The organism is Streptomyces sp. NPDC006012, from assembly GCF_042871185.1.
GTDB lineage: Bacteria > Actinomycetota > Actinomycetes > Streptomycetales > Streptomycetaceae > Streptomyces.
This window is the reverse complement of sequence record NZ_JBIAIE010000014.1, coordinates 57672-173014: the sequence shown is the minus strand read 5'-3', so window position 1 is coordinate 173014 and position 115343 is coordinate 57672. Positions and strand designations below refer to the sequence as shown.

General features: G+C 69.9%; 99 protein-coding genes and 1 pseudogene (2 of these 100 cut by a window edge). 37 read left to right on the top strand and 63 right to left on the bottom strand.

Annotated elements, in window-relative coordinates; translation table 11 throughout:
- The 3 genes from ACFYPJ_RS23840 to ACFYPJ_RS23830 form a co-directional block, all read left to right on the top strand.
- On the top strand, positions 1-990 hold the 3' portion of the coding sequence (locus tag ACFYPJ_RS23840; RefSeq protein WP_389020578.1) for an FAD-binding oxidoreductase. It extends 468 nt beyond the left edge of the window; 990 of the gene's 1458 nt are visible here — the last part of the coding sequence; the start codon falls outside the window, past its left edge; the stop codon is at positions 988-990.
- The gene (locus ACFYPJ_RS23835) at positions 987-2231 is read left to right on the top strand and encodes an FAD-dependent oxidoreductase (protein WP_389020575.1); all 1245 of its coding nucleotides are present in this window, start codon (positions 987-989) and stop codon (positions 2229-2231) included. The genes ACFYPJ_RS23840 and ACFYPJ_RS23835 overlap by 4 nt, the downstream gene beginning before the upstream one ends.
- Before the next feature lie 141 nt (positions 2232-2372).
- On the top strand, positions 2373-3887 hold the full coding sequence (locus ACFYPJ_RS23830) for an MFS transporter (protein ID WP_389020572.1): 1515 nt from the start codon (positions 2373-2375) through the stop codon (positions 3885-3887).
- A 112-nt stretch (positions 3888-3999) separates the two neighbouring features.
- Here the strand turns inward: ACFYPJ_RS23830 and ACFYPJ_RS23825 are convergent, their stop codons facing one another.
- Positions 4000-4389, bottom strand: coding sequence for a hypothetical protein (locus ACFYPJ_RS23825; protein WP_389020569.1), 390 nt, complete (start codon positions 4387-4389; stop codon positions 4000-4002).
- Between the two features lie 693 nt (positions 4390-5082).
- Here ACFYPJ_RS23825 and ACFYPJ_RS23820 point away from each other — a divergent pair.
- The 3 genes from ACFYPJ_RS23820 to ACFYPJ_RS23810 all read left to right on the top strand — a co-directional run bounded on the left by ACFYPJ_RS23820 (position 5083) and on the right by ACFYPJ_RS23810 (position 8981).
- The gene (locus tag ACFYPJ_RS23820; protein ID WP_389020566.1) at positions 5083-6093 is read left to right on the top strand and encodes a bacteriocin fulvocin C-related protein; all 1011 of its coding nucleotides are present in this window, start codon (positions 5083-5085) and stop codon (positions 6091-6093) included.
- A gap of 526 nt (positions 6094-6619) precedes the next feature.
- Positions 6620-7807: a hypothetical protein gene (locus tag ACFYPJ_RS23815; RefSeq protein ID WP_389020563.1), complete on the top strand. Its 1188-nt coding sequence runs from the start codon at positions 6620-6622 to the stop codon at positions 7805-7807.
- Between the two features lie 400 nt (positions 7808-8207).
- Entirely contained in the window at positions 8208-8981 is a 774-nt protein-coding gene (locus ACFYPJ_RS23810; RefSeq protein WP_389020560.1) for a polysaccharide deacetylase family protein, read from the top strand.
- A gap of 172 nt (positions 8982-9153) precedes the next feature.
- Here ACFYPJ_RS23810 and ACFYPJ_RS23805 read toward each other — a convergent pair whose 3' ends face one another.
- On the bottom strand, positions 9154-10476 hold the full coding sequence (locus ACFYPJ_RS23805) for an epoxide hydrolase family protein (RefSeq protein WP_389020557.1): 1323 nt from the start codon (positions 10474-10476) through the stop codon (positions 9154-9156).
- A 532-nt stretch (positions 10477-11008) separates the two neighbouring features.
- Here ACFYPJ_RS23805 and ACFYPJ_RS23800 point away from each other — a divergent pair.
- Complete coding sequence (locus ACFYPJ_RS23800; protein WP_389020555.1) at positions 11009-11860, top strand: putative RNA methyltransferase; 852 nt, start codon at positions 11009-11011, stop codon at positions 11858-11860.
- A 178-nt stretch (positions 11861-12038) separates the two neighbouring features.
- Here ACFYPJ_RS23800 and ACFYPJ_RS23795 read toward each other — a convergent pair.
- From ACFYPJ_RS23795 to ACFYPJ_RS23765, 7 genes and pseudogenes are all read right to left on the bottom strand, one after another.
- Positions 12039-12224: pseudogene (locus tag ACFYPJ_RS23795) on the bottom strand (ATP-binding protein); the annotation flags it as partial.
- A gap of 108 nt (positions 12225-12332) precedes the next feature.
- A complete protein-coding gene (locus tag ACFYPJ_RS23790; RefSeq protein WP_389020552.1) occupies positions 12333-12581 on the bottom strand; it encodes a hypothetical protein in 249 nt (82 codons plus the stop codon).
- Between the two features lie 399 nt (positions 12582-12980).
- Positions 12981-14375 (bottom strand): NAD(P)/FAD-dependent oxidoreductase, encoded by a 1395-nt coding sequence (locus ACFYPJ_RS23785; RefSeq protein WP_389020549.1) that lies wholly within the window; start codon positions 14373-14375, stop codon positions 12981-12983.
- 203 nt (positions 14376-14578) lie between these two features.
- Positions 14579-15772: an MAB_1171c family putative transporter gene (locus ACFYPJ_RS23780; RefSeq protein ID WP_389020546.1), complete on the bottom strand. Its 1194-nt coding sequence runs from the start codon at positions 15770-15772 to the stop codon at positions 14579-14581.
- Positions 15769-16377, bottom strand: a complete 609-nt coding sequence (locus ACFYPJ_RS23775; RefSeq protein WP_389020543.1) for a toxin — start codon at positions 16375-16377, stop codon at positions 15769-15771. Before ACFYPJ_RS23775 ends, ACFYPJ_RS23780 begins: the two co-directional genes overlap by 4 nt.
- Positions 16377-16985 (bottom strand): hypothetical protein, encoded by a 609-nt coding sequence (locus ACFYPJ_RS23770; RefSeq protein ID WP_389020540.1) that lies wholly within the window; start codon positions 16983-16985, stop codon positions 16377-16379. The genes ACFYPJ_RS23775 and ACFYPJ_RS23770 overlap by 1 nt, the downstream gene beginning before the upstream one ends.
- 664 nt (positions 16986-17649) lie before the next feature.
- Positions 17650-18894: a cytochrome P450 gene (locus ACFYPJ_RS23765; RefSeq protein WP_389020537.1), complete on the bottom strand. Its 1245-nt coding sequence runs from the start codon at positions 18892-18894 to the stop codon at positions 17650-17652.
- A 505-nt stretch (positions 18895-19399) separates the two neighbouring features.
- On the opposite strand from ACFYPJ_RS23765, the gene ACFYPJ_RS23760 reads away from it, so the two are divergent.
- Entirely contained in the window at positions 19400-20200 is an 801-nt protein-coding gene (locus tag ACFYPJ_RS23760) for an SDR family NAD(P)-dependent oxidoreductase (RefSeq protein ID WP_389020535.1), read from the top strand.
- A gap of 225 nt (positions 20201-20425) precedes the next feature.
- On the opposite strand, the gene ACFYPJ_RS23755 is transcribed toward ACFYPJ_RS23760, so the two are convergent.
- The 10 genes from ACFYPJ_RS23755 to ACFYPJ_RS23710 form a co-directional block, all read right to left on the bottom strand.
- A complete protein-coding gene (locus ACFYPJ_RS23755) occupies positions 20426-21640 on the bottom strand; it encodes an MFS transporter (RefSeq protein ID WP_389020532.1) in 1215 nt (404 codons plus the stop codon).
- A gap of 659 nt (positions 21641-22299) precedes the next feature.
- Positions 22300-22926 (bottom strand): DUF1345 domain-containing protein, encoded by a 627-nt coding sequence (locus ACFYPJ_RS23750; RefSeq protein ID WP_389020529.1) that lies wholly within the window; start codon positions 22924-22926, stop codon positions 22300-22302.
- A gap of 318 nt (positions 22927-23244) precedes the next feature.
- Positions 23245-23433, bottom strand: coding sequence for a hypothetical protein (locus ACFYPJ_RS23745; RefSeq protein ID WP_389020527.1), 189 nt, complete (start codon positions 23431-23433; stop codon positions 23245-23247).
- 438 nt (positions 23434-23871) lie between these two features.
- Positions 23872-24762: an RNA polymerase sigma-70 factor gene (locus ACFYPJ_RS23740; RefSeq protein WP_389020524.1), complete on the bottom strand. Its 891-nt coding sequence runs from the start codon at positions 24760-24762 to the stop codon at positions 23872-23874.
- Complete coding sequence (locus ACFYPJ_RS23735; RefSeq protein WP_389020521.1) at positions 24759-25958, bottom strand: NAD(P)/FAD-dependent oxidoreductase; 1200 nt, start codon at positions 25956-25958, stop codon at positions 24759-24761. The genes ACFYPJ_RS23740 and ACFYPJ_RS23735 overlap by 4 nt, the downstream gene beginning before the upstream one ends.
- A 290-nt stretch (positions 25959-26248) precedes the next feature.
- A complete protein-coding gene (locus tag ACFYPJ_RS23730; RefSeq protein WP_389020518.1) occupies positions 26249-26773 on the bottom strand; it encodes a hypothetical protein in 525 nt (174 codons plus the stop codon).
- A gap of 183 nt (positions 26774-26956) precedes the next feature.
- Entirely contained in the window at positions 26957-28447 is a 1491-nt protein-coding gene (locus ACFYPJ_RS23725; protein WP_389020515.1) for an FAD-dependent oxidoreductase, read from the bottom strand.
- A 92-nt stretch (positions 28448-28539) separates the two neighbouring features.
- Positions 28540-30753 (bottom strand): PQQ-binding-like beta-propeller repeat protein, encoded by a 2214-nt coding sequence (locus tag ACFYPJ_RS23720; RefSeq protein ID WP_389020512.1) that lies wholly within the window; start codon positions 30751-30753, stop codon positions 28540-28542.
- Between the two features lie 536 nt (positions 30754-31289).
- Complete coding sequence (locus ACFYPJ_RS23715) at positions 31290-31973, bottom strand: ABC transporter ATP-binding protein (protein ID WP_389020509.1); 684 nt, start codon at positions 31971-31973, stop codon at positions 31290-31292.
- Entirely contained in the window at positions 31970-33058 is a 1089-nt protein-coding gene (locus ACFYPJ_RS23710; protein ID WP_389020507.1) for an ABC transporter permease, read from the bottom strand. The genes ACFYPJ_RS23715 and ACFYPJ_RS23710 overlap by 4 nt, the downstream gene beginning before the upstream one ends.
- Before the next feature lie 173 nt (positions 33059-33231).
- Here ACFYPJ_RS23710 and ACFYPJ_RS23705 point away from each other — a divergent pair, with 173 nt between their 5' ends.
- Positions 33232-34479: a sensor histidine kinase gene (locus tag ACFYPJ_RS23705; RefSeq protein WP_389020504.1), complete on the top strand. Its 1248-nt coding sequence runs from the start codon at positions 33232-33234 to the stop codon at positions 34477-34479.
- Between the two features lie 31 nt (positions 34480-34510).
- Positions 34511-35146 (top strand): response regulator, encoded by a 636-nt coding sequence (locus ACFYPJ_RS23700; RefSeq protein WP_389020501.1) that lies wholly within the window; start codon positions 34511-34513, stop codon positions 35144-35146.
- A 22-nt stretch (positions 35147-35168) separates the two neighbouring features.
- Here ACFYPJ_RS23700 and ACFYPJ_RS23695 read toward each other — a convergent pair whose 3' ends face one another.
- The 3 genes from ACFYPJ_RS23695 to ACFYPJ_RS23685 all read right to left on the bottom strand — a co-directional run bounded on the left by ACFYPJ_RS23695 (position 35169) and on the right by ACFYPJ_RS23685 (position 37905).
- A complete protein-coding gene (locus tag ACFYPJ_RS23695) occupies positions 35169-35447 on the bottom strand; it encodes a BON domain-containing protein (protein WP_389020498.1) in 279 nt (92 codons plus the stop codon).
- A gap of 291 nt (positions 35448-35738) precedes the next feature.
- The gene (locus tag ACFYPJ_RS23690; RefSeq protein ID WP_389020496.1) at positions 35739-37238 is read right to left on the bottom strand and encodes a sensor histidine kinase; all 1500 of its coding nucleotides are present in this window, start codon (positions 37236-37238) and stop codon (positions 35739-35741) included.
- Complete coding sequence (locus ACFYPJ_RS23685; RefSeq protein WP_389020493.1) at positions 37225-37905, bottom strand: response regulator transcription factor; 681 nt, start codon at positions 37903-37905, stop codon at positions 37225-37227. Before ACFYPJ_RS23685 ends, ACFYPJ_RS23690 begins: the two co-directional genes overlap by 14 nt.
- A gap of 128 nt (positions 37906-38033) precedes the next feature.
- On the opposite strand from ACFYPJ_RS23685, the gene ACFYPJ_RS23680 reads away from it, so the two are divergent.
- Positions 38034-39566: a hypothetical protein gene (locus ACFYPJ_RS23680; RefSeq protein ID WP_389020490.1), complete on the top strand. Its 1533-nt coding sequence runs from the start codon at positions 38034-38036 to the stop codon at positions 39564-39566.
- A gap of 286 nt (positions 39567-39852) precedes the next feature.
- On the top strand, positions 39853-40272 hold the full coding sequence (locus ACFYPJ_RS23675; RefSeq protein ID WP_389020487.1) for a hypothetical protein: 420 nt from the start codon (positions 39853-39855) through the stop codon (positions 40270-40272).
- Positions 40273-40301: 29 nt separating this feature from the next.
- On the opposite strand, the gene ACFYPJ_RS23670 is transcribed toward ACFYPJ_RS23675, so the two are convergent.
- Entirely contained in the window at positions 40302-40496 is a 195-nt protein-coding gene (locus ACFYPJ_RS23670) for a hypothetical protein (RefSeq protein ID WP_389020484.1), read from the bottom strand.
- A gap of 546 nt (positions 40497-41042) precedes the next feature.
- On the opposite strand from ACFYPJ_RS23670, the gene ACFYPJ_RS23665 reads away from it, so the two are divergent.
- The 3 genes from ACFYPJ_RS23665 (at position 41043) to ACFYPJ_RS23655 (ending at position 44167) form a co-directional block, all read left to right on the top strand.
- Positions 41043-41639 carry a GNAT family N-acetyltransferase gene (locus ACFYPJ_RS23665; RefSeq protein WP_389020481.1) on the top strand — a complete coding sequence of 199 codons (597 nt, stop codon included), beginning with the start codon at positions 41043-41045 and terminating at the stop codon, positions 41637-41639.
- A gap of 180 nt (positions 41640-41819) precedes the next feature.
- Complete coding sequence (locus tag ACFYPJ_RS23660; RefSeq protein ID WP_389020478.1) at positions 41820-42827, top strand: hypothetical protein; 1008 nt, start codon at positions 41820-41822, stop codon at positions 42825-42827.
- On the top strand, positions 42824-44167 hold the full coding sequence (locus ACFYPJ_RS23655) for an MFS transporter (protein ID WP_389020476.1): 1344 nt from the start codon (positions 42824-42826) through the stop codon (positions 44165-44167). The genes ACFYPJ_RS23660 and ACFYPJ_RS23655 overlap by 4 nt, the downstream gene beginning before the upstream one ends.
- Before the next feature lie 103 nt (positions 44168-44270).
- Here the strand turns inward: ACFYPJ_RS23655 and ACFYPJ_RS23650 are convergent, their stop codons facing one another.
- The 8 genes from ACFYPJ_RS23650 to ACFYPJ_RS23615 form a co-directional block, all read right to left on the bottom strand.
- On the bottom strand, positions 44271-48605 hold the full coding sequence (locus tag ACFYPJ_RS23650; protein ID WP_389020473.1) for a trypsin-like peptidase domain-containing protein: 4335 nt from the start codon (positions 48603-48605) through the stop codon (positions 44271-44273).
- Positions 48606-48641: 36 nt separating this feature from the next.
- Complete coding sequence (locus ACFYPJ_RS23645) at positions 48642-49001, bottom strand: CU044_2847 family protein (protein WP_389020470.1); 360 nt, start codon at positions 48999-49001, stop codon at positions 48642-48644.
- A gap of 112 nt (positions 49002-49113) precedes the next feature.
- Positions 49114-51957: a M48 family metalloprotease gene (locus ACFYPJ_RS23640; RefSeq protein WP_389020467.1), complete on the bottom strand. Its 2844-nt coding sequence runs from the start codon at positions 51955-51957 to the stop codon at positions 49114-49116.
- Positions 51954-52517 carry a hypothetical protein gene (locus tag ACFYPJ_RS23635; protein ID WP_389020464.1) on the bottom strand — a complete coding sequence of 188 codons (564 nt, stop codon included), beginning with the start codon at positions 52515-52517 and terminating at the stop codon, positions 51954-51956. The genes ACFYPJ_RS23640 and ACFYPJ_RS23635 overlap by 4 nt, the downstream gene beginning before the upstream one ends.
- A gap of 431 nt (positions 52518-52948) precedes the next feature.
- Complete coding sequence (locus ACFYPJ_RS23630; RefSeq protein ID WP_389020689.1) at positions 52949-54856, bottom strand: flavin monoamine oxidase family protein; 1908 nt, start codon at positions 54854-54856, stop codon at positions 52949-52951.
- Positions 54857-55311: 455 nt separating this feature from the next.
- Complete coding sequence (locus ACFYPJ_RS23625) at positions 55312-56247, bottom strand: LysR family transcriptional regulator (RefSeq protein ID WP_389020461.1); 936 nt, start codon at positions 56245-56247, stop codon at positions 55312-55314.
- Between the two features lie 121 nt (positions 56248-56368).
- Positions 56369-56983, bottom strand: a complete 615-nt coding sequence (locus tag ACFYPJ_RS23620; RefSeq protein ID WP_389020459.1) for a TetR/AcrR family transcriptional regulator — start codon at positions 56981-56983, stop codon at positions 56369-56371.
- Positions 56984-57085: 102 nt separating this feature from the next.
- Complete coding sequence (locus ACFYPJ_RS23615) at positions 57086-57799, bottom strand: SDR family NAD(P)-dependent oxidoreductase (protein WP_389020456.1); 714 nt, start codon at positions 57797-57799, stop codon at positions 57086-57088.
- A gap of 611 nt (positions 57800-58410) precedes the next feature.
- On the opposite strand from ACFYPJ_RS23615, the gene ACFYPJ_RS23610 reads away from it, so the two are divergent.
- Together ACFYPJ_RS23610 and ACFYPJ_RS23605 are read left to right on the top strand one after the other, a co-directional pair.
- On the top strand, positions 58411-58713 hold the full coding sequence (locus ACFYPJ_RS23610; RefSeq protein WP_389020453.1) for a muconolactone Delta-isomerase family protein: 303 nt from the start codon (positions 58411-58413) through the stop codon (positions 58711-58713).
- 102 nt (positions 58714-58815) lie between these two features.
- Positions 58816-59187 (top strand): YybH family protein, encoded by a 372-nt coding sequence (locus ACFYPJ_RS23605; protein WP_389020451.1) that lies wholly within the window; start codon positions 58816-58818, stop codon positions 59185-59187.
- Between the two features lie 96 nt (positions 59188-59283).
- Here ACFYPJ_RS23605 and ACFYPJ_RS23600 read toward each other — a convergent pair whose 3' ends face one another.
- The 6 genes from ACFYPJ_RS23600 to ACFYPJ_RS23575 all read right to left on the bottom strand — a co-directional run bounded on the left by ACFYPJ_RS23600 (position 59284) and on the right by ACFYPJ_RS23575 (position 67450).
- Positions 59284-59853 (bottom strand): carboxymuconolactone decarboxylase family protein, encoded by a 570-nt coding sequence (locus ACFYPJ_RS23600; RefSeq protein WP_389020448.1) that lies wholly within the window; start codon positions 59851-59853, stop codon positions 59284-59286.
- A gap of 165 nt (positions 59854-60018) precedes the next feature.
- Positions 60019-61146, bottom strand: coding sequence for a DUF6282 family protein (locus tag ACFYPJ_RS23595; protein WP_389020445.1), 1128 nt, complete (start codon positions 61144-61146; stop codon positions 60019-60021).
- A gap of 83 nt (positions 61147-61229) precedes the next feature.
- Positions 61230-62987: an MFS transporter gene (locus ACFYPJ_RS23590; protein ID WP_389020442.1), complete on the bottom strand. Its 1758-nt coding sequence runs from the start codon at positions 62985-62987 to the stop codon at positions 61230-61232.
- Entirely contained in the window at positions 62984-64123 is a 1140-nt protein-coding gene (locus ACFYPJ_RS23585; protein WP_389020440.1) for an alpha-hydroxy acid oxidase, read from the bottom strand. The genes ACFYPJ_RS23590 and ACFYPJ_RS23585 overlap by 4 nt, the downstream gene beginning before the upstream one ends.
- Complete coding sequence (locus ACFYPJ_RS23580; RefSeq protein WP_389020437.1) at positions 64123-65697, bottom strand: NAD(P)-binding domain-containing protein; 1575 nt, start codon at positions 65695-65697, stop codon at positions 64123-64125. Before ACFYPJ_RS23580 ends, ACFYPJ_RS23585 begins: the two co-directional genes overlap by 1 nt.
- Before the next feature lie 142 nt (positions 65698-65839).
- On the bottom strand, positions 65840-67450 hold the full coding sequence (locus tag ACFYPJ_RS23575; RefSeq protein WP_389020434.1) for a cytochrome P450: 1611 nt from the start codon (positions 67448-67450) through the stop codon (positions 65840-65842).
- A 1127-nt stretch (positions 67451-68577) separates the two neighbouring features.
- Between ACFYPJ_RS23575 and ACFYPJ_RS23570 the strand changes: the two genes are divergently transcribed.
- Entirely contained in the window at positions 68578-69351 is a 774-nt protein-coding gene (locus ACFYPJ_RS23570) for a GvpL/GvpF family gas vesicle protein (RefSeq protein ID WP_389020431.1), read from the top strand.
- Positions 69352-69409: 58 nt separating this feature from the next.
- Here the strand turns inward: ACFYPJ_RS23570 and ACFYPJ_RS23565 are convergent, their stop codons facing one another.
- Both ACFYPJ_RS23565 and ACFYPJ_RS23560 read right to left on the bottom strand, forming a co-directional pair.
- A complete protein-coding gene (locus ACFYPJ_RS23565; RefSeq protein ID WP_389020429.1) occupies positions 69410-70702 on the bottom strand; it encodes an MFS transporter in 1293 nt (430 codons plus the stop codon).
- Positions 70703-71236: 534 nt separating this feature from the next.
- Positions 71237-71983 (bottom strand): TetR/AcrR family transcriptional regulator, encoded by a 747-nt coding sequence (locus ACFYPJ_RS23560; RefSeq protein WP_389020427.1) that lies wholly within the window; start codon positions 71981-71983, stop codon positions 71237-71239.
- A 94-nt stretch (positions 71984-72077) separates the two neighbouring features.
- Between ACFYPJ_RS23560 and ACFYPJ_RS23555 the strand changes: the two genes are divergently transcribed.
- The 3 genes from ACFYPJ_RS23555 to ACFYPJ_RS23545 all read left to right on the top strand — a co-directional run bounded on the left by ACFYPJ_RS23555 (position 72078) and on the right by ACFYPJ_RS23545 (position 75640).
- Positions 72078-73523: a DHA2 family efflux MFS transporter permease subunit gene (locus tag ACFYPJ_RS23555; RefSeq protein WP_389020425.1), complete on the top strand. Its 1446-nt coding sequence runs from the start codon at positions 72078-72080 to the stop codon at positions 73521-73523.
- Positions 73524-74183: 660 nt separating this feature from the next.
- Complete coding sequence (locus tag ACFYPJ_RS23550) at positions 74184-75119, top strand: pyridoxamine 5'-phosphate oxidase family protein (protein ID WP_389020422.1); 936 nt, start codon at positions 74184-74186, stop codon at positions 75117-75119.
- 161 nt (positions 75120-75280) lie between these two features.
- On the top strand, positions 75281-75640 hold the full coding sequence (locus ACFYPJ_RS23545; protein WP_389020420.1) for a hypothetical protein: 360 nt from the start codon (positions 75281-75283) through the stop codon (positions 75638-75640).
- Positions 75641-75716: 76 nt separating this feature from the next.
- On the opposite strand, the gene ACFYPJ_RS23540 is transcribed toward ACFYPJ_RS23545, so the two are convergent.
- Positions 75717-76568 (bottom strand): hypothetical protein, encoded by an 852-nt coding sequence (locus ACFYPJ_RS23540; protein ID WP_389020417.1) that lies wholly within the window; start codon positions 76566-76568, stop codon positions 75717-75719.
- Between the two features lie 161 nt (positions 76569-76729).
- Here ACFYPJ_RS23540 and ACFYPJ_RS23535 point away from each other — a divergent pair, with 161 nt between their 5' ends.
- Complete coding sequence (locus tag ACFYPJ_RS23535; protein ID WP_389020414.1) at positions 76730-76984, top strand: hypothetical protein; 255 nt, start codon at positions 76730-76732, stop codon at positions 76982-76984.
- Between the two features lie 140 nt (positions 76985-77124).
- Here the strand turns inward: ACFYPJ_RS23535 and ACFYPJ_RS23530 are convergent, their stop codons facing one another.
- The 9 genes from ACFYPJ_RS23530 to ACFYPJ_RS23490 all read right to left on the bottom strand — a co-directional run bounded on the left by ACFYPJ_RS23530 (position 77125) and on the right by ACFYPJ_RS23490 (position 83944).
- Positions 77125-77226 carry a hypothetical protein gene (locus ACFYPJ_RS23530; protein WP_389020686.1) on the bottom strand — a complete coding sequence of 34 codons (102 nt, stop codon included), beginning with the start codon at positions 77224-77226 and terminating at the stop codon, positions 77125-77127.
- A 41-nt stretch (positions 77227-77267) separates the two neighbouring features.
- Positions 77268-77393: a hypothetical protein gene (locus ACFYPJ_RS23525; RefSeq protein WP_389020697.1), complete on the bottom strand. Its 126-nt coding sequence runs from the start codon at positions 77391-77393 to the stop codon at positions 77268-77270.
- Positions 77394-77408: 15 nt separating this feature from the next.
- Positions 77409-78047, bottom strand: coding sequence for a TetR/AcrR family transcriptional regulator (locus ACFYPJ_RS23520; RefSeq protein ID WP_389020412.1), 639 nt, complete (start codon positions 78045-78047; stop codon positions 77409-77411).
- A 108-nt stretch (positions 78048-78155) separates the two neighbouring features.
- A complete protein-coding gene (locus ACFYPJ_RS23515) occupies positions 78156-78860 on the bottom strand; it encodes an alpha/beta hydrolase (RefSeq protein ID WP_389020409.1) in 705 nt (234 codons plus the stop codon).
- Positions 78861-79167: 307 nt separating this feature from the next.
- A complete protein-coding gene (locus ACFYPJ_RS23510) occupies positions 79168-79590 on the bottom strand; it encodes an SRPBCC family protein (protein WP_389020407.1) in 423 nt (140 codons plus the stop codon).
- A gap of 73 nt (positions 79591-79663) precedes the next feature.
- Complete coding sequence (locus tag ACFYPJ_RS23505; RefSeq protein WP_389020404.1) at positions 79664-80677, bottom strand: aldo/keto reductase; 1014 nt, start codon at positions 80675-80677, stop codon at positions 79664-79666.
- A 174-nt stretch (positions 80678-80851) separates the two neighbouring features.
- Positions 80852-81646 carry an SDR family NAD(P)-dependent oxidoreductase gene (locus ACFYPJ_RS23500; protein ID WP_389020401.1) on the bottom strand — a complete coding sequence of 265 codons (795 nt, stop codon included), beginning with the start codon at positions 81644-81646 and terminating at the stop codon, positions 80852-80854.
- A 117-nt stretch (positions 81647-81763) separates the two neighbouring features.
- Positions 81764-82588 (bottom strand): aldo/keto reductase, encoded by an 825-nt coding sequence (locus ACFYPJ_RS23495; protein WP_389020399.1) that lies wholly within the window; start codon positions 82586-82588, stop codon positions 81764-81766.
- 108 nt (positions 82589-82696) lie between these two features.
- Positions 82697-83944: an MFS transporter gene (locus ACFYPJ_RS23490; protein ID WP_389020397.1), complete on the bottom strand. Its 1248-nt coding sequence runs from the start codon at positions 83942-83944 to the stop codon at positions 82697-82699.
- Between the two features lie 192 nt (positions 83945-84136).
- Between ACFYPJ_RS23490 and ACFYPJ_RS23485 the strand changes: the two genes are divergently transcribed.
- From ACFYPJ_RS23485 to ACFYPJ_RS23460, 6 genes are all read left to right on the top strand, one after another.
- The gene (locus ACFYPJ_RS23485) at positions 84137-84613 is read left to right on the top strand and encodes a MarR family winged helix-turn-helix transcriptional regulator (protein WP_389020394.1); all 477 of its coding nucleotides are present in this window, start codon (positions 84137-84139) and stop codon (positions 84611-84613) included.
- Positions 84614-84773: 160 nt separating this feature from the next.
- Complete coding sequence (locus ACFYPJ_RS23480; protein ID WP_389020683.1) at positions 84774-86675, top strand: alkyl/aryl-sulfatase; 1902 nt, start codon at positions 84774-84776, stop codon at positions 86673-86675.
- A complete protein-coding gene (locus tag ACFYPJ_RS23475; RefSeq protein ID WP_389020391.1) occupies positions 86672-88471 on the top strand; it encodes a SulP family inorganic anion transporter in 1800 nt (599 codons plus the stop codon). Before ACFYPJ_RS23480 ends, ACFYPJ_RS23475 begins: the two co-directional genes overlap by 4 nt.
- 200 nt (positions 88472-88671) lie before the next feature.
- Complete coding sequence (locus ACFYPJ_RS23470) at positions 88672-89295, top strand: DUF6230 family protein (protein ID WP_389020388.1); 624 nt, start codon at positions 88672-88674, stop codon at positions 89293-89295.
- A gap of 71 nt (positions 89296-89366) precedes the next feature.
- Complete coding sequence (locus ACFYPJ_RS23465) at positions 89367-89906, top strand: DUF6114 domain-containing protein (RefSeq protein WP_389020385.1); 540 nt, start codon at positions 89367-89369, stop codon at positions 89904-89906.
- Positions 89896-90849, top strand: coding sequence for a hypothetical protein (locus ACFYPJ_RS23460; protein WP_389020383.1), 954 nt, complete (start codon positions 89896-89898; stop codon positions 90847-90849). Before ACFYPJ_RS23465 ends, ACFYPJ_RS23460 begins: the two co-directional genes overlap by 11 nt.
- A gap of 1236 nt (positions 90850-92085) precedes the next feature.
- Here ACFYPJ_RS23460 and ACFYPJ_RS23455 read toward each other — a convergent pair.
- Positions 92086-93072 (bottom strand): SDR family NAD(P)-dependent oxidoreductase, encoded by a 987-nt coding sequence (locus ACFYPJ_RS23455; RefSeq protein ID WP_389020380.1) that lies wholly within the window; start codon positions 93070-93072, stop codon positions 92086-92088.
- Between the two features lie 213 nt (positions 93073-93285).
- Here ACFYPJ_RS23455 and ACFYPJ_RS23450 point away from each other — a divergent pair, with 213 nt between their 5' ends.
- Entirely contained in the window at positions 93286-93870 is a 585-nt protein-coding gene (locus ACFYPJ_RS23450) for a TetR/AcrR family transcriptional regulator (protein ID WP_389020378.1), read from the top strand.
- A gap of 438 nt (positions 93871-94308) precedes the next feature.
- Here the strand turns inward: ACFYPJ_RS23450 and ACFYPJ_RS23445 are convergent, their stop codons facing one another.
- Positions 94309-94869: an isochorismatase family cysteine hydrolase gene (locus ACFYPJ_RS23445; protein WP_389020375.1), complete on the bottom strand. Its 561-nt coding sequence runs from the start codon at positions 94867-94869 to the stop codon at positions 94309-94311.
- A 162-nt stretch (positions 94870-95031) separates the two neighbouring features.
- The gene (locus ACFYPJ_RS23440) at positions 95032-96474 is read right to left on the bottom strand and encodes an aldehyde dehydrogenase (RefSeq protein WP_389020372.1); all 1443 of its coding nucleotides are present in this window, start codon (positions 96472-96474) and stop codon (positions 95032-95034) included.
- A 199-nt stretch (positions 96475-96673) separates the two neighbouring features.
- Between ACFYPJ_RS23440 and ACFYPJ_RS23435 the strand changes: the two genes are divergently transcribed.
- Positions 96674-97171, top strand: a complete 498-nt coding sequence (locus tag ACFYPJ_RS23435; protein WP_389020681.1) for a TetR/AcrR family transcriptional regulator — start codon at positions 96674-96676, stop codon at positions 97169-97171.
- A gap of 10 nt (positions 97172-97181) precedes the next feature.
- Here the strand turns inward: ACFYPJ_RS23435 and ACFYPJ_RS23430 are convergent, their stop codons facing one another.
- Both ACFYPJ_RS23430 and ACFYPJ_RS23425 read right to left on the bottom strand, forming a co-directional pair.
- The gene (locus tag ACFYPJ_RS23430) at positions 97182-98048 is read right to left on the bottom strand and encodes a phosphotransferase enzyme family protein (protein ID WP_389020369.1); all 867 of its coding nucleotides are present in this window, start codon (positions 98046-98048) and stop codon (positions 97182-97184) included.
- Positions 98049-98221: 173 nt separating this feature from the next.
- Positions 98222-99775 (bottom strand): MDR family MFS transporter, encoded by a 1554-nt coding sequence (locus tag ACFYPJ_RS23425; RefSeq protein ID WP_389020366.1) that lies wholly within the window; start codon positions 99773-99775, stop codon positions 98222-98224.
- A 239-nt stretch (positions 99776-100014) separates the two neighbouring features.
- On the opposite strand from ACFYPJ_RS23425, the gene ACFYPJ_RS23420 reads away from it, so the two are divergent.
- On the top strand, positions 100015-100503 hold the full coding sequence (locus ACFYPJ_RS23420) for a TetR/AcrR family transcriptional regulator (protein WP_389020678.1): 489 nt from the start codon (positions 100015-100017) through the stop codon (positions 100501-100503).
- 179 nt (positions 100504-100682) lie between these two features.
- On the opposite strand, the gene ACFYPJ_RS23415 is transcribed toward ACFYPJ_RS23420, so the two are convergent.
- The 3 genes from ACFYPJ_RS23415 to ACFYPJ_RS23405 form a co-directional block, all read right to left on the bottom strand.
- Positions 100683-100970, bottom strand: coding sequence for a hypothetical protein (locus ACFYPJ_RS23415; RefSeq protein ID WP_389020363.1), 288 nt, complete (start codon positions 100968-100970; stop codon positions 100683-100685).
- Positions 100971-101239: 269 nt separating this feature from the next.
- On the bottom strand, positions 101240-102154 hold the full coding sequence (locus tag ACFYPJ_RS23410; protein ID WP_389020361.1) for an alpha/beta fold hydrolase: 915 nt from the start codon (positions 102152-102154) through the stop codon (positions 101240-101242).
- A 242-nt stretch (positions 102155-102396) separates the two neighbouring features.
- Positions 102397-102969 (bottom strand): TetR/AcrR family transcriptional regulator, encoded by a 573-nt coding sequence (locus ACFYPJ_RS23405; RefSeq protein WP_389020360.1) that lies wholly within the window; start codon positions 102967-102969, stop codon positions 102397-102399.
- Between the two features lie 89 nt (positions 102970-103058).
- On the opposite strand from ACFYPJ_RS23405, the gene ACFYPJ_RS23400 reads away from it, so the two are divergent.
- The gene (locus tag ACFYPJ_RS23400; protein ID WP_389020357.1) at positions 103059-103403 is read left to right on the top strand and encodes an EthD domain-containing protein; all 345 of its coding nucleotides are present in this window, start codon (positions 103059-103061) and stop codon (positions 103401-103403) included.
- A gap of 260 nt (positions 103404-103663) precedes the next feature.
- Entirely contained in the window at positions 103664-104644 is a 981-nt protein-coding gene (locus ACFYPJ_RS23395) for a hypothetical protein (RefSeq protein ID WP_389020355.1), read from the top strand.
- A gap of 105 nt (positions 104645-104749) precedes the next feature.
- Here ACFYPJ_RS23395 and ACFYPJ_RS23390 read toward each other — a convergent pair whose 3' ends face one another.
- Genes ACFYPJ_RS23390 through ACFYPJ_RS23370 form a run of 5 tightly spaced genes read right to left on the bottom strand, consistent with a single transcriptional unit; the run spans position 104750 to position 109357 of the window.
- Positions 104750-105589 carry an ABC transporter permease gene (locus tag ACFYPJ_RS23390; RefSeq protein WP_389020353.1) on the bottom strand — a complete coding sequence of 280 codons (840 nt, stop codon included), beginning with the start codon at positions 105587-105589 and terminating at the stop codon, positions 104750-104752.
- Between the two features lie 11 nt (positions 105590-105600).
- Positions 105601-106491, bottom strand: coding sequence for an ABC transporter permease (locus tag ACFYPJ_RS23385; protein WP_389020350.1), 891 nt, complete (start codon positions 106489-106491; stop codon positions 105601-105603).
- Between the two features lie 2 nt (positions 106492-106493).
- Positions 106494-107693 carry an ABC transporter substrate-binding protein gene (locus ACFYPJ_RS23380; protein WP_389020347.1) on the bottom strand — a complete coding sequence of 400 codons (1200 nt, stop codon included), beginning with the start codon at positions 107691-107693 and terminating at the stop codon, positions 106494-106496.
- 56 nt (positions 107694-107749) lie between these two features.
- The gene (locus ACFYPJ_RS23375) at positions 107750-108799 is read right to left on the bottom strand and encodes an ABC transporter ATP-binding protein (RefSeq protein WP_389020344.1); all 1050 of its coding nucleotides are present in this window, start codon (positions 108797-108799) and stop codon (positions 107750-107752) included.
- Between the two features lie 57 nt (positions 108800-108856).
- Positions 108857-109357, bottom strand: a complete 501-nt coding sequence (locus tag ACFYPJ_RS23370; RefSeq protein ID WP_389020341.1) for an FAD-dependent monooxygenase — start codon at positions 109355-109357, stop codon at positions 108857-108859.
- A 151-nt stretch (positions 109358-109508) separates the two neighbouring features.
- Here ACFYPJ_RS23370 and ACFYPJ_RS23365 point away from each other — a divergent pair, with 151 nt between their 5' ends.
- From ACFYPJ_RS23365 to ACFYPJ_RS23355, 3 genes are all read left to right on the top strand, one after another.
- Positions 109509-110432, top strand: coding sequence for a CDP-diacylglycerol diphosphatase (locus tag ACFYPJ_RS23365; RefSeq protein ID WP_389020338.1), 924 nt, complete (start codon positions 109509-109511; stop codon positions 110430-110432).
- 840 nt (positions 110433-111272) lie between these two features.
- Positions 111273-112463 (top strand): radical SAM protein, encoded by a 1191-nt coding sequence (locus tag ACFYPJ_RS23360; RefSeq protein ID WP_389020335.1) that lies wholly within the window; start codon positions 111273-111275, stop codon positions 112461-112463.
- A 125-nt stretch (positions 112464-112588) separates the two neighbouring features.
- Positions 112589-113590, top strand: a complete 1002-nt coding sequence (locus tag ACFYPJ_RS23355; RefSeq protein ID WP_389020333.1) for an alpha/beta hydrolase — start codon at positions 112589-112591, stop codon at positions 113588-113590.
- A 118-nt stretch (positions 113591-113708) separates the two neighbouring features.
- Here the strand turns inward: ACFYPJ_RS23355 and ACFYPJ_RS23350 are convergent, their stop codons facing one another.
- A complete protein-coding gene (locus ACFYPJ_RS23350) occupies positions 113709-114308 on the bottom strand; it encodes a TetR/AcrR family transcriptional regulator (RefSeq protein ID WP_389020330.1) in 600 nt (199 codons plus the stop codon).
- Positions 114309-114608: 300 nt separating this feature from the next.
- Here ACFYPJ_RS23350 and ACFYPJ_RS23345 point away from each other — a divergent pair, with 300 nt between their 5' ends.
- Positions 114609-115343 carry the 5' portion of a quinone oxidoreductase family protein gene (locus ACFYPJ_RS23345; protein WP_389020327.1) on the top strand. It continues 237 nt past the right edge of the window, so the window shows 735 of its 972 coding nt (coding positions 1-735); its start codon is at positions 114609-114611; the stop codon falls past the right edge of the window.

Below are 115343 nucleotides of genomic sequence, written 5' to 3'. Positions count from 1 at the left end.
TCCCGAGTCCAGGACACCCTCGCTGTCGAGGTGGTATTGGGCAACGGTGAGCTGCTGACCACCGGCGGTCTGGACGGGCACGGCCACTACCATGGCAGGGTCGCCGGCCCCGATCTCACCGCCGCCTTTGTGGAGTCCAATCTGGGTGTGGTCACCGCGATGGTGGTCAGCCTGGTACCCCGGCCGGAGACCACGGAACTGGTGTACGCCTGTTTCCGGCCAGAGGCATTCCCCGACCTCGTCGACGCTGTGGCGCGACTGGGCCGCGCCGGGCTGCCGACGGACGGACTGCTGCGGCTCCGGGGCTCGGTCGTGCCGGACGGCCCCCATGCACTGCCCGAGACCCCCGACTCCGGGCTGTTCACCACGACGGTGCCGTTGCTGGGGCGGAAAGAGACCGTGCAGCTCAGCAGACGTCTGATACGGGAGGCGCTGGAGTCGGTTCCGGACATGGTGTCCTTCCGGAGCGTGGACGCCGCGACCGTCGAGGAAGACGACGCGTTGTACTTCCGGGCACGGATGGCACTCGGCATCCCCACCTGCGCTTCGCTGCGGCGCGGTCTGGGTGTGCCGGACTGTGACGTGGAGGACACCGAGCTGGCATGGCTGATGTTCCTGCCTCTGGTGCCCCTGGACCGGGAACACATGGTGCGCGCCGTGGACATCCTGCGCCGGGCGGTCGACAGGCACACGACGGCGCTGACGGCCGAGTTCAACATCGTCTCCCCGCACATCGCCAACATGGTCGTCCAGATAGCGTTCAGCAGGACCCCGGAGTTCACTGCCCGGGCCCACGCCCTGCGTGACGATATCCGGGCGCACTTCGCTGACGAGGGCTTTCCGGCATACCGCTCCAACATCGACCACATGGCCACCGAGCTGGGGCTCAGGCGAAACGCCCTCATCGCGCCGCTGGAGGAGCTCAAGCAACTGTTCGACCCACGCGGCGTGATCTCTCCGGGCCGCTACCTGAAGGGATCCGTGAAGTGACCAACGGCCCGGCCTCGTCCGGCACCCATGACATCCGCGGCGGATCCGTACCGGCGTCTGCCCCCGCCAGGGACACCTCCGACGGTGGGACGCTGCACAGCGATGTGGTCATCGTCGGCGCCGGCATCGGTGGCTCCTTCCTGGCGCTGCTCCTCGGACGGCGCGGGCTCCGTGTGACGGTGGTGGAACGCGCTGAGCGAATCGCGACGCACGGCGCGGACTTCCTCAAGCCCCGCGGTATCCGGTTGCTCTCGGAGCAGGGACTGCTGCCCGAACTGCTGAGCCGAGGCGCGCTGCGGCGCGACACGATCAGCTATTACCACGACGGGGATCTGCTGCAGGACTACAGCTACCTCGATCACACCGGCCTCGGGTACTTCCTGATCCTGCCGTACCAGGAGATCGTCACTCCCATCGTGGAACGCGCCCAGCGCCTGCCGAACGTGGACTTCGCCTTCAGCACGACCATCGCCGCCGTCGAGACCCGGCCCCCCGCCTGCCGGGACGGCGAGTCCGGCGGGGAGGAGTTCGCGGATATAGCGGCTGTGGTTCTCAGCGACGGCAGAAGGCTGAACACGCGGGCGGTGGTCGATGCCGGCGGCCCGAGCTCACCGGTGCGAGCGTTTGTGGGTGCCCAGCAGGAGAGCCACGGATACGAGCACGAAGTGCGGATGGCCACCATCCCGGTCACACCCAGCATCGCCGAGCGCAACCGGATGTACTTCGACTCCACGGGCTGGTTCGCCTACTTCTACCCGGTGGACGCCGAGCAGGCACGGGTATTCGTGGGGGTGCCGCGGCACGAGCACGCGGCGGTCTTCGAGGAGCACACGGAGAAGCTGACCGAGCGGCTGCGCGGCTTTGTCACTGACAGCGCCGACGCGCTGGACGCGCTGGACCCCGCCACATTCCTGCGCGCCCCCGTCAAGGCGCTGCGCACGGCGCACTACCACCGGGGCAATGTGGCCCTGCTGGGTGGCACGGCGTTCAGTTGTCACCCGATGACCGGACAGGGCATGAGCTACACCCTGGAGGACGCCTCGCTGCTCGCCGAACTCATCGCCCGGTCCGCCGCCGACGGCGGACCCGAGCTGGAGTCGTTGCTGGCAGCGGAGTACGAGCCGCGCCGCGAGGTGCATGGGCGGCTGGTCGACTACGGAGACGACCTGGCCGGCTCCTACCCGAACCGGGCGCTCTACCAGAAGAGTTTCCGGCCCGGGATACACGGTGGTGACGTGTAGAACCGGAAGTCCCGGCGCCCCGCTGCGGTGGTCGTTGCCGCGCGTCCGCCGAAGTCGAGCCACCACCACCGCAACCACCGGTGTTCCGCCGTGCCTTACGTGTGCCTCCGCCGCTCGGCGGCAATGAGAAAGGAAATCTTCATGGCGTCGACCGTCGCCGGGGAGCGGGGGAAGGAACAGCATCCTCCCGCACCGGCAGCCAGGCTGCCCCGTCCACGGCTCACCCTGACCGTGCTGCTGTGTGCGACCTTCATGCAGTTCCTGGACATCTCCATCGTGAATGTCGCGGTGCCTTCGATACAGCGCGATCTGCACGCCGGCTCCGGCACGGTGGAGTTGGTGGCTTCCGGTTACACCCTGGCGTACGCCTGTGTGCTCATCACCGCCGGCCGGCTCGGTGACCGCTACGGCTACCGGCGCCTGTTCGTCACCGGCATGGCGGTCTTCACCCTCGCGTCACTGGCCTGCGCCGTCGCACCGGACAGCGCGACCCTCGTACTCGCCCGCATCGTGCAGGGAGTGGGCAGCGGGCTGATGGCTCCCCAGGTGCTGTCCGTCATCCAGGTCGAGTTCCCCCCGAGCAGCCGGGGCAAGGTCTTCGGCAGCTACGGTACGGCCATCGGCACGGCCACCGTGGTGGGTCCGGTGCTGGGCGGGCTGCTGATCGCGCTGCGGCTGCCCCATCTCGACTGGCGGCTGGTCTTCGCCATCAACATCCCCGTCGGTCTCGCCGCGATGGCCGCGTTCCGTCTGATCCCGCCCAGCGTCCGGCAGGTCCGCGAGCGGCTCGACCCGGTGGGCGTCGCGCTGGGCGTGGCCGGCCTCGCCCTGTTGCTGTATCCGCTGGCCGTGGGCCGGCAGCAGGGCTGGCCGGGCTGGTCCTGGGTGTCGCTGGGAGCAGCGGTGGTCGTGCTGACGCTGTTCGCCTGGACGCAGTTCCGCCGTGAACGCCGGGGCCTGGACCCGTTGCTGCACCTGCGTCTGCTGGGCAACCGCACGGTCCGTCTCGGCCTGTTGGTGGTCCTGGCGTTCTTCGCCGGTGTGCCGCCGTTCTTCTTCCTGCTTTCGGTCTACCTCCAGGCCGGCTTCGGGCACTCTGCACTCGTCGCGGGCCTCACGCAGTTGCCCTTCGCGGTCACGACCGCTGTCGGCTCCCGCGCCGCGGGATCGCTGGCCCGCCGGTACGGGACTGTCGTGCTGGTCTACGCCACCGGCGCGCTGACGGTCGCGATGGCCGCCCTGGCGCTGATCGTGGAGTTCGCCGGAGCGCAGGCCACGCCATGGGAGCTGGCCGCGCCGATGCTGGTGGGCGGTACGGCCTTCGGAATCTTCACCGCGTCGGCGTTCACCGTCCTACTGGCTCAAGTACCGGCCTCGGCCGCCGGCTCGGCCTCCGGCATGTTGACGACGGTTCAGCAGGTCGCCGGGTCGCTGGGACTGACCATCGGTGCTGTGGTGTTCTTCGCCTCCCAACCCCTGGTCGCCCACCAGGTGAGTCCGACGGCCCTGCGGCACACCGCGGCGACCTCGTTCTTCCACACACTGCTCTACGAGACCGCGGTGTTCGCGCTCGCCTGTGTGGGCACAGTGGTCCTGCGTCGCAGGCCACGCGACGGGTCCGAGCTGTCCGCGCGGCCCAATCCCTCGGAGCGGTGAAGTCCCCCAACGCCGGGTCATTAGCACATTTCCGCTGGTGGAGCCCGAGCCGAACAGCAGAGCTCGGGCTGACTCGAACGCGCAGCCCGGTCGGCGGGACTCTGGGACGTGGTCAGCGATGGTCGTTGAGCCAGTCAGGATCGTCATCCTGGAGGCTGCTCAGAAGGACGCCCCAGGAGGCGGCTCCCTGGTTCTCGTGACGGAAGACCAGGGCCTCCTTGGCGTCATCGACATACAGCTCTGCAGGGCCGAGCAGCACATCGTGGTTGCTGGTGAGATCCCGCCGGCGCCCGAACAGCGCATACGCCTCGCGCAACGCCGTGGGCAGTCTGAGGCCCAGCCTCAACTCGGCAGTATCGAGATCGGCTTCCGTCCATCCGTCATCGCGTCCCAGGGTGGCGCCGGCCCAGTGGGCGGCGAAGCCCTGGATGAAGGTCCATGCACCATTGCGGTCTTCGACGCCTCCAGCGAGCGACGCGGCAAGATCGAACTCTTGTTTCATGCCAGGACGATATCCGTCCCGCTTATCAGCCCTCTTCGCCCCTCGACACGCCGACCGGGTGTTCCTGGAATCCGGCGACATTCCGGGTCCGCTTGATCCACATCTGTTGCCCGAACTCGGCATCAGTCGTTCTCATCTCACACCAACGAAGCCATCCGGGATATGTCCAGGGCGTTCGCACCACCGAGTTCGGCCAGGAATGACCTTGCGCGGCCGAGTCCATACGCCGCGCCGTGGTGCGCCGCGCCGCCCACGCGCCTCCCGAGCACCGGAAAATAGAACTGACCCCCGGCATATGACCAAAACACCTCCCGCGGGTTCCGGCGGTGCGCTTCGACAGACGGGACCGCCGATTGCGGAGGCATGGGTAATCCAACAGAATTTCGATGTCTGAACTGCGGGTTTCGCTACCTGGCCGGAGTACTGGACGTGTCCGTCGGATGGATCGATCCGCCGGTCTCGATTGGACGTCGCCCGATACACGGGGGCGGCCCGGCCTGCGAGTACGGGGACACACGCTCTCTTGTGCGGGCCCATTGGGCTGAAGGAGACTGAGCCTGCTTGCGGATCACCTGCGGTGACCGTAAGTGTGGTGCAGAGCGCTCTGTCCGCATGCGCTGCCGTGCGGAGTCGTTGTTGCTTTGGTTCGCACGAGGGCGGAAAGCAGTCGTGCATCGCGAAGAGGAGAAAAACATGTCCGATCAGAAGGCGCGCTGGATGCTTGCTTTCGATGCCTCCTGCGGAACCTGTCGCAAAGTCGCCTCGACAATCGAGAGTTCCTGTCGACAGCGTTTAGAAATTGTGCCCCTGGACCGTCCCGACGTGGCCGACTGGCGCAGGACTGCTCTGGGCGAGAACGCACCCTGGAAGCCCACGCTGCTGAAGGTCGAAGGCGATGCCGCGCGTGCCTGGACCGGTGCCCTGATGGGGGTGGCCCTGACCCGTCGGCTCGGTGTGCGCGGCACCCTCCACGTACTGCGCGCGCTGGGGGAACTGACAGCCGCCGATAGGCACCGCGATCCGGGCGGTGCCGAGCGTGGCTCCGGCGCGCTGCCCCGCAAGGGCTTTCTGCGACTTGCGGCCGGAGGCGCTGTAGCCGGTTCGCTGGTGCTCGCCGGACGTACCCCGGCTCTCGCCGCCGGCACGCGGCAGAACGAGGTACGCGACTGGATGGAACGTCACAAGAACGCTCTGCCGACCGGCTATGCGGAGGTCACCTCGCACCCGATGGCCTACCGGCGGGCCATCTATTCGGCCTCGGCACCAGAGGTGAAAAGGTCTCTGTGGCTGGAGCACTTCAAGGCTTACCGGACGTCGCACCGGGCGTTGACCACTGATCAACGAGATGTGCTGGACCGTCTCACTTCCTTCGTCGGTGGCACGGAAACACTGTTCACCACGACGATCGCCGCGGGAGATTCCCGCCATGAGGAACTCACACCGATCAAGACCGACGCGATCGAGGCATTCGGCAAGGAAGAGGCCCGTGCCCTGATGACCCAGCTCGGCCCGGATTCGGGCGCGGAGGCACTCGGCGGGGAATGCCAGTGTGCCCTGGGCGACCCCAACTGGTGCGGCAAGGTATGCCATTCGTGCTGCTACTTCCAGAATGGCTGCGCCACCGGGTGCGGGTGCTGCTGCACCTTGGTCTCCAGCGGCTGCGGCTCATTGTGGGAATACATCTGTGACGGCCTCTGCTACTAGTGTCCTGCGCCAATCAACGCCGACCCGGACACGACGCTCCGCCTGCGGATGCGGACCTTCCATCACCCGGACGATCCGGCGGAGGAAAGAACAAACTTCGTGATCGATGACATCTCCACCGATCGCACCATCGCTGTCGCAGCCTTCCGTCACAGCTCGTGACTCGCACGCGGATCACAAGGTTGCTTCCTGCGCGGCCCAGGGGCTGTGCGTGAAGTGTCTTGTCGGGTTTCACGCGGAAACCAGTTCTGCAGTTACCCCGGTCTGAGAGGGCAGCGCGCGCCGCCCGGGGTAACGCCAGTTGTCCTGAACGGCCCGTCCCCGGCAAACGGTGTTTCGCCGGCCGGTGGCAGTGCCTGGCCCTCCGGGTAATGCCAGTACCTCCCTCGTCCAGGAAACCACGCCCACCGGGCACGGCAACGAGAACTGCGAGCCCGCAGCGGTCCGGAGGAATGCGGGTACCGCCGCGGGCCGCTCGGGCGTTAACTGACGTACAGTCAGTGACAGACCGGACGGAGGGGACGAAGTGAACAGGACAGCGGATTCCGCGGCGGGGGCCCGGCGGGCGCCGGGCAGGCGCGGGCGCACCCTTCTCGGTGCGCTCGCCGCGGCGGCAGCACTCACCGGCGCGCTGCTGACGGCTCCGGAGGCGGCGGCGCAGCAGCCCATCACCGAGTACGGCCCGGTTCCTTCGTCACTGCCCGTCGGCGGGGTGTGCGAGGTCGAGTTCGACCACAACGGCAACCTGTGGGTGGAGCAGTACCTCAGCAGTCAGGTCGCGCGCTACGACACCAGGACGGGCAAGTTCACGAACTTCGACACGCCGATGCCGCTGTCCATGCCCGGCGGCATGGACCTGGACGACGACGGTTACCTGTGGATGCCGCAAGTGACCGGCAACAGCCTGCTGCGCGTCGACACCCGCGACGGCGGCATGACCGAGGTACCGCTGCCCTGGGCCGAGGCGTTCGCCACCTCCCTCCTCGGCATCCCTCTCCACACGGGACTGGGCCTGGCCAACGACATCGCCTGGGGACCGGACAAGGCCCTGTGGTTCACGCTCGGCGGCCTGGACTCCGTCGGACGGTACGACCCCGACACGGGCGAGTTCACCAAGTACAAGGTGCCCGGCGAGATCCTGGGACAGGTGCACGCGCTGTTCGGCATCATCAAGCCGGGACCCGGCCGGACCGTCGTGTTCGGCCTGCCCCAGATGAACCAGGTCGGCACGATCGACGTCGACACCAAGAAGTTCACCCTCTACACCATGCCGACGCCCGTGTCCTTCCCCGTGGGTGTCCGGACCGCCTCGGACGGCTCCATCTGGGTCGGCGAGTCACTGGGCATGAAACTCGCCCGGATCGATCCGCGCACCGGCCACATCAGGGAGTACCCCCTGGCGGGCCCGGCAGGCGTCCTGTCCAGCGTCCTCACGGGACTCGGCCAGGGCAGCGTCGGCAACCCGCTGCCCTCACCCGGGCCGGTCGCCGAGGGCAGCGACGGCAACATCTACGCCTCGGTGAGCTTCCCCGCCGCCATCGGACTCGGCTACCAGATCGCCCGCCTCGACCCACGTACCGGCGACGTCACCATGTGGCCCACCCCCTCCTCGGCGTCCTACCCCTGCGACATCAACCCGCACGAGCCCGGCGCCATCTGGTTCGGCCTGCTCACACCGAACAAGATCGGCAGACTCGACATCGACGCCACCTGACCGAGCACAGATCCACCACAACGACACCGCCACCCCGACAACGCCCAGCGGGCGACAGCCCAAGCCCCGCCCGCTCCTCCGCGTGGTACTGCCAGGCGTAGGTGCCCGGGGGGCAGCTCGCGGCGCAGCAGCAGTCGGCACGCAAGCCGAACCGACCGGAGAAACTCCGCAGCTCAACACCAGTCCGAGCGCCGCAACCGCCTTGCCGTACCCACCCCCTCGTCCGTGCCCCGGACCGACCGGTTCGATCCCGGTCGCTGCTCGTCGAGATGTCCGCGAACTTCCCCGGAATTGTGCGTGATCGGTAACGGACGCATCCGTCGGCCGCGGCCCGTCGTCCTGCCAGGTGATCGGAAGGCGACCAAGGGTCGGCGAGGAACTGCGGGAAAGCGGGACGGACATGGCACGGCGGGGCAACAGGCGGGGCTGGTACGGCAAGGTGGTCGGGGCGGCGCTCGGGTTGACGGTGGTGGCCGTAGGCGCCTCGGTGTGGACCGCGCAGGCCGGTGTCCTGGGCGGCTCGTCTCCGCGGCCGGCCGCGTCGGCCTCGCCGTCCAATGACGTCAGGCCGGTGGACGTGACCATCGCACACGCCTCCGACAAGGGAGCGCGCGGCGTCAACATCACCATCGACGACGGCCCCGACCCCACGTGGACCCCCCAGGTACTCGACCTGCTGCAGGAACAGGGGGTGAAGGCCACGTTCTGCATGACGGGGACGCAGGCGCAGGCCCACCCCGACCTCGTGAAAAAGGTCGTCGCGGCCGGTCACCGGCTGTGCGACCACACGGTGTCGCACGACACCACCATGGACACCAAGTCCCAGGCCTACCAGTCACAGCAGATACTCGATGCCGAACGCATGATCACCGAGGCGTCCGGGGGCGTACGACCCATGTACTACCGGGCACCCGGCGGGGCCTTCACTCCCTACAGCCGCAAACTCGCCGCCTCCCGGGGCATGCGCCCGCTGGGCTGGAACGTGGACTCCAAGGACTTCGAGCGGCCGGGCACGGACGCCATCATCGCCACCGTCGAACGGGAACTGCCCAACGGGCCGACGCTCCTCTTCCACGACGCGGGCGGCGACCGCTCCCAGACCGTCGAAGCACTGCGCCAGATCCTCCCCTACCTGAAGGAACAGGGCTACTCCTTCGGCTTCCCCGTACGTTGAGCCCCGGAGCGACGGATCGATCCGGCGGGGTACGACCGAGCGCTTGGACAGGCGGTGACCTGGGCGGAGGTAGATACGCCCGGGCCGCCTGCGGAGGCTCCGTCTGCTGAGGGTACGAGGCGGCCGGGCCGCACCCGCCGCGCCGCCCATCTTTTCCCGACGGTTCGGAAAGTCACTTGCCGGGGGTGTGCTGGGAACTGCGCAGCGACTTGAACGCGGCGCGGAGTTCACTGGTGAAGATGTCGGGGACTTCCCAGGCGGCGAAGTGGCCTCCGCTGCGGACCCGGTTGTAGTAAAAGAGCTTGTGGTAGGCACGTGATGCCCAGCTGCGCGGCGCCTGGTAGATCTCGCCGGGGAACACGGTGATGGCTGCCGGGACGGACACCGACACGGCGTTGAAGTTGTTGGCGTTGTTCTCCCAGTACAGACGCGCGGAAGAGACGGCGGTGTTGGTCACCCAGTAGAGGGTGATGTCGTCGAGCATCTCGTCCTTGGTGAGGACGCGTTCGGGGTGGCCGCCGCTGTAGGTCCAGGCGGCGAATTTGTCGTACATCCAGGCGGCGAGGCCGACGGGGGAGTCGGTCAGGGCGTATCCCACGGTCTGCGGGCGGGTGACCATCATGGCCGAGTAGCCGGATCCGGTTTTGTAGAAGTTGGCCATCTGGTTGTACGCGGTCTTCTCTTCCGGACTCAGGCTGGACGGTGCGGGGTCGCCGCAGGCGAGTTTCCTGGCGATGTCCGGGGGAATGGTGGCCGGGAAATTGACGTGGATTCCCAGCAGGCCCGCGGGCTGCTGCATCGCCATCTTGTCCGTGACCACGGCGCCCCAGTCGCCGCCCTGGGAAACGAAGTGCTTGTATCCCAGTCGTCCCATCAGCACGGTCCAGGCGCGGGCGATGCGGTCGGGGTTCCATCCGGTGCTCGTCGGCCGCTCCGAGAAGCCGTAACCGGGCATGGAGGGTATGACGAGGTGGAAGGCGTCCTCGGCGCGTCCTCCGTGGGCGGTCGGGTTGCTGAGCGGCTCGATGACCTTCAGGAACTCAAGGATGGAGCCGGGCCAGCCGTGGGTCAGGATCATCGGGAGCGCGTTCGCGTGCCGGGAGCGGACGTGGATGAAGTGGATGTCGAGTCCGTCGATCTCGGTGATGTACTGGGGCAGGGAATTGAGTTTCTGCTCGATCTTCCGCCAGTTGTAGCTCGTTTCCCAGTAGTGGGCGAGTTCCTGCATGGTGGCCAACTGGACGCCCTGGGACTGGTCGTGGACCGTCTCCCGGTCGGGCCACCGGGTCGCCAGGATGCGCCGCCGAAGCTCACTGAGATCCGCCTCGGGAATGTTCACGCGGAACGGGCGGATGCTCTGCTTCTCACTCGCCGTGACCGGCTTCTCCGGATGGTTCGAGGACTGCAGACCCCAGGTCCCGGCCGCTGCCGCGGTCACCGCGGCCGAGGTGGAGATGAACTTCCGGCGGGATTGCGTGCGAAACAATTCAGACATGGCGAATCTCCTGGAATTATCCATTTAATTCTGGATGCGGAGCACGCGGGGAGGAGTTTCCGAACAATCGTTCGTCCGACAAGCGCGAATAGAAATGCGATGGGTACGGCGATTCGGTGCCGTTTGGAACTCATCGGTCGCCTGGGTTGCGCTGGTTCCGGCCTCATACAGGGGCGACACATCGCGGGTCTGCTACTCAATGTGACGATACATGTCTCTGTGTGAACCGACAACTCGGGATCACGAGCTGCGTACGAGGCTGGTGATTGCCCGGAAGAATCTCTCGACTCCGGCGGGCGTGAAGGACTTCGTCGGGGCTTGTAAACTCACGGCGTGGCATTCATGAGCACCCCCCACTGCTGCTTCCTGTGATCGGAAGGCGTTGAGGGCGATGTCGGACGACGTCGCCCTCCCCGGTGTGCCTGCCCCGCGAACCAGCTTCCTGGCTCTGCCCGCTCCTGCCTGAGGCAGTGGCCTTCTGCGTGCGTGTGCAGGCACGGTCCCTCCCCTTCACCCTTGCCAGGAGTGCCCCGTGCCCGTGTTGCTTCCCCCTGCCCTCGGACTGTTCCTCGATCTGCTGCGCTGTCCGGCGTGCCGCACCCGCCGTCTGCATCCCGATCGCGGCGCACTGCGCTGTGCGGCGGGCCATACCTTCGACATCGCCCGCCACGGCTACGCCGGCCTCCTGACCGGCACCCGTGCCACCAGCGGCGACGACGCGCCCATGGTGCAGGCTCGAAGCCGCTTCCTGGCCACCGGCAGGTACGCGCCCATCCGCCGAGCCGTGGCCCGCCTGGCGGCCGGCGCCGTGCCCGAGCGGGGCACGGTCGTGGACATCGGGTGCGGCACGGGCTACTACCTGGCCGGCGTTCTCGACCAGCTGCCCGGCGCCCGGGGTCTGGGCCTGGACACATCCGTGCGTGCGCTGCGCTCGGCGGCCCGGGCCCATGCACGAGCCGCCGCGGCGAGCTGGGACGTCTTCCGTCCCCTCCCGCTGGCCGACGGGGTGGCCGACGTGGTGCTGGACGTGTTCGCCCCGCGCAATCCGGCCGAGTTCCACCGGATCCTCCGCCCGGCCGGCCGGCTGATCGTGGTCCGTCCTACTGCGCGGCACCTGGCTGAGCTGCGCGGCCGGGTGCCTGCGATGGTCACCGTCGACCCCGCCAAGGAACAGCGCCTGCACCAGGCGCTGGACCCCCGCTTCGAGGCCGTCGTCACCGAACAGGTGGAGTACCCCATGGCGCTGGCCGGTCCGCACGCCCTGGACCTGGTGGGGATGACGCCGAGCGCACGCCACGTGAGCCGTACGGATCTGGACGATGACGGCCTCCTGCCCGACCGGGTCACCGTCTCCGTGCTGGCCACCGCCTACCAGCCGCGGTGACCAACGGCGGCGCACGTGCCCGCCGACCGGCGAGCAGCGCCGCGCCCGGTGCCCCGTCTTCCCCACAACGCCGGGAAGACGGGGCACCCGTTCGCCGACCACCGCCGTAAGCCTGTGCCTGTGCCTTTATCAGCACCCGGCTCCGGCTCCGGCTCCGGCTCCGGCAGACGATTCGCCGCTACTCATCTTCGTTTCCCGGTATGTCCTGCTCAGTCCAGACGATCTTTCCGTCAGGCGTACAGCGGGTACCTCAGTTCTCAGCGAACTGCGAGACCAGGAAAAGCCCCCGGCCGCCTTCGTCCTGGGTCCGCGCATGGCGCAGGCGCGGCGCGTTCGCGCTGCCGTCGTGCACCTCGCACGTCAGGCGTTCACTGGGCAAGTCACCGGTCGGGAAAAGCGTTGTCGGATGCCGAGCAGCAGCTCCGAAGTGCGTTACGAGATGGGGGAAGGCCAACACGACAGGGGTCATGGCTCACCGAGATGCATTCTCCTGGTCTGACTCGGGTGTTGACGAATCAGCAGAGGCGGGAAGCCCGAGCACTGCGCCCAGTGCGGTCGCGATCTCCCTAAGGGTCCGACCGTCTGTGGCCTGTTTGTCGATCGTGAAGTCCACCTCGGTCTTGCCGCCCTTGCGGCGGATGCGGAGTACCACCTTCGTCTGCAGCCAGGTGATCAGGAGGGCAAGGACCGCCGTGGCAGCCAGCGCTGCCTCGACGCTCATCTGCTCGTCCTGCGGCGGCTCCGCCAGGAGTCCTGCGGTCAACTTGCTGCGGACGGCCCCAGCCGAGCGGGCGCTTCCTGATCGCTCTGTTGCGTCTCGTTCAGCAACCCTCTCGGCCGGCGGACGCCGGAGATCCGCAAATCCCCCCTTTCGTGCGCACTACCCCACCCTTCGTGCGCACTACCCGTGAGCCGTCACGTCGGCTTCCTTGAGACCGTTCGCGCACACGGTGATACGCGTCGGCAAGGCGGACTTCAGCCCACGGCGGCGAGGATGTCTGCCATGGCGCCGGTAGCTCGCGGGTACTCCATCACGGTTGCCGAGGCGATGCCGGTCGAGGCGGACGGCGGGCGCCGGGATGCCGTCGAGGAGTGACTGCACCATCAAGCCGCTGCGTCCTCAGGGGATGACGGTCGCGCGTTCGGCTTCGCTCAGGGGCGGGCCCTGCAACCGCGGTTTCTTCGGGCCGAAGATCATCGGGAGGAGCATGTCGGGCGAGAACAGCCGGGTCGCCGGCTTCTCCAGGCTCATCACGTCCAGCAGGGCCCCGAGCGCCCGGGGGTTGGCGGCGCCGGCCTCGACTGCGCGGTCCACGAACCCGGCAAGCAGCCGTTCCGCGCCGGTGGGCGGGGTGTCGGAGGCACCCGGATAGAAGGCGTCCTGTCCCACGGCCAGGGCCCAGGCGGCTGCCACAGGGCGGGCAGCGGCACGCTGGAGGCGCCGGGCGGTTCCGGGAGCGGTCACCGGCACGGTGCGCAGGACGTGACGGACGGCGAGGGCGCACTGGGCGGCGACGGTCAGACCGTGTCCGTACACCGGGTTGTAGCCGGCCATGGCGTCGCCGAGAACGACGAATCCGTCGGGCCAGCGCTTGGCCTTCTCGTAGTAGCGGCGGTGGTTGGCGGTGGAGCGGGTGGTGGCGACGCCGCCGAGCGGTTCGGCGTTCTTGATGAGTTCACCGACGACGGGGTCGCCTAGGCCGAGGGCGAAGTCCACGAAGGCGTCGGGGTCGCTGGTGGGCTCGCCGCCGCGGGTGCCGCAGAGGGTGACGATCCACTGGTCGTCCTCGATGGGCAGGATGATGCCGCCCCGCCCAGGGGGATTGGCGGGGTTGGCCTGCACATTGACCAGGGGGAAGCCGATGCGGGCAGCTTCGTGGGGGGCGCGGAAGAGGCGGGTGGCGTAGGCGAGGCCGGCGTCGACCCGGCGTTCGGGTACTTTCGGCAGTCCCAGGTCTTCGAGCCACTGGGGTGTGCGGGAGCCGCGGCCGGAGGCGTCGATGACCAGGTCCGCCGCCAGCGTGATGTCGTCGTCGCCGCTGCGGACCCGGACCCCGGTGATACGTGTGGCGTCGCCCTGAAGGCCGACCGCGGTGGTGTTCTGCCGCAGTGTGAGGCGCCCGTCCGCGAGGATGCGGTCCCGCAGGACGGCGTCCAGCAGTTTGCGGGAGCAGACCAGGTTGCGGTGGTGGGTGGAGAGGAAACGCCGGAACCAGACCTCGTTGGGGGCCCGCGAGACCAGGTCGCCCATGATGTGGACCAGGCGTCCGCCGCGGGCGATGACGTCATCGACGATGCCGGGCAGCAGTACGTCGAACGCCGCCACGCCACCGCTCCACACGAGGTGCGCGTGCCGGGCCTGCGGGACGCCGCGGCGGTCCTGGGGGCCGTCGGGCAGAGCGTCGCGCTCGATGACGGTCACGTCGGCCGACGCGGTGAGCGCGGCGGCCGCGAACAGACCCGTTGCACTGGCTCCGATGATGACGACGGTGGGCCGTCGGGTGCTGTCATGCATGGAGGTTCACCCTTTCTGCGTCGGCCACCGCTGCCGGATGGGGTCACCGGTCCGGGGCCGAGGGAACGCGCTGACCATTGCTTCGAGGTCGTGTACGCCAGAGCCGAGACGGACGGCCGCACGGTCTTCGTCGTCCGTCGTCATCCCCTGCGGGAGGTGGCTCGGGCAGACCGGTGACGACGGCAGTGCGGCGGGGTGCAACGCTACGACGCATACGTGTTGAAGCCCCCCTGGCTGATCAGCCGTTGGCGAATGCTCTCGACGAGCCGGGGGCGGCGCAGGGCGGCCGAGATGGCGTCGAGGTGATCGTGGAGGTCGGTGCCGAGTTGCCGGGCAGGCGAACTCGCGGGACCAGGTGTGCCGCTGCAGTGGGCGTCGATCGCAGCGCGGAGTGTGATGGCGCCGGCTATGCCGTGCTCGCCGGCGCTCCTTCGGTCCGTCGGCACCGCCTGTCGTGCTCGCCGGTACAGGTCGGCGTCGAGGTAGGGGGCCAGGAGCCGCAGCGCATCATGGATCTGCTGTTGACGTTGTACCAGTCGCAGGTCAAGGGGTGCCCACGGGCCGAACCGGGCCGTGGGCGCGGCGGGCACAAGGCGCTGCACCGCTCGCCACAGAGGCCGTAGCCGCGCGTACTCGCGGCTGTCCCGGGTCCATTTCTGCAGCAACGGGCCGGCCTGGGGAACGATGAACCCGCTGGCGACGAGGATGCCTTCCAGCAGGGCGAAGGGTGGCGCTGCCTGAGTGCTGAGGACGTCCCAGTCGGTACCGGTCCAGCGCGCGCCGATGGCGGTCAGTTTCGCGGCGTCGAAGATGAGGCCGCTGGCAAAGCCGAGTTGCAGGCACACGACGCCGGACTTCAGCCAGGGGTTCGCGATCTCGGGGAACCATTTCCACAGCATGGAGGTGGCGACCAGGGACGAGACCATGTGGGCGGACAGGTACAGCAGGATGTGCTCACGCATCCAGGGCGTGCTTGCGTAGTAGGTGTCGAGGTCGTAGATCCGTGCCTCGGGCACATCGGCCAGTAAGAAGGTGGCCCACAGGGCGACGATGATGCCGAGGTAGATCCAGTAGATGCGGCGCATCCGGCGACGACGGCCGGGTGACGGTTCCTCCCGCCACCTCATGATCATGGTCAGGCCGGTTGCGCAGAACGCGGTCAGAAACGAATACGCCCAGGGCGATGCGATGTTCGGAACGCCGGTCAGCACGTTGAGTCGTTCGATGTTGACGGGTGTGATGACGACGAGCACGGCCGTGGCGAAGGCCAGCAGAAGCGTGGTGGCCCGTACGTCGGGGTCGCGCCACGCCCGTACGAAGGTGGGTAACTTGAGGAGGAGGGCGATGGCCAGCAGCGCGGTGGGAACGGCGTAGGGGATCTGGACATGCGGGTTCACAGGATGCGTCCGCCGCGGTTGAGGAGCGAGAGGTTGATGCGCCCTTCGACGGTCGCCGCGCTGACCGGTCCTTCGGCGTACCGCCCCTTCATCCAAGGGCGCACCGCACGGCCGAACAGCAAGCCGAAGGTCTCCGCGTCGACCTCGTGTTCGTCGGCCGAATCCGCCCGGGCCGCCACCGTGAGGACGGCCTCGCCGGGGACTTCGTGAGCGTCGAGGATCTGCTCGACGGCCTGGCGGACGGCATCGGATGTCTGGACAGCGGCCAGCGTGCGGGCGGCGGCCGGCAGGCCGGCGATGTGGTGGCCCCGGTCGCCCTCCTCTTCGTGCCACAGTTCGTGGCCGAGAATGACGAGTTGGGCCTCGGGAACAGTGCGGTCCTCGACGATGATGACGGAACGGTCACCGAAGTCCAGGCGCATACCGGACACCGCGATGTCCGGCGGGAAGGCACGAAATGCGAGGGTGATGGGCCGGTCTTTGCGGACACTCATGGCCCGGCAGAACTCCTGCATGACGACTCTGGGTTCGGCAGGCCGCTGGAGTCCTTTTGTCGCTTCGGTGCCCAGGGCGCTCAGTAAGGACTTCATCGCTTTCGTGCTCACTACTTGGTGTCTCCCTCCTGAGGCGCCACCGACCGCAGCACTCCTTCCAGAATTCGCTCCAGTTGTGCACGTGAAACGGAGCCGTGCAGCCGCAGATCCGCGCCCTTGACGCCGTATCGGTCCAGCAGAGCCACCACGGGGTCGGGCTCCGGGTTCTCCAACTGCCGCAAGACAGGCAGCAGCACGCGGTTGAGCGCGTCGTCGGCCGGGGCGGTGAAGAACGACTCGCCGCCGTCGACGCCGAAGAACCCCACCAGGTGGTGCAGGAGTTCGATGTTGGGCGTCTTCCTGCCGTCACAGACCGAGCGCGCCCAGACATCGGAGATCCCCAGTCGCCCGGACACTTCGGCAGCGAGGTCCGACATGCGTTTGCCGGTACGGGCCAGATAGTCGTCGCTGAGTGATTTCATCCGCGTGCACACGCGTTCGTTGACCGTGTCGGCGGGCGGGGCGACGCCGCTCAGCAGGCGGCGGACGGCGTTCTCGGGCAGGGCCGTCCGGGCGGCCAGGACTTTCGGGTCGAGGATGTCCGATCGGTCCAAGCCTCGCTCGCCGATGACCTCGTCCAGGCGCCACAGCGTCTCCGCCAGTGCTGTCGATGGCTCCAACGACGTACCCCCCGGGCCCGAATGCGGCTCCTCTGCACGTGCGCGTGGCAGCGTACGCGCCGACGGCCGAACTATCAACGATCGTTCATTCACCGCAAGCGATCGTTAATGGTCCCGAGGGCGTTCCAACTGTCCGGTCCACCAGAATCCGCCGAGGCGCCACCGAGAACATCCGGGCTCTGGACCTCGACGTCCACACCGTCGCGTGCCTGGGCCAAGGACAGGAGCGAAGGCCGAGCCGGCCTTTCAATGGGATCCCCCGGAGCGGAGTGCGGCTCGTTCCCCACTTGCCGCACAGCGGGGCGCCTCCAGAGCATTGCGGTCCTCCACGGCCTGCCTGCGCCCCGCCACGGCCTTGTCGACTGAGGCCCCCGCGCTTCGAGGCCGGCCAGGAAAGCGCGGGCCGGCCGACTCAGGATCGCGTTCGTGAAGGTCGGGCGGCCGGCATCCAGGGCGGTGGCGCCGAGGCCCCGGGCAATCTTCCCCGCGCTGGTGACGCCTGCCCGAAGCGGACGTCAGGCGGCGCGCTTGACACTCCCAAGACGACCGACCATATTTAATCCGTCGTGACGCGAGCACGCGGAGACGGAACGGTCGGACCCGCCCGGCGATGATCAGTGTGCAAGACCCTGCCCTTGTGATCCGTTGCGCCCTCTCCCCGGGCTCAGGTCGCCAGCGCCTGCGTACTGGTGTCGTGACTGCCTGAATTATCCGAGGATGGGGTGAAGGCGATGTCCAGGCTGGTCAGACCTCGGAAGTTGAGGCTGCGCTGCCAGCGGGGCGAGGTGCCGTCGAGCCTCCAGTCGGGCAAGCGGGTGAGCAGTGCCTCCAGAACGACGGTGCCCTCCAGCCGGGCCAGCGCTGCTCCGAGGCAGAAGTGCGGCCCGTAGCCGAAGGCGACGTGCCGCCCGCCAGGACGCTGGAAGTCCAGCCGGTCAGGGTCGGGGAAGGCCGCCGGATCCCGGTTGGCGGCACCGCACACCAGGAGCACCGTCTGTCCGGCGGTTATGGAGCGACCTGCGAGGTCGAGGTCGTGCCGTGCACGGCGCAGCATCAGCTGCACCGGGCTGTCGTATCGCAGGAGTTCCTCGACGGCGGCGGGGATCAGGTCCACCCGGCTGCGCAGCTGCTCGGCGGCCTGCGGGTGACGCAGGAGGGCGAGGGCGGCGTTGCCGATGAAGTGGGTGGTGGTCTCATGGCCGGCGATCAGGAGCAGGGCGCAGTTGGCGAGGAGTTCGTCGAAGTCCTGGTCGGCGTTCTCGGTCCCGCTGACCAGCAGCGCGCGCAGGGTGTGGGGAGCGGGCGGGCCGTCCTTGCGGGTGAGGAGTTCCCGGAGGTAGGCGAGCATCTGCTGCATGCTCTGCGAGGCGGCTCGGCTGTCGTCCGCGTCCAGCCGGGAACTGCCGATGGCCGCGGCGATCGGGTCGGACCAGGAGGACAGCGTGGGCCGGTCCTGTTCCGGCACCCCCAGGAGGTCGCAGATGACTGCCAGGGGCAGTGGGCGAGCCAGGTCAGCGACGATGTCCAGCCGGCCGGTCGGCGCTGCGGAGGTGACGATCTGGTCGACTGCGTCGGAGATCCGGTCGTGTAGCTTCGCCACGGCCCGGGGGGTGAAGGCTCTGCTGAGCAGGGAGCGCAGCCGGGCGTGGTCAGGGGCGTCGCTGTAGAGCATCTGCCGGCTCAGGACCCGGGCCAGCGGCCGTAGTTCCTCGGAGACCGCCTCGATGTCCGGATAGCGCACCGAGGAGAAGCGTGGATCACCTGCCGTACTGCTGACCACTGCATAACTGGTCGCGACCCAGGCGCCCAGGTGGCGATCCCAGTAGAGGTCGTCAGCGTTTCGAAGGTCCCGGTAGAAGTCGTAGAGTCGGTCCTGGTTCCGGTGCCTCAGGACGGACAGTAGCGACACGGGTGTTGCGTGAGAGTGCACCGCCGCACGGTAGCACCGCAAGAGCATGTCACCGCCGGCTGTCGGCGCCACGGATCCGGCGGGTGATCGGCGACAGCAAGTCGGCCAGTTCCGGGCCGACGACCAGGAGTCGTTCGACGTCAGTCTTGGACGTTGAACTCCTGGCCGGATACGGCCTGGTGGCAGACCGCCAGGAGCGTCTCGGCTTCCTTGCGGTGCTGGTAGGTGGAGCCCCCCGGGGGGCCGGCAGGACGGCAGCCGCTCGCGCGTCCGGGCGTCCATCCGGGCCTTTCGGCCTCGGATGACTTTGCACCGGTCGAGGTCGTTCTGGCTCCACGGTCCGCTGCGCGGATATCGCTGTGGGTGAGGGAACCATTGGCCTCGCCATGTGTTTTGAGGCAACGGAGCCTGGCGAGCCACCACACCCTCACCGGAGCCAGATCGGTCACAGCGTTGAGAAGGGTCGACACGTATGATGCGAAGGAGCAGTTCAACATGCCAATGAGTGAACACGTTTGAAGGGGCCATGGATCTCCAGCTTACGGGTCGACGAGCCGTGATCACCGGCGGAAGCCGTGGTATCGGCTTCGCCATCGGGCGGGCGCTTGCGGCAGAAGGCGCGTCCGTCGCGCTGGTTGCCAGATCTGCCGGTCACGTCGAAGAGCAGGCGGCACTTCTTCAGTCGGAGACCGGTGCCGAGGTCATCGGTGTCGCTGCCGACACCGGGGATGACGCATCAGTGACAGAAATGGCCGGAATGGTAAGAGACCGGCTCGGCGGTGTAGACATCTTGGTGAACAATGCCGCCATAACGAATCCAGGGGTCATTCCGGATGATGCTCTGGAAGCTGAGATCAACGTCAAGGTTCGCGGATATCTTAGATGCGCCCGTGCTTTTGCTCCAGAAATGACAGAACGGGGTTGGGGCAGGATCGTCAACATCGGCGGACTGGCGGCACTGCAAAGTGGCTCGATAACCGGTTCGATTCGCAACGTCGCTGTAGCTGCCATGGCGAAGAATCTGGCGGATGAGCTCGGGCCCGGCGGGGTCAATGTCGTCACTGTACATCCCGGTGCCACTCGGACTCGCACTTTTATGAATAACCTCGGCCGCCGGGCCGAGGCCATGGGGTGCAGTGCCGCAGATTTGGAGCAGCAGTTTGGTGCATCCAATTCAATCGGCAGGATCGTGGAACCTCACGAGGTGGCGGCTTTGGTTGCATTCCTGGTGAGTCCGCTCAGCGTAGCCGTCAATGGTGATTCGATTAGTGCGGGCGGTGGGCTGAAGGGACCGATCTACTACTGAAAGAGCGGTGCTGCTGACCTTCGATGCATGATGTCGTCACGGGGGCACCGGTCCGGTTCCGGTGAGGCAGCGTCGAGGACGTCATGACGGTACTGGAGCCGGCGTAAGCCCCGCCGGACCGGCGGCCGGGGCGAGCCCGACCGGTACGGCCGCGCTGCTCTGGCATGACCGCAGGCTGCCACAGCCGCCACACCGGAGTACGGGAGCACCGGTTGCCCCCTGCCGTCACCGCCGGTCTTCCCTGCCCGTCGCACGTTGTGCGCGCGCTGCCGTTTGATCCCACCAGGCTGGGAAGAGAGCTGTCAGCATCAGCAGTGCGGTCAGGACGAATGCCCATGGGTAGCCGGTCAAGCCGGCCACCGCGCCGAATCCGACCGCGCCGATGCCCATCCCCGCGTCGTAGGCGACATTCCACAGCGCGCTCACCGTCCCGTACCCGGAGGCCGGGACGCGGGAGTACATCAGCGTGATGGTTGCGCTCTGGGTGATACCGAAGCCGGCCCCGAACACGGCCGCACCCGCGACGACCGCGACGGGGACGGTTGTGAGGGCAACGATGAGGACACCGGTGGCTGAGGCGGCCAGCCCCGGTACGACCAGTGCGGCTGCTCCGCGTCGGTCGGCGCGCCGACCGGCGAACCAGCGGGATGCGGTCGCGGCGGCCGACTGCATGAAGAGAGCCGCGGCAACCACGCCGGAATGGCCCGGCGCCACGGCCAGTGGCAGAAAGGTGACGACGATTCCCGCGCCCACCGCCGTCACCGCGAACATGGCCGTGGGGCGGCCGAGCGTGCCGGAACGGGCCCCGGCGAAGATCCCCAGGGGCGGCCCCGACACCGCTTCCCGGCCGGGAAGGCCCGGCACTGCGGCGATGGAGACCAGGGCGATCAGTGACGCCGCCGCGCAGACGGGCGTGTACCCCGTGTGCGATGCCAGCCAGATCCCGAGCGGCAGGCCCACCAACGACGGCACACCGGCCACGACGCCGATCAGGGCCAGCCCCTCACCTCGGCGTTCGGGCGGAATCAGCGACGCGGTCAGCGTCCCACCCGCCACCAGGGTGAACGCGAAGCCGAGTCCTCGGACAAAGCACACCGCCACGATGCACGCCATACTCTGCGACACGGTCAGGGCCAGTGTCGGAGCACCTAGCAACAACAACCCCGCACCCAGCAGCACGCGATAGCCACAGCGTGCGGCCAGCCATGGGGCTATCAGCTCCCCGGTCACCGTGGCCAGCATCAGCACCCCGGTGACCAGGCCCGCCTTGTCGCTGCCTCCGCCCGGAGCACTCTGCGCGTACGCCGGGACGACCGACAGCAGCAGATAGAAGCTCGCTGAGGAGCCGACGACCGTCACAAAGCGCAACAGCAGCGGACGGGTCACCAGACGCGGCCGCGCCTCGGCAACTCGGTCTTCAGAATCGCCGGATGATGCCATGCGGTGAAACCTAGGGGACGCAGCCGCCCGAAGGCCTCCCGCTTCCAGACCTGTTCAGCGGAACATTTCGTCGCTGGACCACCCCGAGGCTGTCTTCCCGTTCCGCCGTCGAACGGTGGCACCCTCAACCGATCAACGCATCGCATGGTGGCACCGGTTCGGCTACGTGCTGTTGGCCACCTGGTCGACACGGGGGCGGACATGTCGAACTCTTCGCCGATCTCCGGAGAGTAAGCGCCTTGCGCAGCTTCAGTACGTCTGCCTGCCGCGCCGGACGGTGCGGCAGGTCCTTCTGGTCTGCTGTCCCGCCGCCATGGTGGAAGCCGACCCCGCGGGCCATGGTCCTGCATCCGGCAGGCCATGGATCGACGACTTGCTGCGGGAAGAGGCGTACGCGCCGTGCAAGTGGAATCAGACCGCCCGTCAGATCCATCAGCGCCCGGTCCAGGTTCCGGCTTGGCACCCCCGATGGCTACGTCACCGGAACCGGCCTCGCCCTCGCCATCCCGACGTCAGCCCGACCAGCCGAAGTCAGTAGGGCTGTGGACCTCGACGCCGCCGATGCACGGCCGGCCACGTACGAGGCCGTCGACAGCCTTGGCGCGGATGTCTCAATGCTCGACACGTAGGCGGCGGCGCATGGCACGGCGCCACAGCCATCAGCCGGTGATCACACCCACCGCGATGCCAAGAGTAGCTGTGTTGTAGCAGAACGACAGGATGCTGTGCGACAGGATCCTGGACCGGATCCTGGACGTCTGAGTTTCAACGTCCGAAACGGAGAACGTGGTACCGAGCGTGAAAGAGAAGTACGCGAAGTCGACGAAGTTCGGGCGCTTGGTGTTGGGGAAGACCAGCACCTCTTCGGGCAGCGCCCGGTAGTACTCCTGGGCATACCGCTCGGCGTAGCCGAACTGGAGGATCACCCAGGCCAGGAGGACGGCGGGGACGCCGACCAGCTTTGCCAGTGCCGCCACACTCGCGTCGTCCTTGTTGATGACGATCAGCACACCTGCGGTGATCCCGATGATGGCTGTGAGCAGGGTGAAGAGGTATCCCGTACGTCGGCCCTGAATATTCTTGAGCCACTCGGTGTTTTCGTCGTCGGTGTGGTTTTTCCGGGACCTCAGCCGCAGTACTCGCGTAGTCAGATAAACCAGGGCGAGGATGTCCCACAACCCTATGTAGAGCATGGTATGTGTCTCAAGTACAGCGATGGCGATTCCGAGCAGAATCAGCACAGCTTCCAGGATCCTGGACATGAAACGGGTAACTCTGTTGAACATGTTTCCTCTTTGGGGATTCCGCGGACCTCAGGGGAGTGAGCGGGACCGCTGACGGGGGCCGCGCGGAAGACACCTTAGCGGACCTCCAGCCCCGCGTGATGCACACACGTATGCAACTCCCCTGACATGGCGGCAGTTACGGCACGCCTTTCATCACACACACCTACTGCCGCACCGTCGCAGCGGAACCGGCGGGAACGGCCTCGTACCTTGGGTGACCTTGGACGGTCCAGGAATCAGGTTCGACTCCTGGACCGCACGGCTGAGCCGCATGAGGGCATGAGAGCAGGCATGAGCAGCGCACCGCGGGCGTCTGTCTCACGCTTCCTCCAGGGCCTCCCCGAACTCACGTAGCGCTTTGCCGTGGTGACTGCGGGCCAGTTCGTGCCCGACCGCTATGGCGAGCGCGATCGGCCATTCGATGAGTTCCATCGCTGTGAGCACGCCGAGGCCGGCGAGGAAGACAAGCTGGTCCGGCGGCGGCAGTTCGAGTCGCAAGTCGCCCATGCGGACAGTCACCGAATTTTCCGAGACGACACGTTCAGCTGCCGCGCGGGGCCCGGTCGCCGGAACCGGCGCACCGGAGGGCGCGGTGTCAGAAGCTGTCCTGCCTGTTCGCGCGGTCATCTTCCATTCCGTTTCAGTGACCGGCATCGATCATCCGTTCGATACCCTTCTCCCTCCACGCTAACGCCATATGCCCGACCGGGCAGATTTCGGACAGCGTGCCTGTGATGCATGGCGGACCGGTGTTCTGTCCTGCCCGGCGGGGCACCCCACATCGCGTTTGTGGGGTGCTCGCCTGCGACGGCGTGGCGCCGGCCGCTTTGGTCCGTGACCAGCGAGGAAGGGGCGCCTGGCGTCTTGTCCAGCGATCTTGGCCCTCCGACTGCACTTCTGTGGTGGGGAAACACTTCGGTGAAGACGCCGTACTGTCTCGTTTCCTCACCGGCTGATCCGACGCGGAACCGCTACCGCGACGAGCTTGTCCGGGTTGCGGATGGCGTAGATGCTGGTGATCTTCCCGTCGGTGATCTCGACCAGGAAGACGCCTTGCGGACCGTCGCCGCTGTGGACCATCAGCGCGGGCGTGTTGTTGCAGTTGACCACCTCGATCCGCAGGTCCGGCCGTCCTTTGCGGAAGATCTTCATGAGGACCGCGGCCACCTTCTCCGCGCCCACCACCGGCCGGCGCGATGCGGGGGTCTTGCCGCCGCTGTCGGCGGTCCAGGTGGCGTCCGGAGCGAGCAGCGAGAGCAGTCCCTCCAGGTCACCGGTTGCCGCCGCGGTCATGAACTGCTCTGTGATCCGCGCGGTCTTCGCCGCGCCGACCGGCGCGAAGCGCCTGCGCCGGGCCCGTACGTGCTCGCGGGCGCGGTGCGCCACCTGGCGTACCGTCACCACGGACTTGCCCACCGCCACAGCGATGTCGTCGTAGTCGAAGCCGAACACCTCGCGCAACACGAACACCGCGCGCTCATCGGGCGTGAGTGTTTCGAGCAGTACGAGCATCGCCATCGACACGGATTCGGCGAGCACCACATCGGCCGACGGGTCGTGCTCGTCGAGCAGCAGCGGCTCGGGCAGCCACGGGCCGATGTAGTCCTCGCGACGGCGCGTGCTCGCCCGCAGGGAGTTGAGCGCCTGACGGGTCACCAGTTGCGCCAGGTACGACTTGGTGTCCCGCACCGTCGCGAGGTCGACGGCTGCCCACCGCAGGTAGCTGTCCTGCAGCACGTCGTCGGATTCGGTCGCCGTGCCGAGTATCTCGTAGACGATCGTGAACAGCAGCGGCCGCAACTGGGTGAAGCGCTCGGTGTGCTGGTCGGTGATCACGAGGAGGCGATCTCCTGCGAAGCGGGGGCCGGCTGCTCGGGGCGCGGGGCACCCTTGGGCCAGAGCAAGGAACCCGGCTTGCCGGCCTCGCGGCGGATCTTCCATACCGCGACCTTGCAGGACAGCTCTTTGATCCTCGCGCCCGCCCGGCCGCCGATGTAGACGTTCACCGCGGTGTCGTCCTTTCGGGCGAGCTGCCGGACGGCGGCGCGCCGGCCGAGACTGACGCATGACCCCGAGAAGGCCAGGCTGATCCTCGCCGGTTCGGTACCCGCGAGGTGACTCAGCACCGTGTCGGCGGCTTGCGCCCCGAGTGGCCCTGCTGCGTAGCAGCTCATCCGCAGCGGCCGACCCGACGGCGCGGCGGCATCACCCGCCGCGACGACGCGGTCGTCGTCGACGCTGGTCAGCGTCTCGTCGGTGAGCAGCCGGCCGAGCGCGTCGGTGCGCAGCCCACTGTCGGCCGCCAACTCCGGCACGCCGAAACCGGCCGTCCATATGGTCAGTGCGCTCGGACGCACCGCACCCTCACCAGTACCGTCGGCGAGGACGACCGCATCCGGCCGGACCTCGGTCACCACGTCGGCCTCCAGCACGGCGACACCGTGCCCGGACAGCCACTTCGCGATGGACCGCCGACCCGGTGCGCTCAGTGACGGCACCAGGGATCCGCCGCACACCAGGGTGACCGTGCGTCCCTGCTCGGCCAGTTCGGCGGCCGTCTCGATGCCGGTCAACCCGCCGCCGGCTACGGTGACCGGAGCGTCGAGAGGCATCTTGTCGAGCACGGCGCGCAGCCGCCGAGCGGATTCGAATTCGGCGATGGGGAAGGAGAATTCGGCCGCTCCGGCCACCGATGACGGTGTCACTCCGGTGCTGCCGACTGCGTAGATGACGTAGTCGTAGTCCAGCGCGCGGCCCGACGCCAGCCGTACCGTGCGGGCGACGGTGTCGATGTGCGTGGCGCTGTCGACCACCAGCCGGACGCCCTCGCCGAGCAGCGTGCCGTAGTCCAGTGTGGCGTCACTGGTGCCGGCGACGAACTGGTGCAACCGGATTCGATCGACGAACGCCGGGCGGGGATTGACCAGTGTGATGTCGACATCGGCGCGCATACGCAGGCGGTTGGCAGCGAGTGTCCCGGCGTAACCGCCGCCGATGACCACGACTTTGTTGGTTTTGCTGGGTTCAGTCATGCCCTCAAGACACCGCGGACCGCCCAGATGTGACACGACGCGAATGCGGAGGTGTGGTCGCCGGTTCCTCGGACGGCTCGACCAGGGACGACGACCCGTCAGAGCCAACCGCTGGGAGAGGCCGGGTCGGCAGCCGCGCGGTGCGGCCGGTCCGCTGCCGGGATCGCGCCCGTGACACCGCTGAGCTGAACGACCCGGCCCCGTGCCCACCCTCCCGCGCGGCGGGTACGAGGCGTCGGCACCGCGGTCACCGGGACGGTGCTGCCCGCGGCTGGTGTCGTGTCATGTGGTCACTTTCCGTATGCCCGGCGGAACAGGTTCCTGATGTCCTCCGAGGCCACGTTCGCGCCGCACGGCGGGACCACACCGTCCTTGGCCGCCACGAGATAGTGCTCACCGGCCAGGAACGTCAGGCTCTCCGTCGTCTCGCTGCCGGTGTCGAGCCGTACCGTGGTCGCGCCGTGGCCGCTCAGCCAGCGGTCGACGTGGAAGACGGCCGAACCGCCCTTGACGGAGGTGACCGTGCCCTCGAAAAGCGTCGGATATCCGCGCAGGCTGTCGGGGTCGGGTGCCATGCACTTGGCGCCGGCAGCGCCGCCCTGAGCGGTGAGTGTCAGCGAGCCGGCGGCCTGGGACGAGCGTGCGTCGCCGTCACTCCCCATGTTCCCCGCGGTGATGATTCCTCCCACCGCGAGTGCACCGGCAGCCGCCGCGAGCACGAGGCGGGCTCCTCGCCGTGCGAACACCACGTGCGCGAGTCCTTCGAAGCGCGCCTGCCGCTCCCGGCGTGCCTCCTGTTCCGTCTTGGATTTCACACCCTGCCCTGTCCGGCACCGGACGGTTCCTTTCCGTTCGGTGCGCGATTCTGTCGGGCGTCTTGAAGCTCCGAGGTCATGTGCCGAGGCGCCGCCCCAGGTGTGTAGTGGTTCACAGGCGACCAGAGCCTGCGGCGGAGGAGGGCTCCTGCGGCGGCGTGCCCATGAGTCCGAGGAGCCCGTTCATGTTCCCTGGTGGTCCGCCGGGCCCAGCCACCGGGTCAGCGCCCTGCGCACCTCGGCCGGGTCGGGGTCCTCGGCCGCCCACGCGGCGTAGCCGTCGGGCCGGACCAGGAGGGTCGGGCGCAGGCCGGCCGCCGGGCAGGCCGTCACCACCCGCTCCGCCCACGGCGCGGCAACCGCGGCGGCAGCGCGGCCCACCAGCACGAACTTGCCCTCGCGCAGTGCCTCGTAGAGCCGGTCCGGTTTCCCTGCCAGGCGCAGATCCGGTACCCGGCGGCCGACGAGGGGATGAGAGCGGCGGGGTGCCCGGTAGCTGATCCCGATGCCGGAGATGCCGCGTGCCGCGCGCGCCTCCACCACGGCCAGTTGGTGCGCGACGGTGGCCAGGGCGGCCCGCAGCGCGCGGATCAGAGGTGATCCGGTGGTGACGGCCGTGAGGAGTGCGTGGCTGACGCGCAGGACCATGCGCCCCACCGGGTGACGTTCCGTGTGGTAGCTGTCCAGCAGTGCGTCACCGGCCCGGCCGTGCAGGACGGCTGCCAGTTTCCAGCCGAGGTTGGCGGCGTCCTGGATGCCGGTGTTCATGCCCATGCCGCCGGCGGGTGAGTGGACGTGTGCGGCGTCGCCCGCGAGGAACACCCGTCCCTGCCGGTAGTGGGGTACCTGCCGCTCGTCGCTGTGGAAGCGGGAGAGCCACCGCGGTTCGTGCATCCCGAGGTCGTCGCCGATCGTACGTCTGGTGATGTCCCGGACGTCCTCCAAGGTGATCGGCGCATCGTCAGCCACCTGTTCGCGCCGGTCCCAGGCGATGATCCGGTACCAGCCGTCCCCGAACGGCGCGAAGAACGTGAAGCCTTCCGCATTGGAGCTGAAATTGAAGATGTCGTCCGGGGCGCGGTCCAGCAGTACGTCGGCCAGCATCACGGAGCGGATGGCCGACTTGCCGGGGAACGGCATGCCCAGGCTCTGCCGGACGGTGCTGCGCGCCCCGTCGGCGCCGACGACGTATCGGGCCCGCAGCGTGGCCGTGGTGCCGTCCGCGTGGCGCACGTCCACGTCGACGCCGTCCGGGTCCTGCCGCAGCCCGGTGACCCGCGCCCCGCGCAGGATGGTGGCTCCCGCTTCCTCGGTCCGGTGCAGCAGGGCCCGCTCGACCTGCCACTGAGGAATGGTGAGGATGAAGGGGAAGCGCGTGCGCAGTCTGGAGAAGTCGATGCTGAGACGGCCGAACGGACGCAGCGCCCGGGTGGGGGTGCCGATACGGAGGAGTCCGTCGGCGAGGCCCCGGGCGTCGAGTTGCTCCAGGGTTCGCGCGTGAAGGCTGAAGGCGCGGCTCAGATCGGATGCGTGCTCGCGTCGCTCGCACAGGGCGACCCTGGCCCCGGACCGGGCGAGGTCACCCGCGAGCAGGAGGCCGGTCGGACCGGCCCCGACCACCAGAACGTCGGCGTCCGGCGCCCAGCGCGGGTTCGAAGAGTCACTGGATGACATGTCCGTCGTGTTCACATGTCCGAGTGTCAGCCCTGCTCAAGGGCCTCGCATGACGAGATCCGGTTCGTCGGCTCCGGCACGGACGGCTGTGCTCACCCCGCCGCGGGCGTCTGCCGGTCGGGGCGTACGGAGAAGGCCGTGTCACCTGCGACGGCCACGATCGCGTCCTTGACCAGGACGATGCTCGGGAGCCGTTTCTGCGCCGAGGGCCCGGGATTGTCCAGCTGGTCCCTCGTCCACCGGGGGCCGCCGGTGGCACGGTCGAGGGCGAGCAGCCGGCCGTAGCGGTTGGCGAAGTAGAGGGTGTCGTAGGTGGCGGACCTGGTGGGCACCGAGAGGTTCTCGATCTGTGTGCTCTTCTGCCATTTCCGCTCGCCGCTGGCGGCGTCGACCGCGGTGACCGTGCCGTCGGGGCGCACGAAGTACACCGTGCCGTCGATGACGCGGGGTGTGCCCCGCGCGGTGTTCTTCAGGGGCACCCGGGTGGCGGATCCGGTGCGCGGGTCCATCCTCAAAAGGGCCGAGTACAGGACGTCGTTCCTGCTGTCGTCCGCGGCGTCCTGGCTTGCGCGCACGGCGAAGAGTGGCTGTCCGGCGATCGAGCCGAGCGGTTCCATCGTCAGGGGCAGCGGACCGAGTTCCCGCGGGGTGCCGTCGGCGGGGTCGAGGCGCAGGAAGCCGACCTGGCCCTTGAAGGGGTCGTTCGCGTTGGTGCACAGGCCGTAGGGGACGCCTGCCAGTGCCAGCGGGGAGCAGTCGGTGCCCTGCGAGGACTTTGCCGCCGTGTGCCAGAGGTTCTTGCCGGTCGCGCCGTCTAAGGCGACGAACTCGTGCGCGCCGTCCGGCATCGCCAGGACGCCACCGCTGAACAGGTCCGCCGGGTGGCCCGCGTCGACGGCGCGGGTCCAGAGCTGCTTGCCGGTGGCAGCGTCGAGGGCCACGAGCTGCTGCGCCGCGTACACGCGGTCCTCGTCGGGCAGCACGGTCGCGTACACGATGCCGCGCCGGATGCCGAGGGGCCGCTCAGCGGCCTGGCTGCTGTCGCCGAAGCGCCAGCGCACCCGGCCCGTCGCCGCGTCGATCCGTGCGACGGTGAAGCCGGTTCCCGCGCAGTACACCGACGCCCCGTCGGCCACGCACCCGGAGTCCACCGTGTCCACGTTGGTGGCCGTCGGTTCGCCCTTCACGGGCTGGACCAGACTGGTCCGCCAGTACCGCCAGCCGGCGGGCAGCACCGGGGCCGTGGACGTGCCGGCGGCGGCCCGGCCGTCCGGCCCGCCCGGCGACATGCGATACGCCAGCGCGCCCGCAAGGACGACGGCCAGCACGGCACCGGCGGTGAGGACGAGCCGGCCCGGCCTGCGGCCTCGCCCGGCAGGGCGGCCCCTGTCCTGCGTGGACGGGCTCGCACCGGGCGCCTCGCCGCCCTCCCCTGCGACCTGCGTCTGCTGGTACGCCAGGTGCGCCGCGGCAGCCGGCCCGGCCGGCGGCGGGAGCAAGGCGGTGTCCGGCAGCGAGGAGAACAGCTCCTGCAACTCGTCCAGTCCCGGCCTTTTCCGCGGGTCCTTGTCGAGACAGCGGTCGACGACGGAACGCAGCGGCTGGGGAGTACGGCTCAGGTCAGGCGGCTCGTGCATGATCCGATAGCCCGTCAGGTACGGGCTGTCGCTGTCGAACGGGCCCTCGCCGGTGGCCGCGTACACCAGCAGCGAACCGAGCGAGAACACGTCGGACGGGGCCGAGACGTCGCGGGGCGAGTCGAACTGTTCGGGCGACATGAACGGCGGTGTGCCCATCAGCCGGCCCGTCACCGTCAGGGACTGGTGACCGGCCGCGTGCGAGATCCCGAAGTCGATGACGCGCGGACCGTCCTCGGCCATCAGGACGTTGCCTGGCTTGAGGTCACGGTGCACCACGCCCGCCCGGTGGATGTCCCGCAGCGCCTCCACCAGGCCCAGTGCCAGCTGACGCAGCTCACGCCCGGCCAGTGGTCCTGTTTCCGCCACGGTGCTGCCGAGCGTCCGGCCCCGCACGTACAGCGTCGCCATCCACGGCTGCTCCGCGTCGGGATCGGCGTCCACGACCGGTGCCGTGAACGCACCGCTGACCCGGCGGGCAGCCGCGACCTCCCGCCGGAAACGGGCCCGGAACTCCTCGTCCTGCGCGTACTGCGCGTGCACGACCTTGACCGCGACCTGACGGCCCGAAGGCGACTGTCCGAGGTGGACGACGCCCATGCCCCCGCTGCCGAGCTTGCCGAGGAGCGCGTAACCGGCGACGAACCCCGCGGACCCGGGCTCCCCCATGTTCCCCGGCACCGACGACACTCCTACCAACTCCCCTGTGCAACATGACCTGAACCGCCAGAGTGGCCAGCGTAGCCCCCTGCGGCGGCACAAGTGCCGCGGACGACGCCAGGCTCGATGCCTGTTCGGACGGATCGCCGGCCAGCACGTGCCCGCGGGTCCGCCGGCCTTCTGGACCGAGCGCGGGCCTGCGGATGTCCAGCGGTACCTTCCCCGGCGCAACGGCAGTTCGTCTGCACAGTGGCGCCGGTTTCCCGCACAGCCCGTCAGCCGGTCTCCCGGGCGAGAGCCCATCCTCCGGGGACCTGATCCGCCCGCCGGACCGACGGTCGCCTTCGCCCGCGGCGGACCCGGGCGGACCCGTCGGTACGCCATACCGGCCCGCGGTCGGCAAGGACAGCGTTCCACGCCCGGCCGAGCAGCGGAGGAAACACAGTCGGCCGTACTCTCCGGCGAGCCGGGGGCGGGAAGGATCCGGCTCCTGGACGAGCTGTCCCCTGAGGGCGCGGGGACGCTCCGCTTCGCGGGCCGCTGTGTCAGTGCGCCGAGGCCGGCAGGCGGAGGCGGCCGTCGTGGACTTCGGCGATCCGGTCTGCGGCGGTGAGGTGGGTGCGGTCGTGGGTGACCAGGACGGTGGCGGTGGCCCGCTGGTGGGTGATGCGGGCGATCAGGTCGATGACGACGGCGCCGCGTTCCTGGTCGAGGGCGCTGGTGGGTTCGTCGACCAGGAGGACGGTGGGGTCGTTCATCAGGGCACGGGCGATGCCGACACGCTGGCGCTGGCCGCCGGAGAGCTGGTGGGGGCGGCGACGGGCCTGGTCGGCCAGGCCGACCGCGTCGAGAAGCTCCATGGCCCGGCTGCGGACCGTACGGGGCTTGCGGCCGTCGATCCGGGCCATGACCTGGAGCTGTTCGACGGAGGTGAGGGAGGCCAGCAGGTTGGGTTGCTGGAAGACGATGCCGATCGTGCGGCGCCGCAGGTCGGTGAGCCGGCCGCGGCTCATGCCGGTGGTGTCGGTCCCGTCGATGGTGACGGTGCCGGTGTCGGGGGTGATCAGGGTGGCGGCGACGGCCAGCAGGCTGGACTTGCCGGAGCCGGACGGGCCGACCACAGCGGTCAGGCAGCCCCGCGGAACGTCCAGGCTGACCTGGTCGAGAGCGGTCAACCGGGTCTCGCCGTCGGGGTAGGTGAGAGTGACGTCGGTCAGGTGCAGGCTCATCGGGCGCTCCCCAGGGCGGTCAGCGGGTCGACGGAGGTGATGCGGCGGATGGACAGGACCGCCCCGAGCGCGCCGAGCGCGATCATCACCGCGCCCGGGAGGAGGACGGTGGCGGGAGTGAGCAGGAACGGCACGGCCGAGCCGTCGATGAGCGCCCCCAGCGCGGCGGCGGTTCCGGTGCCCAGCAGGGTGCCGCCGGCGAGCAGGACGACGGCCTGGCCGAGGGCGTCCTTGAGCAGGCCGGCGGTGGAGGCACCGAGGGCCTTGAGGACGGCGACGTCACCGCTGCGCTGGATGGTCCAGACGGTGAAGAAGGCTCCGATGACGAGGGCGGAGATGGCGAACAGGAAGCCGCGCATCAGTTGCAGGGAGCCGTTCTCGGAGGTGTAGGAGCCGATCGCGGACAGCGAGTCTCCGGTGGTGACCGTCCTGGTGCCGGCCTGCCGGTCGGTGGCCGCCACGTCGGCCCCGGAGGTGGTGTCCAGGGCGATGACGGTGGCGGCCGGGCCGGTACCGCTGCCGGTGGGTGGGGCGGTCTTCCGCCAGGTGTCCAGGCTGGTCCAGACGACCGGGGTGTGGCTGAAGTAGGCGTCGCCCCGTACGGCGGCCACCTCCACCCGCTGCCCGGCCAGGGTGAGCAGGTCCCCGGCCTCGGCCGCGAGGCCGTCGGCGGCGCCGCGGGACAGCACCACCGACTCGTCGTCGATCCGGCTGCCGTCCGGGGCCAGGCGGGAGCCGGGCCGGACGCCGAAGACGGAGATCCCGGTGCGCCGGTCCCCGGCGGTGGCCTTCGTGGCGGTGATCCCCAGCGGCTCGGCGCGCTCGACGCCGGGGGCCGTGGACCACTGCCGCCACTGCCGCTCGGTGACGGTGGAGTCGGAGTACGACAGGTTCTGGCCACCGCCAGGAGCCCGGAAGGCGATCCTGTCGGCGGGCAGGGACGTGATGGCGGAGGTGTTCTGCCGGCCGAGTCCGGTCGTCAGCCCTGACAGCAGCCCGACCAGCAGGGAGATCAGTACGATGACGGCCCCCATCAGGGCGAAGCGCCCCTTGGCGAACTTCAGGTCTCTCCAGGCGACGAACACGGCCTCGGCCCTGCCTTCTCCAGCGGTGGACGGTGTGTGCCTCCACCCTTGCCGCCGGCCCCCCGGGTGCGCGTCCGGCGCAGGACGGCACTTCGCGGGCCGAAAGACGGGACGCGGGTTCCACCTTTCGATGGAGGCCCGAGAGGTTCCGTCTTCGTAGCCTGGGAGGCACTGTGAACGCCACCGCCCCCACCCTGACCCCGACCACCCGGGTCCTGGCCTGGTGCCTGCACCTGCTGGTATTCGGCCTGCTCGCGCTGGCCGCCGGGCGGGCCGTGGCCGACGGCCGGCCCCACGTCGGACCGGTCGTCGCTTCCGCGGCGGCCTGCGCTCTGGTGTACACGGCCGGGCCCGTACTGCCGGGCGTACGCCGCTCGCGGCGGGCCGCCGCGCTGTGGCTGACCGCCGTGGGCGGCGTGTGGCTGGTGCTGCTGGCCCTGTCCCCCGACGCCGTATGGGTGGCGTTCCCGCTGTACTTCCTCCAGCTCCACCTGCTGCCTCGTCGTACCGGGCCGGCCGTCGTGGCCGCCACCGCAGCCGTGGCCGTCGCCGGCTACGCCGCCCACCAGCACTCCTTCAGTCCGGCCATGGTGATCGGTCCCGCGCTCGGCGGCGCCGTCGCGGTCGCGGTGGTGCGGGGGTATCAGGCCCTGTACCGGGAGAGTGAGGAGCGCAGGCAGCTGATCGAGGAACTCACCGCGACCCGGGCCGACCTGGCCGATGCCCAGCACGCCGCCGGCGTACTCGCCGAACGTGAACGACTGGCCCGCGAGATCCACGACACCCTCGCCCAGGGCCTGTCCAGCATTCAGCTGCTGCTGCGGGCCTGTGAACGTGCCCTTCCCGACCGGCCCGAGGCCGCCGCCCGGCACGCGGAGGCAGCCCGGCAGGCCGCGGTGGACAACCTCGCCGAGGCCCGCCGCTTCGTCGCCGCCCTCAGCCCGCCCGCCCTGGACGGCACCACCCTGGCCGACGCCGTGGCACGGCTGTGCGCCACCACCAGCGCCCGGCACCGGCTCGCCGCCCGCTTCCGGCTCACCGGCGACGCCGCCCCGCTGCCCATCGCCCACGAGGTCGCCCTGCTGCGCATCGCCCAGTCCGCCCTCGCCAACACCGTCCGCCATTCCGGGGCTGCCGGCGCCGAGGTCACCCTCAGTTACTCCGGCGAGCACATCACCCTGGGTGTCGTCGACAACGGCTGCGGTTTCGACCCCGGCCGGCTCGCCGCCCCCGACGTCGAAAGCGGCGGCTTCGGCCTGGCGGCGATGCGGGCCCGGGTGGACGCACTCGGCGGCGCCCTGACCCTCCGATCCGCCCCCGGCCACGGCACCGCCCTGACGGCCCGGCTCCCCCTCACCCCGCCGACGAGTCCAGAACCGACCCATGTCCCGGACCCGCCCATGACCAGAACCAACCCATGACCCGGACCCGCCCATGAACCAGGACCCGCCCATGACCACGACTCCCATCCGCCTCCTGCTGGCCGACGACCATCCCGTGGTACGGGCCGGGCTGCGTGCCGTACTGGAGACCGAACCCGGCCTCGCCGTCGTGGCCGAGGCCGCCACCGCCGAGGCCGCCGTCACCCGCGCCGCCGAAGGTGACATCGACGTCGTCCTCATGGACCTGCAGTTCGGCGCGGGCATGGGCGGCGCCGAGGCCACCGCCCGGATCACCGCACGGCCGGGTGCGCCCCGCGTGGTGGTCGTCACCACCTATGACTCGGACGCCGACACCCTTCCCGCCATCGAAGCCGGCGCCACCGGCTATCTCCTCAAGGACGCCCCGCCCGAAGACCTGGCCGCCGCCGTACGCACGGCCGCCGTCGGCCGCACCACCCTCGCCCCCACCGTCGCGGACCGCCTCATGAACCGGCTGCGGACCCCCGGCACCGCCCTGACCCGGCGCGAGACCGAGGTCCTCACCCTGGTGGCCGAAGGACTGTCCAACCAGGCCGTCGGCCACCGCCTCCACCTCACCGAGGCAACCGTCAAGTCCCACCTCGCGCACGTCTACACCAAACTCGGCGTCGACTCCCGTACCGCCGCCGTCGCCGCCGCAACCGGCCTCGGCCTCATCCGCCGCTGACCGGAAGGAGGGTCGGGGAGGGTCAGAGAAGCCGGGTTCCCGCGGTCCCCGGCTGATCCGGATCGCGGCCCGGGTGGGTCAGCGGTCCCATGAGTGCGCAGTCGACGTCCACCACTCCTTCGACGCTGCGTACCAGCCGCGCCATGACGGGCACGAGCGTGGCGTCCCGGACGCGGCCCGCCAGCGTCACGACGCCGTCGTGCACCTCGACACGCAGCGGCTGGGACGGCGCGACGAAGAGACACTCGACGACATTGCGGCGTACGTCCTCGGCGATCTCCTCGTCGCTCCGCAGGAACACCTTGAGCAGGTCGGACCGGCTGACGATGCCCGTGAGCCGGCCCGCGCCGTCGGCGACGGGCAGCTGCTTGACCCGTGGCGGGCCATGGCCCGCGCGGCGCAGGCCAAGGTGGCGTCCCCGGTCACGGTGATCGCGGGCGTGCTCATGAGCTGGTCGGCGGAGACCGCCGCTGCCTTGGCAGTGCCTGCCCCGGATGTGCCGGGTCCCGGTTGCCGTCGCCGTCCCGGGTCTCTTCCTTCGCCAGCAGATCGGCTTCGGAGACGACACCGACCACCCGCTGGTCGCCGCGCGTCATTTCCCGGCCGGGGTGGGGGCTCGGGGAAGGCGTAGCCGGAAGCATGCTCCGAGGGTCCGGGGGGTGAGGGTGAGGGTGCCTCGGTGGCGGTGGGCCAGGTCGCGGGCGATGGCGAGGCCCAGGCCGGTGCCGCCGTGGTCGCGGGAGCGGGCGTCGTCGAGCCGGACGAAACGTTCGAAGATGCGCTCGGCGTCCTCGGTGGGCACGCCCGGTCCGTCGTCGTGCACCGTGAGAACGATCCAGGCGTACTGGTTCCGGACGGTGATCTGGATGCGGTGTGCGGCATGGCGGGCGGCGTTGTCGATGAGGTTGCGCAACAGCCGTTCGTATTCGTCGGCGTTTCCGTGTGCGTATGCGGGGGCGGCGCTGTCGCAGGTGAGGGTCAACGGTCGTCCGGTGAGGGGGTATTGCTCGGTCAGCCGGAAAGCGAGGGCTGTCAGGTCGACGGTTTCGGGGCCGGCTATGGGCGTGCGGGTGTCGAGGCGGGCGAGGAGCAGCAGGTCCTCGGCGAGAGCCTGGAGGCGGCGGGTCTGCCGTGCGGCGGTGGTGGCCGCGGCCGGCCAGTCGGTGCGTTCCGGGTAGGCGAGCGCGACTTCCAGGCTGGCCAGCAGCGTGGTGAGGGGGCTGCGCAGTTCGTGGGCGGCGTCCGCGACGAAGCGGCGCTGCTGGGCGGCGGCGTTGTCGAGGCGTTGGAGGGTGGTGTTGATGGTGGTGGCCAGGGCGGTGATCTCGTGTCCCGTGGCGGGGACGGTGACGCGTTCGCGGGGATCGTTCGCGGTGACCGACGCGGTGAGGGCGCGGATGGCTTCCACCGGCCGCAGCGCGACGCGGACGGTGAAGTAGGCGGCGGCGGCGATCAGTACGAGGCCGACGAGCCCGGCCCACAGCAGCAGGCGGTCGGTGTTCTTGGTGATCGCCTCGGCTGTGTGCGGGAGCACCACCGCATAGACCCGCAGCGTGGCGTCGGCGGTCACGCCCAGCGCGGCGGCCTTGTCACTGCTCAGTTCACCGGCCCAGATATCGGTGTACAAGACCATGTAGGTCCCGCCGGCCCAATCGGATCCGTCCCGGGGGTAGTAGTCGCGGCCCACCGGTATGCGGATGGGACGGATCGTATAGCTCCAGCCCGCACCGCGATCCGGATCCGGTGGGGCGGAGAGCGCGGAGGGGGCGGGCAGCACATGGCGGGTGCCGGGATCGAAGTCGTCCATGCCTCCGCCGTAGGCGACAGCGGAGCGCCGGCCGGTCGCGACGACCTCGTACGGCATGGCGCTTCTGCGACTGGGAACCACACCCTCCTTCAGCTGATCGGCGAGAGCAAAGAGAGGTTCCCGGGCCTGGTCTTCGGCGAGCCGCGTGCTCTGGCGGTAGACCTCGTGGTGCACGCACCAGCCGATGCCGACCAGGATGACGGCGGCGGTCGAGGCGGCGGCCAGGGCCGCGCGGGCTCGTACCGAACGCGGCCACCAGCGGCGTCGCGGCTCAGTCGCGTTCACGGTCGTCCACCAGCCGGTAGCCGGTACCCCGTACGGTCTGCAGGGACTGCCGGTGGAACGCGGCGTCCACCTTCTTGCGGAGGGCGCTGACGCGCGCCTCCACCAGGTTGGGATCCTGGGCTTCGTCGGGCCACGCGTGATAGAGCAGATCCGTCTTGGAGACCGCCTGGCCCGCCCGGCGGGCCAGCAACTCCAGCACGGCGAACTCCCGCGGTGTGAGTTCCACTCGGGCCCCGGCCCGGCGGCAGACCCGGGCGGCGACGTCCAACGAGAGGTCGCCCACGGCAAGGACGGGCGGGGCGGCCGTGGCGGCTCGTCTGACCAGGGCCCGCAGCCGTGCGACGAGCACCAGGTAGGAGAAGGGTTTGGCCAGGTAGTCATCGGCCCCCGTGTCCAGGGCCTCTGCCTGGTCCCAGTCCCCGTCCTTGGCGGTGAGTACCAGGATGGGGGTCGCGTTGCCCTCCCGGCGCAGTTGGGCGCAGACCTTGTAGCCGTTGAGTCCGGGCAGCATCAAGTCCAGTACGACAAGGGCGTATTCGCCGGTCCGGGCCATCCACAGTCCCTGTCGGCCGTCATGGGCGAGGTCGACGCTGTAGCCCTCGGCGGTCAGACCGGTGTGCAGGGTGTGGGCAAGGTCCACCTCGTCTTCGACCACCAGGATGCGCATGTGGTGCAGCCTCGCACAACGCCGGTCCGCCTTCCTGATCGGCCGGTCAGGTCGGGTCAGCATCCGGTCAACGAGGTCCGGGCACGCTGGCGGAGTTTCTCCGCCACTGCTGAAAGGCCCTGCCGCCGATGTCCCTTGATGAGCGTGCCCCCGACGTGGCCAGGAAGGTACCCCCTCCCGTACCCGCCCGTCGGCAATCGCCGAGCCCGGCCAGGGCCGTTGTCGTCATCGCGCCCTTGTCGCTGACCATCGCTCTGGGGCTCTGGGGTATCCGCAGGAAGAACAGTATGTGGGGGGACGAGTCCGTCACCTATCAGCTCGCGCACCGCGATCTTTCGCAGATATGGCACACCGCCCAGCATGTCGACCTGGTCCATGCCCTCTACTACGCCGTGATGCATGAGATCTTCGGTCTCTTCGGCGGAGGGCTGCTGACGTTGCGGCTGCCGTCCGTGCTGGCGATGTCCGTGGCGGCGAGCGGAGTCGGGCTGCTGGCGCTACGCCTGGCGGGAGCCCGTGCCGGGCTGCTGGCCGGGCTGGTGTTTCCGCTCCTCCCCCAGGTACAGAAGTACGCGCAGGAAGGCCGCTCGTATGCCATGGTCTGTGCCCTGGTCACCTGGGCCACCTATGCGCTCGTGGTCAGCGTCCCGCATCGCGCCCGGTGGCGGTGGGCGGTCTATGGCTCCACCATGCTGCTGGCCTGTCTGCTCCATGAGTTCGCGGTCCTCGCCCTGGTTGCGCACGGCGTCACACTGGTCGTCTCCCGGGTTCCACGACCGGTGCTGAGGGCGTGGAGTGTGGCCGCCGCGGGCGTGGTGGCCGGGCTGTTGCCGCTGGCGATCCGCAGTGCGGGGCAGTCGGAGCAGGTGTCCTGGATCGGCGGACCGGTGCGGCTTCGGTATTTCCTGGTCGTGGCGGTCGTGGGCGTGGTGTGTGCCCGAGTGCCCCTGGGGGTGAGGGGGTCCGTGCGGCTTTCCGTGCTGGCTGTGCCGATTCTTGTGCTTCCGGGCCTTCTGCTGCTGATCGCTTCACTGGTCAAGCCGCTTTTCGTCGACCGGTATGTGCTCTACAGCAATATCGGAATCGCCGTGCTGCTGGGCGCCTGGATGGACTACTTCCACCGGCTGCAGCGGTCTTCCCGCACCGCGTGGATCGCGGCGGTTGCCGTACTGGCCGCGCTCGTCCAGCCGAGCCTTTCGCTGAGGACGCCCCAGAGCCGGAGCAATGACGTCACCGCCATCGGCGCCACCGTACGCGAGGAAGGCCGTCCCGGCGACGGGCTGCTCTATCTCTCCGGCCTGCACCGGGCCTGGACGGCGGCCAACCCCGAGGACACCCGTTTCCTGACGGATCTGGCCCTGGCACAGGATCCCGTTTCGTCGAACACACTTGCAGGTGTCGAGCTTCCCGCCCGGGAAATTGCGGCACGCATGCTGGAATTCGACCGGATCATCGCGGTCCGCGACCCGGCGGGGGCGCACGCGCCGGCCAACCCGCAGGAGGAAGCGAAAGCGAGCACCCTGCGGCGCCACTTCCGCGAGTACGGAACAACCCAGGTCAACGGGGCGCGAGTCACCGTCTATGTGCGGGACCACGACCCGTCTTGGAAGGCCGGTCCTCGGTCCGACAGCCCGGGAGCGGGCGATGGGGTGATGAGGTGACCGCGGCTGGTGCCGGCCGCCGAGCCGGACACCTGGGGACGAGCCCGGTACCACGCTCGTGCAGATCACCGGTCGTCGACGGACCATGCCTGTGCCCGAAGGTTCGACGCTCAGCTCAGGTTGAGGTTCCTGGGCCGAGGATCCCTCGGGATTCGAGGGAGGGCGTATCCGGCGAACTGCACAGTGAGTGCAGTCGGGCTGACAGTGGTTCACGCATGCCGTTAACCTCCCTGCCATGTCATCCCAAGGCCGCAGTGCCGGAACCGTCTTTTGCATCATATTGGCGATGCTCAGCATGACCACGGCGGTGATCCTGTCCGCGGTCGCACTGACCGCGACCTCTCAGGTACCTGATCAGCCGCTGGACAAATACAGCAACAAGGTAGATCTTTTCGAGGATGCCGACTGCGACACCAAGGGACCGGACACCCCGCCCGATCAGCCTCTCTTGGACTGCCTCTTTGAGCACCAGTCGACCATGCAGAAGGATGCGGCGTTCTGGGAGAGGGAGGTTGCGGCGCGGCAGGCGGGCATCCAAGCAAAGGGCAACCTGGCCATCATCTTCGGCTTGCTCGGGGTGACCTTCGCGGTCTGCGCCCGGACGTCCGGCAGGGGCAGCCGGGCGCCACAGACCACCGGCACCTGGGCAACCCATCCCACCCCGGGCGGGGCGCCCACACCTACCCAACCCCCCTCGCAGCCATAGCCCCGGCGTTCAGAGCAACTGGCGTCGTTTCACTTGATGGGCCTGCGGTAGCTGATGAGGGCGGCGGCTGTGTCGACGAAGACGGGGAAGTGTTCGGCCTCGCCTTCGTAGCGTCGGGGCAGGCGGCGGCAGCCGGCGAGCCAGGGCGCCGTCCTCTCGACGACCCAGCGGTGGCGGCCCAGCCGGGTGGCGGCCGGCGATGCGGTGGCGGATGCCTCGCTCACGGAGCGCGCGTTCGACCACCTGCATGGGTTCCGTCGGCTGCGGACCCGCTGGGAGATCCGCGACGGAGAATGCTGCCGTTTTCGTCAGCGGTCCTAAGTACGCCTCTGGCGAGCCCAGTTGTCCGCACTTGCACGCAACACCCTTACATTCACCGCACGTTAGGCACCGACGGCGGCAGAAGCCGACACCCACCGCTCCACCCCCGCCCCTTGCCTGTCATCCGGCGGGCACCGTCACAAGATCTGCACCCATATCCGCAGACCCCGCAAGGTTCACGGGAACCCGTTGATCGTCGGCTCCCGTCTAAGGGAAAGGGAAGTCCGGCGATCCCGGATCCCCAACATCAACACCCCCGCAGGGGGTAGAACTGCTGCTCTCCCGGATGCACCGGCGTCGCAATCCGACGTCCTGTCACCCCGGGCGACCTGAACGCTTCAGCATGCCCTCATGCCCTGCGGGCAGGCCGAAGACATGCGGTTCCGTACCGCCGCCGGGGCCACGGCACTACCCATCCATGACCATAGAACCAACTCAGGTGAAACTCCATGCCTTCTACCGACACTCTTGAAACCATCGACGACATCCGCTCCCGTTTCTTTCCCGTGCGGCTTCCGGGCGCGGGGAGCGGCGTCGGCCGGTGCGTCGACGAAGCGACGTTCCGGGAGGCCGTCGGCCACATATACGCGGACGTCTTCCCCGACCGGGACGCCCACCCGTACCGCCCCAAGTCGGATGAACTGGTCGCGGAATACCGCCGGATGCACCAGGAACGGATCCTCATGGAGGACGGCGACGGCAAGGTGATGGGGTGGCTGAAGGGCCGGATGGCCGACCCCGACACCTTCTACCTCGGCACGAGCGGAATGCTGCCCGAATACCGCTCGCAGCGCCTCGCCGCGCTCTGCTACAGCAAGCTGCTCGACTACCTGGAGGCCCTCGGGTACGAGCGGGTGACCTCCGAGCACCACCCGAGCAACCGCACCGCGATGATCTTCCAGCTCAAGCACGGATTCAGCATCGAGGGCATGAGCCTGGACGAGCGCTGGGGACCGATGGTCAAGATGGTGCGCTTCTTCGACCGGGACCGTCAGGCCGAGTTCGACCGTCGTTTCGGCTTCGAGCAGTACCCGAAGGGCGCCTGACCCTGTTCCCGGCCCACGCGCCGCACATCTGGTCCACGACCGACTGACCCACCGGCAGGGCGCCCGCCGCCACCCTCGAAAGAGCGGCGAACCCCGGTACCGGAATGGCGTCCAGGTGCGTGCCCGGCACCGGGCGCCCCGTACCCGCACCGCCCCCACTCAGCGATCCGATGAGGAACCGTGCACATCACCTATCTGCTCGCCACCGGCAGCAACGCCATCTACGACGGAAAGTACAGTCAGCGCGGGCGCTACCACACCTACGGCCAGCAGAGCTTCGTCCTCGACCTGATAGGCACGATGAGCAGAGCGGGCCATACCGTACGGCTCATCGTCGACGATCCCCACAAGTTCGCCCTGACCTCGACCTTCCGCCGTATGGACTCCGTCACCGTGACGGAGGAGATCGATCCGTCGGGCAAGACCGATCTGATCCTGGTCGACGAGGTGCCCGACGAGATGCTGAGGCAGTTCGACGAGTACGTTCCGGCGTTCAGAATCGTCCACCACGCGGGGCGCCGCTCGTCCGACTACCTCGTCGCGCGCTGCGCGCGCTTCCTGTGCATGACGGAGAACGCGCTGTCGCTGCAACGGAAGTACCTCCCCCAGGATCAGGCGGTCCTCGTCCACCAGGGGGTCGACCTGGAACGCTTCCCCGCCGTCGACGCCACGGGCCGCCGGCCGAAACCGCGGGTCCTGCTCTACTGCCGCCTGGACTCGGGGCGCGAGGCCGTCCTCGGCCGGATCATCGAGAACATCGACCGCGAGGAGATCCTCCTGTACGTGGCGGGCGACGGCCCGGGGTTCTGGGAGACCAGCGACCGCTTCGGCAGCGAGATCGTCCTCATCAACCACATGCCGTGCCAGTCGATACCCAACCTGCTCGGGGAGATGGACGTGGTCATCTCCCTCGGGCGCGGTGCGATGGAGGCCATGGCGACGGGGATTCCGACCCTGTGCGCGGGCCACGGCTACGCCGGCCTGATCACGGCGGACAACATCGCCTCGCTCCTGCGGTACAACCTCACCGCCGTCGGCAGCGACCGGGACCCGGCCCTCGTCATGGAGGACATCCGCGAGGCACTGGGCGTCGACCGGCACGGCGTACGGGCGCTGGCGGAGGAGCGGCTGTCGGCCGGTGCCTATATGGAGGACGTGTCCGGCCTGTACGCACAGGTCGCCGGATGACGGAGGAGACATCGGGCGGGACGGCAGACGCCGCGCCCGGGGTACGCGCGCCGGGGCTCTTCGCCTCACGCAATCCACGGTTCTACTACGCCGGGTTGATCGTCTCCCAGGTCGGCACCAACACGCAGTTGGTGGCGCTGGGCTGGTACACGTACCAACTCAGCCACAACGCGCTCGTACTCGGTGTCGTCACCGCGGCTCCGATCTTCACGATGCTGCTGCTCAGCCAGGTGGGCGGCCTGGTCGCCGACCGCTACCCGCCGCGCCGGATCCTGCTGTGCAGCCACTCCCTGCTCACGGTGCTGGCCCTGCTGCTCGGCCTGCTGGCGTACAGCGGCTCGCTTGAGGTGTGGCACCTCGTGGTCAGCGCACTGTGCGTCGGCAGCATCAACGCGATCGGTCTGCCGGCGGAACAGGTCTTCGTCTCGGAGGTCGCGGGCGACGCCCTGCTGAAGAAGGCGGTCACACTCAACAACGTCATCCTCAACCTGTCGTTGGTCGTCGGCTCCAGCGCGGCAGGACCGCTCATGGCAGCAGTGGGTCTGGGCGGGGTCGTCCTGCTGAACGCGCTCTCCTACCTGACGATGCTCACGGCGCTGCTGCTCATCCGCCCGGCGCGACTCCACGTCCGTGCGGCGCGGCCCGGCAGACGCCCCCGGGTGCGGGGCGCCTGGGGATACGTGTGGCACAGCCCCGTCCTCACCCTCCTGCTGCTCGTCATCGGGATCGTCGGCCTCTTCGGCACGAGTCTTCCCTCACTGCTGCTCCTGCTGTGTTCCGGCGAACTCGCCGCGCACGCAGGGGCGTACGGCATTCTGCTCTCCGTCATTTCCGTCGGTTCCCTCGTCGGTGCGTGGCTGACCTGGCGTACCAAGGTCGTGCTGGGCACGGTCCTGGTGAGCAGCCTGCTGCTGGGGATCCTCGAACTCGCCACCGCGGCCATGCCGTCGCTGCTGACCCTCGGCCTGGTGCTGCTGCCGGTCGGTGTGGTCTCCCTCGTCCTGCGGGCGGGCCTGCTCAGCCTGGCGCAGCTTCAGACGCTGCCGGAGTTCCGTGGCCGGGTGATGGCGATCTTCCAACTCGTCTACCGGGCGGGCTGGTTCCTCGGCACCCTGATCGCGAGCTGGCTGGCCCAGGCGTGGGGTCCCCGCCCGGCGATCGCGTTGGGCGGGGCCGCGGTGACCCTGCTCGTCGCGGCGGTCGTCCTGGTGATGACGGCGTTCCGCGCCATGTCGGTGTCGGTGCTCACCCAGCGGGTTCCCCGCATCAGCATCGATCTCGCGCCGGAGCCCGAGGGCCGCCACCGGCGTCCTCCCCGCCACATGGCCGCCGATTCGTGAGGTCCGGCGTCCGCCAGGGGTCCTTCTGACGGATCCCGGCGGCGTCGCGGAGATGCGTCAGAAGGCCCCGGTAGTGGCGGATCACGGCGGGGCCTGGTCCGGTTCAGCCGCAGACGTCCGTCCGGGCGGCATCCGGGGCCAGGTCCCGCTCGTCCGCGGTAAGGGTGCGACCGGCCACCGCGCAGAGCCGGTCGGTCCACACCTTCGGGTCGAGGGGCAGGGAGAACGCGTCCGAGTCGTCGACCAGGCCCAGGCGGTCCGCCGCCCGGGTCAGGCCCGCCGTGCCGCCGTACCCGGGAGTGAAGTGGTACAGCTCGGTGGCCTTCGGCACGTCCCACAGCGTGAACGTGTTGAGGGTTCCCTGGGTGAACAGGCGGGACGGGGACGCGAAGAAGCCCAGCCACTGGACGCCCTGGTAGCTCAGGCGGTGCCAGGTGCGCTCGTCCATGTCCCACACGCGCAGGGATCCGTCGTAGGACAGCACGGCGAGCCAGCGGCCGGTGGGGTCGAAGCCGAGCTGCTTCGCGGTGACGCCCGCCCCGGATTCGATGGTGGTCACCTCGCGGCCGCTCCGGAAGTCCCACAGGACGATCCTGCCGCCCGGGGTGCGCACGGCGGCCTGGGAGTGGCCGGGGCGGGCCACGGCCCAGGTCCCGGCGGCGGCAGCGGCGATGTCGGCGGGTTCCTGGACGGCCGGGCGGTAGGTCATGCCCGTCCGCTCGCCGCGGGAGAGGTCCCATTCGGTGACGTACGAGAGCGCCGATATCACCGCGCGACCGGGCGAGAGGAAGGTCATGGTCGCCGATTCCGGTGCGAGCCCGGTGCGTCGGTCCTCCTTGGCGGGATCGATACCGGGCGGACCCGGCAACTCCAGCCGGTGCGTCATCGTGAGCGTGGGCTGCCCGGCGGCCGTGGCCACGTCCCAGACCAGCGTGGCACGGCCGTCCGCGGTCGTGGTGAGCGCCCGCCTGCCGTCCGGGCCGAACGCCGCGTAGACGCGGGCCAGTTCGGCGGGCGAGCGCACGGCGGCGAGCTGGCGGTGGGTGCGCAGGTCCCACAGCCGCAGCACCCGGCCGTCGGCGTCGACGCTGAGGATCCGGTTGTGGTCCGCGTCGACGGTTCTGATCCGGGCAGTGAGCATGGAACTGTCGAAGGCACTGGGCGCGTGGATCCGGACGATGACGACCGTGCCGCCGGAGCTGACAGCGGCCCGCAGGTCTCCGGGTGGTCCGGCCAGCGACACCGACGGCAGCAGGTCCGCGCCGGTCAGCGCGGTGTCCTGCTGGGTGGGCGCGGGCAGGTCGATGGTGGCCGGCCGTCCCTCGGCCAGGTCGAGCACCAAAAAGCGCATCCTGCCCAGTGTGTCGCCGAAGCGCTGGACGGGATTGAGCAGGAAGCGGCCGGTCCGGTCCAGCCGAGGCACATATAGGGGACAGATGATCGAGAGCTGCTCGGTGGAGTACCGCTGGGTGACCGTCGGCTCACCGGTCAGGTTCCAGTCCTCCAGCACACCCTGCGGTGTGCAGCGCACCAAGGTGCTGCCGTCGCCGCTGACGGTGACGGCGCCCGCGGGTGTGGTGCCCCACGGGCCCGAGTCGCGGTGTCCGCTGCCGAGGTCCCAGCGGACCAGCCGTCCGACCGCGGGGTCCTGCGTACCCGACTGCGCAACGATGCGGCCGATCACCGAGCCGGCGTCCGCGCCGAACCACGCCTGGGCCACGTTCCACCCCCGCGGTGCGGTGAGCGTCCTGCCCACCCGCCGGCCGTCCGAGGTCCGCCACACCAGGACGCCTTCGTACGGCAGCGCGGCCAGCAGCCGCCCGCCGTCGGCGTCGAAGCGCACGTCGTCGGCCGGGCGCGCGTTGCTGCGGGCCTGCTCGGCACTGCGCAACTCGATCGTCCGCATGGAGGTGCCCTGGCCCGTGCGGACACCGATCGACACCACCCCATGGGCGGACGACCGTGCGGAGATCCGGCCGTCCGGGGACAGGGCGACGGTGCGCGGCACCGACGTCTTGATGATGGGCGTCGGCCCGGGTGTGCCCGGGCCGCTGAGGTCGAGTCCCAGGATGGGGCCCGAGTCGAGGCCGACGTTGAGGCGTCGGCCGTCCTCGCTCAGGGCGACGCCCTCCACCTGGCCGCGGCCTTCCACCGCCACCCGCTCGACCTGCCGCAGGCGCAGGTACTCCTCAAGGAGCGCGGTGCGCGCCTCGGGTTCCTCCGCCGTGCGGTAGGCGGCGGCGGAGAACAGCGCGGAGGTCACGACCGACACGTCGTCCAACTGCTGGGCGCCGGTGGCCAGTTGCCTGGCCGCGGCGGTACGCAGCCGGTCGCCGAGTTCGCCGTTGGTGAGCGTCAGCTGGAGGGCCGCGAGGACGGCGAGGACGGTCACCAGGGCCAGCACCGTCGCGCCGCCGCGTTTGAGCCGCCTCTCCCGTGCCTGCCGGGCGGCCTCTTCACTGCGGCGCCGCAGCCCGGCTTCGACGTACGTCCGCTCCTGCGGTGTCAGCTCCGCCGCCCGGGCGCGGAGTTGTTCCTCGGCCGTCTCCAGCGGGGCGCCGCGCAGGAGCTGCTGGGGGCTCTCGCCGCTCTCGCGCCAGCGCTCGACGTCCTGGCGCAGCCGCTCCCGCCAGAGGAGGAACCGTTCGTTCTCCACGACGTGCCGGTGCAGGGTGGGCCAGGCGGCGATCAGTGCCTCGTGGGCGATCTCCACCGTCTGGCGGCGTTCCGGGTCCCGGCCGGTGACCAGGATCCGCCGTCCCGCCAGGGCCTGGGCGATACGCCAGCGCTCCTCGCCCGCCTCGGCGCGGGTGAGTCTCTGCCGCAGTGGGCCCTCGCCGCCGGGCAGGACCCGCACCAGGGAGGCGAGCAGCCGCAGTGCCTCGGGGCGGTCGTCGTCCGTGACGCAGTCGGCCCAGGCCCGCTCCGCGTACCGGCCCAGGGCCCCTGGGACACCGCCGATGGCATGGTAGGTGTCGAAGCCGAGCCGTCCGGGCCGCCGCTTGTCCCAGAGGAGTTCCAGGACGAAGCCCAGCAGCGGAAGCGCACTGGGGCGGTCACCGGCGTCGTCCAGCATCTGCTGGACGAGACCGGGGTCGTAGGTCCACGCCGGAACCGTCGCGAGGGGCCGGCGGATCACTTCTTCCAGCTGCTCGCGGGTCATCGGTGCCAGCATGCTGACGTGGGCGCGGCTGAGCGTACGGCCGATCGCCGGATCGGAGAGCGCGGTGTCCAGGAAGTCGGCCCGCAGGGTCAGCAGGACCCGCAGGCCGTCGGCGGGCCGGTCGGGAAAGAGCAGCTTCGCGACCTCGTCGGCAGGCCGCTCGGGGTCGGCGAAGAGGGCTTCGGCCTGGTCGAGCACGACCAGGAGGCGGGGCTGTCCGGTGCCGAGCGGCCGGCGCGCGGCCTCGGGCAGCCCGCACTGCCGCAGGAGCGCCTCCGCCTCGGCGGCGCCGGCCGCGTGCCCGGCGCCCTGGGCGCCGTTCCCGGCGATCCGTGACAGCTCCGCCGCGAGCGCCGCGTACAGGGAGAGGCCGGCGACCGGCCGCACCACCAGCACCTCGTGTCCCGACCGGCGCAGGCGCGGTGCCACGCCCGCCAGCGCCAGCGAGGACTTTCCGCAGCCGGACGGCCCGACGAGCAGGACGCGGGGATGGCGGTCGAGCAGCGCGGTGAGCTCGTCCGCTTCGGCGTCCCGCCCGAAGTAGACGTGTACGTCGTCCTCCCGGAACGCAGCCAGGCCACGGAACGGCGAGGGCGGGTCGAGCACCGGCCGCAGGACGGGGAGTTCGGCGAGCAGCGCCCGGGTGGGGATCATGAAGCCCTGGCGTGCGCCCGCGAGCTGGGCGCGGGCCACCATGCCGACGACCGCGCCGGTCCGCTCGTCCCAGACCGGGCTGCCGCTGAAACCCTCGTCGACCGGAACGCCTTGCGGATCGGCTCCGGAGAGTTGCACCCAGTTCTCCGCCGTTCCGCCGCGCAGCCGGCCGGCGTGCCACACGCCTCCCGGAAAGCGCCTGGTGAAGCCCAGCGCCCGCACGGGATGGGCCCAGGTGTCCACCGCCTCGACGACGGGCAGCGGCGCGGAGTGCGGCAGCGGCGCGGCCAGGCGCAGGACGGCGATGTCACCGGAGCCGTCGGCCCGGGCCGGCACCCAGTGCTCGATACGGGCCACCGTGCAGCCGCCGCCGGCCAGCGGCAGGTCCACGACGATCTCACCGGTCGGCGGTGACGGATCGGAACGCGGTGCCCCGAGCGCGTCGGAGACCACGTGTGCGCAGCTCAGGACGAGATCGGGAGCGCAGACGAAGCCGGCGCCGCCCACGGGGCCGTCCCGTCCCGCGATCCGCACCACCGCGGACGCGAGGACCGCGTCCGCGCCGTCCGCGCCGCCCGCTCCGTCCGGCGGGTCCGGCTCCGTCGTCGCTCCGGCAGGCACAGCTCCCCCTACGTCCCCGTCATGCCCCACGAAGGGTCAACTCCCGCTGTCAGTCTCGTCGATGGCTGCCGCCGCGTCACTTCTGTTCCAGGTCAGGCTGACCGAGAAATTCGCCTCCGTCGCGGTACTGGCGATGACGACATCCGCCTCGGCGGAGAGCGACACGCCGAACTGCACCGTGACCTCGTCGGGAGCGCGCCGCATCCCGCCGAGCCGCTCCACGAAGCTCTCGGCGACGGGCCGCACGGTATCGAGCAACTGGCCGAAGGAGCGCACCGCACGCGTGGCACCATGCGATCCCCGGCCCACCGGCACCAGCGCATCGTCCCTCTCCCGGATCTGCACCCGCACGACGCCACCGCTGCCGTCGTCCAGCGGCACTTCCACGATTCCCATACCCATGTCCCTTTCCGTTCCCCGTCGTCCGTCGTCCCGGGCCTTCCCCCGGATCGCGCGCGGTGCTCAAGCCCCTTTGCGCACCTGCGCGCGTCCACCGGGCTGCGCGCGGTCACGGGGACGGCAGTTCACCGCCGCCCGCGACGTCCCTGATGTGGACGGACGCCTTCTGCCAGTCGACCGCGCCCGTCACGATCTGCTGGACGGACAGCGCGAGGGCGGTCGCGTTGCGCGCTTGGGTGCTGTCCTGCCCCGCGGCGGGCGTGCCCGTCACCGTGACGCAGCGCCGGGTCCCCTGACGCATCGTCGACAGCGCCGACGCCCACTCCTTCTGCAGGTCCGCGAGCGGTACGGGGAAGTACTGTCCGGCGTCCGCGACCGTGCTGTCCACTGCGGCGCAGATACGCCGGTAAGCGTCCCAGTCCGGCTGCGCACCCTGCTGCTGCCCGTCGCCGAGCAGGCGGGTCAGCCGCTCCAGGGCGTGCCGGATCCGCTGGGACCGCTCGTTGCCGCCGTGATACATCCAGGCCCATGCCTGCCAGGACCGCATCCTGGCCCGCTGCTCGGGGGACCTGACCGGCTGTTGTCGCTGCGGCTGGGCGCGGCTCTGCATGAACTCGTCTGCGCTGACGGTCACCCTCGGTGAGGTCACGCCGGTCAGCAGGAGCGCCGGCACGCTCAGGGCGAGGAGCAGGCCGGTGCCGAGCAGGGCCGGCCGGCGCAGGGCGGAGAGCGAAGGGGCGGGCCAGGCGGGCACGTCGGTGGGCCGGCCCCGCACCGTCCGTACCGCCCAGGCCGCTGCCGCGCCCACCAGCGCGGCGCAGGCGACGGCCAGCACCGTATCGGCAAGGGTCAGGACGATGACGCGGCGGGCGTGCTCCGTCCCGTTCGAGGCGTTCCACCCGCAGGTGTGGGTGGCGTTGTTCAGCGGCCCGAGGCAGCCGTCGGCGGAGTAGAAGAGGAAAGCGGCGGCGTAGGCCATGAGTTGGGCCACCTGCCCGGCGATCAGCGCACGGGGCATCCAGTGCCGCCGGGAGACGGCGGCCACCACCGCGGCTGTCACCGCCGGTGCCGCCACGGCCACCACGATCGTCCACCAGGTGCTGACGAGGAAGAACGGACCGGCCCGTTCCGGCCGGCCGACCGGGCCGTGCGCGTGCAGGGCGGCCAGGGCCACGGCCAGCGCACCCCAGGACAGCAGGCCGCCGGCCACTCCCCAGAGCAGGGTGCGGCGCAGGCGGACGCCGGCCCGTACGCGCTGCGTGAGCATGAGCACCAGCGGTGTCAGCCACAACAGGGCCGCCGCGCCGATGGTCAGCGCCTCGTTGAACAACGGGGTGAGCATCGCCATGCCGACTGACAGCACCCGCAGGTCGAAGGAGAAGGGCGACCAGTCACCGGGGACCACCTGCTTGTAGTAGGTCTCCAGGGCTGCGTTCACGTCGCCCGCGCCCAGGGCGATGCGTTCGCCGCCCAGCCGCCACCACTGCAGTCCGTCCCACAGGAGTACGACGGTCGTCAGGACGCACACCGCGGCGGCCGTCCACCGCCGCCCGCGCGTGGGCAGGCCGAGCGCCAGGTTCAGGCTCTGCGACCACCACACGACGGGCACGGCGGCGATGAACAGGAAGGCCAGCAGGTACAGCGGCTCGGGCAGCAGCCAGTCGCTGCGGTGCAGGTTGCTGACGACGTAGTCGCCGGTCATCAGCCCGAGGCCGAACCAGAGGCCGACGAACGCGCCGGACTCGGCCCGCCCGTGGCGCGACCGCCTGCTGCGTACGACTCGCAGGCCCAGCACCGAACAGGGAACCGCCGCCGCCAGCACGACCGTGATCCAGATGCTCGTCCCGTAGGGAACGGCCTGCACGGCCGCGGCGAGGCCGGCCAGCAGTGCCGCCGAGGCACCGGTGAGGAACATCTCCACCATGGTGATCCGCGCCGAGCGTTCCGGATCCGCGAGTGCCAGTCGGCGTTCCGCCCAGTCCGGGTGGGTCCGCAGCAGGGCGGTGGCCCGGCGCAGCCGGGACGGCACCCGGCCCGGCCGCTCCGGCTGGTACCAGCCGGCGGGATGCGCGCCCCACGTCACCGCTTGCAGGTCGGCCTGCAGCTCCCGTCGGCGCAGGAGGTCCGCCCGGGCCAGATGGACGAGGGCGGCGAGGAACAGCCCGAACACGATCTGGGCGAAGAACAGCTTTCCCCCGTTCCAGAACGGGGACTCCGTGCCGGTCAGTACCAGGACCACCAGGTAGGCCACGAGGGCGAACTGCGGGACGAGCGCACCGAGGACGAAGGCCCGCCACAGGGCCGTGCCGGCATAGGCGTAGTCCACGTCCCGCTGGTGGAGATGGGCCAGTTCGTGCAGGACGACCGCGCGGAAGCCCTCGGGGTCCACACCTCTGCGGGCCAGCAGACCGGCGTGCAGGCTCACGGTGTAGCTCCCCGCGCGCCCGAAGACGCACGCGCCGGCGGTCATCCGCCTGGGGTCGACCCGGAACCGTACCCGTGAGCGGATCATGGCACGTTCGCACAGCGCGGCGAGTTCGGCCCGCAGGGCGCCGTCGGCGTCGACGGCCTCGACCGGAACGAGCCGGTGGGGACGGTTGCGCCACACGGGCAGCAGCCAGTAGATCGCCGCGGCGACGGCGAACAGCACGAGTGTGCCGATCACCCCTTCGTACGACGTGGGCTGCGCGCCGATGCACTGGTCGAACAGCTTCATGCGGCTGGTGATGGCGTTGATGTTGTCCGCATCGGCGCTGGACGGGTCGATGCCCGCTGCCAGCATGCAGCCGAACGCGCCTTTCAGGGGCTCCTCGCTGGAGTCGGACCGAATGTTGTGGAAGCTCGACAGCACCACGTCGAGTGTGGTGGCGCCGGCCGCCACGACGAGGGCCACGAGCAGGGCGAACCGGGGACCGGTCCCGTTTCCGCTGCGCAGCGCGTTGAGGAACCTCACGAGGCGGCGCCGGACTGCCCGGGGCGCTCGGCAGGCTGGTGCGCCGGCTGACCGGTGGGCGGTGTCGGACCGTGCGGCGCCGCCGGCCGGGGCGTGGAGTCCTGCGGCGTGTCCTGGGAGATCGCGATGCGCGCCACGACACTGTCCGCGAGCGCCTCGGCCGCGGCGTCGGGCATGCCCCGCTCCTTCGCGCGGTCGCGGACATGTGTCCGCACGGTCGCCAGCTGACCGGCGTCGAGGACGGTCATGACGCGGTTCGCCTCCGCCGGGTTGCGGCGCAGGAGTCGGCTTACCCGCTCTCTGCCGCGGGTCAGCACCGTGTCCGATGCTCTGTCGACCGTGTGCCGGACGACCTGGTCGAGGACCATCCAGACGACGGGTGTGACCACGGCGGCGGCCTCCGCGTAGCCGAAACCGAGTGGTTCCTGCTTCTGCCCCGTCCGGTTGAGGACACGAAGGGCCCGGTCGTCGTCGAAGTCACGGAGACTGTCGAGCACGGGAACCTCGTGCGGCGCTTCCTGCACCACCACGTGGCGCACCAGCTCACGTACGTACGTCATCCCAACCCCCATTCAAGGACGCGCTGTTCGAGGGTATTGCAGAACAGCGGAGGCCACCGGGGGCTCGGGGAAATACCTGTAGCGCGAAGTGAGGACACTCAGGTCGACAGGGTGCGTACGAGCCCTGGCCCGCGAGTGGATCTCCTGGTGGACGGCGTTGGCGCGGACGGTGTGCAGGACCCCGGGCGCCGATGGGGCGAGGACGGAACACGGCCCGGTCGCCGGCGGATCGGGGCCGGACCTGCCGTACGTCGACGGCGGGCCCGGACCCGTCCCGGACTGTGCGTGCCGAGGCCGACGGCGGGCCCGGACCCGCCCTGGACCGTGCATGCCGGTGATGGTTGCCGGGCCGCGGATGGCGTCTGCCCGGCCGGGTGGCCGGAGGTCCGACCGGACACCGGCGACGCCGCGCCCGCCACCGTGCACACCGGTCAGCCCGTATGGACCTTCAGCGCGGTCCGGACCGCGGACTCAAGTGCGCCTTCGATCCAGGCCGGTTTGACGGAGGTGTGGTCCCCCGCGAAGTGCAGCGAACCCTCCGACGTGGGAACGTCGGGGAAGAGTTCGGTGTGCTGGCCGGGGAAGAGGACCGATGCCTCGCCGTAGGCGTAGTGGTCGCGCATCCATGACTGTGTCTTGCACTTGTTGGTGAAAAAGACCTCGCACCGGCGGCCGAAGACCGCCTGCACCCCGGCGAGTGCGCGCAGGTACCGCTCGTCGTCGGCGAAGGCGTCCCACTTGAGTGCGTCGTCGGCCCAGCTGTAGGAGGCGAGCACGATGCCTCCGTCGCTGCCCTCCATGGGATGCGCGTGCTCGAAGTACATGAATCGGTTGGCGTTGTCGCTCACATTGCCGCCGCCCCGGATGTGGGCGGCCTCGGGGTCGGCGCCGGTGGGGCGGAAGGAGGCGAAGCACTTCTTGAGTTCGCCCGGGATCGTCACGCGCAGGTCCGTCACGGACTTGTGGGCGCCGAGGTATCTGCCGTCCTTGACCTTGCCCGCCCGGTACTTGTCGTAGAGGCCGTCCTCGATGGAGTTCAACGCCTTCTTCCACTGCGCTTCGGTGAACTCCCACCAGCGCTGGGAGAACTCCAGCAGCACCTTGGTCGCGGCGTCGTAGTGCAGTTCTGTGACGGCCCGGCGTTTGCCGTAGGTGAGCGGCGGGTCGAAGGCCACGTGGCGCAGTCCGGCGAAGGGGACGGTGAGGATCGCCTCATCGCCCTCGAAGACCTCCGTGACACCGCCCCGGCCGGTCTGGCAGTCCTCGGAAACGGTGTGCACCCGGACTTTTCCTGCGGCGCGTTCGATCCGCACCGCACGCCTGTCGAGCCGCACCTTTCCCTTCACGGGCGCGTACATCGCGTCCGCGAGCAGCGCGGTGCCGCCCTTGATCTCCCAGAACCTGGTCTTGGGGTCGATCAGCGCGGCGGACAGGAAGCTGTGGGTGAAGGAGAGGTGCAGCCGCGAGGTCACGTTCTGGACGGTGCCGACGAGATCGATGGTCCTGATGTCGAGTTTCCCGACCTCGGTGAGGTACCGGTACATGGACCAGTGGCCGTACCGCTTGAGGATCTCGGCCCATCCGTCCACGAGGGCGGTCCCCTGCTTGCCCCGGATGAGCCGGTGCGCGGGTTCGAGGGCCGCCGCGAGGATGGCCGCGGCGGTCTTGGTGCGAAGGGGACCCGTGACACCGAAGGTGTCGTTGATCTTCTCGGGGTGCTTCTCGTAGTCGGCCCGGCGCATGTGGACGCCGTTGACGTGGATCCAGGCCCGGTTGGCCTGCTTCGCCGGGTTCTCGACCTCCACGTCCACGAGGTAGAACTCCTGGAGGGGAAGCTTGTACTTCTTGAGCAGCGCCATGAGGAGGGGGTGGCTCTCGGGCAGCCGCATGGCCCCGGCCTCGGCGTACTGCCTGGGGTCGGCGAAGGGCTGCTCGCCGTTCTCGTGGCCGCCCTTGCGGAAGGTCTTGATACGGCCGCCGACGCGGTTGCCGTTGGCCTCGATCACGACGACGTCGTGGCCCGCCCGGTTGAGCAGGTCGGCGGCGAGCAGACCGGCCGGTCCGGCACCGACGACCAGGACCCGCTTCGTCGCCTTCGCCCGGCGTGCGGGCAGTCCGTTCTCGATGGCCTTCAGATAGGCCGGAACAAGGGATGTGTCGTTGTCGTCGTAGACGGCGATGGCGCGGGCGACCGTGGTGTACGCCTTGGGGTCGGTGCCGGGCGGCGCCGCCGCCGGTGCCGAGGCGGGCGTGACGGCGGGGCTCAGCGCCGTGGCAGGCGTGGCGGAGGCGGCGGTCAGTCCGGCGGCGAGCGCACCGGCGCCGCTCGCCCTGACCATGGCACGTCGCGAGAGCCGCGCGCCGCGCGAACGGGGCGAAGGCTGCGAAAGCGGGGAGGGCTGCGAGGGCTGCGAGGCGGTCAAGGCCGCCGGCTCGGGTTGCTTCTCGCTCGGTGTGTCCGCGTTCTCCGGGCCGGAAGTGATCGCGTCTGGGGTGCTCATGTCGTATGTACTCATCGCTTATCACATTGGGCGCATGAGCAGCACACGACCAGCGGCTTGACACGGACGGGAACGGTAAACCACTCGCACGGTTAGATGACACCAAGTTATTCGCCAACGGCCTTGTGGATAAGGGGCGTTCGTTCTCCTGTGGCTGACAACAGGGCGTTCGCTCCCCCGCTGACGAGAACGGGACATTCATGCTCCCGCTCCCACGGCGTGCCGCGTACGGCGCGCGCCGACACCGCGCTTCCCGGTCGATCCCGCCACGGTGATCGCGGGCGCGGTGGTGTTCAGCGCGGCATCACCCAGTCCGGCCGCCAGGTCCCGGGGGCGTCGTGGACGGCCGCCGTGGTGGTGAGGTGGGTGCGGAGGGTGGCCAGCGCCGGATGGGGGTTGTCGCGGCGCCAGAGGAGCGAGTGCGGGTAGACGGGCGTCGGGTCGGTCACCGGGATGCGGCGCAGACCGTGGCCGGCGGGCCAGACGTGCCGGGTCCGCTCGCCCATGAAGGTGGCCAGGGCCGGGGTGCCGGCGATGGTGTCGAGGAGGGCGTCGGAGCCGAAGTTGGGGCCGGTGACCTCGATGGTGAGGCCGAACTCGGCGACGAAGTCGTCGTAGTAGGCACGCCACTCGGTACCGGGGACGACGCCGGGCATCCAGATCCGGTGCCCGGCGAGCTGGGCGACGGTCACCGAACGGGCGTCCGCCAGCACGTGGGCCGGGCCGGTGAGGAGCTGGAGCGTCTCGTCGAGCACCCGGACGGAATCGATGTCCTCGGGAAGGGGCCGGCCGGGCATGGCGACGGCACGGAAGGACGCGTCGATCGCACCGGACCGGATGGCGGTGACGGCCGTCTCGATGTCCAGCAGGGTCATCACGTCGAGATCGATGTCCGGGTGCGCCTGGTGGAAGTCGCGCAGGAGGCCCGATGCCGCGCCGCGCGAAGCGATCATGTCGACGCGCAGCGGACGGCGGCCGGGACGCACGGACGCGACCGCGCGCTCGGTGACCCGCAACAGATCACGCGCGTGGGGCAGGAACGCCTGCCCGTCGATGGTCAGCTCGGCGCCCCGCGGCGTGCGGGTGAACAGCCGCACGCCGAGGGTGCGCTCCAGCGCGGCGATCCGCTTGGAGACGGCCTGTTGGGTGACCGCCAGCTCCGCGGCCGCCTCCTGGAACTGCCCCACGTCGGCGACGACGACGAAGGTCCGGACAGTGTCGAAGTCCATGCCGACACTCTATGAGCACAACTTTTGGTTGTGGCCGGCCGGTCCGGCGGTTGTCCGTTCTCCGGGTGCGGTTCCTGCGGACCGGGACACCAGCCCCGCGTGGCACCAGAGCCGTGACTGCTCAGGCGGTCACCGTGACTGCTCGGCCGGCGGAGAGCAGTGACAGGCAGTTCTCCCACAGGACTTCGAGGCGCTGGGTGTTGTTGTAGAGCTTGGCGAACAGCACCTGGCCCTCAAGCTGGGCGACGATCGACCGGGCGGCTTCCCCGGTGTCGGTGACGGAGACCTCTCCGCGCTCGCGGGCCTCGGTGATGACCTCGTCGACCATTTTCACCTGGGCGTCGAAGATCTCCTTCAGGCGTTCGCGGATGGGTTCGGTCTGGTTGCTCAGTTCCAGGGTGAGGTTTCCGAACATGCATCCGGAAACGGTCCCGCAGCTCTGCTGGCCCTCGCGCAGGCCCGCCTCGGTCTCCTCCATCAGTCGGCGCAGTCGCCGCAACGGCTCCGCGTCGTCCCGCAGGACCCGGGCCCAGTCGCCGCACTGGCTCTCCCACTGCTGGTCGATCACGGCCAGGGCAAGCGCCTCTTTGGACTCGAAGAAGTAGTAGAAGCTGCCCTTGGGTACGTCGGCGGCCTTGCAGATCTCGGCGATACCCAGTGCGGTGTACCCGCGCTGCTCGATGAGCGAGTGCGCGGCGGTGAGGATCTTCTCCTTGGCATCACTGGTGCGTCCCATGACAAAAGTATACGACCGATCGTCTATACCGGATGTCGGATGCCGGTCCCCGGGCGCAGCACGCGGCGCCCGGGGCCCTCGGGGACCTGGGGGACCCTGGGGTCAGTGACCGGCGCTCTGGCCGCCGTCGACGTGGAGGACCTCACCGGTGACGAAGGGTGCGTTCTCCAGGTAGACGACCGCGTCGGCGACGTCGCTGATCTCACCCATGCGCGCGACCGGGTGCAGCGCGGCGAGCGTCTCGTGGTGCGCCTCCGGGTGCATGGGGGTCTTGATGATGCCGAGGGAGACCGCGTTGCTGCGGATGCCGCGGGTGGCGTACTCGATGGCCAGGGCCTTGGTGGCGGAATGCAGCCCACCCTTGGTGAGGGAGGCGAGCACCGACGGGACGGCCGAGTTGGCGTGGTCCACGAGGCTGGTGCCGATCTGGACGATGTGACCGCCTCCCTGACGGAGCATCTGCTCGGCGGCGAGCTGGGTGATGCGGAAGAACCCGGCCAGGTTGACGCCGATGACCGTGTCGTAGTCCTCCTGGGTGTACTCGGTGAACGGCTTGGCGACGAAGAGGCCCGCATTGTTGATGAGGGTGTCGATGCGGCCGAAGCGCTCGACGGCGGCCGCGGCCACACGCTCGGCCGTGGCGGGGTCGGCGATGTCGCCCTGAACGGTCACGACATCGGGATCCTGCGAGGGGGCGATGGTGCGCGACGTGGCCACGACGGCGTAACCGAGCTTGCGGTACGCCTCCACCAGACCTGCGCCGATGCCCTGGGATGCGCCGGTGACGATGGCGACCTTCTGACCGGAAGTACTCATGAGTGTCCCCTCTCCGAATGGTTGTGCGCTGCGACTGTGTGTCGGCTCGCGAAGGACAGTAGACGACTGGTCGACTATTTTCAACGCCACCCTCACCGCCCCCGGCGCTACCGAGTCCTGCGACCCCGCGACAGGTCTGCCACCTGCGGCGGGAACCCGCACCTGCGGAAGAAGGCAGCCGTCCCCGCTCGCCGGGAGTGACCATCCGGCGCACGGCGGGCCGCACGGGCGGTGCGATTCCATGGTGGGCGCCGCACCCGAGGAGCGCATCCGCCCGCGCCTCTCGGACCGGGAGCAAGGACGCGGGCCGCGCGCCCCGGCCTCGCCCCGGCGGCCCGGAGCCGTCCCACACCCGTCCCGCCGCCATCCGGCACCTGCCCCGTACCCATCCCGCTGCCATCCGGCACCCGCCCCGGAACCGTCCCGTACCCGTCCGCACCCAGGCCGGGCACCCGCGCCGCGAAGGCCGCGTTCCGTAGATTGCTACTAGCCGACCGGTCGACTACTATCTGATCCGGTCAGCACCGCCCCCAGGTCTCGACGCGCCTTACAGCGAGGCGTCCGGCACCGTGGGTCGCACGCACCCCTGTGGAACCGAGAGAGGAAGGGCCATGAAGGAGTTCCTGGTCGAGCTCACCACGACCGTGCCCGAGGGCACCGACCCCGCCGAGGTCAGCCGGCGCCGCGCCGCCGAGACCGTCCGGGCGAAGGAGCTTGCCTCCGCGGGCCACCTGGTCCGGCTGTGGCGCCCGGTGGGCGAGCTCCGGAGCATCGGTGTGTGGCGTGCGGACGACGAGGCGGATCTGCGCGAGAGGGTTCTTGGAACGCTGCCCCTGTGGCCCTGGATGACGGCGGTGGTCACCGCCGTGCGGTCACACCCCAACGACCCGGGCGCGACCGGCTCCACCGACTGATCCCCTCCAGCCCCGTACCCGTCGCCCCTTGCGGTGGCCATGGCCGTGGAAGGCGACATCCGACCCGCCGCCCGCGCCGCCCTTCGAAGGAGGAGAACCAAGATGACCAGCACAACAGCACAGGAAGCGATCCTGTCCGGCGTCGTGGACCGATGGAAGTCCGCGGTCGACGCACACGAACCGCAGCAGGTCGCCGCGTGCTTCACGGAAGACGCGATCTTCCAGGGGCTTCGCCCCTACAGCGTCGGACGTCCGGGGGTCTTCGAGTACTACGACTCCCAGCCTCTCGGGCTGAGAGCCGACTATCAGGTTCTGGAAACACGGCAGTTGGCCGATGACGTGCTGCTCGGCTACCTGGGTGTCGACTTCTCCTTCACCGACCGGCCGACCGTCAAGGTCACCCTCACCCTTGTCCTCAGGCAGATCGCCGGCCAGTGGCAGATCGCCCACTACCAGGTGTCGAAGCAGTCCTGACCAGCGGATCTCCGCTTCTGCCGGCCTTGCGCCCCACCCACGTCACATCAGCCTGATCCGTGTCAGCCGGCCCGCGGACCGTCCGTCGTCCGCGGGTCAGGCGTCGTGGTCGTGCGCGCGCGGGACCAGGCCGCGGTAGTCGGCGAAGCCGTCGTCGCGGGACAGGCGCCGGGCGGCGACGGCGAAGTAGTCGTCGTCCGGCGCCCGCACTCCCAGGCCCTCCACGATCCGGTTCATCAGGTTGAACAAGGCACACACGGACACGGCGTCGTAGAGGGTCCGCTCCTGCCAGCCCGCCGCAAGCACCGCCTCGGCATCGGCCGCGGTCATGCGGCCCGGTGTCACGGTGAGCTTGCGTACGTAGGCGAACAGGGGCTTCATCGCGTCACGGACCGGTGCGGTGGCGAGGTCCGCCAGCAGCGCCGCGAGGACGCCGTGTTCGATGCCGAACCGCTCGGCGACCGCCTCGTGGACCCCGCGGCAGTACCGGCAGGAGTTGAGCGCCGACACGAACGCCGCGATCAACTCGCGTTCCGCGACGGTGAGTTCGGACGGCCCCCGGAGTACCACCTGGTGGTAGTCGACCAGTGGTCCCGCGGGTTCGGGGAAGGTCTTGAGTACGTCCAGGACGGTGGCGTCGGCGGGCAGTACGGGAAGGAAGGCCACGGCGGGTTCTCCTCGAAGCGGGCGGGTGGGGCGGTCAGGTCGTAGGCCGGTGCCGGACGAACGGTTCGGTGTGGCCGGGGATGCGCCCAGGGACCGTCCGGGACGGCGGGGTTCCTCGCATCGGGCAGCCCTCGGGGGCCGGTGACATGCCGCTCGTCGGCGCGGTCACCGCACGCCCATCAGTGCGCCGGGGTTGACCGCGCACACCTGGTGCGCCTGCTCCTCGCTCAGGCCGAACGCCCGCATGTGGGCGCGCACCAGCCGGAGCGCCTCGACGGAGTGGGGGAACAGCGGCTCGCCGGCGTCGCTGGACAGGGTGACGTGGTCGGTGCCCAGTTCCAGGATGGCGGCGGCCATGTCGGCGGGGTTGACGCCGAGCAGCGGCGAGATCTCGTCGTAGGTGAAGTTCAGGTGGACACCGGCGGAGGTCAGCTCCCGCATCTCGGCCACCGACAGGTCGATGAACGGGCTGAAGGGGTGGTCCACGACGGCCTTGGTGATGTTCAGCTCACGCACCGCCTCGGCCATGGCGAAGATCTCCTCGTGGGTGGCGTGTCCGAAGGAGACCATTACGTCGTGGTCGGCGACCATGCGGAAGATCTCCTTGTACTCGGGTTTGAGCCGGCCGTGCCCGTCGAGGGTGTGCTCGCCGACTGTGAGCGCCCGGTCCCACGGCAGCGGGTCGCTCCACTCGGCGGGGTCGCTGCTGCCGCCCCACCAGATCGGCGGGCCGCCGACCTTGCTGAGGGTGTTGGCGCTGCGGAAGACCGGCATCCACACCGCCTTGACGCCGTCCCGGAGCTGGGTGCGGGCGGCCTCCAGCAGCGGCAGTCCCTTGGTGAAGCTGGTGATCCAGCCCGCCCACAGGCCGATCGGCTCGATGCCGGTCTCCGCGCACCAGCGCCGTAGCTCGGCGTCGACTTCGCGGATCACACCGGCCGGGCCGGCGACGTCGGGGCGCCGCATGCCCAGGCTGCTCTTGAACAGCAGACCGCCCATGCCGCTCGCGGCGGCCGTCCGGGCCACGGCCAGCGCGTCCTGCTGGCCCTCGTGGGCATGGCAGTGGATGTCGATCGCACCCTCCACGCCGTGGACGGCCGGCGGGTGCAGGGGTGCGCCGCGGTAGCCCATGCGGGCCCGGTAGGCGTCCAGGAAACGGTCGTGGGGGGCCTGGTTGGGGCGGCGGAGCGCGGCCTCAGCCAGCAGTTCCTTGTCCGCGGGGGTGCTCGCGGTGACGTCCGCGGGGGTGTCCGCGGCGAGGTTCGCGGGGGTGTCCGCGGCGATGTCGTCCATGGGTGTCCTTCGTCTTTCCGGGGCGTCGTACGACGTAGGGATGGAAGGTGCGGCGGAGCGAAGCGAAGGGAGAGTGCGTGCGCTCAGGTGTCGGCCGGGGTCCGGACGATGCCGGCCGGCCTCGCCGGGCCGTCCGCCTCGACCAGTGCTCTGCCGCGTGTCTCGGCGCCGTACCGCCACAGCACCAGCCCGGCCGCGACCAGCGGTACGGCGCTCACCAGGGCCAGGCCCTCCAGGCGCGGCGCCGAGCTGAGCAGCAGCGGACCGAACAGGCCCCCCGCCTTGCCGCCGGCGGCGGCGACACCGCTGCCGGTGGCGCGCAGCGCCGTCGGGTAGACCTCGGTGGCATAGGGCGCCAGCAGGGCGACCATGCCGCCGGATGTGATGAGCAGCAGCGCGGTGAGCACCACCAACGCGTCGCCGTGGCCGGCGCGTTCGGGGCGCAGCACCGCGTACCCGACCAGGACCAGGGCCGTGGCGGCGGCGTAGAGGCACATCGCCTTCCGGCTGCTCCACCGTGCGTACAGGGCGGCGGCGACGAGGGTGGCGGGCACGGCGAGGGCGGAGGAGACGAACAGCAGGCTGCTCGCCCGGGTGCTGGAGCCGGCCGAGGTGAGGAAGTTGGGCAGGAAGGTGATGAAGCCCCAGTTGACGATGCCCCAGCTCACCCCGAACAGGACGATCACCCAGGTCTGCCCGCGGTACGGGGCCGACAGCAGCTGGGCGAACCGGCGGGGTCCGGCGCCTGCTCCGGTCGTTCGCGGCGCGGCGAGCGGGCCCCTGGGCGCGGGGCGGTTCGCGCGCGGGTCCCGGTCGGTGTCGAGGTCGGTGTCCAGGGCAGGCGTCGCGGCGGCCGGTGTTCCGGTGCCGACGCCCGTGGCCGTCTCCCCCGCGTCCGCGACGTCCGCGACGTCCGCGGCGTCCGCCGGCACGGCCCGGATGCCGTAGCGCGCCATGACCCGGGCCGCCTCCTCCTGCTGCCCGGTCTCGATGAGGAAGCGCGGCGATTCGGGGATCCACCGGCGCAGCACCACCAGCAGCAGGCCGGTCGGCAGTCCCAAAAGCCACAGGACTCGCCAGCTGTAGTGGGGGACGAGCAGGGTCGCGCAGCCACTTGCGACGAGGTAGCCCGCGGCGGCGCTGAACCCGCTCTGCGCCACCACGATCCAGCCGCGCCGCCGGGCGGGCACCGACTCCGACATCAGCGAGTACACCGTGGGCAGCATTCCGCCCGCGGCCATGCCCATCAGGGCGCACATCACCAGGTTCCAGCCGAACGACGGCATGAACCCGCACACGGACGTGGCCACGTACATGAGCGCCGACAGCAGGATCGTCGAGCGGCGGCCGTAGAGATCGGCCAGCCAGCCCCACAGCACCGAGCCCACGATGGTGCCGCCGATGGCGACCAGCGGCAACAGCGACGCCTGCGCGGCGGTCAGCCCGTACTCGGCACGCATCCCCGGGACCGTGAACCCGAGCGACGCGGGCTTCATGGTGTCCACCACCAGCGCCACCGACAGCACCACCACCAGGCCCCGGTGGGCGCGGCCGAAGCGGGCGCCGTCCAGGGCGGCGTAGCGGGTGCGGATCTCAGGGGCGCGGGCGGCGGTCCGTTCACGGGCGGGCAGCAGACTCCGGGCGGCGGCGCCCAGACCCAGCACCATCAGCACCATGCCGGTGGTCATGGCCGGGTCCATGCCCATGCCCGCCATCTCGAAGTGTTCGTCGCGCATGCTCCAGTAGGCGGGCAGGTGCAGCGCCACGCCGGCCACGACCAGCAGGGAGCCCGTCGCGAAGACCGCGCGCGAGGCGCGGTCACCCGTTCTGGCGGCCCTCACCGTCCCGAGTCCGCTCGGACGACCATGTCCCGGTCCAGTTCGGCGGGGCCGGCGCAGCCGCACAGGGTCAGGGTGTGGGCGAGTTCGTCCCGCAGGATGCCCAGCACCTGTTCCACTCCCTGCTGCCCGCCGACCGTCAGGCCCCACACCACCGGCCGTCCCACGGCGACCGCCCGCGCGCCCAGCGCCAGCGCCTTGGCGACGTCGGTGCCGCGCCGGACGCCCCCGTCGAGCAGGACGGGAATCCGGTCGTCCACCGCGTCGAGCACCCGGGGAAGCTGGGTGACGGTGGCGGGGGTGGTGTCGAGCTGCCGACCGCCGTGGTTGGAGACGATCACCGCGTCCACCCCCAGATCGGCCGCGACGCGCGCGTCCTCGGGATGCAGTACGCCCTTGACGACGATCGGCAGGCCGGTCATGGCGCGCAGCCGCTCGACGTGTTCCCAGGACAGCTCGGGCGACAGGTCCACCTGCCGGACGTGCCCCGGCTCGTCGGCGCGCAGCGACCGCAGGTTCTCGCACACCACCCCGGGCGGCAGGTCGTGGAAGTCGTTGCGGTCGTTGCGCACATGACGGCCCAGCGCCGGGGAGTCGGCGGTGACGACCAGGGCGGCGCACCCGGCGTCCTCGGCACGCCGTACCAGAGCCTCGGTGAACCCCATGTCCCGCTGGATGTAGAGCTGGAACCACAGGTGTGCGTCGACGGCCGTCTTACGGGCCTCGGCGGCCATCTCCTCGATGGCCACGGTGGACAGCATCGCCGCGATCATGACGGCCCCGGTGGAGGCGGCGGCGCGGGCGGTGGCCCGCTCGGCGTCCGGGTGCGCCAGCCGGTGGAAGGCGGTCGGGGCGAGCACGACCGGCATGGACGCGCGGTGGCCGAGCAGGTCGGTGGTCAGGTCGGGCAGGCCCCGCCCGCGCAGGATGCGCGGAAGCAGGGCCAGTCGTGCGAAAGCGGCTTCGTTGGACCGAAGCGTGATCTCGTCGTGGGCTCCCCCGGCGAAGTAGTCGTAGTGCACCGGGTCCAGCCGTTCCCGGGCGAGCGGTTCGTACTCGCGCACGCTCAGCGGCCTCGCCGTTGCCGGGGAGGGGTTCGTGGAGGAGGTGTCCGTGGAGATGTTCGTCGAGGTGCTCATCACCGGTCACCGCTTGTGAGGAGGGAACGCTCCAGAGTGTCCGTCAAGTACTCCACCAGTGGTTTGACGTGCACCACCGGGTCGGTCCACTCGTTGTCGAGGTTCTCCTTCACGCGGTGCTCGGAGACGGCCTCGCCGCGGTGGAAGTGCCGCACCACGGGGTGCAGGTACCGGTCGTCGTGCTGGTGCTCCTGCTCCCAGGCGCGGCCCGCCGCGATGTCGAACGGGTCCAGCTCGTCATGTCCGGGGAAGTACTCGAACGTGACGGTGACATAGCTGTCGTGCTGTCCGAATCCGGAGTCGTGCAGGTAGTCCACCGGCATCTCCTCGTAGTGGCGGACGCCGTCCCCGTCCACCACGAACAGGTCGCACAGGAACGTGAACTGCTGCCAGAGCGCGGAGGTGGTGGCCAGCCGCGCCAGCACCGCGTCCGCGAGACCGGCCGGGTCGGACGGCACCGTCCGGTGCGGCCACTCGGTGTGCTCGTAACGGCGGTCCAGCATCCGCGTCAGCGCCCGTACGCCGTACCGGAAACCGTGGATGAAGGCACTGGTGTACTTCTTGAAGTCACGCACCTGGGTGAGCGTGCCCGCGACGTACAGGTCGGGGACGTTGACCGATTCCCAGGACGAGGTCAGCGCCGGGAACCGGTCCTTGATGGTGAGTTCGGGGCGGCATTCGGGCGCGAAGATCGAGGCGTCCATCGCGAATCCGGTGCAGGCGAGCACCCGGTCGTAGCAAAAGGAGACGGTCTCGTCGCGCCGCAGATAGGTCAGGGTGACCTCGTAACCGTCGGACAGCTGCTCGATACGGTCCACGGTGGCGTCCAGCACCGAGTTCTGTGCCTTGAGCTGGTAGGTGTCGAGGAAGTTGTTGTTGACCGCCCGCAGATGGCCGATGAAGTGTGTCTTCCAGGCGAGCTTGAGGGAGCTGGGGCCGAGTATGTGGATGACGGCCGCGCGCTCGACGAGGTGGTCGGCGGTCTCGAAACCCGAGTTGCCCTTGCCGATGATCAGCACCCGCTGGTCGGTGAAGCTGTCGGGGTCCAGCGTCATGTCCGCGTACGACTCGGCGGTCTCGATGCCGGGGATCGGCGGAACGTACGCGCGGGAGAAACCGGTGGCCACCACCACGCGCCGGGCGGTGTGCACGGTGCCGTGTTCGTCGGTGACCCGGAAGGGGCCGCGCTCGCCGTCCCGGGCGACCTCGGTGACGCGGGTGTCGTAACGGATGTCCAGCTCGTGATGGGCGGCGAAGTCGGCGAGGTAGCGCAGGTAGTCGTCGGCGTGCGGGAAGTACCGGTCGGTGTACTGCGTGAACCGTGGCATGTCCGCATCACCGAGCAGCGAGTTCCAGTCCACCCGCAGCTTCTTGTCGGGGTCGTCGAATCCGCAGTACGGCTTGTTGATCGAGATCATCCGGCGGTGCCGCGGAAACGTCCGGTAGAACGCGCCCGGCACGGATCCGGCCTCCAGGACGAGGTGGTCGCGGTGGGCCTGCTTGAGGAAGTAGGCGAGTTGCACGCCGGCCGGTCCGGCGCCGATGACGAGGTAGTCCAGCGTCTTCTGCGTCACGTCATTCTTCACAGGCGTTCTCCAGGAGTGCGCGTCGAGGCTTGCGGACGATGGGCCGGGCACGGGTGGCACGGGTGGGCACGGTGCCGGACCCGGTCCGGCCGTCTCCGGGCACGACGAGGACAGCGGCCGCGGACGCCCGTCAGGAGGTGGGGCCCGTGTGCGGGCAGGCACGGGTGGGCGCGGGTGGCGCCGTGCCGGAACCGGTGCCGATATCGGTGCCGGTGCCGGTACTGGTTCCGGTGCGGGTATCGGTGCTGATGTCGGTGTCGGTGTGGGCGCAAGTGCCGGTGCCGGTGCCGGTGTCGGTGGCCGAGTGGACGGTGTTGGCCGTGTCGTGGTGCGGGGCGCCGTCCGCCGGCGGGGCCGCCCGGTCGAGGGGGCGCCCCTGGCCGTCATGGGAGGCGAAGTGGCGGGCCGCCGGCCGGGTACGGCGGGCGGCCAGCACCATCCAGGTGCCGAACCCGAGTTGGGCGATGCTGCGCCCGACGTCCTCGAAACGGTCCCGCGTCCACAGCGCGCCGCGCAGCGCGGACCGCTGCCGGCGCGGCAACTCGTCGTCCCGGCGGATCAGCAGACAGGGGGCGCGGTGCGGGATGGACCGGGTGTGGGAGACGAAGGAGTCGAGCACGAAGCGGGACAGGATCTCCCGGGTCGCGGCACGCATGATCAGGGGTGCCAGACGCCAGGCGGGGCAGGGCCGGTTGGCGGCCACACCGAAAGGGATGTGGTGTGCGTTCCTGGCTGAGGTGTGTTCCCAGCGTTCCGGGTCGAAGACGTCCGGGTCCTGGTATCCGCCGGCGTGGTAGTCGGGATAGCTGAAGCACAGCACGGACCCGGCGGGGATGGTCGGCAGACCGTCCAGGGCGATGTCGTCGCTGGTGATCCGGTGCGCCACACCGAACAGCGGGTAGAGCCGGAAGGTCTCGTCGATGACGTGGGAGAGGTACCGGTCATCGTCCGGATGCCGGGCCACCCGGCGCTGTACGTCGGGGTGTTGGGCCAGCGCGAGCAGCAGGTGGGCCATGGCCTCCGACATCTGCACGACGGCCGTGTTGAAGAAGGTGCCCTGTAGGTAGTACGCCTGCTGGAGCGGCGTCAGACAGGTGGGCAGCGGCCGGCGGGTGGTGTCGCCCGCGGCGAGCCGACTGAGCAGGTGACGGGTCAGCCGGTCACGGCGGCCCAGGTGGCGGGGGCGGGTGCACTTGAGGCCGTTGACCACGTCCTCGGCGTTGTCCACGATCAGCCGCCGCACATGTGCCGGGCAGGGCCGGTCGAAGACCACCTCGTGGAAGAAATCCGCCCACACCGGCATCATCAGGTCCCGCAGCCGGACGAGCGTCAGCCGCCCGGTGGCCACGGTGTCGAGCACGGCCGCCGTGTGCCGGGCGGCCCGCGCGTACAGGTACTCGGAGGACCCGGCGAGGAAGGCGAGGGTGCAGCGGGCGACCTCGTCGTAGCGGGGGCCGGCCTCCAGGTGTTCCTGATGGATGTCGGCGCCGGGCGCGAGCCAGTACCAGAACAGGTCGGACAGGACGGCGCCCTCGCTCCGGCCGTTCGCCGCCGGGTGACCGTAGAGTTCCTGGAAGCGGTCCGCGCCCACGGTGGCGTTGGGGAAGGTGATCCCCTCGTCGCCATTGACCTTGGCGAACACCTTCATGCGCAGGGCGACGACCGAGCGGGGCAGCCATGCGGGAGTGGACAGCAGCAGCGTGCCTGCCGCCAGGGCTGCCGCGGTCCTGGACCTGACCATCGTCACGCTCCTCTCACAGGGTGGGAGTGGAGATCACGGGTGGTGCGGTACGTGGGGCGCGGGGCCGCGCCTGGTGCGTGGGGCCGGGTCCGGTGCGTGGAAGCTGAGGCCGGGGTGTCTGAGGTCCGGGTACGGCCATTACCTCGTGCGGCCCTACCTGGTACGGCCAGCCCTTGCACGGCCCGCCCTCATATTGCCTTCTTCCGTATGCCCTTCTCCCGCATGCCAGGCAAACAGCGAATTCTCGTCCTCGCGGCGCCCTTTTCTCAAGGCTTTTGATGCGCTGCGCACCGTGTTGACCGAAGCAGGTTCACGGCCCCCCTGAAACTCGGGCAGAAAACCCCCCGGCAGAGGGCCCCGTCTCGACGGTCGAGTGATTTCGCCCGGCCTTTTCCACGGTGCGCGAACAATAACCGACCCACGGCCATACAGGGCCTGAAGCTGCATCGTCGACGAGATTTTCGGCTCGCCCGAGATCGCACATGGAAGCCTCCTGCCTCCTGTGGGGGATGCGTAAACGACGATACTTCTTTCTTCAAGCACACAACAGAAGGGGGTCAATGTGACCTGGGTCACAATAAATCGTCAGCTTCTCAATGACCAGCGGAACCTTGCCCGATGGCCATAATTCGACCCTCGCATCGAACACTTCCCGCCGCATCATGGAGGCGAAATGGGTGAATAACCTGAAGTGATTTACGATTTCGCAAACCGCCGAACCTGACACCCGACCGAATACCGCACTAAATCCCTGCCGGGCCAGGCACAGAAATCGGTCAGACGCAGCCGGCTCATCATTGAAGCAGTCGCCGAAAAGTCCGAGCCACCAAAACCCACTGCGGCTCGGAGGCGGTCGGGCAGGGCGGGACGCGACGCCCGCGGCCAGGTGCGGCAGGACGTGCAGTACGGGGCTCGCCGAGTGAAAGGGGCGGGGCGGGGGACTTGGCACTCGGACCGGGTTCCGCGAGTCCCTTCGAGGGCCGGCCCGGCCGGGGCTCGTGGCGAGAGGCACGAAGGGGACGAGAGACACGAAGGCGAGAGGCACGTGGGAGGGGCGCGAAGGCGAAAAAAGGCACGCAGGCGAAGGGCACGAAGGAAACACGACGGAGAAGGAGAGGGGAGCAGGAGTGAATACGTACGTCTACGGGATCACAGCCGCATCGCACCCCGCGCCGCCGGACGGTATGGCCGGCGTCGGCGACCCGGCCCGTCCGGTCCGCACGCTCACCAAGGGTGAACTGGCGGCCGTCGTCAGTGACGCGCCCGAAGGTCTGCGTCCCGAGCAACGAGACCTCCTCGCCCATCAGAACGTACTCACCGAGATCGGCGCGACCGGTTGTGTGCTGCCCATGCGGTTCGGCAGCGTCGCTCTCGACGACGGCACCGTCACCGACGTACTCGCCCAGCGGGCCGGCCACTACCAGGAGCGGCTGCGGGCGCTGAGCGGCATGGTCGAGTTCGACGTCACGGCCAGCCCCGTCGAGAAGGCCGTGCTGCACCTCGTGATGGGCCACCACCCGGAGATCCGGGAGTTGGCGGAGGCCAACCGCCGGGCGGGTGGCGGAAGTTACGAACAGAAGGTCAGGCTCGGCGAGTTGGTCGTGTCCGCGGTGCGGGCCCAGCAGACCGAGGACGTCGCCGCGATGACGCGGGCGCTGAAGGCGGCGGCCGTCGCCGTCAGCGCCGGGCCGGAGCCGATGGACTTCCTGATCGCCAGGTCCTTCCTGGTGGGTCGGCACACGACACGGACGTTCCTGGCGGCCGTGACGGACGTGCAGGCGAAACTCCCGCATCTGGAAGTGCGCGTCGATGGTCCGCTGCCGCCGTACAGCTTCGTGGACCCGGGCCCGTCCGAGCCCGCGGACCGTCCGGCGGGCAGTACGTACCCGGGAGCGGGGTAGCGGCATGCCGCCGTCCTCCTGCGGCGGCGTCCCGCGCCGGTCCCGGCCCCGGTGCCCGTCACCTGTTCTTCCGGGGGACGTCGCGCAGGTGGCGGAGCGGGGAGAAGAACACGATCCAGCCGGCCCCCCAGGTACCGGTGAAGGCCAGCCAGAGCGCGGGGCGTACCCCGATCAGGGTGCCGAGTACCCCGCCGAGGACGCTGCCGAGCGGCAGGGTGCCCCACACGACCCAGCGGACGGCCGCGTTCATCCGGGCCATCAGCTCCGGTGGTGTCACTGACTGCCGGTAGCTGAGCTGGGCGATGTTGTAGACCATCACGGAGAAACCGGCGACACCCCAGCCCAGCGGGAACAGCAGCACGCCCCAGCCCCGCCAGGCTGCCGCCGCGACGACCTGCGGCGCGCTGAAGACCAGCATCGACATCCAGATGATGCGGGCCGAGCCGATCCTCTCGGCGAGCCGGCCGGCGAGCGCGCCCCCGGCGATCCCGCCGATGGCCGCGCCCGCCATGATCAGCCCGGTCAGCGCGGGACGCACGTGCAGCTCCCGGACCAGGAAGACCGTCGCCAGTGCCGACGTCATGCCGGAGAAGAGGTTCGCGGTGGCTGTGCACGCCACGACCTTGCGGAGAATGCTGTGGCCGAAAACGAACTTCAGACCTTCGGCGATCCGGCGCCGCAGCGTCTCGTCCGCCGACCGCACCGGCCGCGGCCCCTCCCGGGTCCTGATCCCGAGGACCGAGAGGACCGAGACCGCGTAGGAGACCGCATCGGCCGCCATCGCCCCCGCGGCGCCGAACACCCCGACCAGCCCGCCGCCCAGACCGGGTCCCCCGAACTGCGCGAGCGCCTGGGTGGTCCCGAGCCGGCCGTTGGCGCTCAACAACTGATCGGCACGGACAAGTGACGGCACATAACTCTGGTACGCGACGTCGAAGAACACCGAGCACACACCCGCCGCCATCGCGACCACGTACAACTGCGTCATCGTCAGGACGCCGAACGCCGCCGCCGGCGGCACCGAGCCGATGATCACCAGGCGGAGCAGGTTGCAGACGATCATGACGGAACGCTTGGCAGCGCCGTCCACCAGCGCACCCGCGGGCAACGCGATCACCGCGAAGGCCAGCGTGGTCGCCGCGGTCAGCAATCCGACCTGGAACGTGCTCGCCCCGAGCGCCACGACCGCGAGCAGCGGCAAGGCGACCTGAGTGACCGCAGATCCCGTCTCACTGACCGTCTGACCGCTCCACAGCAGCAGGAAATCCCGCTGACGCCACAGGCTCGGGCCACCGCCGGTCCGCGACCCGGCGTCCGCCACGTCCGCCGCGTCCTTCGCCACTTCCGTCACCGCACCGGCTCCGTTCGCTGATCCGAGGCGGTCCACGCCGCTGATCACCAACACGCCCGGCACGGTGTTCCCGGTTCTCGCCGGGCTGTGCACACCTACCGGGACGTCAACCACGCGGTGAAAACAGATCCGCAGCAGGTGGCCAAAAGCGTCAGGAGTCGCACCGGAACTCGCTGAAGAGTCATACGGAAGCCGCCCATGCGGATGTCCAGTGCGGGCGCGCTGCGGTCGGCTTCCGAGGCGCTGCGGTCGCTCATGGCTTTGCCCTCCGTCAAGTTCCGTACGGATCAAGGTGGTTGGACGCATGCGGTAGTTCCAGCATCCTCTATTCCGCTACGGAGAGTGCACTCGGGGTCAGCAGCGGGGCGTTTATGCGGCACTGAGTGCCACATTCCTGTCTGTCATGCCCCTTTGCGTGGGATTCCAGGAGGCCGCTGTCACCCTTGCCCATCCATTTGATCGATCAATTGGGCACCGGCAGCCGGCGGCCGGCGAACTCCGAGGGGGCGGCGCCAGGCCCGGAGTCCGGACCGTTCACGGCTGCCGCCGTGCGCCCGGGAGCCCGTCGATCAGCAGGCCGATGGTGAAGTCGAAGCGGTCGCGGACGGTTCCGGCGGTGAGTTCGGCGGCGTGGCGCTTGGTGTGGGGGAAGGTCTCGGGCAGTGCGGCGAACCGGCGCAGCAGTTCACCGCGGCTGACGACCCAGTTGTCGTCGCTGCCGCTGATCCGCCGGTTGGCCAGGGAGACCTCAAGGCTGTAGGCGTTGACGTAGAGCGACAGCGAGTCGACCGCCCAGGCGGCGGGCTGCGGCTCGATGCCGCCGGCGATCAGGATGGCGAGCAGTCCCTCGCCGACGCGCAGCGTGTCCACACTGGACGGAGCGGCGGCGAAGGCCGCCTGGGAGATGCCCGGGTAGCGCAGATACTGGTCGCGCAGTTGGGTACAGACGCTGACGATCTGCTGCCGCCAGCACGCGGGGTCGGGCTCGGGCAGGTCGATCTCCGCGCACAGCCGGCCGATGAGCAGTTCGTCCAGGTCCTCCTTGTTGACCACGTGGGCGTAGAGCGAGGACGGTCCCGTCTCCAGCGCGTTGGCCACGCGCCGCATCGTCAGGGCTTCGTATCCCTCCCTTTCCACGATGCCGAACGCGGTGTCGACGATGGCATCGACCGTGATCGGTTTCTTGCGCCCGCCGGACGGACCACGCCGGGCCGCGGGTGTGTCCGAGCCGGTGCCGAACTGGTGCCGCGCTGCGCGCCGTTCCTGCGGAGTCGGTGACATGCGGGCAGTCTAGCGAACGGACGAACAGTGTTCTACATCACTAAGAACGCTGTTCGTGTTGTCTGGAACAGAGTTCATATGTAGAACAGCGTTCGTGTCCATCAACCAGCACATATCCCAGGCGCCCCCGACCAGCACGCTGCCGCTGCGCAGCGCGTGGCTCGTCCTTTCCGTCGTGGTCCTGGCCGACATCATGGATCTGCTCGACTCCAGCATCGCCAACCTCGCCGGCCCGTCCATCCGCGCCGACCTCGGCGGCGGCCAGGTGACGGTGCAGTGGGTGCTGAGCGCCTACACGGCCGCCTTCGCGCTCGGCCTGGTCACCTCGGGACGGCTCGGGGACCTGCTCGGCCGCCGACGACTGTTCCTGCTCGGCATGACCGGCTTCACCCTGGCCTCGCTGGCCTGCGGTCTCGCCCCCCACGTGGTCTTCCTGATCGTCGCCCGCACCCTCCAGGGCCTGTTCGGGTCGGTCATGATCCCGCAGGGTCTGGCCCTGGTGAAGGTCGTGTTCCCGCCCCAGCACCTGCGCAAGGCACTGACCCCGGTCGGCCCGCTGATGGGCCTGACCATGGTGGCCGGGCCCATCCTGGCCGGCTGGCTGCTCCACCTGGACCTGTTCGGCAGCCAGTGGCGCTCCATCTTCCTGATCAACGTCCCGTTGGGTATCGCCGCCCTCGCGCTCGGCCGGCGGGTCCTGCCCCGCCACGGCGGCGAGGACCGGTCCGCCCGCCTCGACCTCACCGGCGTCGGCCTGCTCACCGCGGCATCGGCCCTGCTCATCGTCCCGCTCATCCAGGGCCGCGACCTCGGCTGGCCCGCCTGGACCTACGTCATGATGGCCGCCGCTGCCGTCCTGCTCGCGCTGTTCGTCGTCTCCCAACGGCACAGCATGCACCCGGTCATCGCGCCGTCGCTGTTCCGCAAGCGCAGCTTCGTCGTCGGCCTGGTGATCGTGGCCGGGTTCTACGCGTCGCTGAGCGCGTTCGTCCTCGTCCTCAACCTGCTGTTGCAGCAGGGCATGCACTGGACGCCGCTGCGCACGGGTCTCACGCTGATCCCCTGGGCCCTCGGCACCGCCGTCGCCGTGCTGCTCGCCGGCGCCGTACTCGCCGAGAAGCTGGGCCGCGCCGGCCTGCACCTCGGGCTGTCCATCGCCGTCGTCGGCCTGCTGGCCCTGTGGTGGTCCGTGGACCACTGGGGCACCGGCATCACCGTGTGGAAGCTCGCGCCCGCGCTGCTCCTCACCGGCTTCGGCTCCGGGCTGGTGTTCGTCCCGCTGGTCGATTACGTCATCGGCGATGCGACCGCCGAAGAGGTCGGCACCGGCGCGGGCCTGCTCAACGCCGTCCAGCAGTTCGCCGGCGCGATCGGTGTCGCCGCCCTCGGCACGGTGTTCTTCGCCCGGGTCGGGCACCCGTCCGTCCCTGCCTACTTCACCGCCGCGGAACTGGTCCTCGGCATCGCCGCGGGCCTGAACTTCCTGACCCTGCTGCTGGTGGGCCTGCTGCCCAGGCACGCCCAGCAGGCACACGGCTGACGGAGCGGTCCTGAACGCCGGTCGTCGGCGTACGCGTTCCGGACTCTCGTCGAAGGTGCAATCATTCGCCGGCGCCGCGCACGACCGCAGCGTAACGCTCTCCCGACTTGACGCGCAGAACTCGGAGTTGTCCCGCTGCTACAGCCGCACCAGGTGATGGGGCAGGTTGCAGACTGGTTGTTTCCCACCGATCCGTACCGATACGACCGGCATTCAGCTGCGCCCTGATCAGCGGGTCGATTTCTGTCACCTGCAGCGCGAAAGCCTGTGCCCATTCCTGCTCGTCAAGAGGGAGGTCTGGGCGCCGAACCCGTCCGCATCACACGTGTGACCCGTGGACGGCACATCAGGTCCGCCCACCGATGCGCAAGGTATGCGACCACCTGCCGGAACATACGTCTTTCCGGTACGACAAGTCCGGACCGCTTCCGTGGCCACGGGAGAGCAACCGGATCGCGGTGAACGGCCCTGGCCGGTGAGGGGTGACGGAACGGCGAAAGGAGGGAGCGCTGGTAACGTGACGCCCGGCGAGCACACCTTCGTACTGATCGAACACGTCGACGGCGAAGCCCAGCTCATCCCCTTCTTTTCCTGCGTGCACGTGCCCGACGGCGGGCAAGACGCACGCCACGCACTCCCCTGCTACTGGAGATGAGAACCGTGACGCCCCTTGACGAATCCCCTCTGGACGTCCTGGACGCCTACCGCACCTGTGAGTTCGCCACGCTCGGCCGTGACGGCACCCCTGCCACCTGGCCGACCGCCGTACGGCGCAAGGAGGACGGCACGCTCCTGCTGACCACGTCGCTGGCCTTCGCCCAGAAGGCACTCAACATACGCCGGGACGCGCGCGTCGCCCTGCTGTTCTCGGACCCCACCGGCAGCGGTCTCACCGACGCGCCGCAGATCTTCGTGAGCGGCCGGGCCGAGTGCCCCGATGAGATCATGACCGGGCCCGAGGGAGCCGAGGACTACTGGCGGATGCTGTTCGAACGTCAGCCGCACAGCCAGTCGTACGTCTCCGCGCCCGCGCGGTGGACGATGGACTGGTACTACCTGCGCCTGCTGATCACCGTGGTGCCCGAGCAGGTGATCCTCCGGCCGCCGCTCGCCGCACCGGGCCCGGACACGGCCGGCGGGACCGATGCCGCCGGCTCGCTGCCGGGTGCCGCGCAGCTCGCCGCCTACTCCAGCGCGGTGCTGGCCGCCCGCGACGTCTCGGGGGCACCCGTCCTCGCCCGCACCCGGCCCGTTCCCGCCGACGGCGGGTACGCGCTGGAGGTACCGGCCGACTGCGCCGCGGTCCCGGGGCCGGCCTCGCTGCTGGTGCATCGGCACGACGACAAGATGAACCACATGCACAACGCGCTGGTCCGGGGGCGGCTCGAAACCGCCGGGGACGGTCTGCTGCTGGCTCCGGACAAGGTCGTGGAGCCGATGGGCACCGGTCGGGCGAGTGACGCGCTGAAGGTCATGCGCAGCACCAAGCGTGCCACCAACCGCTATCTGGAACGGCGCGGGCTGGCCCGGCCGAAGGTGCGCTGGGACGGGTTCCGGACGCTGGCCACCGCCGCACGCCGGTCGGACGGCGCCTGAGCCCGCACCGGCGAGCAGGCGCCGGTGGCAGCACACGTATGTGTGGCTGGATCCCTACTCCCCGCACATGGTTGAACATGCAAAAATCTGCGACGGCCGTATTCGACCGAACCAGTCGTGCCGACGCCTCCCCCAACGTCGGCACAAGAAAGGGTGGTTGCATGTTCACCCCCAGGGCGAAACTCCGTACTGCTGCCGCCACCGCGACGATGGCGGCGGCACTGATCGGCCTCGGTGCCGGGGCGGCGAACGCCGCCGGCTGGCCCCCTCTGCAGCCGGGCGCGTTCCTCTACTCGGGCACCACCGGAACGGGCACCGTGACCAAGCCCGACCTCGCCGACTTCGGCACGTGCCACAACCTGTCGCAGCCAGTCCGTTCGATCCAGATCGCCAACGGCTCGGCGTCCGTGGAGCTGTACTCCGGAGCCGACTGCACCGGCTGGTCCTGGGCCAGCGGCTCGCTGACCCAGACCGACCTCCCCGTGGCGGAGCTGAGCTACCGGGTGGTCGCCGCCACCTGACGACCGCTCAGGGACCGCTTTCAGTCGTGGCCCGGCCGAGACGACTTCTCGGCCGGGCCACGGCCGTCGTCCGCGGCTACCGGTCCTCCTCCCAGTGGTAGGCGAAGATGACCGTGGCGCCCTTGCACAGGCCGGGCGAGAGCATGGACGCCCGCAACGTCCTCGTCCGCACGTCGTAGTCGAGGCCCTCGGCCTCATAGGCACCCGAGCACTTGCTGATCTTCGGCAGGTTCAGCACGTCGGTCACCTTGCCCCCGATCCGCTCGCCGTCCAGGGCACGGTCCAGGTCGACCTGGAAGACGCGGCCCTGGTCGGCGTCGCAGACCAGGCGCTGCTCCGTGAAGAAGTCGCATGCCTGTATGTCCTTGACCGGGCGGTCGAGGGTGATCTCCGCCGCCTGCGGGAGTTCGCCGCCCTTCGCCGGAGTGGACTTGTTCAGCAACGGCGCGGGGAAGACCTGCAACCGCTTCTGGACGCCGAACTCGCCGGAGACCAGCCACTGGTGATCGGGGGAGACGGTGGCGAAGGAGTTGTTGAACAGCTCGCCCGGATCGAGTCGGTGCCGGTACTCCAGGCGCGTCCCGTCGGGTTTGGTGACCAGGAACATCTTGGCGGATCCCGCCTTCGACCCCTGGTAGGAGTCGAACACGTGCCCGTCCGCGAGGTCGAGGTCCCCGATGTGGTGGAAGCCGTGCGCCCGCACCGACACCGGAATGCTGGCCGGGCCGCGGGTGAGGAGGGTGCCGTTCTCCCTGGTGGCCACGCCCTCGGCGCCGGTCAGGGAGTTCACCGTCTTCCGGCCCTTCGGTGTCCATGACCCGGAGGGGGTCAGGTCCTTGGCGGGGGCACAGCCGGCGGTGGTGACGAGGGTGGCGACGACGGCGCAGGTGCTGACGACGGCGCTCAGGAGGCGAACTCGTGGAAGCATCACAGGATTTCGGGATCGATGGTGAGGGACGGGAGCGAACGCTCTGCTCTGTTCACGCATGCCGTCCGCCGCGGTGTTCACCGCACACGTTCTCGTGTCCAATTCGACATGTGTCTCACCAGGTGACGCCCGGACCGATCCCGAGTCGATCCGCTCATCCCATGCGGCTGTTCCGGCTGGTGCGCACGCTCGTCACCGCGGTCCTCGCCCCGTTCTTCCATTTCGGGGACCTCGCCGGAACGCTCGCCCGGCAGGCGTTCGAGGGTCGGCTCTCCCCACCCGTGGCCGTGGCGGTCGTCGTCGGCCCGCCGGCGTCGGACCTGCTCCTGCCCGTGCCGTCCCGTGCCGGGTCCGCCGCGGCGCAGGAGCCCTCCCGCGCTTCGGCTGGTGCACGGCCGCCCGCTGGGCCGGCCTGACGGTCTCGTGCGGGCCGGGCCGCCTCGCCGCAGCGCGCTCGGTGTTTCCGTCGCGTCGGCTGGGCTAGGCCGCGCCGTGCACGGGGCGTGCGCCACGGCAGGCGGCGGACGTGGAGATCCGGACCGGTCCCGTGAGCCGATCAGTGGACCAGCGTCGGGATCCACCCACCGTCCGCGCTCAGCGTCTGCCCGGTGACGAAGGAACTGGCGGGGGACGCGAAATGGAGGACGGCCTCGGCGATGTCCTCGGGCTCGCCCGGACGTCCCGGGGCGTACTGGGCGGTCAGCCTGCGCTCGCGCGGGCCGGCAGCACGGTCGTGCTCGCCCCGATGCCCCGGCCGCCGCCGGTGATCACAGCGGTCCGGCCCGCCAGTGGGGTGGTGGGCGGGCCCTCGGCTGTGTCGGTCACGTTCTTGTTCCTTCCTCACGGGTTGTCGGAGGGGCGCCGGTACGCGCCGTACCACCAGATGCACGCGAGTTCACGGGCGAAGGCGGCGTCACCGCCGCCGTCGTCGACCTTGATGTGATGGGCGATCGCCTGGGCGCCTCCCCAGATGATGATCCGGCTCGCCGCGACGGCGTCGAGGTCGGCCGTGGTCGAGCCGGCCGCCTGTTCGGACAGCAGGGTCCGCAGCACGGCCTCGTCGAAGCCTTCGAGGTCGGCGGTGTAGAAGTCGCTCACGGCGGGGTCGTACGACGCGGCCTCGCGGACGGCGGTGAGCACGCTCCGGTGGGCCCGGTGGATGCGGATGACCTCCTCGAAGAACCGGGTGAACCGGTCGGCCCCGTCCTCCCCGGCGCGCGGGTCCCACTGCTGTGCCAGCTCCAGCAGGGACTGGCGCAGTTCGTCGGTGAGCCGGACCAGGATGTCCGACTTGCCCTGGAAGTGGGCATAGAAGGTGGCCCGGGAAACGCCGGCTTCTTCGATGATCCGCTGCACGCTGATCTCGGAGAAGGATTCACCGGCGTCGAGCAGCCGTTCCAGGGCGGCCATCAGCTGGGTCCTGGTCGCGGCTGCACGCGCGGCGTGGTGGTCCGCCTGGCGGCGCGTCACGGGTCTCATTCGGGCACCTTCCGTTCGTCGAGCTGGGGTGTCGGTCCCACCCCCACGGTAGGTGCCCCGCGGCGAGACGTGGGGAAGGTGTCTCGCCGCGGGCGCTCTGACGGCCTGTCAGGTTGTCTGCCGGGGCCTCGTGGTTCCGGGGTTCTGCGCGATCTTCATCAGCACCTCCGCGAACTCACGCGGGTGGGAGTAGAAGGGCGCGTGGTGGCCGACGACCCGGTACACCGTGTCGGCGCGCTCGGCCATGGCCTCGGCGACGGTGCCGGTGAGGGAGACGTCGCTGTCCGGGATGACATAGCTGTTGGGGACCGTCTTCCAGCCCGCCTTCGTGACCGTCTCGTAGTCGCCGCGCACGGTCTGCGGGACGAGTCGGGCCGATGCCTCGATCGTCTCCGGGCTCGTGGGGTCACCGTCGTAGAAGGCGGCGGGCAGATTCAGGTCGGGGTTCTCCGGCGGGCGCAGGCCGGCCAGGGACTCGGGGGCGGACAGCCCGTGCGTCTGGAACATCCCCTCGCCGACGTCGAGCATGTAGGCGGCGACGTACACGGCGTGCGCGACGTTGGACGCTCCGGCGATGGCCTCGGTCACGGGCACCCCGCTGTAGGAGTGCGCCACCACGACCACGGGACCGTCGATCTCGTGCAGGGCCTGTCGGATCACGCGGGCGTCGTCGTACACGCCGGGCAGCGGCTCGGGCGCGGACAGGTCCGCCACGGCGCTGAGCAGACTCACGGTTCGCGTGGACCAGCCCTCGGCCGTCAGGACTTCCCGCAACCTGTCGTAGACCCACGGCCCGTGGTGGCCGCCGGGCACCAACAGAAACGTAGGTCGATTCACACTCTCAGCCACAGCACTTTCCTGACGCCTGGGCGGCACAGCCGCACACGTGAGCGGCACGATCCGGGTGATGTGCGCCGCCCTGCGACAGCAACCATACAGTGTGTTCAGACATGCAGTATGAGAGTGTGTCACCGGGCCACCCGTCCCGACGAGATCGCGAAGGCGACCCTGGACGCCTGATCAGGTCCGTGCCCCTCCCGCGCCGCGCACGGGTGACCCGGCACCGCGTGACCGCGTCAGGCTCGTCGGTCGATTCAGGGGCCTGAGTGACGGCTGCCGTTCAACGCCGCTCGATGGCGGCGGCCAGGGCGTCGAGACCGTCCCGGTAGATGCCGGTGAACAGGGCTTCGGCCTCCTCGTCGCGCACACCGTCGGGAACGAAGCGTCCGCTCCACTGGACCTCGGCGGCCTCCGGCCTGCCCGGCAGGGCGTGGACGCGGAGGGTGGAGAGGTAGCCGGTGACGGGGAACGGCGTCTGCACGAAGGTGTAGCTGTAGGAGCGCTCCAGCAGGTCGTACGCCGTCATCTGCTCGATGATCGTTTCGCCGTCGGCGCTGGTCAGCCGGCGTGCACGGCCACCCTGTTCGGAGATGCTCTGCGGGATGAAGGGCAGCCAGTCGGGCAGGGAGTGGAAGCCGCCGATCAGGTTCCAGACCTCGTCGGGGGAGGCTTGGACGACGCGGCTGACGGATGTGGATGCCATGGTCGGGTCCTTAGTGCGCCGGGCTGGGGTTGTCGTGGGGCGCGGGTCGGGCGCCGGCCGGCAGCGACGCGGGTCAGGCGCCGGCCGGCAGGGGGGCGGCCGGGTCGACGAGGCCGGCCTCCCGCAGGTCGTGCCAGAAGGCGGCGGGGATCTCCTCGCGCAGAGCGGCGAGGTCCTCGGCGATGCGGGAGGGACGGGTGGCGCCGGGGATCACGGCGGCGGCGGCCGGGTGGGCGAGGGAGAACTGCAGCGCGGCGGCCTTGATCGACACGCCGTACCGTTCGGCCAGCTCCCGGATGCGCCGGACGGTCTCCAGGATGTGCGGCGGGGCCGGCTGGTACTCGAAGTGGGTGCCGCCGACCAGGACACCGGAACTGTAGGGGCCGCCGACGACCATGTCGACGCCTTGTTCCACCGCCGCGGGCAGCAGCCGCTGGAGCGCCCGGCGGTGGTCGAGCAGGGTGTAGCGGCCGGCCAGGAGGAATCCGTCGGGGCGCGGCTCGTCCAGGGCGAGGGTGAGCTCGACGGGCTCCACCCGGTTGACGCCCAGGCCCCACGCCTTGATCACGCCCTGGTCGCGCAGGTCGTCCAGGACCCGGAAGGCGCCGGTGCGGGCGGTCTCGAACTGGGCGAGCCAGTGGTCGCCGTGGAAGTCCTGGGCGATGTCGTGCACCCAGACGATGTCCAGCCGGTCGGTGTTCAGCCGCCGGAGGCTGTCCTCGATGGAGCGCGCGGTGGCGTCGGCGGTGTATTCGTCGGTCATCCTGTTGGGACGGCCGTGCTCGAACAGGCCGCCCTTCTCGCCCAGGTCGCGGGTGGCGGGGTCCGTCACCTCGTCGTGGACGACCCGGCCGACCTTCGTGGACAGGACGAACGAGTCCCGCGGCTGCCGGGACAGCATCTCGCCGAGCCGGATCTCGGCCAGTCCCGCGCCGTAGAACGGGGCGGTGTCGTAGTAGCGGATGCCCTGGTCCCAGGCGGCCTGCAGGGTGGCCTGCACCTCGTCCTCGGGGATCGCGCGGAACATGTTGCCCAGGGGGGCGGTACCGAAGCCCAGCGGGCCGGGCAGCAGATGGGCGAGGCTCATCCGGAGCCTCCTTTCGTGCGTGGTGGTGAGCCGCTCGGCTCGTGCGTAGTGGTGAGCCGCTCGGCTCGTACGTGATGGTGAGCCGCTCAGCGCCTGTGCGCGGGGAGGAAACACGGGCCGGGGCAGGGCAGGGACCGGTGGCCGCGGCCGGTGGCCGCAACGGCGGCGGCGGGCTCAGGGCAGGATGGAATCGACGTAGCCGCCGTCGGCGCGCACGGCTCCGCCGGTGGTGGCCGACGCGTACGGCGAGGCGAGGTAGACGACCAGGTTGGCGATCTCCTCCGGCTCGATGAGGCGCTGCACCAGCGACTGCGGGCGGTACTTGACCATGAACTCGTGCTGCGCCGCGTCCCAGGGCAGTTCGTCACCGACGAGTTCGCGGACGAAAGCCTCGACCCCGCCGGTGTGGGTCGGTCCGGCGATGACGGAATTGACGGTGACACCGGTGCCTGCGGCGTCCTTGGCGAACCCGCGGCTGACGGCGAGCAGGGACGTCTTCGTCATGCCGTAGTGGATCATCTCGGCCGGGATGGCCACGGCCGAGTCGCTGGCGAGGTTGAGGACGCGGCCCCAGCCCTGTGCCTTCATCGCGGGCAGGTAGGCACGGATGAGCCGGACGGCGGAGAGGACGTTGACTTCGAAGTAGCGGCGCCATTCGTCGTCGTCGATCTCCAGCGGCATGGCGGCGCCGAAGATGCCGAGGTTGTTGACGAGGATGTCGACCGTGGGCACCGCCTCCAGTACGGCGGCGGCGCCCCGCTCCGTCGCCAGGTCGCCCACGGCGCCGGTGACGTCGTCGCTGCCGGACTCGGCACGTACGGTGCGTACGGCGTCCGCGACGCGCTCCTCGCCGCGGCCGTTGACGACGACGCGGGCGCCCGAGCGGGCCAGCCCGCCTGCGATGGCCTGGCCGATGCCCTGGGTGGAACCCGTGACCAGAGCGGTACGGCCGGAGAGGTCGATGTGCATGAGGCGTTCCCGTCGTCGAGGCGGTGGAGCGGCTGGAGTGGTACGGCTTCCGGTGCTGGTGCAGGTGCGGGTACCGGTGCCCGTACGGGTACTGGTGCCGGCGCTCCGGGGCGTTCGTCAGTTGAAGGTGTCGGGGTCGAAGCCGGTGCGCAGGCCCCGGTCGAGGCCCGTGAGGGCGGTCATGTCGGCGTCGGTGAGCCCGAAGCCGAAGACGTCGAGGTTCTGCCGGATGCGGTCGGGGGTGACGGATTTCGGGATCACAATGGTGCCGCTCTGCAGGTGCCAGCGCAGGACGACCTGCGCCGGGGTTACGCCATGCGCCTCGGCGATTCGCACGATCGCCGCGTCCCCGAGGACCGCGCCCTGGGCCAGAGGGCTCCATGCCTCGGTGGCGATACCGTGCTCGGCGTGGAAGGCGCGCAGCGCGGTCTGCTGCAGGCCGGGGTGCAGCTCCACCTGGTTGACCGCCGGGGTGATGCCGGTGTGGTCCAGGAGTCGCTGAAGGTGCGGGACCTGGAAGTTCGAGACACCGATGGCGCGGGCCCGCCCGCCGGCCAGGATCTCCTCCAGTGCGTGGTAGGTCTCCACGTACAAGTCGCGGGCCGGGGTGGGCCAGTGGATGAGGTAGAGGTCGATGTGGTCGAGGCCGAGCTCGTCCAGGGAGGCGTCGAACGCGGCCAGGGTCCGGTCGTGCCCCTGGTGGGCGTTCCACAGCTTGGTCGTGACGAACAGTTCCTCGCGGGGCAGGCCGGAGGCGGCGATGGCCCGGCCGACGCCGCGTTCGTTGCCGTAGATCGCGGCGGTGTCGATGCTGCGGTAGCCGGCCTCCAGGGCGGTGGCGACCGCGGCGGTGGTCTCCTCGTCGGGGACCTGGAAGACGCCGAAGCCCAGCTGCGGCATGCTCACGCCGTTGTTGAGCGTCACGTTCGGTACGGAAGTCATCAGGGGTCCTTCTTCGGATTCGTGGAGGGGACTTGCAGAGGGGATTCGTAGAGGGGATTCGTTGAGGGGATTCGTAGAGGGGAGAGGACGGGGCGGGGGTACGGGGGATCAGGAGCAGACGACTCCGGCCGCGGCGGAAGCGGAAGCGGCTCCTTCGTCGGAAGCCGAGGCGTGTTCGAGGTCCGCCGGGGCGGAAGCCGAATCGGTGCGGGGGCTCCGCAGCTCAAGTCGGTGGGAGAGGAAGGCCAGTACCAGCGCGGCGGCGGCCAGGACGGCCCCGACGGCGTTGGGCGCGGCGTAGCCGAAGCCGGCGGAGATCACCAGGCCGCCGAGCCAGGCGGACAGGGCGTTGCCCAGGTTGAAGGCACCGATGTTGGCGGCCGAGGCCAGTGTCGGCGCACCGTGGGCGTGGTCCAGGACCCGCTTCTGCAGCGGCGGGACGGTGGCGAAGCCGAAGGCGCCGATGAGGAAGACGGCCACCACGGTTGCGGCCTTGCCGGAGGCCAGGAAGGCGAACAGCAGCAGGACCACCGCAAGGCCGCCCAGCGCGGTGTAGAGCATGGGCATCAGCTTGCGGTCGGCGTACCGGCCGCCGGCGAGGTTGCCTGTCACCATGCCCAGTCCGAAGACCACCATCAGCCAGGTGACGGAGGATTCCGCGAAGCCACCGACCCCGGTCGCCATCGGCGCGATGTAGGTGATCGCGGCGAACACACCGCCGAAGCCGAGGACCGTCATGGCCATGGCCAGAACGACCTGGGCGTTCTTGAACGCGGCGACCTCGTGCCGCAGGTGCACCCCCTGCGGCTTGGGCACGTCGGGTACGAGCTTGGCGACGCCGGCCAGGCCGAGGACGCCGAGCCCCGCGACGATCAGGAAGGTCACGCGCCAGCCGGCGCTTTGGCCGACGTATGTGCCCAGGGGCACGCCGACGACGTTGGCCACGGTCAGGCCGGTGAACATCAGGGAGATGGCGCCGGCCTTCTTCTCCGGCGCCACCAGTTCGGCGGCGACGACGGAGCCGATGCCGAAGAAGGCGCCATGGGCCAGCGCGGCGACCACGCGGCCGATGAGCATCACGGCGAAGACCGGGGCGACGGCCGAGATGAGGTTGCCGAGGATGAACAGGCCCATGAGCAGCATGAGCATGTTCTTGCGGGGGATCCTGGTTCCGAGGACGGTCATGAGCGGTGCGCCGAACAGGACGCCGAGGGCGTAGCCGGTGACCAGGAAGCCGGCCGTCGGTACGGACACGCCGAGGTCCGCGCCGACCTGGGGCAGCAACCCCATGATCACGAATTCCGTGGTGCCGATTCCGAAGGCCCCTATGGCGAGGGCCAGCAGTGCGAGCGGCATGACGAGGGTCCTTTGACATGCAGGAGGGGAAGATGCGTGAGCGACTTACACGCATCAGCGCCTTACACGCATAGACAATAGTTGCAGACGCTGATTAATGGCAAACGCGGGTATAGTGAGTGGTGTGGTTGTGGTACGGCGGCCGGCTCCGACAGGGGCCTGCCGCCGTACGACCGGACCAGGGAGCTGTTCATGACCGCCACCGACCCCGCAGCCGCGCCGGCCGCGCCGGCGCACAACTGGTCGGCCCTCTCGCTGCTGCACGGACGCGTCGAGAGCCGAGTCGAACGTGCGCTGCACACCGCGCACCGGCTGAGTGCGCGCGAGTACGCGCTGCTGGACGTGTTGAGCCGCCAGCACGACGGCGAGGGCGGGCATCTGCAGATGCGGCAGGTCGCCGGCTCCGTCGTCCTCAGCCAGAGCGCCACCACCCGGCTGGTGACCCGGCTGGAGGAACGGGGCCTGCTCGCGCGCCACCTGTGCCCCTCCGACCGCCGCGGCATCTACACCGATGTCACCGACGCCGGCCTGCACCTGCTGGAACAGGCCCGCCCCACCCACGACAGCGCCCTGCGCGACGCCCTCCACCAGGCGGCCGCCGAGCCGGCGCTCGCCCCGCTGGTCCATGTCGTCCAGCACCTACAGGGCGGTTTCCGGCCGCCGCCATGAGCTGCCGCCGCATGCGCGTCCGCCGCGGACCGGCCGGTCACCGCCGTCTCCTCGAATGGCGTACGCCCGATCGTGCGGCCGTCGGCGCCGGGTGAGGGTGGTGGGTGTCCGTGACCGTCCATGTCGCCGGTCCTGGCACGCCGCCCCCAAGGAGATCATGATGTCCCAGACCATCGACGCCAAGCCCGCCGAGCAGCAGATCTCCGGGGCCAACGCGGCAGTTCGGCAGCGGTTCGCCTTCGACGACACCGAGGATTTCGAGGACGCGCGGCGCGGCTTCCTGGGCACGGCGAAGGACAGGGTGATCCGGGACCGCGACGGGCGTACGGTGTGGGACCTCGACGCCTACGGGTTCCTCGGCAAGGACTGCCCGGACACGGCCAATCCGAGCCTGTGGCGGCAGAGCCGACTCTGCTCCGACCACGGCCTGTTCAAGGTGACCGAGGGCATCTACCAGGTGCGCGGCTTCGACCTGTCGAACATGACGATCGTCGAGGGCGAGCGCGGCATCCTGGTGATCGACACGCTGCTGTGCGCGGAGACCGCGGCGGCGGCGCTGGCCCTGTACCGCTCCCACCGCGGCGACCGCCCGGTGACCGCCGTGCTCTACACCCACAGCCACGCCGACCACTTCGGCGGCGTCCGCGGTGTCGTCACCGAGGCGGACGTCGCGGGTGGCGTGCCGGTGTTCGCGCCGCACGGATTCCTGGAACACGCGGTCAGCGAGAACGTCTACGCGGGCACGGCCATGGGCCGCCGCGCCGCCTACATGTACGGCGCGGCACTGCCGAAGGGCGGGCGCGGGCAGGTCGGCGCGGGCCTCGGGCAGACGACCTCGACCGGTGCGGTCGGGCTGATCCCGCCGACCGTGGACATCACCCGGACCGGGCAGACGGAGACCGTCGACGGCATCCGGATGGTCTTCCAGCTGACCCCCGGCACCGAGGCACCGGCGGAGATGAACATCCATTTCCCCGACCGGTCGGCACTGTGCATGGCGGAGAACGCCACCCACAACCTGCACAACCTGCTCACCCTGCGGGGCGCGGAGGTCCGCGACCCCCGGGTGTGGGCCCGCTACCTCACCGAGGCCATCGATCTCTTCGCGGGATCGAGTGACGTGGCGTTCGCCTCGCACCACTGGCCCACCTTCGGCCGGGAACGCGTCATCGAGTTCCTGAGCGAGCAGCGCGACCTCTACTCCTACGTGCACGACCAGACCCTGCGCCTGCTCAACCAGGGCCTGACCGGTCTGGAGATCGCCGAGCAGATGCAGGTGCCCCCGGCGCTTGAGCGGGCGTGGCACACCCACGGCTACTACGGCTCCGTCAGCCACAACACCAAGGCGGTCTACCAGCGCTATCTGGGCTGGTTCGACGGCAACCCGGCACACCTGTGGGAGCACCCGCCGGTCGAGTCGGCGAAGCGGTACGTGGAGTTCATGGGCGGCGCGGACGAAGTCCTGCGCCGCGCCCGGCAGTCCTTCGAGGACGGCGACTACCGCTGGGTGGTCCAGGTCGTCGGCCACGTGGTGTTCGCCGACCCCGGCAACGCCACAGCCCGCACCCTGCAGGCCGACGCGCTCGAACAGCTCGGGTACGGCAGTGAGAACGGCACCTGGCGGAACTTCTTCCTCATGGGCGCCCACGAACTGCGCCACGGCCCGGTCGGCACGCCCACCGTCACCGCCTCGCCCGACGTGGTGGCGGCCCTCTCCCTGGACCAGCTGTTCGACGCCCTGGCCATCCGGGTGGACGGCCCGCGCAGCTGGGACGCGGACATCACCGTGCGCTGGAACCTGACCGACGGCGAGGGGCACACCCAGCGGCTGCACAACGGCGTCCTCACCCACGTCATCGGCACCGGGCCCGCGGCGGCCGAACCGGACATCGAGGTCACCCTCGCCGAGAGCGACCTGCGGGCCGTCCTGCTCGGCACGGTCGGCCCGGCAGACCTGGCGGCCCGGGACACCGTCAAGATCTCCGGTGACCCCGGCCGACTCGCCGAACTCCTCGGTCACCTCACCACCCCGGACCCGGACTTCGCCATCGTCACCCCGTGAGCCGGCCGCTCGGCGGCGCACCGGCCGCCCGGCGGGACGCCGACGGACGACCGGGCCGGGCCCGGATGCGACGACTGCTCCGACCGCTTCCGAAGCCGGGCAGGCCGACGCCTTCGGACGCGGGCGCCGGTCTGGTGACCGGTCTCTTCTCGATCCCGGAGGGCATGGCGTACGCGTCCATCGCCGGGTTCAACCCGATCGCGGGCCTGTACGCGGGCATCGTCCCCGCGATCGTCGGCTCCCTCACCGCCCGTACCGTGCTCATGGTCACCACGCTGACCAGCGCCATCGCGCTCACCTCGCAGAGCGTGCTGCAGGAGGCGGGGCTCGATCCGGCGAACCCTGGGCACATCGCCGCCCTCAGCCTGCTCGCAGGTCTGGTCATGCTGCTGATGGGGGTCCTGCGGCTCGGCGCGGTGATGAGCTTCGTCTCCAACGCCGTGATGACCGGCTTCTCCACCGGTATCGCCCTGCAGATCATCACCGGGGTGCTCAAGGACGCCACCGGTTACCGCCCGCAGGGCCACAACCGGCTTTACCAGCTGGGCGACTGGCTCGCACACATCGGTCACTGGCAGCTCGCGGCCACCCTCGTCGCCGTCGCCACGATGGCCGTCTGGGCGCTCGCCCGTACGGTGCGCCGGCTGGAGCCGGTCGCGCTGCTGATCGCCATGATCGTCGTCAGTGCCGTGGTCGCCGCCCTGGGTACGGGGGTCGAGCACGTTCGCGACATCGCGCACATCCCCGCGGCCCTGCCCGGCTTCTCCGCCCCTGATCTCTCGGCCGTACCGCGCCTGCTCGGGGGCGCGGTCGCCGTCGCCCTGGTGGCGCTGGCGCAGGCGGCGAGCATCGGCTCGTCCGTACCCAACCCGGACGGCTCGCGCTCCTCGGTCAACGGCGACTTCGCCGCCCAGGGCCTGGCCAACCTGGCCGGCGGCCTCTTCCAGTCCCTGCCCTCGGGCGGCTCCCTCTCCCGTACCGGCGTGGCCGTCTCGGCGGGGGCCCGCACCCGCTGGGCGGGAATCTTCTCCGGTGTGCTGCTGGCTCTGGTGGTACTGGTCTGCGCGCCCCTGGCCGAGCACATCCCGATGGCCGTCATCGGCGGGCTGATCCTGCTGGTGGGCGGCGAGCTGATCTGGGGCAAGCGTCACGACATCCTGCTGGTGCTGCGCACCTCACCGCTGTCGTCCGCGGCGATGGTGCTGACCTTCCTGGCCACCACGCAACTCCCCCTCCAACAGGCCATCGTGCTCGGCGCGGTCCTCTCCCTGCTGCTGTACTGCGCACAAGCGGCCCGCCGCGCCCGTTTCCTGGCCCTCTCCCGCGACCCGGACGGCCGCTGGCACCTCGCCGACCCCCCGGACCGGCTGCCGCCCGGCGACGTCACCGTCCTCTACTACGCCGGCACCAGCTTCTTCGCCGAACTCCCCCACATCGAACAGACCCTCCCCCGCACCGACGACGCCCGCGGCGCGGTCCTGGTCCTCGTCCTGCGCGGCGCTCCGGACGTGCCCTCCTCCTCCATGGCCAAGGTGATCCGGCGGCACGCCCGCGAACTGGAGCAGCAGGGCGGACGGCTGATCCTCTCGGGCGTCGAGCCCGGCCTCGGTCGCGTGCTGCGGATGACCGGCATCGACCGGGACCTGGGACCGGGCGGGATCGTCCCCGCCGAGGGCGCCGTCTTCGACCCCCTGAACCGGGCGTTGGACGACGCGCACGCCTGGATCGCGGGCCGGGCGGATACGACGGCGGCAGGCGCCGAAAACCGTCACGGGCCACCGGGCTCACCGCCCTGACCGGCTCACGGCCCCACGCCACTCGAATGGCCCCGCGCCGCCCGTCCCCCGAAAGGCCCAATAGAAGTTGCATCACCCGTACGGCGGCCCTGACAGGCAGCCCGTTGACGCACCCGGAAGCCTAGGATCCGTACCGGAAAAAAGAATCATTTCCCTCGTACGGGGACATGGGCGGGCTCACTTCCAGCGAAGGAGACGGGATGACGCACCACGTCGGCAGAACCCGTTGGCGGCGCTTCGCGACCATCCTGGTACCCGGCGTCGCGGTCTGCGCGGGACTCGGCATCGCCATGGCGCAGGGCGTGCTCGCCGCCTCCTTCCTCATCTCCGGCCAGAAGTTCCAGATCACCGCGGACACGCTGACCGCCCGCGGACTGAGCATCTACGGCATGGTGGACGTGACCAAGAAGGGCGAGAAGGTACCGGTCCTGGTCACCGGCGCCCGGCACGCCACCATCGGCGGCCTGTGCGAATCCGTACCGATCGACATCCCGGGCCTGGGCTCGCACACACTGAAGCTCACCGGCGGCAACGACCGTCCGGCCGAGGCGTCGCACATGTTCCTCGACGCGACCTTCGAGGCAGCCGGGCAGGCGAACTTCAAGGGCGTCGACATCGGCATCGCCCAGGGGGAGATCACCAAGGGCCCGATCAACCCGGGCGACCGGGACTCGCGCTTCTTCGACCCGAGCGGCTTCGGTCAGCAGGCCGATTCCGTCTCCCTGACCGACGTACGGGCGACCGCCGTCGCGGTCTCGGCCGGCACGTTCGACGTTCCCGGCCTGCGCGTGCAGATCGAGCAGGGCGACCGCCCTTGCTTCTGACGCTCGGCCGCACTCCCGCACCCGCCATGCACAGCCCCCGGCGCACACCGCACCGCTGATCAGGACGACATGTGATCACCAGCTACTTCCGCAGGCACCCCCGACCGCGCGGCACCGCGGCATCCGTCCGGTACAGGTTCAGAACCTGGCGTGGTGAACGCCCCTTCTGGGCGGGACTCTTCACCTTGCTGGCGGGCCTGCCCATCCTGTACTGGCCCTACGCACACCTCGACCTGGGCGGGATCCCGCTGGCCCTGTCGACCACCTCCGGAGCCGGATCCCTGATCATCGGGACGCTGCTCATCACCCTGGGCCTCACCCTCTGGTACCGCGGGCACCTTCGCATGTTCGCCGGGATCGCCACCCTCCTGCTCACCCTCGTCTCCTTTCCCGTCGCGAACTTCGGCGGCCTCTTCCTCGGACTGGCCTGCGGCCTGCTCGGCGGCGCCCTCGCCTGCTCCTGGATCCCACCCGACACCACCGAATCGCCGGCGGCGCACACACAGCAGACGGCGACGACGACTGCGACAACGACGGTGCCGACGGCGACGGCGACGACCAACAGCACTTCCGAGGCCGTCCCCACGGGAGATTCCCGACGTGGCAACTGACCACCACCGCATGCGGTCCGCGGACTCCCCCGGGCCCCAGCACCAGCCCCAGTCCCGTCCTTCGGACCGTCCCCGGCAGCCCGTCCTCGCGCTCGGCCGTCCACCCCGGCTCATCGCCTGCGCGCTTGCCGTGGCCGTCGTACCCCTGGCCCTGCACTTTCCCACCCCCGGGTCGGCGAACTCCTTCGCCCCCCGTGGCGACACCGGCAGCCCCATGGCGCTGCCGAGCCTCCTGCCGCGCACGCCGCCCACCGCACCGCCGGAGCCGGGCGCCACACCGTCCGCCACGAGCACCGTCCCGGAACCGGCCGGCGCCCCGCCGCCTCTCCCCGGTCCCGGCGGACAGTCCACACCCACCGCATCGGCATCGGCATCGGCATCGGCATCCGCGAACACTCCAAGGACGACCACGGATCCCTCGCCGACGCACTCCCCCTCCCCCTTCCCCGCACCCCTGGAGCGGCTACCGTTCCGCCCCACGAACACATCGTGGGTCCTGCGCGCCGACCGGCTCGTCCTCCGCTCTCTCGGCTTCCACGGCGTGGTCACCGTGCGCACGGCGGCCGGGCCCGTCCGGGTACTGAAGTTCACCGCGCGATCGGTGACCGCCACCGCTCTCGACCTGAGCACGGACGGCGGACGCACCGTGATGCGGCTGCCGGTCGGGCCCGGAGCCACCTCCACGCTCACGGGCCCGGGCGGCAACGGCGTGGTGACCCTCTACGTCCGCAAGTTGTCCGGCAGGGTCACGGCCCTCGGCGACGCCCCACTCCCGGCGGACCGCACCGCCACCGTCACGCCCGACGCCGTACCGCCCTGGCTGGTGCCCCGGGCCACCCCCACACGCATGATCACCTTCACCGACGCGACCGTGTCCCCGCTGGCCCAGTTCGGCGGCAACCTGTCGATCACTGGGCCACGGCTTGCCACCCGGCCCGGGTGATCACCGGGCGGCTCGACCAGCGGGTCACCCCTGCCCGGCCCGCCGCCCGATCCGTGGGATCGGGCGGGGGGCCGTGAGGAGTGCCAGCAGCCACGCAGGTCCGTCCCGGACCAGGAGGAAGGACATCCGCAGCTGGATCGCCGCCTGGCGGAATGCAGCGCGCTCCTCCGTCAGCGGGAGGTGAGCATGTGTCAGGTGCTGCTGCCGCGCAGGACTCGCAGGTCGGCGGCGGTTTGGCCGCGCATGGCGGGCAGCAGCGACTCCACCCGACCCGCATGAGGTCGGCCCAGCGTAAAGAACCCCCACACATCACTTGGGACCGGGACCCGGTCTCTTCCACAGATCACTTGGGACCGGGACCCGATCTCTTGTTGCTCGCCGTGCTGGGCCCCTGGTACGCCGGGCGGCTCCCGGCAGGCGCCTGCCTCCTGTTCGAGAAGTCAGCGGGGGTGAGAGTTTGGGCCCAGGTGTTGACCGCCGGCGTGGGCGGTGGTTCCTGAGACGCCGGCCCCGTCTGGCGGGCGGTCACCATGCTGACCGGCGCTGTCATCGGGTTATGCGCTGGCGCCTGACCCGTGCCGTCCGCCTGGCCGCCGTACCCCTGGCCGCCGTACCCCTGAACCGTCCGAGACTGCTGGGCTGCAGACCCGGTCTGCTGGAGGTAGTGCTCCGCGGCCGCCCCCAGGGAGGTGGAATAGGGCTGCGGAGCGGGTTCCCGGCCTTCGCCTCGCCCGAAAGCGGAAGGCACCATGGTCGTTCGACGAAAGGCGTTTGGGTCGTTGTAGTAGCCCAAATTCTGGTAGGTGGTGAATAGCTCCCCACGGGCCTGTTCCGCATATTGTTGTGCAAGTCGTTCGGCCGAGGACTGTTCCCTCGGCTGCCGCTCTGGGCTCATCGCGCGACACTCCAATCGGTCAAGAGAGCTTCGATCTGCCTCATCCCGCCGCCTGCCCCGCGCGCAGGGCAGGCGGCCAGGACGTCACGAACCCAACAGGTTCTGGCTGAAAGGACTTTCATCCGGCTTTCCCCTGCACAGTCCGTCGGAGACTGCAACGGTTCCGGACGGAGTCACGGTTCAATCCGGTCGGACTTGCAGTGTCCGCACCGCTTGTGCCGTGTCGACCACCAGCCGGAACAGCAGCCTGCGACCAGGCCCGAATCGAAACCCGGTCCCGGTCGCCGCCTGCGGTGACTCCAGCCAAAGGCGGTCAGCCGCAGGACCCCGGCATCATCTGGTCAGCGTTCCACGGCCGCCCCGTCGTCGGCCACAAGCCCTGCCGCGCCGCCCAGCAGGTCGAGGGAGATCTGCCACAGGCGGGCCGCGTTGTGCGGATCCACGGAATGGGCGGCCACGCCCCGGCGCACACCCGGCCGGTGCGGGCCGGCCTCGTTGCAGTCCTCGAAGTACCGTCCGGTCACGCCCTCGACCCGTGCGGAGGCGGCGAGCAGGACCGAGGTCGCGGCGCCCTGCTCGATGTTCTTCCAGGACACGTCGGTGCTGGTGGGGTCGAAGGAGGCCGGGCTGTCGGAGATGTCTCCGATGTGGCGGCCGAGGCGGGTGCTGGTGATCCGGCCGGGGTTGAGGGCGTTGACGGCGATCAGGTCGGGCGCCCAGCGACGGGCGGCCTCGACGGCGAACAGGACGTTGGCGGTCTTGGACTGGCTGTAGGCCGCCCATGGGTCATAGGGGCGGTGTTCGAAGTTGATGTCGTCGAAGATCACGCCACCGTTGACGTGGCCGACGGAACTGACGGCGACCACGCGCGCGCCGTGGGCTGCCGCCAGGGCGCCGTGCAGGCCGGTGGCGAGGGCGAAGTGGCCGAGGTGGTTGGTGGCGAACTGCATTTCCCAGCCCTCCTCGGTCCGTTCCAGCGGCGAGGCCATCACACCGGCGTTGAGGACCAGGATGTGCAGCGGTCCTCGCCATGCCGCCACGAAGGCACGTACCGACATCTGGTCGGCGAGGTCGAGCAGTGCGGCGCGCACCGATCCCGGGCCGCCGGCCGGGGCGATCTCTTCGGCGACCTGTGCGCCCACGGCCAGGTCGCGGACGCCTACGACGACTTCGGCGCCGGCGGCGGCCAGGACGCGCACGGTTTCGCGCCCGATGCCGGACGCTCCGCCGGTGACGACGGCACGCCTGCCACCGAGGTCGGTTCCGGCCAGTACCTCGGCGGCGGTCGTCCGTGCACCGAAGGGGGTGGTGATGAGGTCGTCAGCCATGTGGTTCTCCCGGCGGGCGGTGGAAGGGGTGGAAGCGTGTGGTGAAAGCGGTGGGAGTGGTGGAAACGGAGGCGGCGGCATGGGGGCGGTGGGCCGCGTGACCGCTGGCGCAGGGGCATGGGCCCGCCGTACGCTCGTATCCGGAACCGGTTCCGGTTCGACAGTAAGCGGAACTGGTTCCGGTTGGCAAGTGTGGAGGGGAAGGGAGTGCGAGTGACCGGGCATGAGGGGGGCGCAGCGCGGCACCGCAGGCCGCTGCGCGCCGACGCACAACGCAACGAGGACCGTCTGCTGGAAGCGGCAGCGGCTGCCTTCGCCAGCGAGGGGGCCGGCGCCTCGGTCAAGGACATCGCCCGCGTGGCGGGTGTCGGCGTCGGCACGCTCTACCGACGGTTCCCGTCCAAGGAACTGCTGATCGAGGCGGTCTACCGGCAGGAAGTACAGCGCCTGTGCGAGGTGGCGGCGCATCTCACGGCCACGCGGCCGCCGGTGGACGCGCTGCGGACCTGGATGGAGCAGTTCATCGACTTCATGGCCGCCAAGCAGGGCATGGCCGACGCGCTGGCCGTGGTGCTGACCGACGACAGCGAGAGAATGCACACCCGCGCGCTGCTCGCCGACGCCGTCGCCCACCTGCTCGACGCGCTGGAGGACCGGTCCGTGGCACGGTCAGGGGTCGATGCCCAGGACGTGCTGATGGCTCTCGGCGGGATCAGTCTCATGGCCGCCAGCGAGGAACAGCGTGAGCTGGCCTCCCGCCTCATCGACCTGCTCCTGCACGGCATCGTGACGTCCTGAAGGAGCGGCCGGCCCTTTCCCGTAGGTTCGCCGCCACGAGCGCGGAAGAGAAGGACAGCGTCACCAAAACGGCCAACGAGCAGGATTTCCCGAGCAATTGGGGCCGATGGGGTGCGGACGACGAGCTGGGCACGCTCAACCTGATCACCGAGGAGGCCCGGGCCAGGGGCGCCGCGGAGGCCCGTACCGGACGAACGGTCTCGCGGGCCCAGCCGATCCGGCCGGCGCCGCGCGGGCGCGTCCCGCCCGCGCCGGACGGCGACGTGAGGGCGCTGCTGGTCATCGGAACGACGGGTGATCCGGCGCGCTCCAGGCAGTCGGCTCCTTCGCAGGCGGGGCGGGGGTACGCCGTCGCTCCGGCCGCCGACGGAGGCGGCCAGGACGGCAGCCGGGTGGCTGTTCTCGCGGCATTCTCGCGGCGTTCTCGCGGCGCGGGCCTCAGCTCGCGTCGGCGAGGGCGGACAGGACGTCCTTGGTGGTGCCCGTCTCGGCGATGCGCGGGTAGATCTTGGCGATGGTGTGGTCGTGGGCGGTGCCGTCGGTGTCGGTCACGGCGTCGACGGCGACCGTGACGTGATAGCCCTGCTCGTGGGCGTCTCGGGCGGTGGACTCCACCCCGCTGCTCGTCGCGATGCCGGTGACGACGACCTGCGTCACGCCCCGCTCGCGCAGCCAGGCGTCCAGGCCGGTCCTGGTGAAGGCGCTGCGGGAGTGTTTGGTGACGAGGTGGTCGTCCTCGGTGGCTTCGAGCTCGGGGACCAGCTCGGTCCACTCGTCGGTCGGGGTGGGGAAGCGCGCGCCGAGGTCGTTGCGTCCGGCGGGGCCGCCGGCGACGTTGACCAGGACGACGGGCAGGCCGCGACGGCGGAACTCGGTGAGCAGTTCGGCGTTCCGGGCGAGCACGTCGGCGGCCGGGTGCGCGAGGGGCAACCCGACGATGCCCTTCTGGAGGTCGACGACGACCAGGGCGGTCTTCGGGTCCATGGCGGTGACAGGCATGTCTCTCCTCGATCAGTGCAGGGGGCTCAGGGGTACGGGGCCGGGCGGCGCAGCAACGGCACGTCGCGGGAGGAGGTCGGTCTCCTCGGGCGTGAGACGGTCCAGGATCGCCCGCGTGAGCCGGTCGTGCTTGACGAGCCGTCCGGTGGCCCAAGGACCGGGTCAGACGGTGATGGTCTTGTACTCGGTGTAGGTGCCGAGGCCGACCGCGCCGTACTCCCGTCCGATTCCGCTGGCCTTGAAGCCGCCGAACGGGCCGTCGAAGGCGACGGAGGCGCCGTTGACCGTGAGCGTGCCGGTGCGGATGCGGCGGGCGACGGCCACGGCGTGTTCCTCGTCGGCGGACCAGACGCCGCCGGAGAGGCCGTACTCGGAGTCGTTGGCGATGCGGACGGCGTCGTCCTCACCGTCGTAGGCGATGATGACCAGGACCGGGCCGAAGATCTCCTCCTGGGCGATGCGCATGGAGTTGTCGACGTCGGCGAAGACGGTGGGCGTGACGTAGTTGCCCTGTTCCAGGCCCTCGGGGAGCTGCGGGCCGCCGGTGACCAGGCGGGCGCCCTCGTCGATGCCGAGCCGGATGTAGCTGCGGACGCGCTCCTGCTGGTCGGGGCGGATCATCGGGCCGATGAAGGTGTCGGGGTCGCCCGGGTCGCCCACCTTCAACGACTCCACCAGCTCCTTCAACGCGCTCACGACCTCCTCGTACTTCTCACGCGGGGCCAGGATGCGGGTCTGTGCGATGCACGACTCGCCGTTGTTGAGCAGCGAGCCGAACTTCACCCCTGCGACGGCCTGTGCGATGTCGGCGTCCGGCAGGATGACGACGGCTGACTTGCCGCCCAGTTCCAGGCTGACCCGCTTGAGCTGCTCGCCGGCGATCGCGGCGATACGGCGGCCGGCGCGCGTCGAGCCGGTGAAGGCGATCTTGTCGACGTCCTGGTGCGCGACCAGGTACTCGCTGGTCTCGCGGTCGGCGGGCAGCACGCTGATCACGCCTTCGGGCAGTCCGGCCTGCTCCACCAGTTCGGCCAGGAAGCCCATGCTCAGCGAGTTCTCCGGGGACACCTTGAGGACCACGGAGTTGCCGGCCAGCAGAGCGGGGATGATCTTCGAAGTGGCCGAGGAGAACGGCGAGTTCCACGGGATCACCGCGGCCACGACACCGACCGCCTCACGGCGCACCACGCTGCGCACCGGCGACGCCGGGTCGGAGGGCGCCAGCGTCTCCTCCCAGCCGAACTCCTCCGCCGCCTTCAGATAGGCGTTCGCCTGGCGGGTCAGGCCGGGCTGTCCGGCACGGGTGAACCACCCGGCCGAACCGTTCTCCAGCGAGATCAGCCGCGCGATCTTCTCCGCGTTCTCCTCGCGCAGCGCGTTGAACCGGCGCAGGACCGCGATCCGTTTAGCCGGCGGGGTGTCACGCCACGCACCGGCGTCGAACGACGCACGTGCCGCGGCCACCGCGCGGTCGATGTCCGCCGGCTGCGCCTGTGCGGCGGCGCCGACCACCGACCGGTCGTGCGGCGAGGCGATGTCGAGCAGCTCCGGGTTGCTCGGCTCGACCCAGGAACCTCCGATGAAAAGCCGGTCGTAGGTGATCACGTGCTTTCTCTCTTCCGGTGTCTGCGGTTCAGTCTGTTCGAACGCACCATCCAGGCACCACATCAATGTAGCACTTTTATTTTGTACCTGCACGCTTTAGTAGCTGTACTGCCTTGATTCTCGCCATCTGAGGTACCTTTTAAGGGTGAGAGCCGACGCAGCACGTAATCTGCAAGCCGTCCTGACCGCCGGTGCACGGATGCTCGCCGCCGATCCCGGTGCGAGCATCGCGAGCATCGCCGCCGAGGCGGGCGTCGACCGACGCACCGTCTACCGCCGCTTCGCCTCCCGCGAGGACCTCCTCGCAGCCGTCTACGAAGCCCGGGTCACCGCCATCGAGCAGGCCATCGAGGACGCCCGGCTGCGCGAGGCACCCGTCACCGTCGCCCTGCACCGCTACGTCGAGAACATCATCACCGTCAACCGCACCTGGCCGGTCGACCTCACCCGCATGCTCGCCCACGACGCCATCCGGCGACGCCGCGACGCCTCCGTCCAGGAAGTCGACGACTTCCTGCGCCGCGCCACCGACGAGAAACTCCTGCGCACCGGACTCCCGGAAGGATGGGCGAGCGCGCTACTGGCCAGGCTGGTGGGCCTCGCACCACACCAGCAATCCCATCTGAACGCCGCCCGGGCGGCCGACGTGGTGGTCGACACGTTTCTGGACGGCATCGGCAGCCCCCTGACGCGCTGATGCCCGAGGATCAGCCGTGGCCGTGACCGTCCGGCCCGCCTCGATCGAGCGCCGCTCGGATCCGGCCGAGCCACTGTGCGGCCAGTCGGCGCCCGTCGGGAAGTTGGTCCGCTCGATCCCAGCGCCACGTCGTGATCATCGCCAGCACAAGGATCCGGCACTGGCGCAGCAAGTCGTGATCGGCATTCGGATAGTGCTCGCTGACGTCGTCGGGCGCATGGGCGAGGTCGAATTCGACAGGCCCGCGGCAGCACGTTTCGAGGTCCACGAACAGCAGCCCGTTGTTCGTCGAGAGCACGTTGCCCGGGTGCGGCTCGCCGTGCAGCAACTGCTCGGCGCCGCCGTGCTCGCCGATCACTCGTCTCAGGCTTCGCAACGTGTCGCCGAGCAACTCCCGGTCCGCGTAGGCCAGTTCCGGAGTGCGGTTGCGGCTCGCCAGGAGGTGTTGGGCCTGCTCGACCCGCTCCGTGAAGTGCGGCGCGGGGAAGTCGACCTTGCGCATGCCGGCGTGCAGCCGCTGGAGCACATCGGCGTAGTCGGCCGGTGGAACCTCTGGAGGTGTCGTGGGTGCGTAGTAGGTCCACAGCGTGACGACGAAGCCGTCACGCTCGTAGACGCGTGGCGCCACCCGAGGATCCAGAGCGGCCACCGGGCTCCCGGATTCGGCGAGGCGCTGAGCGAGCTCGATCTCGAACCGTGCGACCTGATGCGTCACAGATGCCACAGGTGCCACCCGGGCCATGACGTCACAAGGCAGCAGACGCAGACTGAGCTTGTTCGAGTTGTGAAGAACGATCGCGTCCTCGGCGGGCAGGCCGAGTGCTGAGACGGTCGACATGACCGCGGCCACCGCGCGCGAAACCTCTGCCGTCTGCATCGTCGCCTGGCCCCTTCTGCCTTGAGCACTCCCGTGCTCTCTAGGCGGTGTCAGCCGGGGCACCCTATCAAGGTGTCGACGGACAGCCGGGTTCACCGCCGACAGCCGCGAAAACGCCGCCGGCCGGCACCCGGGGAGGGCGTCGGCCGGTCGAGGGCGCGGTGTCCGGTGGATCAGGCCGCGGGGACGGTGTCCTCGGCGTCGGCGGGGGTGCTGCGGGCCGCGGGTCCGGAAGTACCGTTCGCCTCCCCCGGCTTCGGTGCCGACTTGAGGAAGAGGGTGAGAAGGACGCCGACCGCAAGGACGGGGGCGATCCAGAAGTAGCCTGCGGCCGTGGCGTGGGCGAAGGCGTCCAGTGCGGAGTCCCGCAGGGCGCCGGGCAGCCGGCCGATGGTGTCGGGTCGGGCGGCGTCGAAGCCGCCGGCGGTCGGCAGGCCGTGGGTGCGGTCGACGAAGCCGGTGTTGAGCAGGGTGCCGAAGACGGCGACTCCGAAGGCGGCGCCGATGGAACGGGCGAAGGTGACCACGGCGCTGGCGGCGCCGAGATCGGTGGGGGGCACACTGTTCTGCACGGTGGTCAGCACGACCATCGGCACCATGCCGATACCGATGCCGGTGATCAGGAAGTAGGCGCTCAGTACGAGGGTGCCGGTGGTGGCGTCGACGGTGCCCAGCAGGAGCAGTCCGGCGAAGTTGACGAGCAGTCCGGTCAGCAGGATCGCGCGCAGCCGTGCGGCGTTCGCGGCCCAGCGTCCGGTCAGGGACTGACTGACGACCAGACCGGCGACCAGGGGCAGCAGGTAGATGCCGGAGAGCGTGGCGGAGACTCCGTGCACGATCTGGAGGTAGGTGGGCAGGTACACGAGGACGGCGAACATCGCGGCGTTGGCGAAGAACGCGATCAGCGAGGAGAAGACCACGGTCCGGGAGCCGAACATGGCCGGGGGCAGGACCGGGGCAGGGGCGCGGCGCTCGACGGGCACCAGCAGCGCCGCCAGCGCGACAGTGGCGACGATCAGACCGATGATGGCCGGCGAGGCCCAGCCCCAGCGTTCGCCGAAGGACGTCGTCAGGACCAGGCCGGTGGCGATCGCGGCCAGGATCAGGGAGCCCAGGTAGTCGATGCGGGCCTTGTTGCCCGGGGTGGCCGTGGGCAGTGCCCGGGCGGCGATGGCCAGGGCGACGAGGCCGATCGGCAGGTTGACCAGGAAGGCCCACCGCCAGGAGAGCTGATCGGTGAAGACACCGCCCAGCAGAGGGCCGACGATGCTGGCGACGCCGTAGACCGAACCGAACATGCCCTGGTAACGGCCGCGTTCGCTCGGCGCGACGATGTCGCCGACCAGGGCGAAGGTCAGCACGATCATTCCGCCGCCGCCCACGCCCTGGAGCACCCGGGCGCCGATCAGTTCGAGCAGGTTCTGCGCCAGGCCGCAGGCCACCGAGGCGATCAGGAAGATCGAGGTCGCGGCCAGGTAGAGCCGCTTGCGGCCGAACATGTCGCCGAGCTTGCCCCACAGCGGGGTGACCGCCGTCGACGCGAGGAGATAGGCGGCGCTGACCCAGGCGATGTCGTCGAACCCGTGCAGGTCCTCCGCTATCCGGGGCAGGGCGGTCGAGACGATCGTCTGGTCCAGGGCCGCGAGCAGGACCGCGAGGACCAGGGCGCTCATCGCGGCGGCGACACCACCCCTGCGGGGTGATGGGGCCTGTGGTGTCTTCTCCATGGAACCGGGCCTTTCTCCAAGGGTCAGCAGGGGCGGTGGGACCGCCGCAACACGACGGACCGCCTCAATTAATTAGCACTACACGAGCTATCTGCCTCGCTACTGTAGCATTTAGAGGGCAGTGATTCACGCAATAGAGGCGCTAGATGTCTCAGGCTTCACATTGAGCAGATAGACTCGGACCCGTGAGAGCCGACGCAGCACGTAATCTGCAAGCCGTCCTGACCACCGGCGCACGGATGCTCGCCGCCGATCCCGGTGCGAGCATCGCGAGCATCGCCGCCGAGGCGGGCGTCGACCGACGCACCGTCTACCGCCGCTTCGCCTCCCGCGAGGACCTCCTCGCAGCCGTCTACGAAGCCCGGGTCACCGCCATCGAGCAGGCCATCGAGGACGCCCGGCTGCGCGAGGCACCCGTCACCGTCGCCCTGCACCGCTACGTCGAGAACATCATCACCGTCAACCGCACCTGGCCGGTCGACCTCACCCGCATGCTCGCCCACGACGCCATCCGGCAGCGCCGCGACGCCTCCGTCCAGGAAGTCGACGACTTCCTGCGCCGCGCCACCGACGAGAAACTCCTGCGCACCGGACTCCCCGAGGGATGGGTGGGCGCGCTGCTGCCCCAACTGATGCACCTGGTGTCCCGGCAGTTGCCGGAGCTGAGCCCCGGACAGGCCGCGGACGTCGTCGTGGACACCCTGCTGCATGGGCTCGGAGCGTCCTGACGGACCGACGGAATGACCGAAGGACCGACCCGGCCGAGGGACCGGCCGGCGGACGGGCGGACCGGCGGAACATGTAGGTACGTGGTGGACCGGCCCGGACCGTAGAGGCGGGGCACCGGCTGGGGTGCGGCGTGAGCGTCGGCCGCTGTCGCAGGGGACTTGCTCACCGGCCGGTGGCGTCAGGCGCGTTCCCGCTGGTCCGTCTCCTCGACGGCCGCGGCCCGGGTGCGACGACGGCCCAGCAAGGCGCATCCCACTGTCACCAGGCCGATGACGATGGCCTTGGCGGCCCCGTAATAGCCGGACGACGGCTCCACTGGAGTGCCGGGCAGCCGGAAAAAGACCCAGGCCGCCGCGAGGCCCCCGAAGACGATCAGTGCGGCGGCCCCCCACGTTCCGAGGTCCGCCCACCAGGGGCCCGGGACGTAACCCCGTTGGTCGGTCTGCTCAACGTCCCTGTCAGCCATGGTCAGTTCTCCTGCACATGCGGTGGCGGTCACGCGGGAAGACGCGGGCCCGGCGCGCAAGGTTCGCCGGGCCGCACGTCCCCTGCTGGAGCCGACATCCAGAGGGGCTGAGCGAACCCCTCTCGGACCCCTCGCCCGCCGATCGCCGAACCGGGCGGGAACGGGAAGGAAGGGCATCCGACACTCGGCACCCCCACCCGGCCACCCGGCCACCCGGCCACCCGGCCACCCGGCCACCCGGCACCAACTCCCGTCGACCCGGCGTGATTTCACAGGCCGCGCAAGAACTCCAGAACCGCGTCCGTGACCACCTCGGGCCGTTCCTGCTGGGTCCAGTGGCCGCACTGGGGCACGTCGACGATCCCCCGCAGGTTCGGCACCCTCGCCCAGGCGGCCTCGTCCATCTTGTAGAAGGCGCGCACGATGTCGTTCTCACCGCTGATGTACAGCGACGGCGGGGTGATGGGCGCGTCCTGCCAGGGGGCGGTCAGCTCCCAGTTGCGGTCGAGGTTGCGGTACCAGTTCAGGCCGCCGGTGAAGCCGCTCGCGGTGAACTGCTCGACGAAGACCGCCAGGTCCTCTTCGGTGAGCCAGGCCGGCAGCGCCTCGGGTTCGAGGAACAGGCCGAGGAACCCTTCCGTCGGCTCGGGATTGCGCACGGAGCCGAAGGTCATGCGCATGGTGGCCGCGATGTCCGCGCCCAAGCCGGCCTCCGCGACTCCCGGTTCCTGGAAGTAGTTCTGGTAGAAGCCCTCCCCGAAACGCTTCTTGGAGACGGTCAGCGGCGGCAGCGCTCCGCGCGGCGCCGGCGGCACGCTGATGCCGACCACCCCGCGCACGAGATCGGGGCGCAGCATTGCCGTGTGCCACGCGACGGTCGAGCCCCAGTCGTGCCCGACGACGACGGCCTGCTCCTCGCCCAACTCACGGATGAGGGCGACGACATCGCCGACCAAGTGAAAGATCGAGTACTGGTCGGCGCCGTCGGGACGGTCGGTGGATCCGTAGCCGCGCTGGTCCGGCGCGACGACGCGGTAGCCTGCGGCGGCCAGGGCGTCGATCTGGTGCCGCCAGGCGTACCACGACTCCGGAAAGCCGTGCAGCAGCAGGACGAGCGGTCCCTCGCCCTGCTCGGCGATGTGCATGTCGATGCCACCCGGTCGGACGTGACGGTGATGTGGCAAGGCTGCCTCCTCGTTCCTCTTCCCGCGCCGCGGCCGGGATGCGCGCCGCGCTGCCGGACTCCTACCCGGCCCGTATCGCCATGATCTTCCCTCTGTCGTACCGGCACCGGCACCGGCACCGGCACCGGCACCGGCACCGGGATCATGCCCGCGAGGTCGGGCTCCTGCACCGCGCACAGCCCGGCGGCTCCCGCCCCACCGCTCAGCGGGCGGCCGCCGCTCCACCGCACGACGGAGAAGTCCTATCCGGCAATACCTTCGAGGATGAGGTGCAGTAGTCGTTCGCCGCGCTCAAGGTCACCGGTTTCAGCAGCTGTTGCAGCCGCGTTGACGAGCGCGAGCAGGTCGTCGATACGCAGATCGGCGCGCACCGCGCCGTCCTCCTTGGCGGCCTTGAGCAGGGTTGCCCCTACGTTGCGGACAGCCTCACGACAGGCTCCGACGAGAGCCGAGTCCTCGCTGTGATCGCCGGTGAAGGCGGCGGCCAGGCCCCTGTGCGCACTGACGTGCTCGATGTAGGCCCGTACCCAGTCGATCAGCGCGGTGCGAGGACGGGAGCCGGCCCCGAGGCGTTCGCCCAGCGCGCAGAGCGTCTCCACTTCGTTGACACAGACCGCGACGATGAGGTCACGCCGCACGGGGAAATGCCGGTACAGCGTCGCGTTGCCGACACCTGCGCGCCGTGCGATCACGTCCAGGGGTGCGTCGGGACCCTGCTCGGCGAACACCTCGCTCGCTGCGGCGACCAGCGCTTCGTAGTTGCGACGAGCGTCTGCGCGCAGCGGGGGGAGGGTGAATCGTCGTACTTCGGTCACAGGTGCCCCTTCTTGCCAAGCGGGGAATCTTCCGGTTAGCGTACAGCAAGCCAATCGGGGAATCCCCCGGTTATGTGTGGAGGTCAGTCATGCTGAAGCGCTTGTCGTACCTGAAGAAGCGGGACGACATCAGTACCGAGGCGTTCATCGAGTACTACGAGAACCGGCACGTACCCCTGATCCTCAGCCTTGCCCCGACACCGTTGGTGTACAAGCGCCACTACCTGATGCGCGGTGACGATGGCAACTTGAGGGAGGAAGGCGTGGATTTCGATGTCGTCACCGAAATGGGATGGGCGGACCCGGCCGAGCAACTGGCGTGGTACGCCAAGATCCGAGCTGCTGCCGACCTCGTTGCAGCCGACGAGGCGAGGTTCCTTGATCGATCCAGCACGCGTTCACTGAGTGTCGAACAAAGGGTGACCGCCGGCTGAGCCGCCGCGCAGGCCCCGTCGCCACGTGCTGAGGCGGGGTCGGGCCCCCGGACGCGTTCGTCCCCGCCGCGCATGCCGGGGCGGGGTGCACAGGAGGCTGCTCGAAGCCGGGGCCCGCGAAGCGCCTCTCGCCGCCGTGGTGATGCTCGGGGCCGTCGAGACGTCACGTCGTTCCCACGGCGGGCCGGGGCCCGAGCCGTCCGACGCCCTACTGTGTGCGGGACATCGCCCTCCGATCGACCCGCAAGGAGCGCCAGGCCGTGGACGTCGACATCGCTCAGCACGTACGTGACGCCGCCCGGCAGTTCGGGACCGGTGTTCCCTACGCGCTGAAGGCGGTGGCCGGTCAGCTGGCCGAAGACCCGGCCATGGGCGTGCCCTCGGGGCTTCCCGGTGTCTACACCGTGACGGTCGACGGCGACCTGTTCGAGGACTGCCCCGCCCTGCACATCGGCTATGTCCGCGAGCCCGACCGGGTCGAGATCCGGTACGTGAGCCCGGCCCCCTCCACCGAGCCCACCGAGCCCACCACAGACGTCCGGGACCAGGACCAGAAACGGGGGCAGGAGCAGGACCAGGGGCAGGTGCAGCCCGCCGGCCCTGTCGCCCCCGCCGCCGCGGTCACCGTACGGGAGGTCGCCGATGCCTGGCGGCGCATCACCGGCTGGCTCCGGCGCAACGCTCCCGACTCCTACGCCGCACTGCGCCCGGGTGCCGGCGCCGCCGCCATCGCCGCCCTGGAAGGCGATCTCGGCGTCCGGATACCCATCGAACTGCACGTCCTGTGGATGCTGACCGCGGGTGACGACGGGGTCGACGGCCAGGGATGCCTTCCGGGCAACAACGCTCTGCTGACCCTCGACGCGGTGGCCGCCGTCCACCGGCGGAGCAGTGACCTCCAGGCCCACGAGGACGCCCACGCCGCCGACCGCCCCGAAGCCGAACGGATCACGGTGTGGCGGCCGACCTGGATTCCGGTCGTCGCCCTGGGCCCGGCCGACCACACCTCGGGTCTGTACCTGGACGTCGCGACCGGCTACCTGGGCCGCTGGTCCCGCCACTACGAAGACCCCGACGACGAACTCGACACGCTGGTCACCTACTTGGAAGAGGCTGCCGACATGCTCGAAGCGCCCGCCCTGGCCACCCGGGACGAACCCGGCCTGGTCAGTGGAGCGCTGGTGTGGCTCAGCAGCGTCGGCCCCGCCCGGAAAGACCGGTGGCAACCCCTGACCGGCTGACCACAGCCATCGCTGACGCCACCGGCCATGAGTGCCGTCATGAGCGCCGCCGATCACACCTGCCAAGGCGGCCCGCCGGCCGCCCGTGCGAGCCACGGCGGACGTTCACGCACCGGCCGATCGTGCGCCTGCCTTCCCCGCGGCGGCCGCCGTGTCCGACGACAGGCGCTGGGCGAGGTAGATCGGGATCACGGAGACAAGGACGAGTACCGCGGCCACTACGTTCACCACCGGGGCCTGCTGCGGCCGGGTCATGTTCTCGAAGATCCATACGGGCAGGGTCTGGATGCCGGGGCCGGCCGTGAAGGTGGTCACCACGATCTCGTCGAAGGACAGAGCGAACGCGAGCAGTGCGCCCGCGACGAGCGCCGAACGCACCAGCGGGAAGGTGATGTCCACGAAGGCCCGGAAGGTGTGCGCGCCCAGGTCCATCGCCGCCTCCTCGTACCCGGCGGAGGTGCGGCGCAGCCGGGCGACGACGTTGTTGAAGACGATCACGATGCAGAAGGTGGCGTGCCCGACGACCACGGTGAACAGTCCGAGCCCCACGCCGAGCGGTTCGAGGACCGTTCCGAAGGCCGAGTTGAGTGCGATGCCGGTGACGATGCCGGGCAGTGCGATCGGCAGGACGACCACGAAGGAGACGGCGTGCCGCCCGAAGAACCGGTACCGGGCCACCGCGAAGGCGATCATTGTGCCCAGCACCAGCGCAACAGCGGTGGCGCCGAGGCCGGCCTGGACGGACACCCACAGCGCGCCGCGCGCGCCCGTGTTGTCCCAGGCGACCGACCACCAGTGCCCGGTGAACCCGGGCGGCGGCCAGCTCGCGCTGCGGTCCGGGTTCAGCGAGTTGACGAGGACCAGCAGCAGCGGCACGTAGACGACGGCGAAACCAATCCCGGCGGTGACGCGCAGCACGATCCGCGCGGTACGGGAGAGTTGCACGGCGGGCTCCTCTACAGGCTGCTCAGCGCACCGGTGCGGCGCACGGCCAGCAGGTACAGCACGATGACGACGACCGGGACGGTGGCGAGCGCGGCGGCCATGGGCAGGTTCAGTTCGATGTTGGAGTAGACGAGGTTGCCGATGAGCTGGGTCTTGCCGCCGACTATCTGCACGGTGATGTAGTCGCCGAGGCTGAGCGAGAAGGTGAACACCGACCCGGCGGCTACCGACGGCAGCACCGTCGGCAGCACCACGGATCGGAAGGTGCGCCAGGGCCGCGCGCCGAGGTCCGCGGAGGCGTCGAGCAGGCTGTCCGGCAACTGGGCGAGGGCCGTGTGAATCGGCAGGATCATGTACGGCAGCCAGAGGTACGTCAGGGTCAGCACGGTGGCCGGGAGCCCGAAGCCTGGTCCGGAGAGCCCGAACGGCGCCAGCATCCAGTCGGCGAGCCCGCCCTGGGACAGGATCAGCCGCCAGGCGTACACCTTGACCAGGTAACTCGCCCACAGCGGGGTGAGGATGGCAACGACGAGCAGCGGGCGCAGGCGCGGGCGGGCGATGCGTGCGGTGTAGCAGGCCATCGGAAAGGCGATCACGGCGCACAGGGCGGTGACGGAGAGGGCTACCGCGACGCTGCGCAGGACGACCTGCCGGTAGACGGGGGTCGTCAGCAGTGCGCGGAAGGTGTCGGTGGACCAGACCTTCACCACCTCGGAGGTGAAGGAGTCGGTCGTCCAGAACGCGGAGACGAACAGCACGGCCAGCGAGCCGAGGTAGAGCACGCCCAGCCACAGCAGCGGGGCGGTGAGCAGCAGGGCGAGACGGAGCCGCGGGCGGCGGTGCAGCGCTCCGGCGAGCCGCCGGGCGGTGCTGCGCCCGGCGGCCTGCGCGACGACGGTCATGGTCAGCCCTTGATCTCGGTCCAGGCCTGGACCCACTTGGCGTACGGCACGCACTTGACGTCGGTACGGCCGTCCAGGCACTGCTCGATCGGCGTGTTCCAGAAGGCGATCCGCTTCCAGTAGGCACGGTCGGCGGCGTGGTAGGTCGTGCAGAAGTTCTTGTCGCTGGTCTCCTCGCAGGCCCTGGCGTTCGAGGGGGCCTCGCCGAAGTACTCGGCGACGTGGGCGTTGACCTTCGGCGAGATGATCCAGTCGAGCCACTTGTAGGCGCAGTTGGGGTGTGCGGCCTGCGCGGAGACCATCCAGGTGTCCGACCAGCCGGTCGAGCCCTCCTTCGGGACGAAGGCCTTGACGTCGGCGCCCTCGTCGGCGGCGAGGTTGGCGATGACCTGCCAGGTGGTGCCGATGACGGAGTCGCCGCTCTTGAAGGCGGAGACTTCCTTGAGGTAGTCGCTCCAGTACTCGCCGATGTCGGCGTTCTGCTTCTTCAGCAGCGCGACGGCGGCGTCGAACTGCTTCTGGTCGAGGGCGTAGGGGTCCTTGATGCCCAGTTCGGGCTTGCTGGCCTTGAGGTAGAGCGCGGCGTCGGCGAGGTAGATCGGCGAGTCGTACGCGGTGACGTGGCCCCGGTGGGCGGCGGCGTCGTCGAAGACGGCGGACCAGGACGTCGGGGCGGGGGTGACCTTCCGCGTGTTGTACATCAGGAGGTTGGCGCCCCGGCCGTGCGGGATGCCGTACGCCGTGCCGTCCACGGAGTTCCAGGGCTGCATCTTCAGGTCGGCGAAGACGTCCTTGTAGTTCGGGACGAGCGCGGTGTTGACGGGGGCCGCGGCACCGGAGGCGATCAGTCGCAGGGAGGCGTCGCCCGAGGCCGAGACCGCATCGTACTCCCCGGTCTTCATCAGCTTGACCATCTCGTCGGAGCTGGCCGCAACCTTTGAGTGGACCTGACAACCGGTGCGCTTCTCGAAGCCGCTGACCCAGTCGGCCTTCGGGTCGTTGGAGCCGTCCTCCACGTACCCGGCCCAGGCGATCAGATTGACGCTGCCCTCGGTCGCGCCCAGCTTCGACGGGGCCTTCAGATCGGGCGGGTTGAGGCCGCCGGCCGCCGACCCGCCGCCCGAGCCGGAGGAGCCGCAGGCGGTGGCGGCCAGGAGCAGCGCGGCGACGGCCGCCGTCTGGAGGGTTCGGATGGGGCGCACGCGGTTCTCCCTACGTGGGGGGGCAGTGGGGGGAGTGAGTGGAGGGCAGCGGGGGGTCAGTGGAGGGAGTCAGCGGGGGACGGGACCTGGACCGTGTGGCGGTGGTGCCACTGGAGCCGGACCCGGGTGCCGCGGTAGGCGGCGACGTCCTCGGCCGTGTTCTCCAGGTTCTGCTGGAGCACGGTGAGGCGGCCGCCTGCGTCGAGGTCGACCAGGAAGCGGGTGGTGTCGCCCAGGTAGACGACCTCGGCGACCGTGCCGGTGGCGGTGGCGTGCCCGGGATCGCCGGGGACGGCCGACTCCTTCAGCAGCCGGATCTTCTCGGGGCGGACGCTGTAGGTGCCGGGGGTGCCGACGACATGTTCGGCGGCTTCGCCGGCCAGCAGGTTGGAGGTGCCGACAAAGGAGGCGACGAACGGGGTCGCGGGACGTTCGTAGATCTCCGCGGGGGTACCGACCTGTTCGACGCGGCCCTGCTGGAAGACGGCGACGCGGTCACTGATCGCCAGGGCCTCCTGCTGGTCGTGGGTGACGAAGACGAAGGTGATGCCGACCTCGCGCTGGAGCGCCTTGAGTTCGACCTGCATCTGCTCCCGCAGCTTGAGGTCGAGCGCGCCCAGGGGCTCGTCGAGCAGCAGCACCCGGGGCCGGCCGACGAGGGCGCGGGCGAGCGCGACGCGCTGGCGCTGGCCCCCGGAGAGCTGGGCCGGGCGCCGCTTGCCGAAGCCGTCGAGGCGTACGTCGGCCAGTGCCCGGCGGGCCCGGACCAGGCGCTCCGCCTTGGGCACCTTGCGTACCTTGAGGGAGTAGGCGACGTTCTGCTCGACCGTCATGTGCGGGAAGAGGGCGTAGTCCTGGAAGACGGTGTGCACGTCCCGCTCGAAGGGGGCGCGGTCGGTGACGTCCTGACCGGCGAGTTCGATCCGGCCTTCGGTGGGGGTCTCGAAGCCGGCGACGAGCCGCAGGACCGTGGTCTTGCCCGAGCCGGACGGGCCGAGCATCGAGAAGAACTCCCCGTCCCGGATCTCCAGGTCGACCCCGGCCACCGCGGTCGTCTCGCCGAAGGACTTCCGCAGCCCCTGCAGCCGGATCGCGCTTGCCTCCATGGGCGGGGACCTTTCTGGCGCCGTCGACCGTTGCCCGGAAAGATATGGAGCCATGGTTCAAAGCTCAAGACCGCCTAGACGTAAAGCTTGAGTAAATATGCAGGTGGGAGGCCGTGAAACAGCGGCAAAGTTACGGCAGCCGGACACGCCGTGCCCTCTTCTGGCCTCGGGGAACATCGGTACGGCGCCGGCCGCCCGGCGCACCGCGCTGCGGGTGCCGTCGCAGCCCACCACCCAGCGGGCATGCACGGTCCGGTGACTGGAGCCGGCCCGGATCACCGCCTCGACGGCGTCCGGCCCCTGGGTGAGCGAGACGGCCCCCTCTCCACGCAGCACCCGGGCGCCCACGGCAGACGCGTGCTCCTCCATGAGCTGTTCGGTGACGGACTGACCGAGCGCCGGCATGAAGGGGTGCGCCGCCCCGATTGTGGAGAAGTCCAGCCGGGTCGCTGATTTCCTCCGCGCCGCCGAGATGGAGGCCGGAGGGGTCGTAGCCGCCAGACCGTCACTGCGATATCGCCGCACTCCGTGAGAGAACCGCTCGATGGCGGAACACATGACCCCCCACAGGTTCGATTGAGGGGAAATCAGCTCGCCGCTGCTTACCCTGTGAAGGGCTCAGCGGCGGCCGGACAGGACGGGGCTAGATGCGCTTTCTTCCTCCTGGCCAGTAGCTCCAGGCAGCGGTCATCACCATCGGAGATCAGGCATGAATGACCACAAGAAGTCGAACGCGATGCCTCGGCGTCAATTCGTCGCATTCTCCGGCGCCATTGGTGCCGCCACGCTCTTGACCGGTACGGGAGCGACCGAGAGCGCCGCTGCGACAACGGACCCGGGACCCGGCGAGCCCACGTACGGATCGTGCCCGACACCGCCTCCCGGTGGCGGCGCAAACCCCTGCCCACCTGCTCAGATGCAGCCGCTCTGCGGAAAGCCCACCGACGACGACCCACTCTGGCACGACGTCCGGTACTGCACGAACGGGACGGTCCCGCCGCCTCCGCAGCCCAAGCCCGACTGCCTGCGGGCAACCCCGAATTACGTCGTGCTGCACGGCAAGCCGGAGAACCAGCACAACTATCTGCTGCTCCCCAGCTGCCGGATCACGGGTATCGAGTGCCCGTTTCTTGAGAACCCCGCGTCGGCGAACTACTGGAACGACGCATGGCAGAACGCGAGGAGCGGCGGAAGCGTCCCCGTGCAATACGCCGATATCGGGCTGGGGATCAACTCGCAGGACGCCCGGCACTTCCATCAGTTGCACATTCACATGGCCGGCGTCCGGCCGAGCACGCAGAGGCGGCTGCAGGAACTTGAATCCATGGGCCGCATGGCCACCCAGCCCGCACATTGGGCCGACCCGGCCAACCAGGCATCCGTCTCGGGCCCGCCGGGTGCGGGGGACCGCACGTACCGCATTCTCAGGCTGCCGAACCTCACGCAGAATCTCTTCGCGCTGCTGTCCTCGAATGTGGTGGTGCCGAACGGGCTGAACATGGCGCATCAGACACTGATCGTGGTTCCGAAGATGACCGCCACCGGATTCGCCAATGCGTTCTACGTCCTCAACAGCGACACCTCGCTCCACGGCGGCACGAGCACGTGTGACTACTTGCTCGTGTACAAGTGATGCCGTCCCGGTACTCGTGTACGAGTGATGCCGTCCCGGTGAAGGCCGCTGTCAGACCTCGTTGCGGTAGGCGCGAGGTCCGCGAACCCGCCGCAATCGCCGGCTACGGCCTGTCCGTCGGCACCCGGGAGAGACGAGGCTGAAAAGACCCGCCGCGAAAAGACTCACTGGCGGGCACCGCCCGACCGTTCGCGGCCTTCCCGCCACGGGCGCCGCCACCGGCAGCCGCCCTGCCCTGCAGGGTCGCGGCGGGCGTCCGGCCTCGGACCGGACGGGGCTACGAGACGCCCCTCACATCCCCGGCAAACACATGGCTCCCATATTCACTGGACGCATGTTTTCTGTGTGCTAGGGTGACCGCCATGCTTATCGAGGTCGACAGACTGTAGCCGCGCCAGGCATTCATCACGCCACCGGCCTGCGCTCCTGAGGACGCGGCATCCCAGTTCCACGCTTGAGTCGGAGTTGCGTGGCAACGTGGCGTTTTCTTCGGCCGCCATTCCCCGCATTCCTTCATCGCCCCTTTCGCCTTTCTGCGTTCCCCTCGGAGCTTGACGTCTCCGGACGTTTCGGCTCGGAACGCTTTCGGCTCGGGGCTCCTTGGCATGCGGCGGATCCTGACGGCCTCGGCACCGCGCGATGCGGACAGCGACGGTAATTCCCGGATCGCCTCCGCACAGCGGTGGGTGTGGCGTTGCCGCACTCACCTGAGCAAACGAACAATCCCTTCTCAAGATGGCATGTATAAAAGTCATGACCCACCACCAGCACGCCAATGGTTCACGCGTTCGCGCACGTCGGTCCGACGTCCCGCTCGCCAATCCCCCGCCGGGCACTCGCATGGCATCGATCCGAGACCACCTGACCGCCATGGGCGTCCCCCGGTTCCGCTACAGCCAACTCGTCACCGCCATACGCCGTGGCGAGACGGACACCTTCGAATCCGTCCACGAACTACCCGCTGACCTGCGGCGCAGCCTCACCGAACGGTTCGGGCCGCGGCTGCTGCCCATCGTTGCGGTCTCCTGCCAGTCCGCGGAGCAGGTGGAGAAGGTCGTCTTCGAGTCGGATCCAGGAACGCGATTCGAAACCGTTCTCTCCCGCTACCGGGCCGGCTGGTCCTCGATCTGCGTGTCGTCCCAGGCCGGCTGCGGACTGGGGTGCACCTTCTGCGCGACCGGTGCCGCCGGCCTCGCCAGGAATCTGACGCCCGACGAGATCTACGCCCAGGTCGTGCACCCACGCTGGCGCCAGCACGACAACGCACTGCCGGACAGTGTGGCGTTCATGGGCATGGGCGAGGCACTGGCCAACCCGCATGTGTTCGATGCACTCACGCTGCTCTCGGACCGCGGTTTCGGCGATATCTCACCACGCCGGATCACCGTGTCCACCGTGGGCTTCGCCCCGAACCTCCGCACGCTCACCAAGGAGCACCCGCAGGTCACGATCACCTTGTCCGTGCACTCGCCGTTCAGTGACGAGCGGGCCCGGCTGATCCCGCTGGAACGGCGCTTCCCCCTGGGTGACAACCTGGCGATCCTGGACGAGCACGTGGCCGTCGCCCGCCGCAAGATCTATCTCGCCTACCTGCTCATCGCCGGAGTCAACGACAGCCAAGACCATTTGCACCGCCTCGCCAAAATCGTGACCGCGCGCTCAAGGCCCGAGCTGTTCCACGTGAGCGTGATTCGCTACAACAAGGCGGTGGGAGCGGACCCTGACTTCCACGCACCGTCGTCGCCGCAGGTCAACCGCTTCGTCGCCGGTCTGCGCGCACTCGGTGTGCACGCCACCAGACGACGTCAGTTCGGCTCGTCCATAGATGCCGCCTGTGGCCAACTGCACGCCCGCTACGTCGCTTCCACCGCGTCCGGTGGTGTCGCCTCCACCGCGTCCGGCGATCCCGAGGTCGATCAGCGGCCGACAGCTTCCGCAGAGCACCGGCTGCTACGCGTCGTACCATCCGACCGGCAAGAGACCCGACCGACTGCGCCTGAGTGCGGTCCAAGGGCGGAAAACCACAGGTGACACACCTGACCCGGGCCCTGGCCGTCCGATGGCCACCGGGACCGGTTCAGTTCACGGACCGCGGACAACGGGGCGGCGAGACGACCGCCCCATGCTCCCCACCTCGAAAAAAGGACGAAAGACCCATGAACACCACACCTGACCAGACGCAGCACACGGCCCCGCCCGTGCCCTTCGACCCCGAACTCGCCGACACGCTGGAGAAACTGGGTCTGTCACAGTCGAACGTACCGATGTCGCACGAGGACATCCCCCAGTGGCGCACACACGTGGCAGCGGCGGACCCGTCCCTCGACGAACTGCGCGACCAGGGCAGGTTCGAGGTCCGGGAACTTCTGGTGCCCGGACCGGAGGGGGCACCGGACATCACCCTGCTCGTCGCACGCCCTGCCGGTCTGCATCAACAGGCGCCCGTTCTGTACCACATGCACGGCGGCGGCATGATCAGCGGAACGCAGCGCACCGGCGTGCAGCCGATCCTCCAGGAGTGGGCCGAACCCCTCGAAATGGTCGTCGTGTCCGTCGGCTACCGGCTCGCTCCTGAACACCCCTACCCCGCGGCGATCGAGGACTGCCATGCCGGGCTCAGGTGGGTCGCGGAGCACGCCGACACCATCGGCGCGGACCCGCAGCGCATCATCATCGCAGGCGGCAGTGCTGGTGGTGGTCTCACCGCGGCCCTGGCCCACATGGCCCGTGACCGGCAGGGTCCCGGCATCCTCGGCCATCTGATGATGTGCCCGATGCTCGACGACCACAACAACACTCATTCGGCCATACAGATGACCGGCCTGGGTGTGTGGGACCGCCATGCCAACGAACTGGGCTGGACGGCCCACCTCGGCGGGAACCAGCGCAGCCCGGAGGTCTCCTGCTACGGCGCTGCCGCCCGCGCGACGGACCTGTCCGGGCTGCCGCCCGCCTACCTCGACGTCGGTGCCGCGGAGACCTACCGCGACGAAGGCATTCAGTACGCGACGCGTATCTGGCAGGCGGGCGGCGACGCCGAGCTGCACGTCTGGGCAGGTGGATTCCACGGCTTCGATCAAATGGCACCGCACGCCGGTCTCTCCAGAGACGCCCGCCGGGCCCGTTTCCGCTGGCTCTGCCGACTGCTCAGCCGCTGAGCCGGTGAGCCTATGGGGCCGTTCAACCCAATAGGCCGCCTGGCTCAGGCTGCCGGTGAGCCGTACCGTGGCGTGGCCGCCACGGTACGGCTCACCGGCGTTGTCCGGGCCGACTGCGTCAACGGACAGGGGCGTGCTGGGCCTTGAGGTAATCGATCAGAATGTCGAGGACCGCTTCGAGGTGGGTGGTGGTGCCGGTCGACCGGAGCATCTGGACACCGCCCTGGATTCCGCCGACGAACGCGGCGGCGGCCCGGTCGGCGTCGATCACGGCGTCGATGAGGCCGCCGGCCTGCATCGTGGTGATGCCCTGGCGGATGAGCTGCTGCCAGCGGGTGAGCAGGGACTCGGCCACCTCCGCCGCGCCCGGGGTGCTGCCGACCTGGTCCATCAGGGTCGCGAGCGGACAGCGCGCGCCCTGGGCCCGGTAGCGCGCGACCACCGCGTCCCGCCAGCCGGCCCAGGCCGGCCAGGAGGTGAGCGCGTCTATGTGCGGCTGCTGGTCGGAGATGACCCGTCCGGCCTCGAAACGGGCGACGGCGAGCAGGAGTTCCTCCTTGCCGCCGGGAAAGTAGTGGAACAGCTGCCCCTTGCTGGTGCCGGTGACCTCCCTGATGTCGTCGAGCGTCACGTTCCCCGGCTCGTCGCTTCTCAGATGTGCCGACGCCCCCTCGATGATCCGCTGCCGGGTTGCGCGGCCTTTCGCCGTCAGTGCCATGCGCTCAGAGTACCCAGCCATGGGACGGTGCCTGGTCCACACGTATCTACCGTGGCATGCCCGGATTTTTTCTGTTCGCTTCCTGTTCCCCCGGTCAGGTTTGCCGCAATTCTTGGACTTGCCGGTCCAGAAATTGCGCCCTACGATCGCAGTCGTGACGCGGCGGCCCGCCGGTGGCGACACTCCCTCACGTTCGCATTCATCTTCACATATGCAAACAGATTTCCCGGGGAAAGATACTCCCCTCCGCATTGACCGCCGGTCACCGGGCGGGCGTATCGACAGAAAGAGGTGTGCGCCATGCGCGCTGTGGTGATGCAGGAGCTGGGCGGCCCGGAAGTGCTGCAGGTGCAGGAATGGCCCGACCCCGAGCCCGGACCTCGCGAACTGCTCGTCGACATCGAATTCGCCGGCATCAACTTCATGGACACCGGCTCACGGGTCGGATTCGGACTGCCCAGCGGTGTCCCGTTCATCCCCGGGGTGGAGGGTGCCGGCCGGGTCACCGCGCTCGGCGAAGGGGTCAGCGGCTTCGCCGTCGGTGACCGGGTGGCCTGGGTCTCGGTCTACGGCAGCTATGCCGAGAAGATCGCGGTCCCCGCCGACCAGGTGGTCCCGGTGCCGGACGACATCCCGAGCGATGTCGCCGCCGCGACGATGATGCAGGGACTGACCGCGCACCACTTCGTCACCGAGTCGGCACCGCTGGCCGAGGGCGACACCGCGCTCGTGCACTCCGCCGCCGGCGGTGTGGGGCGTACGGTCGTCCAGTTGCTGAAGCTGCGCGGCGTGCGGGTGATCGGTCTGGTGTCCCGTGCGGAGAAGGTCGCGACGGCGAAGGCGGCGGGCGCTGACGAGGTCCTCGTCTCCTCCGACGGCGACTTCGTGGACCGGGTCAAGGACCTGACCGGCGGCGAAGGGGTGCAGGCGGTCTTCGACGGCGGGGGCGCCAGCACGTTCTGGCCGTCGATCGAGGTGCTGGGACGGGTCGGCACACTCGTCTACTACGGTCCGCTGATCGGTGACATCCCCACG

Excerpts from the sequence above, each read along its gene's own strand:
- ACFYPJ_RS23830 (WP_389020572.1), top strand. The coding sequence starts at position 2,373 with ATGGCGTCGACCGTCGCCGGGGAGCGGGGGAAGGAACAGCATCCTCCC.
- ACFYPJ_RS23825 (WP_389020569.1), bottom strand. The coding sequence starts at position 4,389 with ATGAAACAAGAGTTCGATCTTGCCGCGTCGCTCGCTGGAGGCGTCGAA.
- ACFYPJ_RS23820 (WP_389020566.1), top strand. The coding sequence starts at position 5,083 with ATGTCCGATCAGAAGGCGCGCTGGATGCTTGCTTTCGATGCCTCCTGC.
- ACFYPJ_RS23810 (WP_389020560.1), top strand. The coding sequence starts at position 8,208 with ATGGCACGGCGGGGCAACAGGCGGGGCTGGTACGGCAAGGTGGTCGGG.
- ACFYPJ_RS23805 (WP_389020557.1), bottom strand. The coding sequence starts at position 10,476 with ATGTCTGAATTGTTTCGCACGCAATCCCGCCGGAAGTTCATCTCCACC.
- ACFYPJ_RS23790 (WP_389020552.1), bottom strand. The coding sequence starts at position 12,581 with ATGAGCGTCGAGGCAGCGCTGGCTGCCACGGCGGTCCTTGCCCTCCTG.
- ACFYPJ_RS23785 (WP_389020549.1), bottom strand. The coding sequence starts at position 14,375 with ATGCATGACAGCACCCGACGGCCCACCGTCGTCATCATCGGAGCCAGT.
- ACFYPJ_RS23755 (WP_389020532.1), bottom strand. The coding sequence starts at position 21,640 with ATGGCATCATCCGGCGATTCTGAAGACCGAGTTGCCGAGGCGCGGCCG.
- ACFYPJ_RS23750 (WP_389020529.1), bottom strand. The coding sequence starts at position 22,926 with ATGTTCAACAGAGTTACCCGTTTCATGTCCAGGATCCTGGAAGCTGTG.
- ACFYPJ_RS23745 (WP_389020527.1), bottom strand. The coding sequence starts at position 23,433 with ATGGGCGACTTGCGACTCGAACTGCCGCCGCCGGACCAGCTTGTCTTC.
- ACFYPJ_RS23735 (WP_389020521.1), bottom strand. The coding sequence starts at position 25,958 with ATGACTGAACCCAGCAAAACCAACAAAGTCGTGGTCATCGGCGGCGGT.
- ACFYPJ_RS23725 (WP_389020515.1), bottom strand. The coding sequence starts at position 28,447 with ATGTCATCCAGTGACTCTTCGAACCCGCGCTGGGCGCCGGACGCCGAC.
- ACFYPJ_RS23720 (WP_389020512.1), bottom strand. The coding sequence starts at position 30,753 with ATGGGGGAGCCCGGGTCCGCGGGGTTCGTCGCCGGTTACGCGCTCCTC.
- ACFYPJ_RS23715 (WP_389020509.1), bottom strand. The coding sequence starts at position 31,973 with ATGAGCCTGCACCTGACCGACGTCACTCTCACCTACCCCGACGGCGAG.
- ACFYPJ_RS23700 (WP_389020501.1), top strand. The coding sequence starts at position 34,511 with ATGACCACGACTCCCATCCGCCTCCTGCTGGCCGACGACCATCCCGTG.
- ACFYPJ_RS23685 (WP_389020493.1), bottom strand. The coding sequence starts at position 37,905 with ATGCGCATCCTGGTGGTCGAAGACGAGGTGGACCTTGCCCACACCCTG.
- ACFYPJ_RS23680 (WP_389020490.1), top strand. The coding sequence starts at position 38,034 with ATGTCCCTTGATGAGCGTGCCCCCGACGTGGCCAGGAAGGTACCCCCT.
- ACFYPJ_RS23675 (WP_389020487.1), top strand. The coding sequence starts at position 39,853 with ATGCTCAGCATGACCACGGCGGTGATCCTGTCCGCGGTCGCACTGACC.
- ACFYPJ_RS23665 (WP_389020481.1), top strand. The coding sequence starts at position 41,043 with ATGCCTTCTACCGACACTCTTGAAACCATCGACGACATCCGCTCCCGT.
- ACFYPJ_RS23655 (WP_389020476.1), top strand. The coding sequence starts at position 42,824 with ATGACGGAGGAGACATCGGGCGGGACGGCAGACGCCGCGCCCGGGGTA.
- ACFYPJ_RS23645 (WP_389020470.1), bottom strand. The coding sequence starts at position 49,001 with ATGGGAATCGTGGAAGTGCCGCTGGACGACGGCAGCGGTGGCGTCGTG.
- ACFYPJ_RS23635 (WP_389020464.1), bottom strand. The coding sequence starts at position 52,517 with ATGACGTACGTACGTGAGCTGGTGCGCCACGTGGTGGTGCAGGAAGCG.
- ACFYPJ_RS23630 (WP_389020689.1), bottom strand. The coding sequence starts at position 54,856 with ATGGTCAGGGCGAGCGGCGCCGGTGCGCTCGCCGCCGGACTGACCGCC.
- ACFYPJ_RS23625 (WP_389020461.1), bottom strand. The coding sequence starts at position 56,247 with ATGGACTTCGACACTGTCCGGACCTTCGTCGTCGTCGCCGACGTGGGG.
- ACFYPJ_RS23620 (WP_389020459.1), bottom strand. The coding sequence starts at position 56,983 with ATGGGACGCACCAGTGATGCCAAGGAGAAGATCCTCACCGCCGCGCAC.
- ACFYPJ_RS23615 (WP_389020456.1), bottom strand. The coding sequence starts at position 57,799 with ATGAGTACTTCCGGTCAGAAGGTCGCCATCGTCACCGGCGCATCCCAG.
- ACFYPJ_RS23610 (WP_389020453.1), top strand. The coding sequence starts at position 58,411 with ATGAAGGAGTTCCTGGTCGAGCTCACCACGACCGTGCCCGAGGGCACC.
- ACFYPJ_RS23605 (WP_389020451.1), top strand. The coding sequence starts at position 58,816 with ATGACCAGCACAACAGCACAGGAAGCGATCCTGTCCGGCGTCGTGGAC.
- ACFYPJ_RS23595 (WP_389020445.1), bottom strand. The coding sequence starts at position 61,146 with ATGGACGACATCGCCGCGGACACCCCCGCGAACCTCGCCGCGGACACC.
- ACFYPJ_RS23585 (WP_389020440.1), bottom strand. The coding sequence starts at position 64,123 with ATGAGCACCTCGACGAACATCTCCACGGACACCTCCTCCACGAACCCC.
- ACFYPJ_RS23575 (WP_389020434.1), bottom strand. The coding sequence starts at position 67,450 with ATGGTCAGGTCCAGGACCGCGGCAGCCCTGGCGGCAGGCACGCTGCTG.
- ACFYPJ_RS23560 (WP_389020427.1), bottom strand. The coding sequence starts at position 71,983 with ATGTCACCGACTCCGCAGGAACGGCGCGCAGCGCGGCACCAGTTCGGC.
- ACFYPJ_RS23545 (WP_389020420.1), top strand. The coding sequence starts at position 75,281 with ATGTTCACCCCCAGGGCGAAACTCCGTACTGCTGCCGCCACCGCGACG.
- ACFYPJ_RS23540 (WP_389020417.1), bottom strand. The coding sequence starts at position 76,568 with ATGCTTCCACGAGTTCGCCTCCTGAGCGCCGTCGTCAGCACCTGCGCC.
- ACFYPJ_RS23535 (WP_389020414.1), top strand. The coding sequence starts at position 76,730 with ATGCGGCTGTTCCGGCTGGTGCGCACGCTCGTCACCGCGGTCCTCGCC.
- ACFYPJ_RS23520 (WP_389020412.1), bottom strand. The coding sequence starts at position 78,047 with ATGAGACCCGTGACGCGCCGCCAGGCGGACCACCACGCCGCGCGTGCA.
- ACFYPJ_RS23510 (WP_389020407.1), bottom strand. The coding sequence starts at position 79,590 with ATGGCATCCACATCCGTCAGCCGCGTCGTCCAAGCCTCCCCCGACGAG.
- ACFYPJ_RS23505 (WP_389020404.1), bottom strand. The coding sequence starts at position 80,677 with ATGAGCCTCGCCCATCTGCTGCCCGGCCCGCTGGGCTTCGGTACCGCC.
- ACFYPJ_RS23500 (WP_389020401.1), bottom strand. The coding sequence starts at position 81,646 with ATGCACATCGACCTCTCCGGCCGTACCGCTCTGGTCACGGGTTCCACC.
- ACFYPJ_RS23495 (WP_389020399.1), bottom strand. The coding sequence starts at position 82,588 with ATGACTTCCGTACCGAACGTGACGCTCAACAACGGCGTGAGCATGCCG.
- ACFYPJ_RS23490 (WP_389020397.1), bottom strand. The coding sequence starts at position 83,944 with ATGCCGCTCGCACTGCTGGCCCTCGCCATAGGGGCCTTCGGAATCGGC.
- ACFYPJ_RS23485 (WP_389020394.1), top strand. The coding sequence starts at position 84,137 with ATGACCGCCACCGACCCCGCAGCCGCGCCGGCCGCGCCGGCGCACAAC.
- ACFYPJ_RS23480 (WP_389020683.1), top strand. The coding sequence starts at position 84,774 with ATGTCCCAGACCATCGACGCCAAGCCCGCCGAGCAGCAGATCTCCGGG.
- ACFYPJ_RS23470 (WP_389020388.1), top strand. The coding sequence starts at position 88,672 with ATGACGCACCACGTCGGCAGAACCCGTTGGCGGCGCTTCGCGACCATC.
- ACFYPJ_RS23455 (WP_389020380.1), bottom strand. The coding sequence starts at position 93,072 with ATGGCTGACGACCTCATCACCACCCCCTTCGGTGCACGGACGACCGCC.
- ACFYPJ_RS23445 (WP_389020375.1), bottom strand. The coding sequence starts at position 94,869 with ATGCCTGTCACCGCCATGGACCCGAAGACCGCCCTGGTCGTCGTCGAC.
- ACFYPJ_RS23435 (WP_389020681.1), top strand. The coding sequence starts at position 96,674 with ATGCTCGCCGCCGATCCCGGTGCGAGCATCGCGAGCATCGCCGCCGAG.
- ACFYPJ_RS23430 (WP_389020369.1), bottom strand. The coding sequence starts at position 98,048 with ATGCAGACGGCAGAGGTTTCGCGCGCGGTGGCCGCGGTCATGTCGACC.
- ACFYPJ_RS23425 (WP_389020366.1), bottom strand. The coding sequence starts at position 99,775 with ATGGAGAAGACACCACAGGCCCCATCACCCCGCAGGGGTGGTGTCGCC.
- ACFYPJ_RS23420 (WP_389020678.1), top strand. The coding sequence starts at position 100,015 with ATGCTCGCCGCCGATCCCGGTGCGAGCATCGCGAGCATCGCCGCCGAG.
- ACFYPJ_RS23415 (WP_389020363.1), bottom strand. The coding sequence starts at position 100,970 with ATGGCTGACAGGGACGTTGAGCAGACCGACCAACGGGGTTACGTCCCG.
- ACFYPJ_RS23400 (WP_389020357.1), top strand. The coding sequence starts at position 103,059 with ATGCTGAAGCGCTTGTCGTACCTGAAGAAGCGGGACGACATCAGTACC.
- ACFYPJ_RS23385 (WP_389020350.1), bottom strand. The coding sequence starts at position 106,491 with ATGACCGTCGTCGCGCAGGCCGCCGGGCGCAGCACCGCCCGGCGGCTC.
- ACFYPJ_RS23375 (WP_389020344.1), bottom strand. The coding sequence starts at position 108,799 with ATGGAGGCAAGCGCGATCCGGCTGCAGGGGCTGCGGAAGTCCTTCGGC.
- ACFYPJ_RS23370 (WP_389020341.1), bottom strand. The coding sequence starts at position 109,357 with ATGTGTTCCGCCATCGAGCGGTTCTCTCACGGAGTGCGGCGATATCGC.
- ACFYPJ_RS23365 (WP_389020338.1), top strand. The coding sequence starts at position 109,509 with ATGAATGACCACAAGAAGTCGAACGCGATGCCTCGGCGTCAATTCGTC.
- ACFYPJ_RS23360 (WP_389020335.1), top strand. The coding sequence starts at position 111,273 with ATGGCATCGATCCGAGACCACCTGACCGCCATGGGCGTCCCCCGGTTC.
- ACFYPJ_RS23355 (WP_389020333.1), top strand. The coding sequence starts at position 112,589 with ATGAACACCACACCTGACCAGACGCAGCACACGGCCCCGCCCGTGCCC.
- ACFYPJ_RS23350 (WP_389020330.1), bottom strand. The coding sequence starts at position 114,308 with ATGGCACTGACGGCGAAAGGCCGCGCAACCCGGCAGCGGATCATCGAG.